109 protein-coding genes and 1 rRNA gene (1 of these 110 only partly in view) are annotated in these 112260 nt (G+C 69.3%); 53 read left to right on the top strand and 57 right to left on the bottom strand.

Features of this window, described 5'->3' with window-relative positions:
- The 4 genes in view from ACWEIJ_RS35840 to ACWEIJ_RS35825 are tightly spaced (at most 29 nt apart) and all read right to left on the bottom strand, a layout consistent with a single transcriptional unit that may run on beyond the window.
- A protein-coding gene (locus ACWEIJ_RS35840) for an exonuclease domain-containing protein (RefSeq protein ID WP_449841691.1) crosses the window boundary here: on the bottom strand, positions 1-337 show its 5' portion. Its footprint begins 206 nt before the window's first position; 337 of the gene's 543 nt are visible here — the first part of the coding sequence; its start codon is at positions 335-337; its stop codon lies beyond the left edge, outside the window.
- Positions 338-366: 29 nt separating this feature from the next.
- Positions 367-1125, bottom strand: a complete 759-nt coding sequence (locus ACWEIJ_RS35835; protein ID WP_449841690.1) for an SDR family NAD(P)-dependent oxidoreductase — start codon at positions 1123-1125, stop codon at positions 367-369.
- On the bottom strand, positions 1125-2321 hold the full coding sequence (locus ACWEIJ_RS35830) for an acetyl-CoA C-acetyltransferase (protein WP_449841689.1): 1197 nt from the start codon (positions 2319-2321) through the stop codon (positions 1125-1127). The genes ACWEIJ_RS35835 and ACWEIJ_RS35830 overlap by 1 nt, the downstream gene beginning before the upstream one ends.
- A 10-nt stretch (positions 2322-2331) precedes the next feature.
- Positions 2332-3477: an acyl-CoA dehydrogenase family protein gene (locus ACWEIJ_RS35825; protein ID WP_449841688.1), complete on the bottom strand. Its 1146-nt coding sequence runs from the start codon at positions 3475-3477 to the stop codon at positions 2332-2334.
- A 93-nt stretch (positions 3478-3570) separates the two neighbouring features.
- Between ACWEIJ_RS35825 and ACWEIJ_RS35820 the strand changes: the two genes are divergently transcribed.
- Positions 3571-4191 (top strand): TetR/AcrR family transcriptional regulator, encoded by a 621-nt coding sequence (locus ACWEIJ_RS35820; protein ID WP_449841687.1) that lies wholly within the window; start codon positions 3571-3573, stop codon positions 4189-4191.
- Here ACWEIJ_RS35820 and ACWEIJ_RS35815 read toward each other — a convergent pair.
- Positions 4184-4456, bottom strand: a complete 273-nt coding sequence (locus ACWEIJ_RS35815; RefSeq protein ID WP_449841686.1) for a GlsB/YeaQ/YmgE family stress response membrane protein — start codon at positions 4454-4456, stop codon at positions 4184-4186. The genes ACWEIJ_RS35820 and ACWEIJ_RS35815 overlap by 8 nt on opposite strands.
- A gap of 87 nt (positions 4457-4543) precedes the next feature.
- Positions 4544-5323: a sporulation protein gene (locus tag ACWEIJ_RS35810; protein WP_449841685.1), complete on the bottom strand. Its 780-nt coding sequence runs from the start codon at positions 5321-5323 to the stop codon at positions 4544-4546.
- A 180-nt stretch (positions 5324-5503) separates the two neighbouring features.
- Here ACWEIJ_RS35810 and ACWEIJ_RS35805 point away from each other — a divergent pair, with 180 nt between their 5' ends.
- The 4 genes from ACWEIJ_RS35805 to secA2 all read left to right on the top strand — a co-directional run bounded on the left by ACWEIJ_RS35805 (position 5504) and on the right by secA2 (position 13053).
- Complete coding sequence (locus ACWEIJ_RS35805; RefSeq protein WP_449841684.1) at positions 5504-8515, top strand: carboxyl transferase domain-containing protein; 3012 nt, start codon at positions 5504-5506, stop codon at positions 8513-8515.
- A 9-nt stretch (positions 8516-8524) separates the two neighbouring features.
- Positions 8525-9811, top strand: coding sequence for an MFS transporter (locus ACWEIJ_RS35800; protein ID WP_449841683.1), 1287 nt, complete (start codon positions 8525-8527; stop codon positions 9809-9811).
- Between the two features lie 55 nt (positions 9812-9866).
- A complete protein-coding gene (locus ACWEIJ_RS35795) occupies positions 9867-10697 on the top strand; it encodes an oxidoreductase (RefSeq protein ID WP_449841682.1) in 831 nt (276 codons plus the stop codon).
- Positions 10698-10767: 70 nt separating this feature from the next.
- Entirely contained in the window at positions 10768-13053 is a 2286-nt protein-coding gene (gene secA2 / locus ACWEIJ_RS35790; protein ID WP_449841681.1) for an accessory Sec system translocase SecA2, read from the top strand.
- 3 nt (positions 13054-13056) lie between these two features.
- Here secA2 and ACWEIJ_RS35785 read toward each other — a convergent pair whose 3' ends face one another.
- The 5 genes from ACWEIJ_RS35785 to ACWEIJ_RS35765 all read right to left on the bottom strand — a co-directional run bounded on the left by ACWEIJ_RS35785 (position 13057) and on the right by ACWEIJ_RS35765 (position 18662).
- Positions 13057-13317: a hypothetical protein gene (locus tag ACWEIJ_RS35785; protein ID WP_355440147.1), complete on the bottom strand. Its 261-nt coding sequence runs from the start codon at positions 13315-13317 to the stop codon at positions 13057-13059.
- Between the two features lie 43 nt (positions 13318-13360).
- Positions 13361-14473, bottom strand: a complete 1113-nt coding sequence (locus tag ACWEIJ_RS35780) for an aromatic ring-hydroxylating oxygenase subunit alpha (RefSeq protein ID WP_449841680.1) — start codon at positions 14471-14473, stop codon at positions 13361-13363.
- Positions 14474-14521: 48 nt separating this feature from the next.
- Positions 14522-16888 carry a GcvT family protein gene (locus ACWEIJ_RS35775; protein WP_449841679.1) on the bottom strand — a complete coding sequence of 789 codons (2367 nt, stop codon included), beginning with the start codon at positions 16886-16888 and terminating at the stop codon, positions 14522-14524.
- Positions 16889-16997: 109 nt separating this feature from the next.
- On the bottom strand, positions 16998-17795 hold the full coding sequence (locus ACWEIJ_RS35770) for a CPBP family intramembrane glutamic endopeptidase (RefSeq protein WP_449841678.1): 798 nt from the start codon (positions 17793-17795) through the stop codon (positions 16998-17000).
- 96 nt (positions 17796-17891) lie between these two features.
- Entirely contained in the window at positions 17892-18662 is a 771-nt protein-coding gene (locus ACWEIJ_RS35765; RefSeq protein ID WP_449841677.1) for an IclR family transcriptional regulator, read from the bottom strand.
- A 120-nt stretch (positions 18663-18782) separates the two neighbouring features.
- On the opposite strand from ACWEIJ_RS35765, the gene ACWEIJ_RS35760 reads away from it, so the two are divergent.
- From ACWEIJ_RS35760 to ACWEIJ_RS35740, 5 genes are all read left to right on the top strand, one after another.
- The gene (locus ACWEIJ_RS35760) at positions 18783-19103 is read left to right on the top strand and encodes a bifunctional 3-phenylpropionate/cinnamic acid dioxygenase ferredoxin subunit (protein WP_355439878.1); all 321 of its coding nucleotides are present in this window, start codon (positions 18783-18785) and stop codon (positions 19101-19103) included.
- Complete coding sequence (locus ACWEIJ_RS35755; RefSeq protein ID WP_449841676.1) at positions 19100-20203, top strand: NAD(P)/FAD-dependent oxidoreductase; 1104 nt, start codon at positions 19100-19102, stop codon at positions 20201-20203. The genes ACWEIJ_RS35760 and ACWEIJ_RS35755 overlap by 4 nt, the downstream gene beginning before the upstream one ends.
- Before the next feature lie 87 nt (positions 20204-20290).
- Positions 20291-21739: an aldehyde dehydrogenase family protein gene (locus ACWEIJ_RS35750; RefSeq protein WP_449841675.1), complete on the top strand. Its 1449-nt coding sequence runs from the start codon at positions 20291-20293 to the stop codon at positions 21737-21739.
- On the top strand, positions 21736-23208 hold the full coding sequence (locus ACWEIJ_RS35745; RefSeq protein WP_449841674.1) for a GMC family oxidoreductase: 1473 nt from the start codon (positions 21736-21738) through the stop codon (positions 23206-23208). Before ACWEIJ_RS35750 ends, ACWEIJ_RS35745 begins: the two co-directional genes overlap by 4 nt.
- Positions 23208-24686, top strand: a complete 1479-nt coding sequence (locus tag ACWEIJ_RS35740; protein WP_449841673.1) for an APC family permease — start codon at positions 23208-23210, stop codon at positions 24684-24686. The genes ACWEIJ_RS35745 and ACWEIJ_RS35740 overlap by 1 nt, the downstream gene beginning before the upstream one ends.
- Here ACWEIJ_RS35740 and ACWEIJ_RS35735 read toward each other — a convergent pair.
- The 9 genes from ACWEIJ_RS35735 to ACWEIJ_RS35695 form a co-directional block, all read right to left on the bottom strand.
- Positions 24666-26213, bottom strand: coding sequence for a helix-turn-helix domain-containing protein (locus ACWEIJ_RS35735; RefSeq protein ID WP_449841672.1), 1548 nt, complete (start codon positions 26211-26213; stop codon positions 24666-24668). The genes ACWEIJ_RS35740 and ACWEIJ_RS35735 overlap by 21 nt on opposite strands.
- On the bottom strand, positions 26210-27493 hold the full coding sequence (locus ACWEIJ_RS35730; RefSeq protein ID WP_449841671.1) for an MFS transporter: 1284 nt from the start codon (positions 27491-27493) through the stop codon (positions 26210-26212). The genes ACWEIJ_RS35735 and ACWEIJ_RS35730 overlap by 4 nt, the downstream gene beginning before the upstream one ends.
- A 10-nt stretch (positions 27494-27503) precedes the next feature.
- Entirely contained in the window at positions 27504-28235 is a 732-nt protein-coding gene (locus tag ACWEIJ_RS35725) for a 3-hydroxybutyrate dehydrogenase (RefSeq protein WP_449841670.1), read from the bottom strand.
- Positions 28236-28524: 289 nt separating this feature from the next.
- Positions 28525-29544, bottom strand: coding sequence for an LCP family protein (locus tag ACWEIJ_RS35720; RefSeq protein ID WP_449841669.1), 1020 nt, complete (start codon positions 29542-29544; stop codon positions 28525-28527).
- A gap of 75 nt (positions 29545-29619) precedes the next feature.
- A complete protein-coding gene (locus tag ACWEIJ_RS35715; RefSeq protein ID WP_449841668.1) occupies positions 29620-30006 on the bottom strand; it encodes a DUF3037 domain-containing protein in 387 nt (128 codons plus the stop codon).
- On the bottom strand, positions 29990-30757 hold the full coding sequence (locus tag ACWEIJ_RS35710; protein ID WP_449841667.1) for a HipA family kinase: 768 nt from the start codon (positions 30755-30757) through the stop codon (positions 29990-29992). The genes ACWEIJ_RS35715 and ACWEIJ_RS35710 overlap by 17 nt, the downstream gene beginning before the upstream one ends.
- Positions 30758-30822: 65 nt before the next feature.
- Positions 30823-31551 carry an SGNH/GDSL hydrolase family protein gene (locus tag ACWEIJ_RS35705; RefSeq protein ID WP_449841666.1) on the bottom strand — a complete coding sequence of 243 codons (729 nt, stop codon included), beginning with the start codon at positions 31549-31551 and terminating at the stop codon, positions 30823-30825.
- Positions 31552-31601: 50 nt separating this feature from the next.
- On the bottom strand, positions 31602-32681 hold the full coding sequence (locus ACWEIJ_RS35700) for a lactonase family protein (RefSeq protein WP_449841665.1): 1080 nt from the start codon (positions 32679-32681) through the stop codon (positions 31602-31604).
- Positions 32682-32802: 121 nt separating this feature from the next.
- A complete protein-coding gene (locus ACWEIJ_RS35695) occupies positions 32803-33633 on the bottom strand; it encodes a PPK2 family polyphosphate kinase (RefSeq protein WP_449841664.1) in 831 nt (276 codons plus the stop codon).
- 140 nt (positions 33634-33773) lie between these two features.
- Between ACWEIJ_RS35695 and rocD the strand changes: the two genes are divergently transcribed.
- The 3 genes from rocD to ACWEIJ_RS35680 all read left to right on the top strand — a co-directional run bounded on the left by rocD (position 33774) and on the right by ACWEIJ_RS35680 (position 36918).
- On the top strand, positions 33774-35009 hold the full coding sequence (rocD, locus tag ACWEIJ_RS35690; protein ID WP_449841663.1) for an ornithine--oxo-acid transaminase: 1236 nt from the start codon (positions 33774-33776) through the stop codon (positions 35007-35009).
- A gap of 74 nt (positions 35010-35083) precedes the next feature.
- Entirely contained in the window at positions 35084-36469 is a 1386-nt protein-coding gene (locus ACWEIJ_RS35685) for a DUF2252 domain-containing protein (protein WP_449841662.1), read from the top strand.
- Between the two features lie 44 nt (positions 36470-36513).
- Entirely contained in the window at positions 36514-36918 is a 405-nt protein-coding gene (locus tag ACWEIJ_RS35680; RefSeq protein ID WP_449841661.1) for a GNAT family N-acetyltransferase, read from the top strand.
- Here ACWEIJ_RS35680 and ACWEIJ_RS35675 read toward each other — a convergent pair.
- The 5 genes from ACWEIJ_RS35675 to ACWEIJ_RS35655 all read right to left on the bottom strand — a co-directional run bounded on the left by ACWEIJ_RS35675 (position 36902) and on the right by ACWEIJ_RS35655 (position 40265).
- Positions 36902-37087 (bottom strand): DUF397 domain-containing protein, encoded by a 186-nt coding sequence (locus tag ACWEIJ_RS35675; protein WP_449841660.1) that lies wholly within the window; start codon positions 37085-37087, stop codon positions 36902-36904. The genes ACWEIJ_RS35680 and ACWEIJ_RS35675 overlap by 17 nt on opposite strands.
- The gene (locus tag ACWEIJ_RS35670; RefSeq protein WP_449841659.1) at positions 37062-37907 is read right to left on the bottom strand and encodes a helix-turn-helix domain-containing protein; all 846 of its coding nucleotides are present in this window, start codon (positions 37905-37907) and stop codon (positions 37062-37064) included. The genes ACWEIJ_RS35675 and ACWEIJ_RS35670 overlap by 26 nt, the downstream gene beginning before the upstream one ends.
- A gap of 67 nt (positions 37908-37974) precedes the next feature.
- Positions 37975-38241, bottom strand: coding sequence for a hypothetical protein (locus ACWEIJ_RS35665; protein WP_449841658.1), 267 nt, complete (start codon positions 38239-38241; stop codon positions 37975-37977).
- A gap of 133 nt (positions 38242-38374) precedes the next feature.
- Positions 38375-39970: an ABC-F family ATP-binding cassette domain-containing protein gene (locus ACWEIJ_RS35660; RefSeq protein ID WP_449841657.1), complete on the bottom strand. Its 1596-nt coding sequence runs from the start codon at positions 39968-39970 to the stop codon at positions 38375-38377.
- A gap of 49 nt (positions 39971-40019) precedes the next feature.
- Complete coding sequence (locus ACWEIJ_RS35655; RefSeq protein WP_449841656.1) at positions 40020-40265, bottom strand: DUF3040 domain-containing protein; 246 nt, start codon at positions 40263-40265, stop codon at positions 40020-40022.
- Positions 40266-40376: 111 nt separating this feature from the next.
- Between ACWEIJ_RS35655 and ACWEIJ_RS35650 the strand changes: the two genes are divergently transcribed.
- Entirely contained in the window at positions 40377-41528 is a 1152-nt protein-coding gene (locus ACWEIJ_RS35650) for a M48 family metalloprotease (protein ID WP_449841655.1), read from the top strand.
- Here ACWEIJ_RS35650 and zapE read toward each other — a convergent pair.
- Positions 41517-42503: a cell division protein ZapE gene (gene zapE, locus ACWEIJ_RS35645; protein ID WP_449841654.1), complete on the bottom strand. Its 987-nt coding sequence runs from the start codon at positions 42501-42503 to the stop codon at positions 41517-41519. The genes ACWEIJ_RS35650 and zapE overlap by 12 nt on opposite strands.
- 66 nt (positions 42504-42569) lie before the next feature.
- On the opposite strand from zapE, the gene ACWEIJ_RS35640 reads away from it, so the two are divergent.
- Positions 42570-43214 carry a dihydrofolate reductase family protein gene (locus ACWEIJ_RS35640; protein WP_449841653.1) on the top strand — a complete coding sequence of 215 codons (645 nt, stop codon included), beginning with the start codon at positions 42570-42572 and terminating at the stop codon, positions 43212-43214.
- A 17-nt stretch (positions 43215-43231) separates the two neighbouring features.
- The gene (locus ACWEIJ_RS35635; RefSeq protein ID WP_449841652.1) at positions 43232-44296 is read left to right on the top strand and encodes an ATP-dependent DNA ligase; all 1065 of its coding nucleotides are present in this window, start codon (positions 43232-43234) and stop codon (positions 44294-44296) included.
- On the opposite strand, the gene ACWEIJ_RS35630 is transcribed toward ACWEIJ_RS35635, so the two are convergent.
- The gene (locus ACWEIJ_RS35630; protein ID WP_449841651.1) at positions 44293-45162 is read right to left on the bottom strand and encodes an EamA family transporter; all 870 of its coding nucleotides are present in this window, start codon (positions 45160-45162) and stop codon (positions 44293-44295) included. The two genes, ACWEIJ_RS35635 and ACWEIJ_RS35630, sit on opposite strands and share 4 nt — an antisense overlap.
- 178 nt (positions 45163-45340) lie before the next feature.
- Here ACWEIJ_RS35630 and ACWEIJ_RS35625 point away from each other — a divergent pair, with 178 nt between their 5' ends.
- Positions 45341-46843 carry an alpha/beta hydrolase gene (locus tag ACWEIJ_RS35625; protein WP_449841650.1) on the top strand — a complete coding sequence of 501 codons (1503 nt, stop codon included), beginning with the start codon at positions 45341-45343 and terminating at the stop codon, positions 46841-46843.
- A 265-nt stretch (positions 46844-47108) separates the two neighbouring features.
- On the opposite strand, the gene ACWEIJ_RS35620 is transcribed toward ACWEIJ_RS35625, so the two are convergent.
- The 6 genes from ACWEIJ_RS35620 to ACWEIJ_RS35595 form a co-directional block, all read right to left on the bottom strand.
- Entirely contained in the window at positions 47109-47798 is a 690-nt protein-coding gene (locus ACWEIJ_RS35620; RefSeq protein ID WP_449841649.1) for a DUF6319 family protein, read from the bottom strand.
- A 90-nt stretch (positions 47799-47888) separates the two neighbouring features.
- Positions 47889-48023, bottom strand: a complete 135-nt coding sequence (locus ACWEIJ_RS35615) for a hypothetical protein (RefSeq protein ID WP_449841648.1) — start codon at positions 48021-48023, stop codon at positions 47889-47891.
- Positions 47983-48447 (bottom strand): hypothetical protein, encoded by a 465-nt coding sequence (locus ACWEIJ_RS35610; protein WP_449841647.1) that lies wholly within the window; start codon positions 48445-48447, stop codon positions 47983-47985. The genes ACWEIJ_RS35615 and ACWEIJ_RS35610 overlap by 41 nt, the downstream gene beginning before the upstream one ends.
- A 48-nt stretch (positions 48448-48495) precedes the next feature.
- Positions 48496-48696: a hypothetical protein gene (locus tag ACWEIJ_RS35605; protein ID WP_355439970.1), complete on the bottom strand. Its 201-nt coding sequence runs from the start codon at positions 48694-48696 to the stop codon at positions 48496-48498.
- 109 nt (positions 48697-48805) lie between these two features.
- Entirely contained in the window at positions 48806-49813 is a 1008-nt protein-coding gene (ligD, locus tag ACWEIJ_RS35600; RefSeq protein WP_449841646.1) for a non-homologous end-joining DNA ligase, read from the bottom strand.
- A 9-nt stretch (positions 49814-49822) separates the two neighbouring features.
- The gene (locus ACWEIJ_RS35595) at positions 49823-50431 is read right to left on the bottom strand and encodes a TetR/AcrR family transcriptional regulator (protein ID WP_449841645.1); all 609 of its coding nucleotides are present in this window, start codon (positions 50429-50431) and stop codon (positions 49823-49825) included.
- 82 nt (positions 50432-50513) lie between these two features.
- Between ACWEIJ_RS35595 and ACWEIJ_RS35590 the strand changes: the two genes are divergently transcribed.
- From ACWEIJ_RS35590 to ACWEIJ_RS35580, 3 genes are read left to right on the top strand one after another with little or no spacing between them, the layout of a single operon-like run.
- Positions 50514-51683: an acyl-CoA dehydrogenase family protein gene (locus ACWEIJ_RS35590; RefSeq protein WP_449841644.1), complete on the top strand. Its 1170-nt coding sequence runs from the start codon at positions 50514-50516 to the stop codon at positions 51681-51683.
- A gap of 15 nt (positions 51684-51698) precedes the next feature.
- Positions 51699-52421: a MaoC/PaaZ C-terminal domain-containing protein gene (locus tag ACWEIJ_RS35585; protein ID WP_449841643.1), complete on the top strand. Its 723-nt coding sequence runs from the start codon at positions 51699-51701 to the stop codon at positions 52419-52421.
- Positions 52422-52441: 20 nt separating this feature from the next.
- A complete protein-coding gene (locus ACWEIJ_RS35580; RefSeq protein ID WP_449841642.1) occupies positions 52442-53002 on the top strand; it encodes a LuxR C-terminal-related transcriptional regulator in 561 nt (186 codons plus the stop codon).
- A gap of 6 nt (positions 53003-53008) precedes the next feature.
- On the opposite strand, the gene ACWEIJ_RS35575 is transcribed toward ACWEIJ_RS35580, so the two are convergent.
- Entirely contained in the window at positions 53009-53134 is a 126-nt protein-coding gene (locus ACWEIJ_RS35575) for a hypothetical protein (RefSeq protein WP_449841641.1), read from the bottom strand.
- Between the two features lie 89 nt (positions 53135-53223).
- A complete protein-coding gene (locus ACWEIJ_RS35570; RefSeq protein ID WP_449841640.1) occupies positions 53224-55257 on the bottom strand; it encodes a helix-turn-helix transcriptional regulator in 2034 nt (677 codons plus the stop codon).
- A 176-nt stretch (positions 55258-55433) separates the two neighbouring features.
- Between ACWEIJ_RS35570 and ACWEIJ_RS35565 the strand changes: the two genes are divergently transcribed.
- On the top strand, positions 55434-55817 hold the full coding sequence (locus ACWEIJ_RS35565) for an SsgA family sporulation/cell division regulator (protein ID WP_449841639.1): 384 nt from the start codon (positions 55434-55436) through the stop codon (positions 55815-55817).
- Here the strand turns inward: ACWEIJ_RS35565 and ACWEIJ_RS35560 are convergent.
- From ACWEIJ_RS35560 to ACWEIJ_RS35550, 3 genes are read right to left on the bottom strand one after another with little or no spacing between them, the layout of a single operon-like run.
- Complete coding sequence (locus ACWEIJ_RS35560) at positions 55809-58142, bottom strand: ATP-binding protein (protein WP_449841638.1); 2334 nt, start codon at positions 58140-58142, stop codon at positions 55809-55811. The two genes, ACWEIJ_RS35565 and ACWEIJ_RS35560, sit on opposite strands and share 9 nt — an antisense overlap.
- Before the next feature lie 4 nt (positions 58143-58146).
- The gene (locus ACWEIJ_RS35555) at positions 58147-60396 is read right to left on the bottom strand and encodes an ATP-binding protein (protein ID WP_449841637.1); all 2250 of its coding nucleotides are present in this window, start codon (positions 60394-60396) and stop codon (positions 58147-58149) included.
- A 9-nt stretch (positions 60397-60405) separates the two neighbouring features.
- Positions 60406-61056, bottom strand: a complete 651-nt coding sequence (locus ACWEIJ_RS35550) for a GntR family transcriptional regulator (RefSeq protein WP_449841636.1) — start codon at positions 61054-61056, stop codon at positions 60406-60408.
- Positions 61057-61155: 99 nt separating this feature from the next.
- Between ACWEIJ_RS35550 and ACWEIJ_RS35545 the strand changes: the two genes are divergently transcribed.
- The 5 genes from ACWEIJ_RS35545 (at position 61156) to ACWEIJ_RS35525 (ending at position 65044) form a co-directional block, all read left to right on the top strand.
- Entirely contained in the window at positions 61156-62109 is a 954-nt protein-coding gene (locus tag ACWEIJ_RS35545; protein WP_449841635.1) for an asparaginase, read from the top strand.
- A 14-nt stretch (positions 62110-62123) separates the two neighbouring features.
- Entirely contained in the window at positions 62124-62414 is a 291-nt protein-coding gene (locus ACWEIJ_RS35540; RefSeq protein ID WP_449841634.1) for a hypothetical protein, read from the top strand.
- A gap of 80 nt (positions 62415-62494) precedes the next feature.
- The gene (msrB, locus tag ACWEIJ_RS35535) at positions 62495-62917 is read left to right on the top strand and encodes a peptide-methionine (R)-S-oxide reductase MsrB (protein ID WP_089953332.1); all 423 of its coding nucleotides are present in this window, start codon (positions 62495-62497) and stop codon (positions 62915-62917) included.
- Between the two features lie 259 nt (positions 62918-63176).
- On the top strand, positions 63177-64079 hold the full coding sequence (locus tag ACWEIJ_RS35530; RefSeq protein WP_449841633.1) for a TIGR04222 domain-containing membrane protein: 903 nt from the start codon (positions 63177-63179) through the stop codon (positions 64077-64079).
- A gap of 86 nt (positions 64080-64165) precedes the next feature.
- Positions 64166-65044, top strand: coding sequence for a TIGR04222 domain-containing membrane protein (locus tag ACWEIJ_RS35525; RefSeq protein ID WP_449841632.1), 879 nt, complete (start codon positions 64166-64168; stop codon positions 65042-65044).
- A 28-nt stretch (positions 65045-65072) separates the two neighbouring features.
- On the opposite strand, the gene ACWEIJ_RS35520 is transcribed toward ACWEIJ_RS35525, so the two are convergent.
- Positions 65073-65420 (bottom strand): hypothetical protein, encoded by a 348-nt coding sequence (locus ACWEIJ_RS35520; RefSeq protein WP_449841631.1) that lies wholly within the window; start codon positions 65418-65420, stop codon positions 65073-65075.
- A 128-nt stretch (positions 65421-65548) separates the two neighbouring features.
- On the opposite strand from ACWEIJ_RS35520, the gene ACWEIJ_RS35515 reads away from it, so the two are divergent.
- The 3 genes from ACWEIJ_RS35515 to ACWEIJ_RS35505 all read left to right on the top strand — a co-directional run bounded on the left by ACWEIJ_RS35515 (position 65549) and on the right by ACWEIJ_RS35505 (position 69974).
- Positions 65549-66367, top strand: coding sequence for a DUF692 domain-containing protein (locus tag ACWEIJ_RS35515; protein WP_449841630.1), 819 nt, complete (start codon positions 65549-65551; stop codon positions 66365-66367).
- A gap of 1 nt (position 66368) precedes the next feature.
- Positions 66369-66731, top strand: coding sequence for a hypothetical protein (locus tag ACWEIJ_RS35510; RefSeq protein ID WP_449841629.1), 363 nt, complete (start codon positions 66369-66371; stop codon positions 66729-66731).
- A 168-nt stretch (positions 66732-66899) separates the two neighbouring features.
- Positions 66900-69974: a S8 family peptidase gene (locus ACWEIJ_RS35505; protein WP_449841628.1), complete on the top strand. Its 3075-nt coding sequence runs from the start codon at positions 66900-66902 to the stop codon at positions 69972-69974.
- Positions 69975-70010: 36 nt separating this feature from the next.
- Here ACWEIJ_RS35505 and hemQ read toward each other — a convergent pair whose 3' ends face one another.
- Genes hemQ through hemE form a run of 3 tightly spaced genes read right to left on the bottom strand, consistent with a single transcriptional unit; the run spans position 70011 to position 73188 of the window.
- The gene (gene hemQ / locus ACWEIJ_RS35500; protein WP_449841627.1) at positions 70011-70703 is read right to left on the bottom strand and encodes a hydrogen peroxide-dependent heme synthase; all 693 of its coding nucleotides are present in this window, start codon (positions 70701-70703) and stop codon (positions 70011-70013) included.
- A 23-nt stretch (positions 70704-70726) separates the two neighbouring features.
- Positions 70727-72154: a protoporphyrinogen oxidase gene (gene hemG, locus ACWEIJ_RS35495; protein WP_449841626.1), complete on the bottom strand. Its 1428-nt coding sequence runs from the start codon at positions 72152-72154 to the stop codon at positions 70727-70729.
- A complete protein-coding gene (gene hemE, locus ACWEIJ_RS35490; protein ID WP_449841625.1) occupies positions 72154-73188 on the bottom strand; it encodes a uroporphyrinogen decarboxylase in 1035 nt (344 codons plus the stop codon). The genes hemG and hemE overlap by 1 nt, the downstream gene beginning before the upstream one ends.
- A gap of 72 nt (positions 73189-73260) precedes the next feature.
- On the opposite strand from hemE, the gene ACWEIJ_RS35485 reads away from it, so the two are divergent.
- A complete protein-coding gene (locus ACWEIJ_RS35485; RefSeq protein WP_355440037.1) occupies positions 73261-73809 on the top strand; it encodes a DUF3000 domain-containing protein in 549 nt (182 codons plus the stop codon).
- Here the strand turns inward: ACWEIJ_RS35485 and ACWEIJ_RS35480 are convergent.
- Positions 73806-74948, bottom strand: coding sequence for a dipeptidase (locus tag ACWEIJ_RS35480; RefSeq protein WP_449841624.1), 1143 nt, complete (start codon positions 74946-74948; stop codon positions 73806-73808). The two genes, ACWEIJ_RS35485 and ACWEIJ_RS35480, sit on opposite strands and share 4 nt — an antisense overlap.
- A 255-nt stretch (positions 74949-75203) precedes the next feature.
- Between ACWEIJ_RS35480 and ACWEIJ_RS35475 the strand changes: the two genes are divergently transcribed.
- Both ACWEIJ_RS35475 and ACWEIJ_RS35470 read left to right on the top strand, forming a co-directional pair.
- On the top strand, positions 75204-75920 hold the full coding sequence (locus ACWEIJ_RS35475; protein ID WP_015099292.1) for a response regulator: 717 nt from the start codon (positions 75204-75206) through the stop codon (positions 75918-75920).
- A 70-nt stretch (positions 75921-75990) separates the two neighbouring features.
- Positions 75991-77241 carry an HRDC domain-containing protein gene (locus tag ACWEIJ_RS35470; RefSeq protein ID WP_449841623.1) on the top strand — a complete coding sequence of 417 codons (1251 nt, stop codon included), beginning with the start codon at positions 75991-75993 and terminating at the stop codon, positions 77239-77241.
- An 84-nt stretch (positions 77242-77325) separates the two neighbouring features.
- Here the strand turns inward: ACWEIJ_RS35470 and ACWEIJ_RS35465 are convergent, their stop codons facing one another.
- On the bottom strand, positions 77326-78258 hold the full coding sequence (locus ACWEIJ_RS35465; protein ID WP_449841622.1) for a GlxA family transcriptional regulator: 933 nt from the start codon (positions 78256-78258) through the stop codon (positions 77326-77328).
- Positions 78259-78368: 110 nt separating this feature from the next.
- On the opposite strand from ACWEIJ_RS35465, the gene ACWEIJ_RS35460 reads away from it, so the two are divergent.
- Both ACWEIJ_RS35460 and ACWEIJ_RS35455 read left to right on the top strand, forming a co-directional pair.
- Positions 78369-79310 carry an NAD-dependent epimerase/dehydratase family protein gene (locus ACWEIJ_RS35460; protein ID WP_449841621.1) on the top strand — a complete coding sequence of 314 codons (942 nt, stop codon included), beginning with the start codon at positions 78369-78371 and terminating at the stop codon, positions 79308-79310.
- A gap of 101 nt (positions 79311-79411) precedes the next feature.
- Positions 79412-79894 carry a GNAT family N-acetyltransferase gene (locus tag ACWEIJ_RS35455; RefSeq protein ID WP_449841620.1) on the top strand — a complete coding sequence of 161 codons (483 nt, stop codon included), beginning with the start codon at positions 79412-79414 and terminating at the stop codon, positions 79892-79894.
- Between the two features lie 85 nt (positions 79895-79979).
- Here the strand turns inward: ACWEIJ_RS35455 and ACWEIJ_RS35450 are convergent, their stop codons facing one another.
- The 3 genes from ACWEIJ_RS35450 to ACWEIJ_RS35440 form a co-directional block, all read right to left on the bottom strand.
- On the bottom strand, positions 79980-81140 hold the full coding sequence (locus ACWEIJ_RS35450) for a hypothetical protein (protein WP_449841619.1): 1161 nt from the start codon (positions 81138-81140) through the stop codon (positions 79980-79982).
- Positions 81141-81142: 2 nt separating this feature from the next.
- Entirely contained in the window at positions 81143-81382 is a 240-nt protein-coding gene (locus tag ACWEIJ_RS35445; RefSeq protein WP_449841618.1) for a hypothetical protein, read from the bottom strand.
- Positions 81383-82689: 1307 nt separating this feature from the next.
- Positions 82690-83343, bottom strand: coding sequence for a MerR family transcriptional regulator (locus ACWEIJ_RS35440; protein WP_449841617.1), 654 nt, complete (start codon positions 83341-83343; stop codon positions 82690-82692).
- A gap of 78 nt (positions 83344-83421) precedes the next feature.
- On the opposite strand from ACWEIJ_RS35440, the gene ACWEIJ_RS35435 reads away from it, so the two are divergent.
- The 6 genes from ACWEIJ_RS35435 to ACWEIJ_RS35410 all read left to right on the top strand — a co-directional run bounded on the left by ACWEIJ_RS35435 (position 83422) and on the right by ACWEIJ_RS35410 (position 90508).
- Positions 83422-84327, top strand: coding sequence for a hypothetical protein (locus ACWEIJ_RS35435; protein WP_449841616.1), 906 nt, complete (start codon positions 83422-83424; stop codon positions 84325-84327).
- Positions 84324-84773, top strand: a complete 450-nt coding sequence (locus ACWEIJ_RS35430; protein ID WP_449841615.1) for an ABA4-like family protein — start codon at positions 84324-84326, stop codon at positions 84771-84773. Before ACWEIJ_RS35435 ends, ACWEIJ_RS35430 begins: the two co-directional genes overlap by 4 nt.
- A gap of 34 nt (positions 84774-84807) precedes the next feature.
- Positions 84808-86082, top strand: coding sequence for a thiolase family protein (locus ACWEIJ_RS35425; protein ID WP_449841614.1), 1275 nt, complete (start codon positions 84808-84810; stop codon positions 86080-86082).
- Entirely contained in the window at positions 86079-88187 is a 2109-nt protein-coding gene (locus ACWEIJ_RS35420; RefSeq protein WP_449841613.1) for a 3-hydroxyacyl-CoA dehydrogenase NAD-binding domain-containing protein, read from the top strand. The genes ACWEIJ_RS35425 and ACWEIJ_RS35420 overlap by 4 nt, the downstream gene beginning before the upstream one ends.
- An 85-nt stretch (positions 88188-88272) precedes the next feature.
- On the top strand, positions 88273-90075 hold the full coding sequence (locus ACWEIJ_RS35415; protein ID WP_449841612.1) for an ATP-binding protein: 1803 nt from the start codon (positions 88273-88275) through the stop codon (positions 90073-90075).
- 55 nt (positions 90076-90130) lie between these two features.
- Positions 90131-90508 carry a hypothetical protein gene (locus tag ACWEIJ_RS35410; protein ID WP_449841611.1) on the top strand — a complete coding sequence of 126 codons (378 nt, stop codon included), beginning with the start codon at positions 90131-90133 and terminating at the stop codon, positions 90506-90508.
- 39 nt (positions 90509-90547) lie between these two features.
- Here ACWEIJ_RS35410 and ACWEIJ_RS35405 read toward each other — a convergent pair whose 3' ends face one another.
- The 4 genes from ACWEIJ_RS35405 to ACWEIJ_RS35390 form a co-directional block, all read right to left on the bottom strand.
- Positions 90548-90868 (bottom strand): hypothetical protein, encoded by a 321-nt coding sequence (locus tag ACWEIJ_RS35405; RefSeq protein WP_449841610.1) that lies wholly within the window; start codon positions 90866-90868, stop codon positions 90548-90550.
- A 223-nt stretch (positions 90869-91091) separates the two neighbouring features.
- A complete protein-coding gene (locus ACWEIJ_RS35400) occupies positions 91092-91595 on the bottom strand; it encodes a DUF2199 domain-containing protein (RefSeq protein WP_449841609.1) in 504 nt (167 codons plus the stop codon).
- 65 nt (positions 91596-91660) lie between these two features.
- Positions 91661-92071: a PIN domain-containing protein gene (locus ACWEIJ_RS35395; RefSeq protein ID WP_449841608.1), complete on the bottom strand. Its 411-nt coding sequence runs from the start codon at positions 92069-92071 to the stop codon at positions 91661-91663.
- A complete protein-coding gene (locus ACWEIJ_RS35390; RefSeq protein ID WP_449841607.1) occupies positions 92059-92343 on the bottom strand; it encodes a type II toxin-antitoxin system Phd/YefM family antitoxin in 285 nt (94 codons plus the stop codon). The genes ACWEIJ_RS35395 and ACWEIJ_RS35390 overlap by 13 nt, the downstream gene beginning before the upstream one ends.
- Before the next feature lie 72 nt (positions 92344-92415).
- Here ACWEIJ_RS35390 and ACWEIJ_RS35385 point away from each other — a divergent pair, with 72 nt between their 5' ends.
- Positions 92416-93135 (top strand): DUF72 domain-containing protein, encoded by a 720-nt coding sequence (locus ACWEIJ_RS35385; RefSeq protein ID WP_449841606.1) that lies wholly within the window; start codon positions 92416-92418, stop codon positions 93133-93135.
- Positions 93132-94844, top strand: coding sequence for a glycoside hydrolase family 5 protein (locus tag ACWEIJ_RS35380; protein WP_449841605.1), 1713 nt, complete (start codon positions 93132-93134; stop codon positions 94842-94844). The genes ACWEIJ_RS35385 and ACWEIJ_RS35380 overlap by 4 nt, the downstream gene beginning before the upstream one ends.
- On the opposite strand, the gene ACWEIJ_RS35375 is transcribed toward ACWEIJ_RS35380, so the two are convergent.
- Positions 94799-95545 (bottom strand): arylamine N-acetyltransferase family protein, encoded by a 747-nt coding sequence (locus tag ACWEIJ_RS35375; protein WP_449841604.1) that lies wholly within the window; start codon positions 95543-95545, stop codon positions 94799-94801. The genes ACWEIJ_RS35380 and ACWEIJ_RS35375 overlap by 46 nt on opposite strands.
- A 17-nt stretch (positions 95546-95562) precedes the next feature.
- Between ACWEIJ_RS35375 and ACWEIJ_RS35370 the strand changes: the two genes are divergently transcribed.
- The 6 genes from ACWEIJ_RS35370 to ACWEIJ_RS35345 all read left to right on the top strand — a co-directional run bounded on the left by ACWEIJ_RS35370 (position 95563) and on the right by ACWEIJ_RS35345 (position 103160).
- Positions 95563-96384, top strand: a complete 822-nt coding sequence (locus ACWEIJ_RS35370; RefSeq protein WP_449841603.1) for a DUF72 domain-containing protein — start codon at positions 95563-95565, stop codon at positions 96382-96384.
- Between the two features lie 39 nt (positions 96385-96423).
- Positions 96424-96780 carry a peptidase inhibitor family I36 protein gene (locus ACWEIJ_RS35365; protein WP_449841602.1) on the top strand — a complete coding sequence of 119 codons (357 nt, stop codon included), beginning with the start codon at positions 96424-96426 and terminating at the stop codon, positions 96778-96780.
- A gap of 155 nt (positions 96781-96935) precedes the next feature.
- Positions 96936-99302 carry an AAA family ATPase gene (locus ACWEIJ_RS35360; RefSeq protein ID WP_449841601.1) on the top strand — a complete coding sequence of 789 codons (2367 nt, stop codon included), beginning with the start codon at positions 96936-96938 and terminating at the stop codon, positions 99300-99302.
- The gene (locus ACWEIJ_RS35355) at positions 99299-99685 is read left to right on the top strand and encodes a hypothetical protein (RefSeq protein ID WP_449841600.1); all 387 of its coding nucleotides are present in this window, start codon (positions 99299-99301) and stop codon (positions 99683-99685) included. Before ACWEIJ_RS35360 ends, ACWEIJ_RS35355 begins: the two co-directional genes overlap by 4 nt.
- Before the next feature lie 8 nt (positions 99686-99693).
- A complete protein-coding gene (locus ACWEIJ_RS35350) occupies positions 99694-100533 on the top strand; it encodes a metallophosphoesterase family protein (RefSeq protein ID WP_449841599.1) in 840 nt (279 codons plus the stop codon).
- On the top strand, positions 100530-103160 hold the full coding sequence (locus ACWEIJ_RS35345) for an ATP-binding protein (RefSeq protein ID WP_449841598.1): 2631 nt from the start codon (positions 100530-100532) through the stop codon (positions 103158-103160). Before ACWEIJ_RS35350 ends, ACWEIJ_RS35345 begins: the two co-directional genes overlap by 4 nt.
- Here ACWEIJ_RS35345 and ACWEIJ_RS35340 read toward each other — a convergent pair.
- On the bottom strand, positions 103141-103599 hold the full coding sequence (locus ACWEIJ_RS35340) for a very short patch repair endonuclease (protein WP_449841597.1): 459 nt from the start codon (positions 103597-103599) through the stop codon (positions 103141-103143). The two genes, ACWEIJ_RS35345 and ACWEIJ_RS35340, sit on opposite strands and share 20 nt — an antisense overlap.
- A gap of 49 nt (positions 103600-103648) precedes the next feature.
- Between ACWEIJ_RS35340 and ACWEIJ_RS35335 the strand changes: the two genes are divergently transcribed.
- The 3 genes from ACWEIJ_RS35335 to ACWEIJ_RS35325 all read left to right on the top strand — a co-directional run bounded on the left by ACWEIJ_RS35335 (position 103649) and on the right by ACWEIJ_RS35325 (position 106778).
- The gene (locus ACWEIJ_RS35335) at positions 103649-104281 is read left to right on the top strand and encodes a hypothetical protein (RefSeq protein ID WP_449841596.1); all 633 of its coding nucleotides are present in this window, start codon (positions 103649-103651) and stop codon (positions 104279-104281) included.
- A gap of 568 nt (positions 104282-104849) precedes the next feature.
- Positions 104850-105731 carry a helix-turn-helix domain-containing protein gene (locus ACWEIJ_RS35330; protein WP_449841595.1) on the top strand — a complete coding sequence of 294 codons (882 nt, stop codon included), beginning with the start codon at positions 104850-104852 and terminating at the stop codon, positions 105729-105731.
- 129 nt (positions 105732-105860) lie between these two features.
- Positions 105861-106778 (top strand): hypothetical protein, encoded by a 918-nt coding sequence (locus ACWEIJ_RS35325; protein ID WP_449841594.1) that lies wholly within the window; start codon positions 105861-105863, stop codon positions 106776-106778.
- Here the strand turns inward: ACWEIJ_RS35325 and ACWEIJ_RS35320 are convergent.
- Positions 106771-109953: an AAA domain-containing protein gene (locus ACWEIJ_RS35320; RefSeq protein WP_449841593.1), complete on the bottom strand. Its 3183-nt coding sequence runs from the start codon at positions 109951-109953 to the stop codon at positions 106771-106773. The two genes, ACWEIJ_RS35325 and ACWEIJ_RS35320, sit on opposite strands and share 8 nt — an antisense overlap.
- Before the next feature lie 78 nt (positions 109954-110031).
- Positions 110032-110832, bottom strand: a complete 801-nt coding sequence (locus ACWEIJ_RS35315; RefSeq protein WP_449841592.1) for an NAD(P)H-binding protein — start codon at positions 110830-110832, stop codon at positions 110032-110034.
- Between the two features lie 105 nt (positions 110833-110937).
- Here ACWEIJ_RS35315 and ACWEIJ_RS35310 point away from each other — a divergent pair, with 105 nt between their 5' ends.
- Positions 110938-111297, top strand: coding sequence for a nucleotide pyrophosphohydrolase (locus tag ACWEIJ_RS35310; protein WP_449841591.1), 360 nt, complete (start codon positions 110938-110940; stop codon positions 111295-111297).
- Entirely contained in the window at positions 111294-111884 is a 591-nt protein-coding gene (locus ACWEIJ_RS35305) for a hypothetical protein (protein WP_449841590.1), read from the top strand. Before ACWEIJ_RS35310 ends, ACWEIJ_RS35305 begins: the two co-directional genes overlap by 4 nt.
- On the opposite strand, the gene ACWEIJ_RS35300 is transcribed toward ACWEIJ_RS35305, so the two are convergent.
- Positions 111881-112045 (bottom strand): hypothetical protein, encoded by a 165-nt coding sequence (locus ACWEIJ_RS35300; protein WP_355440133.1) that lies wholly within the window; start codon positions 112043-112045, stop codon positions 111881-111883. The genes ACWEIJ_RS35305 and ACWEIJ_RS35300 overlap by 4 nt on opposite strands.
- Positions 112046-112184: 139 nt before the next feature.
- Positions 112185-112260: ribosomal RNA gene (gene rrf, locus ACWEIJ_RS35295) — 5S ribosomal RNA — on the bottom strand; the annotation flags it as partial.

The following is a 112260-nucleotide window of genomic DNA, read 5'->3' as shown; positions in this document are numbered from 1 at the left end:
ACTGCCGCTCGAACATCTTGCGGTCGTAGTCGCCGTACGAGGCCCACACCCGCCGGTCCGACCGGAACTCCTTGCGCAGCACCGCGCACGCCTCGGCGAACGAGATCCCACCGGCGACCTGCTCGGCGGTCAGCGTGGTCAGCCGGGTGCAGAAAGGACTGACGGCCGACCTGGACGGCCGCACCAGCACGCTGCGCCGTTCACCGCGCTCGCCTGACGCGACCTCAAGCGGGCAGATGCCGATCTCGATGATCTCCGAGACCTCACCGGGAGGCGGAGATCCTTCCCAACACGTCGACTCCACGTCGACGACCAGCACGTGGTCCAGTGCGATCACGTGCTGATCGTCCCTGACGTGTCCAACGACTAAACGATGACCGCGCCACCGTCGACGACGAGCGTCTCGCCGGTCACGTAACCACCGGCGGGCGAGGCCAGGAACACGACGGCCGCGGCCAGCTCCTCCGGGTCACCGATCCGGCCCGCGGGCAGCGCGGCCTGCATCTTCTCCAGGTAGCCGGGCGGGTACTGGTCGGTCATCTCCGAGGCGAAGAACCCGGGGCAGATCGCGTTGACCCGGATGCCCTTGCGCCCGGTCCACTGCTGCGCCAGGTCGCGCGTCAGGCCCAGCAGACCGGCCTTGGACGCCGAGTAGGCGGCCTGCGGGATGCCACCGGTCACCAGCCCCAGCACGCTGGAGATGTTGATGATCGAGCCACCGGACTTCATGACGGCGGCGGCGGCCTGAGCCATCCAGTACGCGCCGTTGAGGTTCACGTCCATGACGCCGAGGAACTCCTCCGGCGTCTCACGGGACGCCGGCACCGCCGACGCCACACCCGCGTTGTTGACCAGCACGGAGACCGTGCCGAACTCGGCCGCCGCCCGCGCCACCTCACGGCAGTCGTCGGGCTGCGAAACGTCCGCCTGCACAACGAGAGCACGACGGCCGACGGACTCGACGAGCGCCGCCGTGTCCTTCAGCTTGTCCGCACGGCGAGCCGCCAGCACGACGTCCGCGCCCGCCTCCGCGAGGCCCTTCGCGAACGCCACGCCGAGCCCGGAGGACGCGCCCGTGACGATCGCGACCTTCCCGTCGAGCCTGAACTTGTCCAGGATGCCCACTACGAAAGCCTCTCCAGGATGATGGCCATGCCCTGACCGCCGCCGACGCACATGGTCTCCAGACCGAACTGCGCGTCACGGGCCTGCATGCCGTTGATCAGCGTGGTCATGATCCGCGCACCGGTCGAGCCGAACGGGTGGCCCAGCGCGATCGCGCCGCCGTGCACGTTCAGCCTGTCGATGTCGATGCCCAGGGCACGCTGACTGCCGAGCACCTGCACCGCGAACGCCTCGTTGATCTCCACCAGGTCGATGTCCGAAATGGACAGACCAGCGTGCGCCAGAGCCTGCTTCGTGGCGTCGACCGGGCCGAGGCCCATGATCTCCGGCGACAGCCCGGACACACCGGTGGACACGATGCGCGCCAACGGGGTCAGCCCGAGTTCCTTCGCCCGCGTGGAGCTCATGATCACGACCGCGGCGGCACCGTCGTTCAGCGGGCAGCAGTTGCCGGGCGTGACCGTGCCCTCCGGCCGGAACGACGGCTTCAACGACGAAACCGCCTCGTACGTGACACCGGCACGCGGACCGTCGTCAGCCGACACGACGGTTCCGTCGGGCAGCACCACCGGCGTGATCTCGCGGGCGAAGAACCCGTCCGCGATCGCCTTCTCCGCGAGGTTCTGCGACCGCACGCCGAACTCGTCCTGGTCGTGCCGCGAGATGCCCATCTGCGTCGCGACGTTCTCGGCGGTCTGCCCCATCGCGATGTAGTAGTCGGGCAGCTTGCCGTCCAGCCGCGGGTCGGTCCACGGCGCGTTGGACGCCGCCGTGTCGAGGGTCCGCTGCTGCGCCTCGTCGAACAACGGGTTGAACGACGGCACACCGGAGTGCATGTACCGCGAAACGCACTCGACACCCGCGGAGATGAACGCGTGCCCCTCCCCCGCCTTGATCGCGTGGAAGGCCATGCGCGCGGTCTGCACGGAGGACGCGCAGAACCGGTTGACCGTCGTGCCCGGCAGGTTGTCGTACCCGAGCTGCACGGCAACCCGGCGCGCGATGTTCTGGCCGTGCTCGTCCTGCGGCTCGGCGCACCCGAGGTGCAGGTCGGTGATCTCGGACGCCGGCAGGTCGCCCAGCGCGGCGGAGATCACCTGCGCGGCCAGGTCGTCCGGCCGCAGCGACACCAGGGAACCCTTGCGGGCACGGCCGATCGGCGACCTGGCGGTGGAGACGATGACTGCTTCAGCCACAAAACACCCCTTACAGGCCCAGGTCGCGGCCGATGAGTTCCTTCATGATCTCGTTGGAGCCCGCCCAGATCTTCGTGACGCGGGCGTCCATCCACGCGCGAGCGACGCGGTACTCGGTCATGTAGCCGTAGCCGCCGTGCAGCTGCACGCAGGCGTCGATGACCTCGTTCTCGATGTCGGCGCTCCAGTACTTCGCCTGCGCCGCCTCGACCGAGCTCAGTTCGCCGCGAACGTGCTGCATGGTCAGGGTGTCGATGAACGCCTGCGAGACGTCGAGCTTGGTGCGCAGCTCGGCCAGCAGGAACTTGTTGTGCTGGAACTTGCCGATCGCCTGCCCGAACGCCTTGCGCTCCTTGACGTACTCCAGGGTCTCGTCGAACACGCCCTGCGCGTGCGCGAGGTTGGAGATCGCGCCGCCGATCCGCTCCTGCGGCAGGCGTTCCATCATGTAGATGAAGCCCTGCCCCTCCTCGCCGATGACGTTGGCCTGCGGCAGGCGCACGTCGGAGAAGAACAGCTCCGCGGTGTCGGACGGGTGCTGGCCGACCTTGTCGAGCTTGCGGCCGCGCTCGAAGCCGGGCATGCCGGTCTCGACGGCGAACAGCGTGATGCCGCGCGCACCCTTCGACGGGTCGGTGCGGGCCGCGACGACGATCATGTCGGCGGTGTAGCCGTTGGTGATGAACGTCTTGGAGCCGTTGAGGATCCAGTCGTCACCGTCACGCACGGCGTTGGTCTTGAGCGCGGCGAGGTCGGAGCCACCGGACGGCTCGGTCATCGCGATGCCGGTCTTGATCTCGCCGGTGCACATGCCGGGCAGCCAGCGCTGCTTCTGCTCCTCGGTGCACAGGTCGACGAGGTAGGGCGCCACGACGTCGCCGTGGATGCCGAGCGACGACGCGACCGCCGCGTTGACCCGGCACAGCTCCTCGGCGAACACGGTGTTGAACCGGTAGTCGTTCGCGCCGCTGCCGCCGTACTCCTCGGGGATCTCCAGGCCCAGCAGGCCCTGGCGACCGGCCTCCAGCCACACGTCGCGGTCGATCACGCGCTGCTCGATGAACTTCTCGACGTTCGGCGTGATGGTGCGCTCGACGAACGCCTTCGCCGACTCCCGGAACGCGGCGTGATCCTCGTTGAACAGCGTCCGCTGCACGACTACCTCCATACTAAGCGGTTGCTTAGCGCTAAGCGCCCGCTTAGCGTGCAGTACGATCCATCACCTGTCAACACGCGAGGAGCAGGCCCGATGACGACGACCGGACTGGACGAGTTCGCGCTGCTCGACGAGACGTGGCGCTCGGTCACCCCGGACGCCGCCCGTCGCATGCTCATCGCGGCAGCGCACGCGTTCGCCGGCAAGGGATACCACGCCACGACGACCCGCGACATCGCCTCTCTGGCCGGAATGTCGCCCGCGGCCGTGTACATCCACTACCGGTCCAAAGAGGAGCTGCTCTTCAACATCTCGCGCGTCGGCCACGAGCTGTCGCTCACCGCGCTGTCGTCGATCGAGGGCCGGGACGCGGCGGAACGGCTGCACAACGCGGTGAAGTCGTTCGCGAGCTGGCACGCGGAGTTCCACACAACAGCGCGGGTGGTGCAGTACGAGCTCGGCGCGCTCTCTCCCGAACACCACGCGGAGGTGGCGGAGCTGCGCCGGCAGATCGACCAGAAGATGCGGTCGTTCATCGCGGACGGCGTCGCGGAGGGCACGTTCGACGTGCCGGACCTGAAGGGCGCGACGCTCGCCGTGCTGTCGCTGTGCATCGACGTCGCGCGGTGGTACCAGCCGGGCGGGAGGCGGACCCCGGACGAGATCGGCGCGCTGTACGCCGACCTCGTCCTGAGGATGGTCCGGCCTAACTGACGGACTTGCGGCCGTACATCCCGGCCACGAGCGAGACACCGATCGCCGCGACGACGATCTGGACGATGATCTCGATCCAGTCGATGCCCGGCGTGTCCTGCACGCCGAGCAGCCTGGCGATCCACGACCCGATGAACGCGGCCGCGATGCCGACCAGCAACGTCAGCCAGATCGGGATGTTCTGCCTGCCCGGCGCGAACAGCTTGCCGAGGAAACCAAGGATCAGACCGATGACGAGCGCGCCGAGAATGCTCTCGATGGTCACGGACGCCTCCTCCCGCTACTCCCCGACGAAGGCGGGGATCTCGGGGAAAATCATCCCGTCACTCGGCGTGGTCCGCAGCTCGAACGCTCACCAGCGGCTGCCGGAGACCTGCGCCATCCACTGGTTGATCGTGGCGGTCCAGTCCGTGCCGATCGACTGCTGGTGCGACACCGCGAAACGGCCGTACGCGTCACCGCCCGCCCGGAGCAGCCCGGCGCGCTTGTCCGCCTCCAGCACCACGTGCAGCTCGGCCGGCGTCGTGACGAACGTCAGCTCGACCTGCTTGAGCCGCCCCGAGAACTGCGGCGGCGGGTAGAACTCGATCTCCTGGTAGAACGGCAGCTGCTGCGGCACGCCGTAGATGCGGCCACGCTCGTTGTCGGCCTTGGTGAAGCGGAAGCCCATGTGCCCGAACGCCTGCAGCACCGCGTCCTGCGACGGCAGCGGGTGCACCCAGATCGGGTCGAGGTCGCCGGGGTCGACCGCGCCGCGGACCTCCAGCTCGGTGCGCAGGCCGAGCTGCATGCCGGACAGCTGCATGCCGCCCACGACGTTCAGCGGGCACTCGAACGGCACCGGGATCTGGAACGGCAGCGACAGGTTCTGGTGCGGCTGCGCCAGGATCCGCTGACCCACGGAGAACTTGTGGAACTCCATGTTGGTGTTGTACTCGTTGTCGCCGCTCTCGACCTCGACGCGGGTGAGCAGCGCCAGCGTGACGTGATCGATCTCGGCGGGGTGGTCGCCGCCGGCGATCCGGACCTCACCGCTCAGCACCTCGCCCGGCCGGACGTTCGGGTTGGTGAGCACCGTGTCGACAGTCGGCCCGCCCACGCCGAACGCGCGCAACATCCTCTTGAACACCACTGCGGCCTCCTGAAGCCCTTCGCATGCCTGCCGGGAGTCTGCCTGCTGAATCGCCCGTTTGCGACGAAGCGTTCCGTTGACGCCTCAACACCCAAATCGGTTCCGTATGGACTTCCGTTGACTTCAGATGGCAGCATGCGACCGCCGTCACATACTAAGCGGTCGCTCAGGAGGATTGCCGTGCTGCTCGTCGCCAACCGGGGTGAGGTCGCCGTCCGCGTGCTGCGCGCGGCCGCTGACCTCGGCATTCGCACCGTGGCGGTGTACGCGGAGGACGACGCTTCCTCGCTGCACGTGACGCTCGCGGATCGCGCTGTCGCGTTGCGCGGCGACTCGCCTTATCTGGACATCGACCAACTGCTGGATGCGGCATCCGGGTGCGTGGCGGTGCATCCGGGATGGGGGTTCCTCTCGGAGAACGCGGCGTTCGCGCGAGCTTGTGCCGACCGCGGGCTGACGTTCGTCGGACCGTCGCCCGAGGTGCTGGAACTGCTGGGCGACAAGCAACGCGCCCGCGCGCTGGCCGCGTCGCTGGGAATTCCCGTGCTGGACGCGGCCGCGGGCGAGTTCCCGGTGATGGTGAAGGCGGTCGCCGGCGGTGGCGGCAAGGGCATGCGGGCGGTGTTCTCGCCCGAGGACCTCGACGGCGCGGTCGAGGCGTGCCGGGCGGAGGCGCTGGCGGCGTTCGGGGTCGGGGACGTCTACCTCGAACGGCTGCTACCCTCCGCCCGGCACATCGAGGTGCAGCTCGTCGGCACGTCGGTGATCGGCGACCGCGACTGCTCGCTGCAGCTGCGTCACCAGAAGGTCGTGGAGATCGCGCCGGCCCCGCTGCTGGATCCCTTTCTCCGCAAGGCGCTGCACTCCGCGGCGGCCGAGATCGCCTCTGCCGTGGGGTACACCGGCGTCGGCACGGTGGAGTTCCTGGTGGCGGGCGACGCGTTCTTCTTCCTGGAGGCCAACCCGCGGCTGCAGGTCGAGCACACGGTGACGGAGATGGTGTCCGGTGTGGACCTCGTGCGCACCCAGCTGCTGCTGGCGTGGGACGGCGACGTCGACTTCACGCCTGCCGACCGCGGCTGCGCCGTGCAGGTGCGGGTGAACCAGACGTCCGGCGGCGTGCTGTCCTCCTTCGCACTGCCGTCCGGTCCTGGCGTTCGCGTCGACACCCACGGGTACGTCGGCTACCGGGCCGGTACGCGCTACGACGGGTTGCTCGCGAAGCTCGTGGTGCACGGCGAGGACCTCGACGTGGCCCTGAACCGGGCACGGCGGGCGTTGCGCGAGTTCCGGATCGAGGGCGTCTCCACGAACCTGGAGTTCCTGAAGTCGTTGCTGGACCGCGACATCGTGGGCGCCACGACCGATTTCGTCGTCGAGGAGCCCGCATCCGGCCTGCGTGCGCCGATGGCGGGCACCGTCGTGGAGGTCACGCCGGACGCCGTGGTGCTGGAAGCGATGAAGATGCAGCACGTCGTCCGGGTGTCGGGCGACGTGCTGGTGTCCGTCGGTGACACGGTGGCCGAGGGACAGCTGCTCGCTTCCGGCTCTGGAGAGTCCACTGAGGACTCCGTCGAGATCGACCCCTCGTTCGTCCGCCCGGATCTGGCCGAGGTGCTGGCACGGCACGACTTCGACCGGCCGGAGTCCGCCGTGAGGAGGCACGCCGCCGGTGGCCGCACCGCGCGCGAGAACATCGCGGACCTGTGCGAGGACTTCGTCGAGTACGGCGGCCTGGCGATCGCCGCCCAACGTCAGCGCCGCTCGCTGCCCGAGCTGATCGAACGCACGCCCGCCGACGGCATGGTGGCGGGCATCGGTGTGGTCAACGGCCAACGGATCGTCGCGATGTCCTACGACTACGCCGTGCTCGCCGGCACCCAAGGCCTGCGCAACCACCAGAAGAAGGACAGGTTGTTCGCGCTGGCCCAGCAGGAGAACCTGCCGATGGTCCTGTTCGCCGAGGGTGGCGGCGGACGGCCCGGCGACACCGACCACAGCATGGTCAGCGGCCTCGACTGCGGCTCGTTCCACGCGTTCGCCCAGCTGAGCGGCCAGGTACCGCTGGTGGGCGTGGTCGCGGGGCGTTGCTTCGCGGGCAACGCAGTGCTGCTCGGCACGTGCGACGTGATCATCGCGGTCGAGGGCGCGAACATCGGCATGGGCGGCCCGGCGATGATCGAGGGCGGCGGCCTGGGCGTCTTCCGCCCGGAGGACATCGGCCCGTTGGACGTGCAGGTGCCCAACGGCGTCGTGGACATCGCGGTGCGCTCCGAAGAAGAAGCGGTCACCGTCGCCAAGAAGTACCTCTCCTACTTCCAGGCTCCCGCAGGCGTCCCCCGCGCGAGGGCGCAGCCTTCGCCTGCGCCCTCGGGGGAACCCCTAAAAACAATTCTCCCAGACAGCACTGACAATTTCGGCTCGTGGACGTGCGCCGACCAACGCCTCCTCCGCCACGCCGTCCCCGAGAACCGCCTCCGCGCCTACGACATCCGCAAGGTCATCGACATCCTCGCCGACACCGGCTCCGTCCTCGAACTGCGCAGCGGCTTCGGCAAGGCGATCGTCACCGCCCTGGTCCGCGTCGAAGGCCGCCCGCTCGCCCTGATCGCCAACGACCCGAACGTCCTGGGCGGCGCCATCGACGCCGACGCGGCCGACAAGTGCGCCCGTTTCCTCCAGCTGGCGGACGCGTTCGACCTCCCGGTCGTCTCGCTCACCGACACCCCGGGCTTCATGGTCGGCCCCGAGGCCGAACGCACCGCCACCGTCCGCCACCTCACCCGCATGGTGGTGACGGGCGCCAACCTCACCGTCCCCTTTGGACTGGTCGTGCTCCGCAAGGCGTACGGCCTCGGCGCCCAGGCGATGGCGGCGGGCAGCCTCAAGGTCCCGCAGTTCGCCGTCTCCTGGCCCACCGGCGAGTTCGGCCCGATGGGCCTCGAAGGCGCCGTGAAGCTCGGGTTCAAAAGAGAACTCGACGCCATCAAGGACCCCCAAGAACGCAAGCAGCGCTACGACCAGATGGTCGCGGCCGCGTACGAGCACGGCAAAGCGCTGAACGTCGCGAGTGTGTTCGAGATCGACGACGTGATCGACCCGGCCGACACGCGCCGTTGGATCGCCACGGCGCTGGCCCCCGCAACTTCCCGCTCGCCGGGGAAGAAACGCCCGTTCATCGACACGTGGTGAGGAGAAGCCGTGGTCAGTGTTGCCCCGGAAAAGAAGACCCTGCGAAGGCTCATGGCCGCCGGACTCGTCGGCAGCAGTATTGAGTGGTACGACTTCTTCATCTACGCAACCGCCGCGGCACTGGTGTTCCCCAAGCTGTTCTTCCCGGAAGCCACGCCGATCGTCGGCCTGCTGCTGAGCTTCAGCACGTTCTGGGCGGGCTTCGTCGCCCGCCCGATCGGCGGCCTGGTCTTCGGCCACGTCGGCGACAGGTTCGGCCGCAAGCCCGCACTCGTCATCTGCCTCGCGCTGATGGCCGCCGCCACGTTCCTCATCGGCCTGTTGCCGACGTCGGGCAGCATCGGCGTGGGCGCCCCGATCCTGCTGGTGCTGCTGAGGTTCCTGCAGGGCATCGCGGTCGGCGGCCAGTGGGGCGGTGTGGTCCTGCTGCTCACCGAGTCCGCGCACCCCGGCAAACGCGGTTTCGCGGGCACGTTCGGCCAGGCCGGTGTCCCGATCGGTGTGTTCCTGGGCAACGTGGCGTTCATCCTGGCCACCACCACCCTGTCCAAGGAGGCCTTCGCGGCGTGGGGCTGGCGCGTGCCGTTCCTGGCGTCCGCGCTGCTCTTTCCGGTGGTGCTCTTCATCCAGCTGAAGGTCGAGGACAGCCCGGTCTTCCGCGAGCTGCAGGCCAAGCGCACCGACGTTCCCGCCCCCGCACCGCTGGGCGAGGCCATCAGGACCCACCGCAAGCCCATCCTGCTCGGCGCGGGCCTGATGTTCGCCTCCAACGCGATCTTCTACGTCTCGATCGCCGGCGTGCTGTCCTACGCCACCACCACGCTCGGGCTGTCCCGTGAGTCCGTGCTGATCGTCAGCCTGCTGTCGTCCGTCGTGAGCATCCCGGTGATCCTCTACAGCGGGCACCTGTCCGACCGCCTCGGCCGCCGCCCGCTGATCATCGCGGGCGCGGCCGGTCTGGTCGTGTGGGCGTTCCCGTACTTCCTGCTCGTCGACACCGGCTCGCTCGTCGCGCTGTTCGTCGCGGCGGCCGTCGGCGGCATCGCGTCGTCACTGGTCTACGGGCCGATTGCGGCGTACCTGGGCGAGCTGTTCGAGCCGCACGTCCGCTACTCGGGCGCCTCGCTCGCCTACCAGCTGGCGTCGATCCTGGTCAGCGGCGGCACGCCGTTCATCATGACCGCGCTGCTCGGGGCGACGGGGACGTCGATGTCGGTGTCGGCGTTCCTGTGCCTGATGGCCCTGGCCACGCTGTTCTCGGCGCTCAAGCTTCCGGAGACTCACCAAGTCGTTTGAGTCCGACTACCCTAGTAACCCTTGATTCAGCAACGAACTGAATTGGGGGAAGCACATGTCCGGCAAGGTGTGGCTGATCACCGGCGCCAACAGCGGCTTCGGCAGGGCCATCGCCGAAGCGGCCGTCGCAGCCGGTGACCGGGTCGTCGCGACCGCACGCCGCACGGAAACGCTGGACGACCTGGTGAGGGCCCACCCTCGCCAGGTCGTCCCGGTCGCGCTCGACGTGACCGACCACGAAGCCATCGCCACCGCGGTCGCCAACGTGATCGCCGAGGAAGGCCGCATCGACGTCCTGGTCAACAACGCCGGGCGCACCCACGTGGGCGCCGTGGAGGAGACCACCGACGAGGAGCTGCGCAGCCTCTTCGAGGTGCACCTGTTCGGCCCGGCCGCGCTCACGAGAGCAGTCCTGCCGCACATGCGCGAACGGCGAGAAGGCGCGATCGTGCAGATGAGCAGCATCGGCGGCCAGCTCTCGTTCGCGGGCTTCGGCGCGTACAGCGCCACCAAGTGCGCGTTGGAAGGCTTCAGCGAGGCGCTCGCCGACGAGGTCAAATCGTTCGGCGTCAAAGTCCTCATCGTGGAGCCCGGCTCGTTCCGCACCAGCCTGTTCAGCGGCTACAGCGCCTCGGCCAAGTCCGGCGTGTACGTCGACTCCGCGGACAAGACCCGGCAGATGATCAGCGCGAACGCCGGTCAGCAGCCCGGCGACCCGCGGAAGGCCGCCGCGGCCGTCCTCACCGCCCTGGAGGCCGCCGAGACCCCGCTGCGGCTGCCGCTGGGCTCGGACTCCGTCGACGGCCTTCTGGCGCACCTCGACGAGGTCAGGGCCGAGATCGAGCTCTGGGAGAAGGTTGCCCGGGACACCCAGCTGGATGGATGAACCGGACAAAACGAGCTTCACTGTCAAGACCTCTGCGGAACCCTGAGCCGATGCCGTACGTTGCTGCGTCGTGACCACTCTCATGGCGCGCTTCAAGCAGCGGATGCGTCGGTTCGCGCAGAAACCGGCGTCGGTTGACCTCGCCCCGTTCCAGGCACTGCTCAAGGACGTGGAAAAACACGCTGACGCGTTCAAGGCGTTCAGCGACGAGGAGCTGACGGCACACGCCGAGAAGCTGCGCGAGGAGCACGACGACACGGAGCTGGTGGCGCTCACGCGGGAGGCCGCCGAGCGCGCCATCGGGCAGCGCCCGTTCGACGTGCAGGTGCTGGGTGCGCTGGGCATGCTCAGCGGGCTCGTCGTCGAGATGGCCACCGGTGAGGGCAAGACCCTCGCCGGCGCCATGGCCGCGGCCGGGTTCGCGATCAAGGGCAAGCGCGTCCACGTGGTCAGCGTCAACGACTACCTCGCCCAGCGCGACGCGGAGTGGATGGGCCCGCTGTACCGGCTGCTCGGCGTCACGGTCGGCTGGCTCAACGGCGGCTCGAAGACCGAGGAGCGCCGCGAGGCCTACCAGTGCGAGGTCACGTACGCACCGGTCAGCGAGATCGGCTTCGACATCCTGCGCGACCGGATCGTCACCAGGCCGGAAGACCTGATCGTGCCGGAGCCGGAGGTCGCGCTGATCGACGAGGCCGACTCGGTGCTCGTCGACGAGGCCCGCGTGCCGCTCGTGCTCGCCGGTTCGACCAGCGCCGAGGCCGCCGACCCGGTCATCGCGGACCTCGTGAAGCGGCTGCGCCACGGCCTGCACTACGAGGTCGACGACGAGGAGCGCAACGTCTTCCTCACCGGCGCGGGCTCCGAGGCCGTCGAGCGCGCGCTCGGCGAGATCGACCTCTACTCGCAGGAGCACGTCACCTCGACGCTGTCGAAGGTCAACGTCGCCCTGCACGCTCAGGTGCTGCTGCACCGCGACGTCGACTACATCGTCCGCGACGGCAAGGTGCACCTGATCAACGACACCCGCGGCCGCGTGGCGAAGCTGCAGCGGTGGCCGGACGGCCTGCAGGCCGCGGTCGAGGCCAAGGAGAACGTCCAGACCACCGAGTCCGGCGAGATCCTCGACTCGATGACGGTGCAGGCGCTGCTGTCGCGGTACCCGACCCGGTGCGGCATGACCGGTACCGCGGTCGCCGTCGCGGAGACCCTGCGCGAGTTCTACGAGCTCGAGGTGCTCGTGATCCCGCCGAACAAGGAGAACATCCGCGAAGACGAGCACTTCCGCCTCTACGCCACGCTGGAGCAGAAGGAGGAGGCGATCGTCGAGGAGATCAAGAACATCCACGAGACCGGGCGCCCGATCCTCGTCGGCACGCTCGACGTCGCGGAGTCCGAGCGGATCTCGTCCAAGCTGCGCGCCGCCGGGCTCGAGTGCGTGGTGCTGAACGCGAAGAACGACGCCGAGGAAGCGGCGATCATCGCCGACGCCGGTTCGTACCAGCGCATCACCGTCTCCACGCAGATGGCCGGCCGCGGTACGGACATCCGCCTGGGCGGCCACGAGGGTGAGGACCACGACCGGATCGCCGAGCTCGGCGGCCTGTACGTGATCGGCACCGGCCGTCACTCGTCCTCACGCCTGGACGACCAGCTGCGCGGCCGCGCCGGACGTCAGGGCGACCCCGGTGGCTCGGTCTTCTTCTCCTCGCTGCACGACGAGCTGATCACCCAGTACGCGCCGGACGCCGAGGAACCGTCCGAAGTGGACGACGACGGCCAGGTGCGGGACAAGGGCCTGCTGCACACCTTCGAGCACGCGCAGCGCGTCGCCGAGGGCGTGAACCTGGAGATCCACCGCAACACGTGGCGCTACAACAAGCTCATCGAGCACCAGCGCGACCTGCTGCTCAAGCACCGCGACGTGGTGCTGCGCACGGACGCGGCGTTCGAGAAGCTCGGTGCGAAGGAAGGCGCGTCCGACGAGGTGGCCGCCGAGGCCGCGCGCAAGATCACGCTGTTCTTCCTCGACGACCTGTGGACGCACCACCTGACGTTCCTGTCCGACCTGCGCGAGGGCATCCACCTGCGCGCGCTGGCCAGGCAGAACCCGTTGGACGAGTTCCACCGCGAGGCGATCCCGGCGTTCAACAAGATCGTGCCGGAGTCGTGGGAGCTCGCGAAGGACAAGTACGAGGCCGCCAAGATCACCGACGACGGCTACGACCTCGCCGACGCCGGTGTCAAGCGCCCGAGCTCGACGTGGACGTACCTGGTGCACGACAACCCGTTCGGCTCCGGGCTCGAGGAGACGATGAAGGGCCTGGTCAAGATGGTGCGCGGCCAGCGCCGCTGAGCGTCACCACCGCTCGCCGACGAGATCGTCCGCGGCTCTCGCGGGCCGGGGCAACGCCTCGGCCCGCCTGCCGGTTCTGGAGGTCGTCATCTCCTCGGTGAGGGCTCTGATCTCCGCGAGGATGTCGAGGTGCTCCTGCGACGGCGGCGGGCCAACGAGGTTGGACCGGTTGTGCGCCGTCCGTTCCGCGCGCTCGGCCAGTTGCCGGATGCGGCGGAGGAGATCGTGCTCCCCGTCCGGGAGCAAGAAGTCGTTCTGCTCCATCACCCGTGCAAGCTTTCGCGTGCACGGGTGACCCGTCGATCCCCTAGTCGGCTGATTCCAGTTTCTGGACCAGCCACTCGTGGAACCCGCCGATGTGATGCTCTGAGGGCACCAGCACTCCGCCGCGCGCGTAAGCACGCGAGGACATCGCGGGCTGGCAACGCTCGCACGCCTCGAAGTCCTGCTCGTTCACCCGGTGGAACAGCTCGACCGAGCGAGACACGTCACGCCCGGTGTCGACGACTTCCTTTGCGTACAACCAGTCGCACTCGACGATCGTGCGGTCGGCCGCCAGCGGGTACATGCGGTGCAGGATCACGTGGTCCGGCACGAGGTTGACGAAGACCTGCGGCTTGATGGTGATCGCGTAGTACTTCCTGTCTCTTTCTTCCTCCAGGGCCGCGAGTTTTTCGAAGCCCTCGCCGCCGTCGACGGTGAACCCCTTGATCTCGTCACCGAACTCGGCGCCGTGCCCGACGTAGTACTGCGCCGCGTAGCCGTCGGCGAACTCGGGCAGCACCTCGGTGAGCTCGGGGTGGATCGTCGCGCAGTGGTAGCACTCCATGAAGTTCTCGATGATCAGCTTCCAGTTGGCCTTGACGTCGTAGACGATTCGTTTGCCCACGGACAACTGGTCGATCTCGTAGCCGTCGATCGCCTCCAGCGAGCCGAGGCGTTCCGTCACGGCGTGCAGCACGTCGGCCTCGAAGCTCGGCGGTTCGTCGGCGAGGCACACCCACGCGTAGCCCAGCCACTCCCGCAGATGCACTTTCGTCAGCCCGTACTCGACGCGGTCGACGTCCGGCATCGACGTGAGGTTCGGTGCGGCGATCAGCTTGCCGTCCAACGCGTAGGTCCACGCGTGGTACGGGCACTGGAACGCCCGCTTGACGCTGCCCGCCTCGTCGACGCAGATGCGCGCGCCGCGGTGCCGGCAGACGTTGAGGAACGCGTTGAGGTTCCCGTGACGGTCCCGCGCGATGAGGACGCTCTCCCTACCCACCTGCACGGTGCGGAAGTCGCCGGGGTTCGCGAGGTCGCCCGAGCGGACGGCGCAGAACCACATCTTCTCGAAGACGTGCTCCTGCTCCCGCGCGAAGATCGCGGGATCGGTGTAGTAGCGGCCCTCGAGGGTCGAGATCAGGCTGCCGGTCATGCTCCGCCTCTCAAGCGAGCAGGGTGATAGGCCGTCCCAGAAGGCATCTCAGCCCCTGAGCCGCTTCATTTCGGGGTCGAACAACGGCTCCTGCGCCGCACGCGCGGTGAAGCGCTCGCCGAAGTACTCGATCTCCACCTCGCCGTCGACGTCAGCGGGCAACCACGCGTACGCGATGTTCAGCCCGGTCGTGTACCCGTACGCCGCACTCGTGACGTACCCGACGGGTTCCCCCTGGTAGAACACGGGTTCGCTGCCCATGACGACGTTCGCGGAGCCGTCGATCGTGAGGCAGGTGAGCTTCTTGGCCGAGCTCCGGCCGGCGAGCGCCTCCTTGCCGAGGAACTCCTTGTCCTCGCGCACCGCGAACCCGAGCCCCGCCTCGAACGGGTCGTGCTCGGTCGTCACGTCCGTGCCCCACGACCGGTAGCCCTTCTCCAGCCGCAGGCTGTTGAACGCGCCGCGCCCGGCCGCGATGACGCCGAGCTCCTGCCCGGCCTCCCACAGCGTGTCCCACAGCTTCGGGCCGAGGTCCGCGGTCGTGTACAGCTCCCAGCCGAGTTCGCCCACATAGGACAGTCGCAGTGCGGTCACCGGCACGTTCTTGATGAACGCCTGTTGCGCGGTGAAGTAGCCCTTCCGGGTGTCCAGCGTGTGCGGGATCCGGTCGACGAGGTCGCGTGCTTTCGGTCCCCACAAACCGATGCAGCACGTGCCGGCGGTGATGTCCCGGACGTGCACGTCCCGCGGCGCGTGCCTGGTGAGCCAGTCGAGGTCGAGGTTGCCGTTCGCGCCGACCTGGAACGTGTTCTGGTCGAGCCGCGCGATCGTGAGGTCGCTGCGCACGCCGCCCTGCTCGTCGAGCAGCAGCGTGTACACCACCGCGCCGGGCTTGCGGTTGAGGTTGTTGGTCGTCATGCGCTGCAGGAACTCCAGCGCTCCCGGACCGCTGACCTCCAGCCGCTTCAACGGCGTCATGTCGAACAGCGCGACCCGCTTGCGCGTCACCAGCGCCTCGGCCCCGCAGATCGGCGACCAGTACCGGCTCGCCCACTCGTTGCGGGCCGGTACCTCGGCGACCTCGGGCAGGCCCGCGTTGGCCTCGTACCAGTGCGGCCGCTCCCACCCGGACGCCTCCAGGAAGAACGCCCCGAGCTCCCGCTGGCGGGAGTGGAACGGGCTGGTCCGGATCGGCCGCGGGCTTTCCATGGGCTGCAACGGGTGCAGCACGTCGTAGACCTCGACGAAGTTCTGGCAGCTGCGCTCCAGCACGTAGTCCGGCGCGAGCTGCACCTGCTCGAACCGGTTGAGGTCGCTCGAGTGCAGGTCCAGCCGCGGCTGCCCGTCGACGATCCACTCGGCCATCGCCTTGGCGACGCCCGCGGAGTGCGTGATCCACACCGCCTCCGCCACCCAGAACCCGTTCAGCCGCGGGTGCTCGCCCAGCAACGGCATCCCGTCGCTGGTGAACGAGAACAGCCCGTTGAACCCGCGGTCCACGCCGGCCTCGGCCAGCGCCGGGATCAGCTCGACCGCCGCGTCCCACGAGGGCTCGAAGTCCTCCTTGGTGAACGGCAGCTCCGACCCGGTGATGTCGTGCGCCCTGATCGGCATGGGCCGGTGCCCGTAGGCCCCGATGCCCAGCGCCTGGCCGTGCGCGCGGAAGTACAGGTCCGCTTCCTGGTGCCGCAGGATCGGCTGCCGCGCCAGCGCCTCGGCGCTCGCCCGCACGTCGCCGGTGAACACGTACTGGTGGGCCATCGGCACGAGCGGGATGGTCAGCCCGACCATCTCCCCCAGCACCGGTCCCCACATGCCCGCGCACGACACGACGATGTCCGCGGGGAAGACGTCGGTCTCCGTCCGCACCCCGGTGACGCGGTCACCCGCGGTCTCCACCGCGACGACCTTCTGCCCCAGCACGAACCGCGCCCCGCGCTCGACCGCGCGCTGCGCCTGCACCTCCGCCGCGGCGACGGGCTTCGCGAGGCCGTCACTGGGGATCAGGAAGCCGCCCAGGACCTGCTCGCGGTCCAGCAGGGGGTGCAGCCGCGCGACCTCGTCCGCGTCGATCAGGCGGCTCTGCACGCCCCAGGACGTGGCCCAGCCGTGCCGCCGCGACAGGTCGGCGAGGCGTTCCGGGCTGGTCGCGATCTCCAGGCCGCCGATCTGGTCGAAGCACCCGAGCCCCGTGTACTTCTCGACCGTGTAGCGGGCGAAGGCCGTCATGCTGCGGCAGGAGTTCGTCTGGAACACGAGCCCCGGCGCGTGGCTGCTCGAACCGCCCGCCGCGAGCCCCTGTGCCTGGTCCAGCACCGTGACGTCGGTGAAGCCCCGTTCGGTGAGCTCGTCGGCCAGCGCGCAGCCGACGATCCCGGCCCCCACGAGCACCACGCGAGGCACCTCTGCAGGCATCTGGACACCCCTTCGCCGCCGTTGCGCGAAACGGAACTCGTTCCGCCATCAGCAACAAACTGCGGCCAGCGGATGCCGCTGTCAATACCGCGTTCGGGCTTTCGTGCGGTCAGACCCCCACTTCGACCTGCCGGGCCGACCGGCGGAGCCCCATCGCGAGCACGCACGCGGCCGTGCCGATGAACACGAACAGGCCGGTGTCTCCGGACAGGTACTCGCGGACCACAACGGGTTGTTCGGTCGAGATGTCGTACTCGGTGAGCACGGCGAAAGCGGCGTTGTGCGCGAAGTGGGCGAGCACCACCGGCCAGAGGCTGCCCGACCTCGTCCGCAGGTAGCCGAACAGGAACGAGAAGGCGATCACCGAGCAGGAGAACAGACCCAGCACGAGGGTTCGGTCGCCGTCGCTGTGGTAACCGGGCGTGAGCAGGATGTACGGCAGGTGCCAGCAGATCCAGACCAGGCCGACGACGAGCATCGCCGTCCGCTCGCCCAGGAAGGCGAGCCGCGGCTGGAGGTAACCGCGCCAGCCGATCTCCTCGGCGAACGCGAGGATCGGCCCGGTGATGCACAACGCCACCACGTTCTGCACCCAGTCGCTCGGCGGGGCGGAGAACCGGGCGAACCCCAGCGCCACGACGGCCGCGGTCGCGACCACGCAGACGCCGGCCGTCGTGGCGATCGCGAGCGGCCAGTCACGCAGCCCGAGCCGTCCCATCCCGAGCCGCCGCCACCCCTCCCGGCCGTACCCCTCGCGTGTGAGGACGAGGAGCATCAGCAGGACGACGAGCAACGGGGAGACGGCGAGTATCAGCCCGCCGGCGATGGTGGCGGTGCCTGACGAGATCGCCAGCACCAGAACGATGTAGACCACCGCGCCGGCGCGGTCGGAGAGCTGTTGGAACACGGACGGGACCCGCTTTCTCGCCTGGACGTCCCGTCCGAGTCTTCTTGATCACCGCCGCGCCGGCATCCACCCCAGATCTGAACTTCGGGTCCGTCCTCAACCAGCGAAGTAGCCGAGCTGTGCCGAGAGGTCCGCGGCCGCCGCCGCCATCGCGGGAACGATCTGCTCCACCCGCTCGCGCGACAACCGGTAGGACGGCCCGGAGGCGCTCATCGCCGCCACGACCTCACCCCGGTGCCCGCGCACCGGCACGGCCACCGCGTGCAGCCCCAGCTCCAGCTCCTCGTAGCAGGCCGCGTAGCCCTGCGCCGCGACCTCCTCCAGCTCGGCCAGCAAGCGCTTGCCGTCGACGACCGTGTTCTCGGTGTAGGAGTCGAGCGGCAGCGCGACCAGCCGCCGTTGCTCCTCCAGCGGCAGGTGGGCGAGCAGAACCTTGCCGGACGACGTGGCGTGCAGGGGCGTGCGCTGGCCGATCCAGTTCACCGCCGACACCGCGGCCGAACCGCGGGCCTGCGTGATGTTGATGGCGACCCCGGCGTCGTGCACGGCGATGTTGACGGTCTCGCCGAACGAGTCCGCCAGCGTCTGGCACACGGGCTGGCCCAGCTTGGTCAGGTCCATCCGGCCGGTCGCCGCGCCGGCCAACCTCACAACCCCGAAGCCGATGGCGTACTTGCCTCTTTCGCCGAGCTGCTCGACCAGGCCACGGGCCTCCAGCACGGAGACGAGTCTGGACACCGTGGACTTGTGCACACCCAGCTCACCTGCGATTTCGGTGATACCGGCCTCGCCTTGGGCCAGTAGTTCGAGCACGCTGATGGCCCTGTCCACGGACTGCACCTGAGCTGCCGAGTCGGAGTTGCTCATCGCGCAACAGTAACCGGCAGGCAAAACAACCCGCTCGAACTCTTGACGGCGCGTCGCCGGGGCCGCACATTGTGTTGCGTCATTCGGAACGTGTGCCGCGTCACGCAACGGAGGCCGACGATGATCCGCGCTTGCGCTCTCACGGACCTGCCCCCAGGAGAGGCGGTGCGCGTCGTCGGCCCTCATGCGCCGATCGCGGTCTTCAACTCCGACGGTGTCCTGTACGCGATCGACGACACCTGCACCCACCAGGACGCGTCCCTCAGCGAGGGCTGGCTGGAGGGCTGCTTCGTCGAATGCCCGCTGCACGCCGCGAGCTTCGACCTTCGCACCGGCGAGCCGACTTGTCTGCCCGCCAAAAGACCGGTGAAGACCTATCCCGTGGTTGTGAAAGATGGAGAGGTCTATGTCGATGCCGAGGTGAACAAGGACGTGGCGTGAGGACGATCGCGATCATCGGCGCTTCGCTCGCCGGTTTGAGGTCGGCGCAGGCACTGCGCCAGCAGGGGTTCGACGGACGGATCGTCGTCGTCGGCGACGAGGTGCATCTGCCGTACGACCGGCCCCCTCTTTCGAAGGACTTCCTCCTCGGCAAGGTCGAGGCGGTGCCGCTCGCCGACCAGGAGGACCTCGACGCGATCGACGCCGACTGGCGCCTCGGCGTCCGGGCCACCGGACTGCTCTCCACCCAGGAGGTCGCGCTCAGCGACGGCACGACGGTCGAGGCCGACGGGCTCGTCATCGCCACCGGCGGCATCCCGCGGGCAATCCCCAATGCACACGTCCTGCGCACGCTCGACGACGCCGTCAAGCTCCGCGGCGCCCTCAACAACGCGAACAGCGTCGGCATCATCGGCGCCGGCTTCATCGGCGCGGAGATCGCGTCGAGCGCGCGTGCGCTGGGCAAGGAAGTCACCGTCGTCGAGGCTCTCCCCACGCCGCTCACGCGAGTACTGGGTGCAGAGATGGGCGCCGCATGTGGACAACTGCACGGCGACCACGGATCAACGTTGATTACTGGAGTCAATGTTGATTCGGTCAACATTGACGGCGGAATCAACCTCACGGATGGACGCAAGGTTGACGCGGACGTCGTCATCGCCGGCATCGGCACCCGTCCAGCCACGGACTGGCTCGCAGGTGGACCCGTCAAGGTCGACAACGGCGTCATGTGCGACGCGGGCGGCGTCACGAACGTGAAGAACATCGTGGCCGTCGGCGACGTCGCGAACTGCGCCGGACACCGTGCCGAGCACTGGACGTCCGCTACCGAACAGGCGCAAATCGCCACCCGCAACTTGCTCGCGGGCGACACGGTCGCGACGCACACCAACGGCGGTTACGTCTGGTCCGATCAATACGGGGTCAGAATCCAGTTCATCGGACGGGCGACGAACGACGTCCGCGTCGAAGACGGGTCCATTGAGGACCGCAAGTTCGTCGCGACCTATCGAGACGCTGCGGACCCGGACGCCGTTGTCGGCGTCGTGGCCATGAGCAACGCTCGGCTTTTCACGCGACTGCGCAGGAGTCTCAAGTAGAGACGGTCGTCACGGTTTAACCGCCACCGGCGACCGGCTATACCCCAGTGTCCTACTTGGACATACGAACAGGGAGGCGTGTCGCCGGTGCGGCAGATCATCAACCCCTTCGATCAGAGTGTTCTCACCGAGATCGAGGACCAAACCCGCGAACAGGCGATCTCAGCGATCGCGAAGGCCCGCAACGCCTTCGACCACGGCGACTGGCAGCACGCGAGCCCCGAGCACCGCGCCGCCGTGCTGAACCGGGTCGCGGACCTGCTGGAACGCGACAAGGAGGACATCGCCCGCACCGAGACGCTCGACACCGGCAAGACGCTGGTCGAGAGCCGCATCGACGTGGACGACGTCGTCGCCGTGTTCCGCTACTACGGCGGTCTGGCCGGCCTGCTGCACCCGAAGGTCGTCCAGGGCACCCCGGCGGACGTCATCAGCCGCATCGACTACGAGCCGGTCGGCGTCTGCGGCCTGATCGCGCCCTGGAACTACCCGCTGCTGCAGATCTCCTGGAAGATCGCCCCGGCCCTGCTCGCGGGCAACACGCTGGTGGCCAAGCCGAGCGAGATCACGCCGCTCACCACGATCAAGCTGTTCGAACTGCTCCAGGAAGCCGGATTGCCCGACGGCGTGGCGAACCTCGTGCTCGGCACCGGCCCGGAGGTCGGCGCGCCGCTGAGCGAGCACCCCGACGTGGACCTGGTGTCGTTCACCGGCAGCCTCGCCACCGGCCAGCGGATCATGGCGAGCGCGGCCAAGACGGTGAAGAAGGTCGCGCTCGAACTGGGCGGCAAGAACCCGAACATCGTCTTCGCGGACGCCGATCTCGACACCGCCGTCGACTACGCGCTCACCGCCGCGTTCTTCCACGCCGGCCAGGTCTGCTCGTCCGGCACGAGGCTGATCGTGCACACGGACATCTACGACGACTTCGTGAACGAGGTCGCCCGTCGCGCCGACCTCATCAAGCTGGGCAACGGTTTCGACTCCGACACCGAGTCCGGACCGCTGGTGAGCGCCGAGCACCGCGCCAAGGTCGAGGGTTACGTGGAGATCGCCGCCCAGGAGGGTGCCACCCTCAAGGCGGGCGGCAGGCGGCCGGAGGAACCCGAGCTGCAGAACGGTTTCTTCTTCCGCCCCACGGTCTACGCGGACTGCACGCGCACGATGAAGCTCGTCCAGGACGAGACGTTCGGCCCGATCATCACCGCCGAGCGGTTCGAGACCGAGGACGAGGCCACGTTCCTGGGCAACGACACCGATTACGGCCTCGCGGGCGGGGTGTGGAGCCAGGACCTCGACAAGGCCCAGCGCGTCGCGAAGAAGCTGCGCCACGGCACGGTCTGGATCAACGAGTTCGGTCCCTACCTGCCGCAGGCCGAGTGGGGCGGCTTCAAGCGCTCCGGCGTCGGCCGCGAGCTCGGCACCGCGGGCCTGCACGAGTACACCGAGCCCAAGCACGTCTACCAGAACCTCAAGCCACAAGCCCAAAACTGGTTTGCACGCAGCACTGGTTCCGCGCGAAAGGACGGCAAGTGACCGCATATGACTACGTGATCGTCGGCGGCGGTACGGCGGGCTGTGTGCTCGCGGCAAGACTGACTGAAGACGAGAACGTGACGGTCGCGGTCATCGAGGGCGGCCCGTCCGACGTCGGCGACGAGAAGATCCTCAACCTGCGCAACTGGATCAACCTGCTGGAGACCGAGTACGACTACGACTATCCCACGGTCGAGCAGCCGCGCGGCAACTCGCACATCCGGCACAGCCGCGCGAAGGTGCTCGGCGGGTGTTCCAGCCACAACACGCTGATCAGCTTCAACCCGTTGCCGCAGGACTTCGACGACTGGGGCCACGGCTGGACGCGGGATTCGCTCGGCCCGTACTACGACAAGGTCGCGCTCAACATCATCCCGGTCGAGGAGAAGGACCGGAACCCGATCGCCAAGGACTTCGTGGCCGCGGCGCAGAAGGCCACCGGCGTCCCCGAGGTCGAGGACTTCAACGCCAAGCCGTTCGAGGACGGCGTGGGCTTCTTCTCCATCGCCTACCACCCGGAGAAGAACAACCAGCGCTCCAGCGCCAGCACCGCCTACCTGCACCCGATCCTGGACAGCCGCGAGAACCTCACGCTGCTGCTCAACACCTGGGCGGGCCGCATCGAGTTCGACGGCAAGCGCGCGATCGGCGTGCACACCGACAAGGGCTACGTCGAGGCGAACAAGGAGGTTCTGCTCTGTGCGGGTGCCATCGACACCCCGCGGCTGATGATGCTGAGCGGCATCGGCGACGCCGAGCACCTGAGCAGCATCGGCATCGAGGTCCAGCACGACCTGCCCGGCGTCGGCGAGAACCTGCTCGACCACCCGGAGTCGGTCATCGTCTGGGAGACCACGAAACCGTTGCCGCCCAACTCGGTCATGGACTCCGACGCGGGCCTGTTCATCCGCCGCGACGAGTCCGACCCGCGGCCGGACCTGATGTTCCACTTCTACCAGATCCCGTTCACCACCAACACGGAACGCCTCGGCTACCCGGCGGTGGAGCACGGTGTCTGCATGACGCCGAACATCCCCAGGCCGCACAGCAAGGGCAAGCTGTGGCTGAAGTCCAACGACCCCACCGAGAAGCCCGCGCTGGACTTCGGCTACTTCACCAACCCCGACGGCTACGACGAGCAGACCCTGGTCGACGGCTTCAAGATCGCCCGCAAGATCGCCGAACAGGAACCGCTCAAGTCGTGGCTCAAGCGGGAGATCGCGCCCGGCCCGGACGTCACGAGCGACGAGGCGCTGTCGGAGTACGGGCGCCGGGCCGCCCACACCGTCTACCACCCGGCCGGCACGTGCGCGATCGGGTCCGTTGTGGACGGTGAGCTGAAGGTCATCGGAATCGAGGGCCTCCGGGTCGTCGACGCATCCGTGTTCCCCACCATGCCGACCGTGAACCCGATGGTCACGGTTCTCATGATTGGAGAACGCGCTGCCGACCTGATCAAGGAGGCGTGATGACGGCGACGCTCGACGAGGCGGACAGGCTCAAGGACCTCGGCTACACGTCGGAGTTCAAGCGGGACATGAGTCCCTGGGCGAACTTCTCGCTCGGCTTCACCTACCTCTCCCCCGTGGTCAGCACGTACACGTTGTTCGGCACCGCTCTCGCCCTGGGCGGCCCGCCGATGATCTGGAGCTTCGTCGTCGCGGGCATCGGCCAGTTCCTGGTCGCGCTCGTGTTCGGCGAGCTCGTCGCGCAGTACCCGGTCGCGGGCGGCGTGTACCCGTGGGCACGCCGGCTGTGGGGCAAGCGCTGGGCGTGGATGACCGGCTGGGTCTACATGATCGCCCTGCTGGTCACCATCGCGTCCGTCAGCTATGGCGCAGGTCCTTACCTGGCAACGCTTCTCGGCTACACGGCCACCACGGGCAACACCGTGCTGTGCGCGATCGCGATCGTCGTGGTCTCCACCCTGATCAACTACGCGGGCACGAAGGTGCTGTCGTGGGCCGCGATCTTCGGGTTCGCCGCGGAGATCGTCGGCGCGCTCGTGGTCGGCATCTGGCTGCTCGTCGAGCACCGGATCCACGGTCTGGGCGTGCTGTTCGACAGCTTCGGCGCGGGCGGCTCGGGCAGCTACCTGCCCGCGTTCCTCGCGGCGGGCATCATCGGCCTCTACCAGTACTACGGCTTCGAGGCCTGCGGCGACACCGCGGAAGAGGTCAAGGACCCCGGCCGCGTCATCCCGAAGGCCATGCGCCGCACCATCTACATCGGCGGCGCGGCGGCGACGTTCGCGTGCCTGTCGCTGCTGCTCGCGGTGCCGGACTTCGGCAAGGTCGTCAGCGGCGAGGACGCCGACCCGGTCACGCACATCCTCACGAACGCGTTCGGCCCGATCGGCTACAAGATCGTGATCGCGGTCGTGCTGATCTCGTTCCTGTCCTGCACGATGTCCCTGCAGGCGGCGGCGTCCCGGCTGACCTACTCCTACGCCCGCGACAAGATGCTGTTCGGGCACAGGGCACTCGCGAAGTTCAACCGGAAGCGGCACATCCCGCCGTACGCGCTCGCGCTCGCCGGCGTCGTCCCGATCCTCATCGTGTTCGCGTCGATGCTGTCCACGAACGCGCTGGACAAGATCGTGTCGTTCGCGACGCTCGGCATCTACCTGGGCTTCCAGATGGTCGTGTTCGCGGCGCTGCGGGCTCGCCTCAAGGGCTGGACGCCGTCGGGTGAGTTCACGCTCGGCCGGTGGGGCTTGGTCGTCAACGTCCTGGCGCTCGCGTACGGCGTCGCGGCGATGGTCAACATGGTGTGGCCGCGCACCCCGGACGCGCCCTGGTACGACAACTACGTCGTGATCCTCAGCGGTGCGCTCGTGGTCGGGATCGGCCTGGTGTACATGGCGATCGCCAAGCCGTTCGGCAACTCCGACGCGCCGGCGGGTGACGCGCTGGCAGGTGACGTCCTAGCCCAGCAGCCGAAGTAGGCGCAACGCGAGCTGCACCTCCAGCACCCGGTCCGGCGACTGCCAGTCGCCGAGCAACGACGACACCCGGTCGAGCCGTTGCGTGACCGTGTTGACGTGGAGGTGCAGCTCCGCCTTGGCCCGGCTGAGGTTCGCACCGCAGCGGAAGTAGACCTCCAGCGTGTGCACCAACTCCGTGCCGCGCTCCGAGTCGTAGTCCAGCACGGGCCCCAGCACCGACCGCACGTACCCGGACACGTCCGCGCGGTCACCCAGCAGCACGCCGACGAACCCCAGGTCGTCCAGCGTGGCCGCGTCCTTCTCCCGCCCCAGCTGCCGCAACGCCTTCAGGCACCGCCGCGCCTCCTCGTAGGCCGCCGCGATCGCCACCGGCCCGGCGACCGGTCCGCAGGCCCCGACCGTCGCGTCCAGCGCCTTCGCCACCTCGCGGGCGACGTCCGTGGAGGCCGAGGGCAACGCCAGCACGACGTCCCGCCCGCGCGACCCGGCGAGTCCTCGGTGGACCGATGCGTAGTGCGTGGCCCCGGACAGGTTTCCGTCGGCCACCAGCACCACGTGCGGCTCGGTCAGCTCGACGCCGATCCGCCGCGCCCGCGCCAGCAGTCCGGTGGGATCGCGCCCGTCCAGGATGTCGGTGATCAGCTCGCCGCGGACCTTGTTCTCCGCCTCGGCCACGGTTCTGCGCAGCAGCAACAACAACGCCGTCACCGCCGCCGACCGTTCGAACAGCCGCCGGTCCGCGTCCGACAGGTCAGGGCGCCCGGACAACGCGAGACCGCCCAGCAGCTCCGAGCCCGCCAGCACCGCGCACAGCCACACGTCGTCGAGCAGCACAGCCCGGCCGTTGGCCCGCACGGCCAACGACGGCACCGACTCCAGCACCTCGACCGGCCCGCCGAGCAGCTCGCCGACGGCGGCCGCGACCTCGGCCGACGACCCGCCGCGCAGCACCAGGTCGGTGAGGCGGTCGTGCGCCTCCTCGGCGCGTTTCATGGCCTCGTTGTGCGACTGGATCGTGGCGAACAAGGAGGCCGTGTCGATCGCGATGGCCGCGTGGTCGGCCAACGACTGCAGCAACGCCACTTCTTCGGCGGGGAACTCGCGCGAGGTCCGGTCGGCCGCGTACAGCACGCCGATGACCTTCGAGTCGAGTTTCAGCGGCACGCCCAGGATCGCCACCAGGCCCTCGTCCCGCACCGCGGAGTCGATCGGCCGGGTGTGGTTGAACCGGGCGTCGGCGAAGTAGTCGGAGGTCGCGTACGGGCGCGCGGTCTGCGCCACCAGCCCGCCCAGCCCCTCGCCGAGCCCCAGCCGCACCTTCTGGAACAGCGGCGAGAACGACCCGTCCGTCACCCGCATGTAGGTGCCGGCCGGGTCGTTCATCGACAGGTACGACACGTCGGTGCCGAGCAGCGTCCGCGCCCGCCGCACGATCGAGCGGAGCACCGCGTCCGGGTCGCGCATGCCCGCGAGCTCGGACGCGGTCTCGAACAACGCCGCCAGTTCGGCTTCACGTCGCCGTGTCACACCCCAACCCTGTCACGTTCCTCCAGATCCGCACCACGGGTCTCCCGCGCCAGGGCGATCGCCGCCACCGTGATCACGCACGTGATCACCACGTACACCGCGATGGGCACCGACGACTTGTACGCCTTCAGCAACGCCGTCGCGATCAGCGGGGCCAGCGCACCGGCCGCGATCGACGCCAGCTGGTAGCCGACCGACGCACCCGAGTAGCGCACCCGCGTGCCGAACAGCTCCGAGAAGAACGCCGCCTGCGGCCCGTACATCGCGCCGTGCAGCACGAGCCCGACCGTGGTGGCCACCGTGATCAGCAGCGGGCTCTTCGTGTCGAGCAACGCGAAGAACGCGAAGATCCACAGGGCCATGCCGACCGCGCCGACCAGGTAGATCGACCGCCGCCCGAACCGGTCCGACAGGTGCCCCCACACCGGGATCGTCACCAGGTGCACGGCCGAGGCGATCAGCACCGCGTTGAGCCCCACCGACTTCGACAGCCCGAGCCCGGTCACCACGTAGACCAGGATGAACGCGGTGATCACGTAGTACGACACGTTCTCCGCGAACCGCGCGCCCATCGCGATGAGCACCTCGCGCCAGTTGTGCTTCAGCAGCTCCAACGCCGGCGCCTTCTCCAGCTTCGGCGCCTTCTCCTGCGCTGCGAGGAAGACCGGCGACTCCGAGACCGAGAGCCGGATCCACAGCCCGATCACGACCAGCACACCCGAGAGCAGGAACGGGATCCGCCAGCCCCACGCGAGGAAGTCCGCGTCCGACTGCACCGCCGCCAGCACCGCGAGCACGGCAGTGGCGAGCAGGTTCCCGCACGGCACACCCGCCTGCGGCCACGACGCCCAGAACCCGCGCCGCGCCGGATCACCGTGCTCGGACACGATCAGCACGGCCCCGCCCCACTCACCGCCCAGCGCGAAGCCCTGGATCAGCCGCAGCAACGTGAGCAACACCGGTGCCAGCACGCCCACCGACGCGTACGTCGGCAGCACGCCCATCAGCATCGTCGCGCCACCCATCAGCAGCAACGACAGCACCAGCAACTTCTTGCGCCCCAAGCGATCGCCGAAGTGGCCGAACACCAGTCCGCCCAATGGCCGTGCGAGGAACCCGATCGCGTACGTCGTGAAAGCCAGCAGAGTCCCGGTCAGCGGGTCCGCGGTCGGGAAGAACAGCTTGTTGAACACCAGTGCCGCAGCCGACCCGTAGAGGAAGAAGTCGTACCACTCGACCGTTGTCCCGATGAGCGACGCGCCTACCACTTTCCTGATCATCGACAACTCCTCATTGAGCGGTCCAGCCGCCGTCGACGGCCAACGACGTGCCTGTGACAAAACTGTTCTCGCACAACCACAACACGGCATCCGCGACCTCGGAAGGCTCGATCAGCCGTTTGACGGCACTGCGCTGCAGGAAGATCTGCTCGGAGACCTCGGACTCGGAGATGCCGTGCACCCGCGCCTGGTCCGCGATCTGCTTCTCCACCAAAGGAGTCCGCACGTACCCAGGCGCCACGCAGTTCGACGTCACGCCGTGCGGAGCGCCCTCCAGGGCGGCGACCTTGGAGAACCCCTCAAGGCCGTGCTTCGCCGCCACGTAGGCGGACTTGAACGCGGACGCGCGCAGCCCGTGCACGCTGGAGATGTGGACCAGCCGGCCCCAGCCGCGCGAGTACATGTGCGGCAACACGTGCCGGGTCAGCCGGAACGCGGCTCCGAGCATCAGTTCGAGCATCGAGGAGAACCGCGCGACCGGGAACTCGTGGATCGGTGCGACGTGCTGGACACCCGCGTTGTTGACCAGCACGTCGACCTCGGCGGGCAGCGCGTCCACCGGCGAGGTCAGGTCGAGAACGTGCCCGACCCCGCCGATCTCGGAGGCGATGTCCCGCACGCCCTCGTCGAGGTCGACCAGATGAACCTTCGCGCCCGCGGCCGCCAGCGCGCGGGCGCAGGCCAGGCCGATGCCGCTCGCGGCTCCGGTGACCAGCGCGGTGTGACCCGTGACACTCGACATGACCGGAAACGGTAGGCGTCACCGCACGTGATCAATATGTGCTCAACCCACATAATGCCTGGTCACGAGATGGATTTAGCCAACATTTAGCGTCGCGATGGCATAGGACGAGAGAACAACGGGTACAGAGGCGTAAGCTCCCGTCACCTGAACGGGGGAAGATCCAGAAACAGGGGGCTAGACCATGTCAGCGACGCCGATTTACGACGACCTCCTGCGCGAGCTCGAAGAGATCGCACAGGAGGCCGGGTTGACGGGCTCGGAGCCCACCTCGGAGCCCGCCGAGTAGTTACTTCGGGGGAGCGATCAGCTCGGCCGGCACCGGCTGGTCCTTGCTGATCAGGTCGAAGAGCTGCGAGGCCTTCTCCTTGTTCCACTGCACGACCGACTGGCCGCCGATCGTCGGAGTGCCACTGATCGGCACGGTGCCGGAGGTCGCGTCGCTGATGTTCAGCGCGACGCTCGCCAGGTTCCACACGTGGTCGCCCTCGTTGACCGACACCGACCCGGACGCCGCGTTCATCAGCGGCAGCAGGCGGAACGGGTTCGCGAGCGTGGCAGGGCTCTTCACCTTCTCGAACAACGCCGACAGGAACTTCCGCTGGTTCTGCACGCGCTGCAGGTCGGAGGTCGCGAACGTGTAGCGGGTCCGGACGAACCCGAGCGCCTTCGGGCCGTCGAGCTCCTGACAGCCCGCGGGCAGGTCGATGCCGGCCATCGGATCCTTGATCGCCTGGTCGAGGCAGATGTCGACGCCTCCCACCGCGTCGACGATGTTCGAGAACCCGCCGAAGCCGATCTCCATGTAGTGGTCGATCCGCACGCCGGTCGCGCCCTCGACGGTCCTGACGAGCAGCTGCGGCCCGCCGAACGAGAAGGAAGCGTTGATCTTGTTGCGTCCGTTGCCCTCGATCGCCACGTAGGAGTCGCGCGGGATCGACAGCAGCACCGGCTTGGCCGCGCTGTTGTCCGGCAGGTGCAGCATCATGATGCTGTCGGTGCGGCTGCCTGCCGCGTCACCGGTGGCGAGCTTGTCCTTCTGCTCCTGTGTCAGCCCGTCGCGAGAGTCGGAACCGACGAGCAGCCACGTGGTGCCCGGCGTGTCGGCGGGACGTCCCTCGTAGTCCGGCAGCGCGTCGATCCGCTTCAACGTCGAGTCGACGTAGAAGCCGAATCCGACGACGGCCAGCAGCAAGACCAGCAGCAGCACCAGAATGACGCGTCCGGGACGCACCTTCTTCTTCATCGGCCGCTGCGGCGGCATGGGACGCCGCGGCTGCTGGTAGCCGTGGTGATACCCAGCGCTCATGTGTCGCCAACCCCGATCGCGTCAGTTTCGCTTTGCACCTAGGGACGCGAGGCGCCCCTTCAGGTTGCGACGAACCTACCGGGGCGGCAGCACCAGCGCTTCGAAAAGCCGCGTGACCTCGGCCGACGGGTCGTCGGTGAACCCGGTGTGCGCGGGCGAGGTCTGCACGATCGTGCTGCGCGGCGCGGTCAGCCAGCGGAACCGCTGCCCGATCGTGGTCCTGCTCACCGGGCCGGCGTCGGGCGTGCCGTCGCACGAGTTCGTGAGGTGCTTCAGCGACGTCTCCAGCATCTCGACGTCCAGCCGCGGGTCCAGCGCCCGCAGCCGATCACCGTCCACATAGGTCTTCGCACACAGGAAGTCCAGGTCGCGGCAGTAGACGATGACGCCGACGTTCATGAACTCGCCGCGCTCCTGCCGCGGCACCGCCCGCAGCAGCGCGTACTCAAACACGTGCGGCACGCGCGGCCTCCAGTGAGTCGACCCAGCCGCGGTGGGCGAGGCGGTAGGTGAAGTAGTCCTTGTAACGCTGCCGCAGTTCTACCGGATCCCCCTCCAGCCACTCGTCCGGGACCAGGGCGAGCACCTCGTCGAGCAGCTCGGGCGTGATCTTCGCGGCCAGCTCGGCGTCCACTTCGGACAGCGCGCCCGCGTTCGGCAGCATCGCGTGGTCGGACGCGTCGTACTTGAACTCTTTGGTGGCGGGCCGATCCTCGCTCCACGAGTAGTGGAAGTACAGCGCGGCGCCGTGGTCGATCAGCCACACGTCCCGGTGCCACAGCAGCATGTTCGGGTTGCGCCAGCTGCGGTCCACGTTGAGCACCAACGCGTCCAGCCACAGCAGCTTCGTCGCGAGCTCGACGCCGGGGTCGCGCACGACCGGGTTGAAGTCGAACGAGCCGGGCAGGTAGTCGAGGCCGAGGTTGAGGCCGCCGCTGGCGCGCAGCAGCTCCTGGACCTCCTGGTCCGGTTCCGCACGCGCCAGCTCGGGGTCGAGGTGCACCAGCACGATCTCGGGTATGCGAAAGCCCAGCCGGCGGGCCAGCTCGCCGACGACGATCTCGGCGACCAGCACCTTCACGCCCTGTCCGGCGCCGCGGAACTTCACCACGTACATGCCCAGGTCGTCGGCCTCGACCAGCCCCGGCATGGAACCGCCCTCGCGGAACGGCGTCACGTACCGGGTGGCCGTGACCTCCCTCAACGAATTCACTGCCACATTCACTGGCGCATGATCACACGAACGCCCGCGCGAGGCCGAGCAGATTTCCGCCCCGCTCACCAAGCGGCTGTCAACGCCTCGAAGTAGGCCGCCTGACCTGCCTTGTTCGGGTGGTAGGAGTCCTCGGTCGGGTTGACCAGCGCGTTGATCCAGGGCAGGTCCGCGCAGACACCGTGGTCCGCAAACGCCTCCCTCACGTCGACATAGCGCGCACCAGCCCGTGCGGCGGCCGCCGAGATCACGTCGGACACCTCGTCGGCCGCGTCGTCGAGCGCCTCCCGCTTGCGCTTGGACAGCGTCCGGCAGCCGTCATCCGGCGTGAACAGCCGCGGATAACCGAGGACGACCAGCTGAGCCGCGGGTGCGGCGTCCTTGATCGCGGCGTAGGTGGCGTCGAGCCGCGCGGGCAGCTGGTCGCGGGCGAAGGCCCTGGCCTTGCCGACCCGGTTCTCGCACGCCTTGTCGCCCTTGAGCGTGCACGTCGTCATCACGTCGACGAACCCGAGGTCGTTGCCGCCGACGGTGACCGTGACCAGCGTCGTGGCCGGGGTCAGCGCCTTGAGCTGCGGCTTGAGCGACTTCGTGGTCGCGCCGCTGCACGCCACGAACTTGAACGACGGGAAGTCCTTGCCCCGCAACGCCGGATAGGCGTTGGCGCTGCGCCGGCACGAGCCGTCCATATAGGAACCGGCGCCCGCACCGGCCGCGTAGGAGTCGCCGAGTGCGACGTACTCCGGCGCGATCGGCGCGGGCACCATCAGAGCTGCTGCCAGTACTCCAGCCATAAGACCCATAGGGCACGGAGTACCACTGTGGACGGTCGATCAGAAGTGCGTTAACCCAGACGTGTGGGCAGCACGCAGACCGGGATCGCGGTCTGCAGCGGCGTCCCGGACGGCGTCAGCGCGCCGGTCGCCCGGTCCACCGCGAACGACGTCACGTTGTTCGAGTTCTGGTTGGCCGCGAACAGCAACGCCCCCGACGGGTCCAGCGTGATGTGCCGCGGGTACTTGCCGCCGACCGGCGTGTGCCCGACCAACGCCAGTTCAGCCCCGTTGACCGTGAAGTGCGCGACGCTGTCGTGCCCGCGGTTGGACAGGTAGACGTGCCTGCCGTCCGCCGACACCAGCACCTCGGCCGGGTAGTTGCGCACTCCCGCGGCGGGCGCGGTCTTGAGCACCTGCCCCGGGGTGAGCTTCCCGTCGGCGTATCCGCAGGCCACGATCGTCGAGTCCAGCTCGTTCGCCACGTAGGCCGTGTGGCCGTTGGGGTGGAACGCGATGTGCCGCGGCCCGGCGCCCGGCTTGAACTTCGCCGTCGAGACGAGCTTGAGCTGACCGCCGGCGAACGAGTAGGTGAACACCGCGTCGGCGCCGAGGTCGACCGCGAGCGCGCACCGGCCCGCCGGGTCGAACACGACGTGGTGCGCGTGCGGGCCCTCCTGGCGCTCCGGGTCCGGTCCGGAACCCTTGTGCTGCACCTTCTGCGTGCGCGCACCGAGGCTCCCGTCCGCCTTCACCGGGAAGACGCTCAGCGACCCCGACGAGTAGTCCGCGGTGATCAGGAACTTCCCGGACGGGTCGAGCGTGAGGTGGCACGGGTCGGCGCCGCCGGTCGGCTGCTTGTTCAGCACCTTGAGCGACCGCGCGTCGATCGCGGTGACCTCGCCCTTGGTGTTCTCGTTGACCGCGTACAGGAACCGGCCGTCGCGCGACTCGATCACGAACGACGGGTTGACCACGCCCGCGATCACGCCGGTGCTCTTCAGCTGGCCGCCCGCCGGGTCGTAGGTGCCGATGCCGATGCCCTTGGCGCCACCGCTCCACGTCGTGTACGCGCCGAAGAAGACTCTCTTCGTGGCAGGTGCCGCCTCCGCGGTTCCTCCGGTCATCAGCAGTCCAGCTCCCACACCCATGGCTCCGAGAAAACGTCGCCGGTCCACACCCACGTCCGCACCTCCGGGATACTCAACGGCGGCGCAGCCCACAGTGGCCTAGACCGTTACAGTCAGGCAATAGGCGCAATGAAGATTGCATCTAGCGCAATGGGTCGTTCGAGATCAACCGGGCCTTCTCGGCCTCGATGTCGTAGGCGGGCGGCGGGAACTTCGGGTCCATGTCGCGCATGGTCTCCAGCAGCAACCGGCTGACCGCCCAGTTGCGGTACCACTTGCGGTCGGACGGGATCGCGTACCAGGGCGTGTCCTGGCAGTTCTGCAACGCCTGCGTGTACGCGTCCTGGTACTTGGACCACTTCGACCGCACGTCGATGTCCGCCGGGTTGTACTTCCAGTGCTTGCGCGGGTCGTCCAAACGGGCGAGCAGGCGTTCCTTCTGCACCTCCGGTGAGATGTGCAGGAAGCACTTGATCACCGTGGTGCCGCCGTCCGCGAGCTCCTGCTCGAACGCGTTGATCTCCTTGTAGCGCGCCTTGATCTCCGCGGCGCTGAGCAGACGCTCGACCTTGGGCACGAGGACGTCCTCGTAGTGGGAGCGGTCGAACGCGCCGATGCGCCCCTTCTCCGGCAAGACCTTCCTGATGCGCCACAGGAAGTGCTGGCGCCGTTCGGCGGGAGTCGGTTTCTTGAACGACGCGATGCGCACGGCCTGCGGGTTCACCAGGCCGACGACGTGGCTGACCACACCACCCTTGCCCGAGGTGTCCATGCCCTGCAGCACGAGCAGCACCGCGCGGGAGTCCTCCGCGTACAGCGCCTCCTGCAGGTCGTCGAGCTCGGCCCCGGTGGCGGCGAGGTCCTCGGCCGCCTCCTTCTTGTTCTTGGGACCGATCGGACGACCGGCCGGGTCGAGGGTGGAGAGATCCACCTCATCGAGTCGCAGGGCTGCACGAACCGACTTCTTCGCCATGAGCGGAGCGTATCGATGAACCGTTGAGTACGCCTGTTGCGCAATGTTCAGCCACTGTTCGGTGAATCTACGCAACGAACTGAGGTCAGGCGCAACGCTTGGCGGCTGAAATCGCTTGTCCAGGCCCCTAGCCTTGGAGGATGACCGCCATCGCTGAGCACCAGACCACCACCAGCGCTGACCACGTAGCCCTTGACGAAGAATGGAGCACCCACAACTACCACCCGCTGCCGGTGGTCATCTCGCACGGCGAGGGAGCGTGGGTCACCGACGTCGAAGGCCGCCGCTACCTGGACTTCCTGTCCGGCTACTCGTCGCTCAACTTCGGCCACCGCCACCCCGCCCTGGTGGCCGCCGCCGTCGAGCAGCTCGGCCGCGTCACGCTGACCAGCCGCGCGTTCCACCACGACCAGTTCGGCCTGTTCTGCCGTGAGCTCGCTTCCCTGACCGGCACCGAGATGGTGCTCGCGATGAACTCCGGCGCCGAGGCCGTCGAGTCCGCGATCAAGGTCGCCCGCAAGTGGGCCTACCAGGTCAAGGGCGTGCCGGAGGGCACGGCCGAGATCATCGTGGCCGGGTCGAACTTCCACGGCCGCACCACGACCATCGTGTCGTTCTCGACCGACGAGACCGCACGCAACGACTTCGGCCCGTTCACGCCCGGCTTCAAGGTCGTCAAGTACGGCAACCTCGACGAGGTCGAGTCCGCGATCACGCCCCGCACCGCGGCCGTGCTGATCGAACCGATCCAGGGCGAGGCCGGCGTCGTCGTGCCGCCCGCCGGCTACCTGGCCGGGATCCGCCGCCTGTGCGACGAGCACAACGTGCTGATGATCGCCGACGAGATCCAGTCCGGCCTCGGCCGCACCGGCGAGCTGTTCGCGCTGGACCACGAGGGCATCCGCGCCGACCTCTACACGCTCGGCAAGGCGCTCGGCGGCGGCATCCTGCCGGTGTCCGCGGTGGTCGGCTCCCGCGCCGTGCTGGGCGTGCTGAAGCCCGGTGAGCACGGGTCGACGTTCGGCGGCAACCCGCTGGCGTGCGCCGTCGGCCGTGCGGTCGTGCGGCTGCTGGAGACCGGTGAGTTCCAGGAGCGCTCGCGCGAGATGGGCGCGTACCTGCACGCCGAGCTGGGCAAGCTGGTCGGCCACGGCATCGCCGAGGTGCGCGGCCGCGGCCTGTGGGCCGGTGTCGAGATCGCGCCGGGCGGCCCCGTCGGCCGGGCCGCGTCCGAGGCGCTGGCCGCGCGCGGGGTGCTGTGCAAGGAGACGCAGGCGACCACGTTGCGCGTCGCTCCCCCGCTGGTGATCACCCGCGACGAGATCGACCTGGGCGTGCGGGCGATTGCCGAGGTCGTTCGTCCCGATTTGGGGTGATTTTGGTCCGTTCCTGAGTCACAAATGCGGCGGACGGGCCATGTGGCTCGTCCGCCGCGGGCATGATTACCCGTATGGGTGAGAGAGTGCGCACTGAGGCCGCTGCCGCGCTGGGCAAGTGGGTCGAGCCGGAAGAGGTCTACGCGGCCGGCCGGGCACTGCGGTCCACTGTGGACTTCAAGGCGCACCGCGCCGTCTCGCTGGCGCCCTCGCGGCCGTCCGTGCTGGAGTTCATGAACGCCAGCAACTCCGGTCGGCTGGAGCACCTGATCCCGCTGCGGGTGGGCCGGATGCTCGCCAACCCGTTCGCGTTCTTCCGCGGCGCCGCCGGACTGCAGGCGGGCGATCTCGCCGCCGGGTGCGCGACCGGCCTGCACGCTCAGCTGTGCGGTGACGCGCACGCGGCGAACTTCGGCCTGTACGGCACGCCCGAGGGTCAGATCGTCATGGACATCAACGACTTCGACGAGACCCTGCCCGGCCCGTGGGAGTGGGACCTCAAGCGGCTGGTGACGTCCCTGGTGCTCGCCGGCCGGGTCGGTGGCGTGTCGGACAAGGGCTGCCGCGAGGCAGCCGAGGACGCCGTCAAGGCCTACCGCGCCGTCATCAAGCAGCTCGCCGGGATGCCGTTCCTGGACTCGTGGACGGCGCTCGGTGACGAGTCGACGCTGTCGAAGGTGAAGGCCGACGACCTGGTCAACGACTTCTCCAAGGCCGCGGAGAAGTCGCGCAAGAACACCAGCGCCCGCTTCGCCGCGAAGTGGACCGCGCACGACGGCGAGCGGTGGCGGTTCATCACGAACCCGCCGACCTTCACCGACGTCTCGCCGGAGACCGAGGACGCCGTGATCGCCGCGCTGCCGTCCTACGTGGACACCCTGCGCGAGTCGCGGCGGATCCTGATCATGCGCTACGGCGTGTCGGACGTGGCGTTCCGCGTCGTCGGCACCGGCAGCGTCGGCCTGCGCAACTACCTGATCCTGTTGCACGGCAACGGCACCGAGGCGCTGGTGCTGCAGGCCAAGGAAGCCCGGCCGTCGGCGCTGCAGCCGTTCCTGGACGTCGAACCGGCCAAGCACGAGGGCAAGCGCATCGTGCACGGCGCCCGGCTCGTGCAGGCGGAGTCCGACATCCTGCTGGGCTGGACGACGATCGAGGGCCGCCCGTTCATCGTGCGGCAGTTCCGCAACCGCAAGGGCGAGATCGACGCGACGACGCTGAAGCGCGACGACCTCGACGACTACGGCCGCCTCGCGGGCGCCCTGCTGGCCCGCGCGCACACCAGGTCGCTCGATCCGCGACTGCTCGCCGGGTACTTCCAGAACGGCGGCGGCGACGATCTCGACGAGGCCTTCACCAAGTACGCGTTCGACTACGCCGACCAGACCGAGGCCGACCACGCCGAACTGGTGAAGCTCGTCAAGGACGGCAGGCTGCCCGCCCTCGTCGAGGACCGCTGACGCGCCTTCCGGCCCGCGCCGGGAAGTTCACTTAGCCTGGCGGTATGAAGATCCGCCGCGCCGCCTCCCCCGACGACGTGTTCGCCGCCGGGCACCTGTTCGACGCACCTCCGCTGCCGGAGGCGACCGCGCGGTTCCTCGCCCAGGACCACAGCCATCTGCTGATCGCCTACGTGGACGACCGGCCGGCCGGTTTCGTGTCCGGTGTGGAGACCACCCACCCGGACAAGGGCACCGAGATGTTCCTCTACGAGCTCGGCGTGGACGACGCCTTCCTGCGGCGCGGCATCGGCACCGCGCTGGTGGAGGCGTTGAAAGCCCTTGCCGCGGAACGGGGTTGCTACGCCATGTGGACCGGCACCGCCGCCGGTGACGTGGCCGCCCAGGCCACCTACCGCAAGGCAGGTGGCTCGATCGACGACGGCGCGTTCGTCAGCTGGGAGCTTTGACCTGTTCGACGAGCGCCTGCCAGGCCTGAGTGGAGAACGTGAGAACAGCGCCACCCGCGTTCTTGGAGTCCCGCACCAGAGCGTCCTGGGCGAGCGAGACCTCGACGCAGTCGCTGTCACCGGTGCCACCGCTGTACGTGCTCTTACGCCAGGTCCTGTGCTGAGCCATGAGGATCCTTTCGGAGTCCGCTGACGTACTCCGCCAGCTTCCTCCGAGATTGTTCCTCATCCAAGGCGAGGTCATCCAACCGCTCGAACAGCCTCTGTGCCTTCTTGACGGCGGCATCGTCTTGAGCGAAGACCTTGGCCAGGTCGGTCTCCGCGTAGGCCACCGGCGGCGCCTTCTTGAACTCGAACAGCGTCGCCTTCGACCATAGAGCGGCAGTCATGAACTTCGCGGGCACGATGCGCAGGAAGTGCGTCTTGTAGAGCATGCGCATGTACTGCTCCTTCATGAGCTGGTCATCGCCCAGTCGGATCTGAAGGGCCAGCTCGTGCACGTAGAACGTGCACTTCGGCGGGTACGGCCGACGCATGACCGCTTGCCGTTCGGTGCGCAGGTCGACGAACGTCTCGATGTTCTTGAGTTCCTCGAAGCCGGTCACGACGAGCAGTTCGCGTGCGTACCTCCGCGTCTGCAAGAGGCCAGGCGCCGTCAGAGCGTCGTAGGTGATGATCTTCGAGGCCATCGACTCGGTCATGGCGAGGGTGCGCAGGTTGTCCGGCACCTGCACGAAGTAGAGATCGAAGGCGTACCGGTAACGGCGGCGGAAGTCGTCGAAGTAGTCGAGGTCCTTGCCGCACACCGTCAGCAGCTGCACGAGGTCGATCTCGCTGGCGCGCGCCCGGCCGTGCTCGATGTTGGACACCTTGCTTGGATCCCATCCAAGCTGTACGGCGAGCGCGCGGCCCGTCAGTCCGGTGCAGGTCTCCCGCAACCGGCGCAGCTCGTCACCCAGGTCCCTGCTGTAGGCGGTGGAGATGGTCATGCCTTCGACGCTAGGGCTTGAAGTCACTCCCAGGACCGCGCTCGTTCGGGTGAAAACGCTGCGGCCGTCAGTTGCTGTCGCAGCGCCAGTACTGGTACCAGTTGCCGTTGTTGCTGACCAGCCAGGCAGGCGTCACCCCGCGAGCCCGGAACCCGTACTTCGAGAAGCACTCCCGGTCAGCGGCAGGTCGCGTCTCGTTCTGGGCGGCTGCGTCCGAAGGCCGCGCGGTGCCGTGGTAGCTGGTCTGGATCGGGTAGATGGACCAGTCGGCCTGCGCCGGCACCGTCCCGAGAACGGCCCCGGCTCCCAGCGCAAGGGCGAGCGCCCCTCCCATCGTCCGTACGGTCCTGCCGGATTTCTTGTGCACAACTACCTCCGATGAGCACGCCACGAGTGTGTGTGGTCAACATCGTGCGTGCACTCAGCTTCCAGCAAGGCCAGCGCCGGGCTTTCCGATTTTTTCGGAGCTACGTCCAGACCGGTTCGTCCACTTCGGACACGAGGCCGTCGGCGCGGAAGTGCAGGAACCGGTCGAACGACTTGGCGAACCACCTGTCGTGCGTCACCGCGACGACCGTGCCCTCGAAGTCGTTCAACGCGTTCTGCAACGCCTCCGCCGACGCCAGGTCGAGGTTGTCCGTGGGTTCGTCGAGCAGCAGCAACGTGGCGCCGGACAGCTCCAGCAGCAGGATCTGGAACCGCGCCTGCTGACCGCCGGACAGGTTCTCGAAGCGCTGGTCACCGGACTTGTCCAGCCCGTAGCGCTTCAACACCGACATGGCGGCGCCGCGGTCGCGTCCGGACCGTTGGTCGTCCCCGTGCCAAAGGATGTCCACGAGCGTGCGGCCGACCCATTCGGGGTGCTCGTGCGTCTGCGCGAACAGGCCCGGCACGACCCGTGCGCCGAGCTTCCAGGCGCCGGTCGTGCGAACCGAGTCGCCGCCGAGCAGTCGCAGGAAATGGCTCTTGCCGGAGCCGTTCGACCCCAGCACGGCGACCCGGTCACCGAAGAAGATCTCCAGCGAGAACGGCTTCATCAGGCCGGTCAGCTCCAGTTCGGAGCACGTGATCGCGCGAACGCCCGTGCGGCCGCCTTTGAGCCGTGGGTTGACGGTCTCGTCCTGAGGGATCTCCGGTGGTGGTCCGGCTTCCTCGAACCGTTCCAGGCGCCCACACATGACGCGGTACTTGGGTGCCATCGACTCGTAGTACTTCGCCTGCTGCTGCAGCGTGCGCACGAGCTCTTTGAGCCGCTCGTGCTCCTCGTTCCAGCGGCGGTGATCTTCTTTGAGCTTCTCGATGCGCTTGTGGCGGGCGGCGTGCCAGGTCGCGAACGAACCGGGATGCGTCCACGCGGAGTGCGCTTCGACGGTGACGACGTGGGTGGCGGCGTTGGCGAGCAGTTCGCGGTCGTGGCTGACGACCAGCACGGCCTTGTCGGTGGCCTTCAGGCGGTCTTCCAGCCAGCGCTTGCCGGGGACGTCGAGGTAGTTGTCGGGCTCGTCGAGCAGCAGGACCTGCTCGTGGCCGCGCAGCAACGTTTCCAGGACCAGGCGTTTCTGTTCGCCGCCGGACAGGGTGCGCACCGAACGGAACCGTGCGCGGTCATAGGGCAGACCCAGCGCGGCGACGGTGACGGTGTCCCAGAGGACCTCGATGTCGTAGCCGCCGGCCTCGCCGTAGCTGGTCAACGCGTTCGCGTAGCGCATCTGGGCGGCTTCGTCGTCGGTGTCCATCAACGCGAGCTCGGCGTCATCGAGCTCTTGGGCGGCGGCGCGCAACGCCGGGGGCGCCACGGAGAGCAGCAGGTCGCGGACCAGCGACTCGTCGCGGACCGAGCCGATGAACTGCGGCATCACCGCGAGGCCGCCCTGCACGTGCACACTGCCCTGCTTCGGGGTCAGCTCGCCGGACAGGATGCGCTGCAGGGTCGTCTTGCCGACGCCGTTCGCCCCGACCAGCGCGACGACCCAACCGCCGCTCACCTTGAACGAGACGTCGTGGAACAGCTCCCTGCCGTCCGGCAGGACGTACGCGAGCCCGTTCGCTTCCAGATAACCCACGCCGGAGATGGTCTGCGCCGGCGGGTGGTGAACGCCAGCGAGTTTCCGGCTACCGGAGGCGGATCGGGTATCTGCGCAGCACCAGCGCGCCTGCCGTGACCAGCAGGCACTCGAACGCCGGGCCGAGTGCGCCGATCACCGTCAGCAGCACGGTGAGGCCGCCGAAGACGAGCAGCAGGGAGTAGAACAGCCACGGCCGGACCGGTCGGCTCATGGTCCGGGCGAGTCTCGGTTCCTCGGCGAGCAACCGCCTCTCGATCTCCTCGAGCGAGCGGCGTTCGGCTTCACTCAGCATGGGTGCCTCCGGAAGACGTCGGGACGTCATCATTCCCGCTCGTCATCCAGTGGATACTCGAACGCCGCCGTAGTCAAACTCGGCTGAGCCGGTTCAGTCATACTGCCGCGCATGTCTGGGGGATTTTCGAAGAAGCTCGCGCTGAGACTCGACGCACAGCAGTACGCCGCCTACGAGGGCACTCCGCCCACGCGCCCGCACTGGACCGCGGCCCGTGTCGCGCTGGTCGCGTTCTCCGCGGTGCTGGTCACCATGGTGGCCGGGCTCGCTGTGCTGGGCGGGTGGCTGGTGCTTCGCGACTTCCCGTCGTTCTCGATCTTGGCCGGGCTGCCGGTGCTGATGGTCGCCTGGGTGCTGCGGCCGCGGCTGTGGAGCGCGGGAGAGGTGTGGCACGAGCTGCGCCGCGACGACGCACCGGCGTTGTTCACCCTGCTCGACCGGGTGGCGGCCGCGGCGGGCACGCGCGTGCCGGACCGGGTGGCGCTGGACGCCGGCTTCAACGCGGCGGCGGGCACGCACGGATGGCGCCGGCGCCGGACGTTGATGATCGGTCTGCCGTTGTTCGGGGTGCTGACGCCGCAGCAGCGGGTGGCGGTGCTCGGACACGAGTTCGGGCACTTCGTGAACGGCGACCCGGCACGCGGCCTGCTGACCCAGCCCGCGCTGCGGACGCCGTCGATCCTGGCCGACCTGGTGCGGCCGTCCGAGTCGTTCGTCAGCGACAACCTGTGGGGTCAGCTCGCCGAGCGGGCGCTGTGGCCGTTCCAGCTGCTGTTGCAACGGCTGTTCGTGCTGATCGGCACCGGGGTCGTGGCCGTGGCGGCGCGGGACCACCAGCGGGCGGAGTACTGCGCCGACGCCCTCTCCGTCCGGCTGGCCGGCACGGCGGCCACCGAGGCGTTGATGCTCGACTTCGCGACAGCCGAGCAGCTGATGGGCACGATCGCGGCCGCCGAGCGCGGCACGCAGGCGAACCCCGAGACGGCTCGCCGCAACCACCCCGGTGCGGCACGGTGGCGCGCGGCGGCGGACGCGTGGCGGGCGACGATGAACGTGGCCGAGGTGCTGGAGAAGTCCGTCACCGAGGACGCCTCGCTGTGGCGCGACCACCCGCCGTCGGGGCTGCGGGCGCGGATCGTGAAGTCCTGGCCGCACACCGACCCGTCGGTGGTGCTCACCGAGGCAGACTCGGCGAAGATCGACGCCGAGCTGCACCGCTTCTACGCGCGCGCCGGTCGTGACATGGCCTGGTCAGCGGCTTAGCGCGACCAACCGGGAGACCGCGCGGAGGTACTTCTTGCGGTAGCCGCCGCGCAGCATCTCGTCGGTGAACAGCTCCGACAGCGGCTGCCCCGACACCGCGACCGGGATGTCGCGGTCGTAGAGCCGGTCGCCGAACGCCACGAGCCGCAGCCCGACGTTCTGGTCCGGCGCCGCCTTGACGTCCTTGAGGTGCACGGCGCTGACGCCGTCGAGGAGCCGGCCGTACTTCGACGGGTGGATGCGGGCGAGCGCCTTGCAGAGGTCGTCGAAGTCGTCGATGGTCGAGCCGCCGGTCGCGGCGGCCTTGGTCTCCAGCTCGTCGGACGACATCGGCGGCGGGGCGTCGGGCAGGCCGCGGTGGCGGTAGTCGGGGCCGTCGACGCGCACGACGTCGAACTTCGAGGACATCGACTGGATCTCGCGCAGGAAGTCGGCGGCGGCGAACCGGCCCTCGCCGAGCTTGTCCGGCAGCGTGTTGGAGGTGGCGGCGACGAAGACGCCGGCCGCGGTCAGCTCCTTGATCAGGCGCGTGACCAGCATGGTGTCGCCGGGGTCGTCGAGCTCGAACTCGTCGATGGCGAGGAGCTTGTGACCGCTCAGGCGTTTGACGGCCTCGGGGAACGTGAGCACGCCGACGAGGTTGGTCAGCTCGACGAACGTGCCGTACGCCTTGGGGCCGGGGACGGCGTGCCACAGCGACGCCAGCAGGTGGGTCTTGCCGACGCCGAACCCGCCGTCGAGGTACAGGCCGAGCTTGCCCTCGTCCTCCTTGGCGCCGAACAGCGACCACTTCTTGCGCTTCAGGCTCACCCGCGCGGCGAACAGGCGGCAGGCCTCGACCGCGGCGGCCTGGCTGGGCTCGTCCGGGTTGGGCAGGTAGCTGTCGAAGCTGACGGTGTCGAACCTCGGCGGCGGCACCAGGCCCTCGATCAGTTCGTCAGCCCCGATCTGGGGATCCCGGTCGGACAAGCGCATGCCCGCAGCCTATCGGCGTGATGGGATGTGTTCGTGCAGATGTTGTGGCCCTCACCGGGCGTTGAGATGACCGACACAGCCCTCGAGTCGCTCTACGCGTACCCCGAGGGGCGGACCTGGGTGACGGCGAACTTCGTGTCCAGCGTGGACGGTGCGGTGTCGGTCGACGGACGTTCCGCCGGGCTGGGTTCGCCCGCCGACAAGCAGATCTTCTCGCTCGGCCGCCGGCTCGCCGACGTCGTGCTGGTCGGTGCCGGGACCGTGCTGATCGAGGGCTACCGCCCGTCGAAGCGGATGCCGATCGCCGTGGTCACCGCACGCGGAACGCTCACGCCGGACCTGCCGCTGTTCACGAACGACTCGGTGCGGCCGATCGTGATCACCTGCGCGGCCGCCCAGTTGCCCGGCCTGCCGGCGGACGTGATCGTGGCCGGTGAGTCCGAGGTGGATCTGAAGCTGGCGGTCGCGGAGCTCGCCGCCCGCGGCCTGCACAAGATCAACCTGGAGGGCGGGCCGCGACTGTTCGGATCGATGATCGCCGACGGACTGGTGGACGCGGTGAACCTGACGATGTCGCCGCTGCTGGCGGTGGGCGACTCCACGCGGATCGCGCACGGCTCGGTGATCCCGCCCGTGGATCTGGCACTCGCCTCCGTGCTCAAAGCCGACGACGTGCTGTTGCTGCGGTATCAGCGGCAGAATTCCAGCTGAAGGGGCAGGATGTCCGCGTGGACCTACCGCTGACGCCACCCCTGCAGCCCATGCTCGCCACCGCGGTCGACGGCATCCCGGATGCCGCGGACCTGGTGTTCGAGCCGAAGTGGGACGGTTTCCGCTGCGTGGTGTTCCGCTCCGGCGACGAGGTCCTCCTGCAGTCGCGCAGCGGCAAGCCGCTCAACCGCTACTTCCCCGAGGTCGTCGCCTCGATGCTGGAGGTGCTCCCGGAACGCGCGGTCGTCGACGGCGAGCTCGTGGTCGCCAAGAACGACGAGCTCGACTTCGACGCGCTGTCCGAGCGCATCCACCCGGCGGCCTCGCGCGTCGCGTTGCTGGCGGAGTCGACGCCGGCCACGTTCGTCGCGTTCGACCTGCTGGCGCTGGGTTCCGAGGTGCTGCTGGAGGAGCCCACGATCGCGCGGCGCGAGGCGTTGCTGAAGCTCCCCGGCCTCAACATCACGCCCGCGACGACCTCGGTCGAGACGGCACGCCAGTGGTTCACGCTCTTCGAGGGCGCGGGCCTGGACGGCGTGATGGGCAAGCCGGCCGACGGCCCGTACACGCCGGGCAAGCGCTCGATGATCAAGGTGAAGCACGCCCGCACCGCCGACGTCGTGCTGGCGGGCCTGCGCTGGCACAAGGACACCGAGCCCGGCACCGCGGTCGGTTCGCTGCTGCTCGGCGTCTACGACGACAACGACCTGCTGCACCACATCGGCGTCTGCGGCTCGTTCAAGGCCGCCGAACGCCGTGACCTGGCCGCCGAACTGGCGCCGCTGATCACCGAGTCCGACGACCACCCGTGGGCGAACCCCCAGCCGGGCCAGCGCATTCCGGGCGAGATCAACCGGTGGCGCGGCAAGCAGGCCGAGTACGTGGCGCTGCGGCCGGAGCGCGTGCTGGAGATCCACTACACCCAGACCGAGGGCGACCAGCCCGTGCGGTTGCGGCACAACGGCCAGTTCGCGCGGTGGCGGCCGGACCGCGAACCGCTGTCGTGCCGCTACGACCAGCTGGAGATCCCGGCCCGCTACGACGTGGCGTCGGTGCTGAAGGGTGAGCTCAAGGCCCGTTAGGCCTCCGGCCGGGCTGACCGCGTCGAGCCCACCGACGCGATCACGACGCAGCACACCGCGATCCACTGCGCGGGCTTGAGCTGCTCCCCCAGCAGCACCAGACCGGCCAGCGCGGCCACCGCCGGTTCCATCGACATCAGGATGCCGAACACGCGCGGTGGCATGCGCCGCAACGCTTCCAGCTCCAGCGAGTACGGGATCACCGACGACATCAGCGCCACCGCGAGCCCCGCGGCCAGCACGACCGGGTCGAGCATCGCGGCACCGGCCGAGGTGATGCCGAACGGCAGCGCGACCGCCGAGCCCACGACCATCGCGAGCGCGAGGCCCTTGCCGTCGCTGGACTTGCTGCCGAGCTTGGCCGCCAACAGGATGTACGCCGCCCAGCACGCGCCCGCGGCCAGCGCGAACAGCACGCCCGGCAGCGCGAGCCCGCCCTCCACGCGGGTCAGCAGCACCACGCCGGTGCCCGCGAGCAGCACCCACAGACCGTCGAGCCAGCGCCGCGAGCCCGCGACGGCCACGGCCAGCGGGCCGAGGAACTCGATGGTCACCGCCGCGCCGAGCGGGATGCGTTCGAGCGCGAAGTAGAAGCAGAGGTTCATCGCGCCGAGCACGACGCCGTAGCTCAGGACGACGACCAGCATGCGGCGGTCCAGGCGCAGCGACGGACGCCAGATCGCGACCAGCACGACCGCGGCGACGACCAGCCGCAGCGTCACCGTGCCCGCCGCACCCGCGACCGCGAACAGCTGCTTCGCGAAGGCCGCGCCGACCTGCACGCTCACGATGCCCAGCAGCACCAGCGCCGTCGGCGGGATGCCGCCCGTCAACCGGGCGACGGGGAGCCGATCAGCGTGAGCCATGAGTCCCATCCTCACCCACGGCCGCGCGGCGAAGCACCCGAGTAAGAGGGCCCGGTGAGGCAACACACACGCACCTCACTCACGGCGGTCATACCTGGTCCGTGCGAGGCTCAGCTGATCCGGAGTGTGAACGAGAGTGAGGACATCTGTGCGTCGCGCTGCCTTGGCCCTACTGGCAGTGAGCGTGCTGACGGCGTGCAGCGCGGGGCCTTCGACCCGGCCGGTGATCGCGGTCAAGGGCGAGGAGAACCAGCCCGTCGACCAGAGCACGCTCGCGGGGCCGCAGCCCGTGCCACCGCTCGCCGACTACAAGCCGGACTCGCTGGGCTGGTCGCCGTGCAACGAACGGATGAAGGACCGCCTCGGCGCCGACGCTCCCCAGGGCGACCAGAAGTACGAGTGCGCGCGCATGACGGTCGTGCTCGACCCGCCAGGACGTCCTGGACGCGGCACGCTTGGCATCGCGTTGATGCGGGTCGGGACGGGCAAGAACGCGCTGGTCGTGGTCAACGACCCGGCAGGCGAGCCCGGCACCCTGAAGGCCGCGCGGCTCGCCGCGTCGTTGCCGAAGGACGTCCTGAGCACGTACACGATCATCGGCATGGACCGGCGCGGCACGGGCGGTTCGGACGGCATGTCCTGCGTGCCGCCGGCAACGCGCGCGCAGCTCGTCGAGTACGACCCCGCCGAGACCGAGCAGTCGAACCTCGTCGTCGCCGCCGGTGAGGCCTCGCAGGAGTGCGTGCTCGACCTCGAAGGCAGGCTGACCGCGTTCGACTCGTGGCGTGCGGCCGCCGACCTCGAACGCCTCCGCGACTACCTCGGCACCGAGCGCCTCAACGCCATCGGTCTCGGCGAGGGCTCGCGCGTTCTCACGACCTACGCCCAGCGCTACCCGAACCACATCGGCCGCATGGTGCTCGACGGCGCCCCGGACCCGACGCTCGACCAGGTCGGGGTCCTGGAGTCGCGGGCGGTGGCGGCCGAGGCGACGCTCGACGCGTTCGCCCAGGACTGCAAGACCCGCGGCTGCGCGCTCGCGAACCCGCGCGCCGATGTCCAGGCGCTGCTCAACCAGCTGCGGTCCGGGCGGCTGCGCGGCGAGTACATCGACCTCACGCCCGGCTCGGCGCTGAACGCGATCGTGTCGGGCCTCGCCGACCGGTCGCGGTGGCCGCAGCTCGCCGACGCCGTCGTCAAGGCCCGCGCGGGCGACGGCAGCGGCCTGTTCGCGTTGCTCGAACCGATCGTCAACGACCTCAACGAGAACCCGCCCCGCTTCGACGCGGGCCTGGTGATCGGCTGCAACGACACCGCGACCCGCATCCCGCCGGACCGGGTGAAGGCGCTGACCGCGGACTGGCAGAGCAAGCACCCGATGTTCGGTGCCCTGTTCGCCCGCCAGCTGCTGCACTGCAACCCGTTCCCGCCGCCCAAGAGCGAGAAGGTCGACCCGCTGAAGAGCGCGCCGCCGATCGTCGTGCTCAGCACGGCCAACGACGTCTCGACGCCCGCGCCCGGCACCGAGCACGCGGCGCAGCGGCTGCCGGGGTCGGCGCTGATCGGCTGGCAGGGCAGCGGGCAGGGTGCGTTGACGCGGTCCGGGTGCGCCACGACGGCGGTGCGCGACTACCTGATCGACGCGAAGGTGCCGTCGAACGGCACCGTCTGCCCGCCCTGAGCTGGCTCGGGGAGCGTCCCGCGCGACCACAACGCGGAACGCTCCCCGGCCGAATCTTGTGTCAGCAGCTCGAACAGCAGCCGCAGCCGGGCCCCGTGCACCCGGAACAGCACCCACACGTACCCATCAGGGCCTCCCCGTCCTCCAAGCCGGACCTGCGCGGGACATCCGCGCGTTCCACGGTCCGCCCCGGCACCAGCCCTGGGAAGCCCTCTCACCCGAACGCGTACGGACAACCACCGTGGCGTCGCAGCCCGTGACCTCGCTACGCGCCCAGGTCCTCCAGAGCCTTCTGCGCGGCCTCCAGTTCGGCGCGCAACTGCTCCACGCGGGCGAGCTGCTGAGCACGCGCCGCGTTCAGCACGCCCTCGACGATCTCGGCGACCTCGGGCGTGAGCAGCTTCGCGGCCTGCGCCACGGCGGCCGGTGACACCGGGGTGGGGCGGACCGTCCTGCGGGTGCCCTGCACGACCTCCACGGTCCACTCGCCCTCACCGGCGGACACGAGCGTCACGGTGACCTCGGGTGTGCCGCCCTTCGCCGAGGGCTTGCGCGCGGGCTTCGCGGGCGGCGGCTCCGCGACGACCGCGGGGGCGGGTTTCGGCTTGGGTGCCGCGGGCTTCACCGGCGCCTCCGGAACGTAGGGATGGAGGATCTCAGTCTCTCGCGGCGGCTGCGGCGGCGCAGGAGGCGGGGCCGCGGGCTTCTTGCGGGGCGGCGGTTTCTCCAGCGTCAGTTCCGCCGGGCTGAACGACATCTCGTCCTTCGACCCGGTCGGGCGCACCTGGATGAAATCGCCCTCCTCGGGTTCGGTGAACGCGAGGAGCTTCGCCGAGCGCCCCGCCTCCATGCCCACCGCGGCCGCCGTGAACCACACCAGCGGCTGGGTGCCTCCGTCCAGCTGCGAGCGCAGGCTGTCGACGTCCTCCGCCGACAGCCCGCTCTTCTTCGCCATCGCCCTGCCTCCCCGCCGTTCGAACACCTGTGCCCCAGCATGCCCTACACCCCTGACAATTCTGAGCACCGGGTCGGCGGGGAGATCAACTCACGGGTTGCCGTCCGTTCCGCAGATGTAGCCCGCGTTGACGCAGTTGTGCACTCCTCGTTGCAGCTCGGCCTGGTCCCACGCGTTCGTGGAGTCACCGTGGAACGTGCAGCCGTGCGCGGTGGTCACGTTCACCCCGTTGACCGTGCCTCCCAACGACAACCGCCTGCTGCTCCACCGTCGCCCGCGCCCGCTCGGCGCTGCAGGCATCCACGACCGCACTCGGGCGGTCGCCCCCACCGCAGGGGCTGCGGTACGTGGTGGGCGACTCGAAGGCCACGTCACCGGACCAGAACCCGGCGGCGCGGAAGAGCTCGTGCATGTGCGAGACACCCGGCTGGTCCTGGAAGACGACCGGGTCGTCCTGCCTGCGATGACTGGCGCCGCAGTTCGCCCGGAACTCCGAACCCGGAACCCGACGTGCGGGAGGAGTGTTCATGCAAGTGAGGATTCGAGCAGCGATCGGCACCGCGGCGGTGGCGATGTCGCTCGTCGCCGACTTGTCCGCGACCGGGTCGCAGTTCGTCGTCCCGGCCCTGTTGTGTGAGAGCGCTCTCATGACAAGTAAGGCAGCCCCGTTACCCGAAGGTGTCCACGTGTGGGCCGGTCAGGCCTCTTCGGCGCGCAGCCGGTACTCGCACCCGTACTCGACCGCGTACGACAGGTCGTAGATGTGCACGATCTTGGGCCCGCCGTGCAGGTGCACGTACGTCACGGTCTGCTTCGGATCCTCCGGAGTCGAGGGCAACGAGTCGACCCGGCCGTCGAGAGGACCGCCGACGTACCGCACGACATAGGGCTGGGACATGGCGACCTCCTCTCGCGTTCTCCTCATTCTACGAGGTCGGCCACTGGATCCGGTCCCGATACAGCCGGTTGGCTCACTGGGCGAACCACCGGACGGCCGGTTCCCGCCCTCACTCCTGCTTGCGGGCGCGCGACGGCTGCACCCGCATCGGCTCGCCCGGCATCTTCGGGTAGTCCGGCGGGTACGGCATCTCACCGCGCGGGTCGGCGGCGTACCACTCCAGCAGGGTCTCGATGCCGAACGCCGCGGAGTCCAGCGCGGCGTGCGGATCACCGCGCTCCGCCAGGTACTTCGGCACGGTCAGTACGTCGAAGTCGTCGGGGTCCACAGTGGACAGTTCGTCCCACTTGACCGGCGTCGAGACGGTGGCGCGCGACGTTCCCCGCACCGACCAGGCCGAGGCGATCGTGCGGTCGCGGGCCGCCTGGTTGAAGTCGATGAAGACGCGCTCGCCGCGTTCTTCCTTCCACCACGCCGAGGTCGCGAGCGTCGGCGCCCGCCTCTCCACCTCGCGGGCCAGGGCGATCACCGCGTGCCGGACGTCGATGAAGTCCCACTCCGGCCGGATCCGCACGGCCACGTGGATGCCGCGGCCGCCGGAGGTCTTGGGGTAACCGGTCAGGCCGGCGTCGGCCAGCACCTCGCGCAGCACGGCGGCGACGCGGGCCGCGTCGGAGAAGTCGGTGCCCGGCTGCGGGTCCAGGTCGATGCGCAGCTCGTCGGGGTGGTCGACCTGCGGCCGCCGCACCGGCCACGGGTGGAAGTCGAACGTGCCGAGGTTGGCGGCCCACACGATCACGGCTTCCGAGGTCGGGCAGATCTCGTCGGCCGGACGGCCCGACGGGAACTTGACCTGCACGGTCTCGACGTACTCGGGAGCGCCCTTGGGCACGCGCTTCTGGTAGAAGGCCTCGCCCTCGACGCCGTCGACGTACCGCTTCAGCACCACCGGGCGGTCGCGCAGCACGGACAGCAGCACGGGCGCCACGGTGCGGTAGTACTCGACCACCTGCCCCTTGGTGATGCCGCGCGCGGGGAAGTACGGCTTGTCCGGGTTGGACACCCGCACCAGCTGGTCACCGACTTCGAGCTCGATCGCCTTCGACTTGGCAGCCACGCCAGCACACTAGCGCCGCTGGAGGCCGCGCACGAACGCCGCGAGCGCCAGCTCGAAGCTGTCGCGGTCGAGCTCGCGGGCGACGCCCGGCAGCAGGTGGGCGCGGTCGAGGTGCGGGTAGCGCCCGGAGTAGTCGGCGGGGTCGGTGGAGAAGCCGCTGGAGAACGACGACAGCGCCGAGCCGAAGACGAGGTACATCAGGCCGGCCACGATCATCGTGGCCTCGCGCCGCGACCAGCCCGCGTCGACCAGGGCGCCGTGCAGGATGTCGAGCCGCTTCAGGGACTCGTCACGGCCGGCCGGTCCGTAGGCCAGGAACGGGACGATGTTCGGGTGCGAGGACAAAGCCGCACGGTACGAGCGCGCGCACCGCAGCAAGCCCTCCCGCCAGTCGACGTCGAACCCCGACACGTCGACCGCGGCGAGGATGGAGGACGCGACGTCGTTGAGGAGCTGGTCCTTGGTGCGGACGTGCCCGTACAGCGAGGCGGCCTGAACGCCCAGCTCAGCGGCCAGTTTGCGCATCGACAGACCGTCCAGGCCGTCGCGGTCGACGATGGCCAGCGCCGTCGACCGGATGCGGTCGGCGCTCAACAGAGGGGTGCTCGGCCGGGGCATGTGGGTTAACCTAACACTGTTCGGTTTCTCAGCAGAGGCCCCTCGGCGCTTTCGGACGCGTGCGGGTAAAAGGAGAAAGCAGATGGACTTCACGCTCGATGACGAGCAGAAGGAGATCCGCGAGTGGGTGCGGACCTTCGTGCGCAAGGAGATCATCCCGCTGGAGCCCGAGGTGCTGCGCCGCGAACGCGCCGGTCAGCCGGGTCTGCCCAAGGACGAGCTCAAGGCGTTGCAGGACAAGGCGAAGGCCGCCGGCTTCTTCGGTGTGCTGACGCCGCAGGAGTACGGCGGCATGGGCCTCGGCGCGATGATGACCGCGCTCATCGAGGCGGAGCTGGGCCGCAGCTTCGTGCCGTTCCGGTTCGGCGGCTACGCGGACAACATCCTGTTCCACGGCAACGAGGAGCAGAAGCAGCGCTACCTGCTGCCGACGATCTCCGGCGAGCGCGTCTCGTGCTTCGCGATCACCGAGCCCGGCGCCGGCAGTGACGCGAAGGCCATCCGCACGTCCGCCGTGAAGGACGGCGACGAGTGGGTGATCAACGGCGAGAAGACGTTCATCACGCAGGGCAACGAAGCCGACTTCGTGATGGTCTTCGCCGTCACCGACAAGGAGAAGGGCGCCGACGGCGGCGTCACGTGCTTCCTCGTCGACCGCGACATGGGCTGGAAGTCCGAACCCATCCCGACCATGGGCCAGTGGGGCCCGGCGGCGCTCGTGTTCGACAACGTCCGAGTGCCGGAGGAGAACGTCCTCGGCGAGGTCGGCAAGGGCTTCCACCTCGCGATGCAGTGGATCGGCCAGGGCCGCTACCTGCTGCCCGCCCGTGCGCTCGGCAGCGTCGAGCGGCTGGTGGAGATGGCGATCGAGCAGGCCAAGAACCGCGTGACGTTCGGCCGGCCCATCGCCGAGTACCAGGCGATCCAGTGGATGATCGCGGACTCCGCGGTCGAGATCGAGGCGCTGCGCTGGCTCGTGCTGCACGCCGCGTGGCTCGTCGACCAGAAGCAGGACTCGCGGCAGGCGCAGTCCATCGCCAAGCTCTACGGCGGCATCAAGGCCAACGAGATCGTCGACCGCGTCCTGCAGATCCACGGCGGCATGGGCTACACCCGCGAGCTGCCGATCGAGCGCTGGTACCGCGAGCTGCGGCTGCTGCGGATCTACGAGGGCACCGACGAGATCCAGCGCCGCACGATCGCCCGCAACCTCCTCAAGGGCCACGCGAACATTCGAGGCACGCTCGGTTAGTTCTATCTTGGGGTAGTGCTCAACCACGACATCCTCGGCGTCGTCGAACGACAGGTCCGCACCTGGTCGGCCGACGACGCCGAGGTGTACGCGGCGGCGGTCGGCGGCTACTCCCCCGCGTTCGCCATCCCGCTGCTGCAGCACGGCGGCCCGCAGCTGGGCCTGACCGGCGCGGACATGACCCAGGTCCTGCACGCCGAGCAGTCCCTGCGGCTGCACCGCAGGCTTCCCCGGAGCGGTTCCGCGGTCGTCACCAGGACCGTGACCGGCATCCACGACAAGGGTTCCGGCGCACTGGTCGTCAGCACCTGGGAGTCGGAGTACGCGTCGACCCGCTCGTCCTGCTTCATCAAGGGCGAAGGCGGTTTCGGCGGCGAACGCGGCGAAACCCGCAGGTTCGCCACACCCGGCAGCGAACCCGAGGTGAGCTTCTTCCGGACGTCGGGGGACCAGGCCCTGCGGTACTGCGAGACCGGCGACGTCAACCCGATGCACCACGATCACGAGTTCGCGCGCAGGGCCGGGTTCGCCCGCCCCATCCTGCACGGCCTGTGCACGCTCGGAATCGCCGTGCGCGGTAAGGACTTCACCGAGCTGCACGCCCGCTTCACCGCCCCGGTGCTGCCCGGCGACGAGCTCCGGATCGAGCACTGGCCGACCGGCGAGTTCCGCGTGTCGACAGCGGACCGACAGGTAGTCATCGGATGGGTTCGGTTTTCCGAAGTGGACAACCGCTGAAAATCCGCACGATTCTCACCATGAGTAGTGCCCTGGCCACCGTGGACGCCGGAATCGAACCGGTGCGCGTCGCGGTGGAGTCCCGAGACCTGATCAGCGCGGCCGGTGTGACCCATCTGCTGAAGACATCACCACGCGTGCGGGTGGTGCAGGACCGCACGGACGCGCACGTCTTGCTCGCACTCGTCAACGAACTGTGCGCGCAACAGGCGGCACGGCTGCGGGCCACCGGTTCGTCGCGGATCGTGGTGATCGCGGCACGGGTGCACGACCTCACCCCCTCGATCGCCGCCCAGGCAGGGCTCCCGGTGCCGCTGCGGCGCGCGGACGTCAACGCCGAACGGCTGATCAGGCTCCTCGTCGGCGGGCATCAGGTGCAGGAGCGGTCGCAGGTGCTGAACGACCGCGATCTGCAGCTGCTGCGGTTGCTGGCCGACGGCGCCACGATCGCGGAGGTGGCCGCGCGGCTGTTCTGCTCCGAGCGGACCGTGAAGTACGCGCTGCACCAGCTGCTCGAACGGTTCGGGCTGCGCAACCGGGTGCACGCCGTGGCGTGGGCGATCCGCTCCAACCTGCTGTAGCCGCCGTCAGGCCGCGCGGGAGGCGTGCAACTGGTCCCAGGTGATCGTGCCCTGCAGCACGTCGTGCACGTCGTGCTCGGGCGCGGCGGGCACGATCGGGGTGCGCTGCGGTTCGTCGTGGTGGCCGGACATCGTGGAGGCTCCCATCGTTTCGTTGCCGTTGTTGGCAAAGCACGACGGACCACCGCGACCAGTTCACGGTCCTTTGGTGACAACGGGTCTCAACTGGGGCCGAAGACGGAGGACAGCTGCACGCGCCTGCTGATCCCGGTCTTGCGGTACACGCGGGTCAGGTGCAGCTCGACCGCGCGCTGAGTGACGTTGAACCGGGTGGCGATCTCCCGGTTCGTCTCGCCTTCCAGCGCCAGCTCGACGATGCGCGACTCGTGCGGCGTGAGCTTCGTCCAGGCGCCACCACGCACCGGCGCCGGCCGCTCCTCCAGCGCCGCCCGCGCCAGTTCCACCAGCTCCGCCGCCCCGGCCCGTTCGGCATCGGCCAGCGCGGCCCGCGGCGACCCCAGCGCCAGGTGCATGCGCGCCCGCTGGTGCAGCAGCAACGTGCACACCCACGCCGGTGCCAACATGCCGGTGTATCCGAGGCGCACCAACATCTCCCGCGCCTCACCGGGCCGTCCACTGTCCACACAGGACGCTACGAACGCCGCCGCCGCCAACGCGACGCAACCCCGCGACGGTGAGGCCCGGTCCGCGAGATCGCACATGAGCCGCGAGACCTCGGCGTGGTCGCGGCACGACCACATCCCCAGAGCGACCAGCCAGTCGTTCTCCGCACCGATCAGCCGGTCCGGCACCTCCATCGCGCGACCACCGCGCAGCAGGCCGAGCCCCGCGAGGACGACCGACGGCATCGCGTGTTCCGGCAGGTCGGCGAGCACCTGCTCCGCACCCTCACCGGTCCAGAAGGCGCGCAACGCGGGGGCGACGGGGGCGTCACCGACGATCTCGCGGCCGCTCAACGGACTCATGGCCAGCCCGACCGCGCGAAACGAGACGGGCGGCCCCTCATCCGCGGCGGGAACGCCGAGCACGTCCTCGTCGCACTGCCAGTCCAGCACCACCGCCGCGAGCCAGTCCAGCGCGCCGTCCGGGTTCCCCGCCGCGGACAACCGCCGCCAGCACCGCGCCAGCTCGTCCGCCCGAGGGGCGATCCCGCACCGCAGGTGCAGTTGCGCCAGTTCCACCGCTACCTGCGCGAGCACCCGTCCGCTCATCGGTTCGCGCAGTGCCGCCCGCAGGCACCGCACCGCGCTCTCCGGCCGTCCGGCGGCCCGGTGCAGCCGAGCGGCGGTGCGCAACACCGGCGCCACCCACCGCGCCCCGACGGGTTCCGCGCACGCCACGAGCTGCTCGGCCACCGCCGGATCAGCTCGCCGGTGCAGCGCCGCCGCGGCCGCGCGGTGCAGGCGTTCCCGCAGCTCCGGTGCCATCTCCTGCCAGATCGCATCGCTCAGCGCCGGAGACTGGACCCGCATCGGCTCGCCCACGACCAGCCGGGCGTCCGCCAGCCGTTCGAACGCGGCCAGCGTGTCGCACGAGCCCATTCCGGCGACCTCGCACAAGAGGTCCAACGGCGCGTTGCCCAGCACCGCGAGCGCACGAGCCACACCAACCGCGTCGGCGTCCAGCGTCTGCCAATGCCGCCGCACGGCCCGCAACAGGCGCGGCAACCGCAACCCGCGCAACGAGGTCGCGGAGAGGTCCACGACGTCGAGCACGTCGCTCACCACGCCCGGCGCGCCCGCGCTGTGGTCCAGGCACAACGCGGTCAGCTCCGGCGAGTCCTCGTCGAACCGGCGCCGGACCAGCTCGGCCACCGCCTCGGCGTCCACCGGGCGCAACGGCACCCGCACGGCGTCCGCCACGAGATCCGCCAGCCCTTCCGGTTCGAACACGAAGTCCCCGGCGAGCACGACGGCGCCCCGGAACCGGGCGAGCCGTTCGACCTCGTCGGCTGACAGCTGCTCGACGTCGTCCACCAGCAGCAACGTGTGCCGGTCGACCCCGGACAGCGCCCGCAGCCCGCGCACCGGACGCATCCCGCTGCGCACCGCGATCGACGACGCGACGGACAGCAACGCGCTCTTGCCCATCCCGGTCGCCCCGGACACCACGCACGACCGCCCACCACCGAGCGCGCCTGTCAAGACGGCGATCTCCCGCTCCCGCCCCACGAGCACGCCACCGGCCTGGCGCACGGCGGCCTCGACGAGACCGGGGCGCAGCGGGGTGACCATGCCGTCCAGGAAAACGCGGGCGTCGTCCCGGGACCATGCAGAAGGACCGGCAGAAGTTCCGCAGGTCTGCCCGTTCGCACAACGGAATTGGTAAATGACAACACGCCCCCGTGAACCAATTCCGCGCGCGTTACGTGACACCTGCTGAACACCGGCGAACATCTCAGGGAGTCCCGATGCGGGTCGCGTCACGCACCGTCTTCGACTTCGTCCGCCCCGACGGCGCCACCGCGCCAGTTGAGACGGAGCTGCTCTACCAGGCGGACGACCCGTTCGCGGTCACGATGAAGTTCCACGCCGGCGGCGCCGTCGCGACCTGGATCATGGGCAGGGACCTGCTCGCCGAGGGCCTGAGCACGCCGTCGGGCCGCGGCGACGTCCGGTTGCGGCCCAACGCCGGGCGCACGCTGGTGCTGGAGCTGATCTCCGACCGGCACGTCACCGTGTTCCGGGTGCCGGCCGGGACGCTGCGGAAGTTCCTCGACGCCACCTACCGGCTCGTGCCGCCCGGTTCCGAGCACTTCGACGCGGACGCGTTCCTCGGCACGGTCCTACGCTGACAGGCTGATCCCGAGCGCCTCCGCCACCTCGTGCCGCAGCCTCGACATGCCGGGTGACTCGTAGCCCTCGCACTCGGCGAGCGCGCGCACGCGGTGCCGCATGGCCGCGTCGTGGTCGTTCATGCGGTCGCAGAGACCGGCGAGCTCCATCAGCACGGACACCATGGTCTCCGGGTCGGACATCGTCTCCGCGGCACCGGTCAGCTCGACGCGTGCCTCGGCGAGCCGCCCGGCCGCGACGAGCGCGCGGCCGCGCGTGTGCCGGACCATGGCCCGCAGGTTCGGTGCCCCCCGCGCGAGCAGTTCCTCCGCCTCGGCCACCACGTCGAGGGCCTCGGCGGGCCGGCCCGCCGCGACCAGGGTGTCGGCCAGCCGGAGCATCAGCTGGGCGGCGTTCTCCAGCGAGACGCCGCGTTGGTTCCCGCGCAGCGCTCGTTCCTGCGCGAGGCACGCGCGCTGCGTCTCGGCCGACTCGTCGAAACGTCCGAGCCGTTGCAGCAGCACGCCGACGTACGACAGCGCGAACACGACGTTCATCGGCTGACCGGCCTCGCGGAACAGCTCTGCGGCCTTTCTGGCGTGCGTCACGCCGGCCTCGTGGTCGTCGAGCCGGGACTCGATGCCGGCCCGGTAGTAGTGCGCCCAGGCCGTCTCCTCCAGCGAGCCGCACTCCCGCGCGACCCGCAACGCTTCCTCGTGCCAGCGCAGGGCCAGGGGGATGTTCGGGTGCCGGGCGAAGTAGACCCAGCACACGAAGTTGAGCTGCTGGGCCTGCCGCGGGAGGTCACCCAGCTCGCCCGCGGCGGCGACACCCGCCGTGTAGACCTCGCGCCACAGCTCGCTCGGCCCGCGGTGGTCCGAGTACCAGTGCATCGACCTGGCCAGCGCCAGCACCTGCTCGTGCGCGCCGTCCTCGACGGCCTCGCGGAACGCGCCACGCCAGTTCGCCAGCTCGTCGGTGAGCCAGCGGTCGGCGCTCGCGAGGTCCGACGCGCCCTGGTCGTCGGGGTGGAACGACGACGCGGCCAGCGTCGCGGTCGTGAGCAGCCAGTCGCGCGTGCGCAGGCGGTGTGTCTCGTGGTCGGGTTCCTCGCTGTGCAGGCGTTCGCGCGCGTAGTCGCGGATCAGGTCGTGGCACGAGTACCGGCCGGGCACTCCGGGTCGCAGAAGGCTCGCGTCGACGAGCTCCTCCAGCAACGTCTCGGCGTCGCCGGCCGGGACGTCCGCGGCGACCGCCGCCAGTGCGACGGACGTGTCCGGGCCGTGGACCAGCGCGAGCCTGCGGAAGACCGTCGCGGTTTCCGGGGCGAGCTGGCGGTAGGACAGCTCGAACGCGGTGCGGACCTGCACGTCCCCGGTCGCGAGCACGTCGAGGCGTTCGCGTTCGTCGGAGAGCTGGTCGGCGAGGTGCCGCAACGTCCACGCGGTGCGGCCGGTCAGCCGGTGCCCCGCGATGGCGAGCGCCAGCGGCACTCCCCCGCACAGCGTCGCGACCAGGTCGGCGGACTCCCGGTCGGCCTGGACCCGGTCGGCACCGGCGGTGGCGGCGAGCAGCGCGACGGAGTCGTCGTGGCTCAGCGGGCCGAGGTCGAGGCGAGCGCGGCAGTCCAGGCCCGCGAGCACGTTGCGGCTGGTCACCAGCACCAGTGAACCGGGGCTGGCGGCGAGCAACGGCCGCACCTGGGCCTCGTTCGCCGCGTTGTCGAGCACGAGCAGCACGGTCCGTTCACGCAACATGGACCGGTAGAGGCGCGAGCGGTCGGCGGGATCGGACGGCAAGCTCGTGTCCGGCACCCCGAACGCGCGCAGCACCCGTTCCGTCGCCCGGTCCGGCGTGAGCGGGGTGGCGTCCATGCCGCGCAGGTCCAGGTAGAGGCAGCCGTCGGTGAACGTTCCGGCGAACCGGTGGGCGGCGTCGACCGCGAGAGAGGTCTTGCCGACGCCAGGTGGTCCGTGCACGACGACGACGTCCAGCACCGACGACGCAGCCGCGCGGTGGATGCACTCGGCGAGCTCGTCCTGTTCGGCCGCGCGACCGGTGAGCCGGGTGGCCGGTGGTGGCGCGCAGCCGGTGCGTTCGGCGCGGGGTGCGGAGGCCTCCGACGACCGGGCGAGCGCGACGAACTCGGCCGCCTCGCCCGCGTTCAGGCCGAGACCGGTCACCAGCAGGTCGACCGTCTGCGCCTGCGGGGTCTGCACGCGGCCGCGTTCGAGGTCGCTCAGCGTCCGGACGCCCAGGCCGGTGCGAGCAGCGAGGTCCTCCTGGGTCAGCGCCGCCCGGCGCCGGTAGTACCGCAGGAACTCGCTGAAGGTGGTCGCCCGCATTCCCTCACCCTCTGGCCAGGCACTCCCGCACTTCGGCGGCGATCTCGCGCGTCGCGTCGGTGTCCCACCGCGCGCACGCCGCGAGCGAGTCTCGCAGATAGCGCCGATACGCGCTGTCGTCACCCCGTGACTTGGCGTTGTCGGCGAGCGCGCGCAACGCCTCGATCTCCCGCACGCCGTCACCGGTCGCGCGGAAGCCCGCCAATGCGTCCGTGAAGTCCTCATCGGACTCGGCGATCCGCCCCGCCAGACGGTGAGCCTCGGCGCGATGCCACAGTGCGCGCGCACGCCACGACTTCATCCGTGCGCGCTCATAGACCTTCTCCGCCTCAGTCAACGCCAACACGGCGTCATCCGGCCTGTTGTCGTCCATCAGGGCGAGGCCCAGCCACCAGAGCGTGCGACCGAGTGCGGAGAGTTCGTAAGTGGTGCGGGCGAACGCACTCATCTCGTTCGCCACCTCTGTGTGTACGGCGACCGCGGCATCCGCACGACCCATCCGTTGCCACAACACACCGAGCACGGACCGCGCGTAGAGCAAGTCCATCGGCTCACGCATCCACTCGATCGCCTTGCGGCACACGCGTTCTGCCTCGTCGAGGTCGCCGAGCCCGCTGTGCGCGGCGGCCGCGATGAGCCACACCCAGCCGATGTGCCCGGTCTCCCCCGCCGACTCGGCTCGCCGTGCGGCACGGGTCAGCACCTCCAGCGCGTCGCCCGGCCGGCCGACCACGTCGAACAGCACCCAGCCGAGCTGGCTGAGCAGCACGACCTCCTGCCACGGCTCGCGCGCGGACGCCAGTGCGGCGCGGTAGACGCGTTCCCAGACCGGACTCGGCTCGATGGCGGCGTAGTGCGAGAGTGCGATCACCGCGCGTGCCACGTCGTCGTGCAGGCCCTGGCACTGCGCCTGACCGACGATCTCCGGCATGAGGTCGCGGTGCTCGTCCAGCCACCGCCTCGCCGTCCGCACGTCCATCTCACCGCGGGGCACCACCCGCCGCGCGTCGCCCGTCTGTCCGAAGAGGACTCCCGCGGTGACCGCGGTCTCCAGCAACCATGCGAGCATCCCGCGTCGCGCCTCGCCGGTGTCGTCGACGAGGTCGTTGGCGAACGTCCGGACCAGACCGTGGATCGCGTAGCCGTGGTCGTCGGCGTCGAGGAGGCTGACGTCGGCGAGCTCCTCCAGCGCCCGTTCCGCCTCGGCGACACCGATGCCCGCGAGCTCCGCCGCCAGTTCTGCGGTGACGTGGCCGCCGATCAGCAGCCCCAGCCTGCGGAACACGGCCTTCGCGTGGTCCGGCAGGTGCGCCAGCGAGACCTCGAACGCGCCGCGCACCTCCAGGTCGCCCGCGGTGAGCGCGGCGAGGTGGCGTTCCTCGATCTGCTCGGCCAGGTGCGCGAGCGGCCAGCGCGGACGGCTGGCGAGCCGGTTGCCCGCGATCCGCAACGCGAGCGGCGACCTCCCGCACAGCCGCACCAGCTCCCGCGCGGCCACCGGATCGGCGTCGACGCGCGGCCGGCCGATGATCGACGCGAGCAGCTCGACGGCGGCGTCCTCGGTGAGCCCGCCGAGCCGGATCCAGGTGGCGCCGGTCAGCCCGGCGAGCCTGCGCCGCGACGTCACGATCGTGAGGCAGCCCGGCAGATCGGTCGCGAGGCTGCGGACCTCCTCCTCACAGCTCGCACCGTCCAGCACGAGCAGAAGGCGTCTCCCCGTGAGCAACGACCGGTAGAGCCTCATCTGGCTGTGGACGTCCTCCGGCACATGCTCGGCGTGCACCCCGAGGTCCTTGAGCAACCGCTGCAGCGGCGGCGCGGAACCCTCCAGTTCGATGAGCAGCTGTCCGTCCGGAAAACGTTCCTCAAGCAGATGCGCGGCCCTCACGGCGAGGCTCGTCTTACCGGTCCCCGCGGCGCCGTGGACCACGACGAGCCCGTCGCGCATCCCGGCGATCGTGTCGAGCTCGGCGTCCCGGCCGACGAGGTCCGCCACGTACAGCGGCAACGACCACACCGGCCCCGGCAGCGCGACCCGGCCCGTCCTGGCGAGTCCGCGCAGCTCTTCGCGGTCGGGTTCGTCGAGGTCAAGGGCGTCGATGAGGGCTTCGGTCGTGCGGCGCTGCGGCGAGCGGGCCCGGCCGCGCTCCATGTCGCTGATGGCGCGGACGCTGACCCCGGAACGCTCGCTGAGCTCCTCCTGGCTGAGCCCTGCGGCCTTGCGGTGGTGCAGCAGTCGAGCGCCGAACGTCATAAGCCGAAGCTAGCGGTTCATGCCCGCCAACATCTGTGCGCACACGCGAGAGAGGTGCCGCCGCATCACGGTCGACGCCTTCGACGCATCCCCGTCCGCCACCGCCTGGACGAGCTCGTCATGGTCGTCCATCGACGCGTGCTGGTGCGGTGGGTCGTCGTCGAGCAACGCGCTGCGCAGCAGCACCACGCGTTGCTGCACGAGCCGCACCTGCCCGGCGATGTGCGGGCTGCGGGCCGCGTCGATCAGGCTCTGGTGGAACGCGAGGTCCAGCCGGTACGGGAACGGCTGTCCCGCCCGGTAGTTGCGCCGGCTCTCCGCGCACACCTCGTGCAGCCGCACCAGGTCCACATCGGTCCGGCGGGACGCCGCCAGTTCCGCGGCGGCGCACTCCAGGGCCGTGCGCAGCTCGAACAGCGCTTTGACGTCGTCGGCGTCCGCGTCGGGCACGAACGCGCCCCGGTGCGGCACCAGCGTCAGCAGCCCCTCGGAGGCCAGGTGCCGGATCGCCTCGCGCAGCGGGCCGCGGCTGATCCCGAGCCGCTGCGCCACCTCGACCTCGTTGACCCGCGAGCCTGGAGGGATTTCCCCAGTGAGCACCTGCTCGCGCAGGACGTCCACGGCCTGCCCGGCCAGACTGAGGTGCAGCGGAGGTGTCACTTTCGTCTCCTGCTCTGGACGGCGGCGGCCGTCTCCTGGTTACACTAGCCACGTTGTCAACTGTCGACAGTTGGCAGTTCGAGACGATGGAGGGGCGGCATGGGACACGAGGTTGTGGCTGAGGTCTGGCGGGGCGACTTCCTGGAGTCGGTGCACCACGGCACCGTCGTCGCGACCGACGCGTCCGGCACCCCCGCCCTGGAGATCGGCCGCCCCGGCGACGTCGCGTTCCCGCGCTCGTCCAACAAGCCGCTGCAGGCCCTCGCGATGCTGCGCAGCGGCTTGGACCTCGACGGCGAGCTGCTCGCCCTGGCCTGCGCCTCGCACTCGGGCGAGGACTTCCACGTCGAGGGCGCGCTCAGAATCCTGGCGTCCGCGGGCCTGAGCGAGGACGCCCTGCAGTGCACCCCCGACCTCCCGCTCGGCGACGAGGCCCGCGCCCAGCACCTCGCCCGCGGTCTCGAAGCCGCCCCGAAGTACATGAACTGCTCCGGCAAGCACGCCGCGATGCTCGCCACCTGCGTCGCCAACGGCTGGTCGACCCACGACTACCTGGACCCGACGCACCCGCTGCAGGTCGCCACCCGCGCGACGATCGAGGACGTGGCCGGCGAGCCCGTCGCCCAGGTCGGCGTCGACGGCTGCGGCGCCCCGATCTTCGCCATCAGCCTCACCGGCCTGGCACGCGCGTTCGGCCGGTTGGCCAGCGCTCCGGCCGGAACGCTGGAACACCGCGTGGCCACCGCCATGAACACCTACCCGCGGTGGGTCGGCGGCACCGGCCGTGACGTCACGGTGCTGATGGACGCCCTGCCCGGCGTCATCGCCAAGGACGGCGCCGAGGGCGTCTACGCGGTCGGCCTGCCCACAGGTGAGGGCGTGGCGCTGAAGATCGCCGACGGCTCGTCGCGCGCCCGCGCGGTCGTCGTCGTCGCGGTGCTCAAGCGCCTCGGCGTGGACGTGAGCAAGGTCGAGGACCTCGCCACCGTGCCGGTGCTTGGTCACGGGCGCGCAGTCGGTGCTGTCAAGCCCTCGCTTGCGCTGGCCTGCTGACTAAGCTGGGGGTTATGGGCGATTCGAAGGACGAGCGCGAGAGGTTCCAGGAGGAACTGATCGGTCTCGATCCGCAAGACCCAGAAACCCGGGCGTTCGCCGAGCACCTCGACCGGATGAAGCGGCAGCGCCCCGGTTACACCGTCGAGGGCTACCTGGAGGGCGTGCAGGACTTCGCCGACTCGGCGAACCGCACGACCGGCCACCAGCGGCTGGTGGCCGTCCTGGTGGTCGGGCTCATCCTGCTCGGCGTGATCCTCACGATCTGGTTCGCGTTGAGCGACATCCTCACGATCATCTTCTGAGACCTTAAGGACGTCTTACGACGGCTCCGGCCCGGCGGCCGCCGGGAAGCCCAGCACCGGTGCGCGCGTTATAAAGGGACATGGAACCTGTTGTCGGCGCCACCCCCAAAGTCGTGCGTTCCGAAGAGGAATGGCGCGCCCAGCTGAACCCCGCCGAGTACGCGGTGCTGCGCCAGGCAGGCACCGAGCGTCCGTGGACCGGCGAGTACACCGAGACCAAGACCGAGGGCGTGTACGAATGCCGTGCGTGCGGAGCCGAGCTGTTCCGCAGCGACACCAAGTTCGACTCGCACTGCGGCTGGCCGTCGTTCTTCTCGCCGTTGGCCGGCGACTCGGTCATCCTGCGTGAGGACCGCACGCTCGGCATGACCCGCGTGGAGGTGCTCTGCGCCACATGCCACAGCCACCTCGGGCATGTTTTCGAAGGTGAGGGGTATCCGACCCCGACGGACCAGCGGTACTGCATCAACTCCGTCTCCTTGAAACTCGTTCCGTCCGAATAGGAGACTGAGGCCGAGTCCGGTCCGCCGGGCCGGACAGACCTGGGAGGGCGCAATGATCTTCTTCGGTACCGATGGCGAAGGCTCCAGCGGAGTCGACGGCGGCTCGTCGAGCTGACCGCGAAGAGCGAGCCATAGCCACGAGTAATTGACAAAAGGCGGACAACCCTAAGGCTTCGTCAACAAGCATTGCCCGGCTGTGGCCCGGACCACACCATGGACGCCACCGAAGCATTTTCGGGGCAGTCAGGGGGTGGGTCGAATGCAGAGGCCTTGGGGATTGTCCGGACCGGAGTTCCTTCAGCTGTACTGGATCGCGCTGGCACTGGCGGTCCTGATCGCGATCGTCGTCCGGGTGCGCGTGCGGGCGGGGCACAGCACCTCGCCCGCGCGCTCGCTGGACATGGACGAGCTCGCCTACCTCGCGGGCGGTCCGAGGCGCGTGGTCGAGACGGCCATCGCGCGACTGCTCACCTCGGGTGAGCTCCGCACGTCACGGCGTGGCGCCGTGCAGGCCACGGCCGGCAGCCAGTCGCTCAACCCGGTGGACCGCGCCGTCATCACCGACAGCCAGCGCTACACCAACCGCACCGTCAACCTGATGATCCCCGCGGTGGCGAAGGACGACGCCGTCACCGCGATCGGCCGGCGCCTGGAGGAGATGGGCCTGGTCGTCCACCCGGACGTCGCGAAAAGCGCGGCGCGCAAGGGATCCATCGCGTTGTGGGTGCTGTTCGTGATCGGCAACATCCGCTGGTTCAACGGCCGTGCGATCGGCGCGCCCGTCGGCTACCTCACGCTGATGCTCGTCCTCACCGGCCTGCTCGCCATCCTGTTCATGCGACGCAGCAAGCACGTGCGCACCAGCAAGGGCAACAAGGTGCTCGACGCGGCCCGCACCACGAGCAGCAGGGCGGCCATGCCGGACGAGGCCCTGTACGCGGGCGCGGCCGGGCTCGTGCTCTTCGGCGGTTTGGCCGTGTACCCGGATCTCGCGGTGCGCAGCTCGTTGCTCGCCTCGTCCTCCGGCACTTCCTCCGGCTACGGCAGTGACGCCGGCTCCAGCTACAGCTCGTGCTCGTCGAGTTCTTCTTCGTGTTCGAGCGGGAGCAGCTGTGGCAGCAGCTGCGGCGGTGGTGGTTGCGGCGGCGGCTGCGGCGGCTGACTTCCCTCGTCCGAATCAGGTAACGCCGGGAACCCGGGGGTAGATCTCACGTCGAAGATGCACTGGCAGCAGTGAGGGGAGTGCTGATGGCCAAATCTTCGACACCGCAGCGGGTCGACCAGACCGCGGAGGAGATCGGGTTCCTGGCAGGGGGACCGGGCAGGGCGGCGGAGACCGCCCTGGCCCGGCTGATGGACGGCGGTCTCGTGCGGTTCTCCCGCGAGGGCCTCGTGACCGCCGTCCACCAGAACGGTCACGGCGCCACGACCGCACTGGAGGCGTTCATCCTCGCCGGGCTCAACGGCGCGGGCCGCCCGATCGGTCTCGTGGTGGGACCAGCGGCGCACAGTCACGAGATGGGTGCGCTGCGCGACTCCCTGGCCGGCAAGGCCCTCATCCGCCGCAAGTGGGGCAGGGGCAACGGCGGCCGGTCGGCCTTCCGGGTGCTGCTGATCTTCCTCGGCATCGGCTTCCTCGGGGCGGCGCTCCTCGTCGACCGGAACCTCCTGGTCGTCGCGGTCGTGGCGTTGCTCGTGGCGTTCCTCTTGCGCGACAAGAAGATGCTCACGCCGCTCGGCAAGGGCGTCCTCGGTCACGCGCGGTTGAACCCGCGTGGCAGGGTGGACGCCGTCGCGTTGTACGGGCTGCGTGGTGTGGTCGGCCGCCGACGGGTCGCCGACCTGTACGACCTGCCGCCCAACCTCCTGTACGTCGCTCCGCCGCACCTGCAGCACGCCAAGAAGAAGTCCCGTTCGGACGGTGGCGGGTGCGGCAGCAGTTGCGGCAGTGCGTCGAGCTGCTCGGCCAGCAGTTGTTCGGCCAGCAGTTGTTCCAGCAGCTGTTCGAGCAGCAGTTGCGGTTCCAGCAGCTGCGGCAGTTCCAGCAGTTGTTCGAGCAGTAGCAGCAGCTGCAGCAGTTCGAGTTGCAGTAGCAGCAGTAGCAGCTGCAGCAGTTCCAGCAGTTGAGGGGGAAACGATGGTCGCACCGACCACCTCACGGGCGACGCGGCTGACCGCGGAACAGATCGGCTACCTGATCGACGGCGGTCCGGTACAGGTGTCGCGCGGCGCGCTGGTCTCGGCCGTGCACCAGAACGACCACGGTGCGACCACCGCGGTCGAGGCCCGGATCCTCAGCGGCGTGCGAACCGCCGTGCGGTTCGAGGAGGTCGTGCGGTCCGCCGCGGCCGGCAACGAGATGGCGCGAGTGCATCAGGAGGCGGGCTCTGCGGCACGTGAGCACGACCGACCGAGTGCACAAGGTGGCGGTGTAGGGCTTCCGCGGCAAGGTGAACCGCCGGCCGGTGGCCGACGACTTCTGGCTCACCCAGACCGTCGTCACGACGCTGCCGCTCAAGAGGCAGCGGAAGAGGCGGTCCTCTCCGGACAGTTGCGGGACGGCTGTGGCAGCGGATGTGGTAGCAGTAGTTGCTCGACAGGCAGCAGCTGCGGTGGCGGAGGAGGCGACTGATGACGGGAATCGCGGACCTGGGTGTCGGCATCGGCTGGCGCTCGGAGATCGACCTGACCGTGGAACGGTTGCCCGGCGTCGACTTCGTGGAGGTCGTCGCGGAGAACCTCCACATCGGACGGTTGCCGGAGTCGGTGACGCTGCTGCTGGAGCGCGGGGTCCCGGTGCTCCCCCACGCCGTGTCGCTCTCGCTCGGCGGCGCGGACGAGGTCGACCTGAACCGCGTCGAGCACCTCGGCGGGATCGCCGAGGTGCTCGGCGCGCCGATGGTGAGCGACCACGTGTGCTTCGTCCGCGCGGGCGGCCTCGACTCGGGCCACCTGATGCCGGTGCCGCGCACGAAGGACGCGCTCGACGTGCTGGTCGCGAACGTCAAGCTGGCACAGCGCAACCTGCCCGTCCCGCTGGCGCTGGAGAACGTCGCCGCGCTGCTGGAGTGGCCAGACGGCGAGCTGACCGAGGGCCAGTTCCTCGCCGAGCTCGTCGAGCGCACGGACTGCTGGCTGCTCGTCGACGTCGCGAACCTGTACGCGAACGCCCGCAACATCGGCACCGACCCGGAGCGGTTCCTGGACGAGATCCCGTTGGAGCGCCTGGCTTACGTGCACGTGGCGGGCGGCGTCGAGCACGGCGACGTCTACCACGACACGCACGCCCACGCGGTGCTGCCGGAGGTGCTCGGTGTTCTCGACGAACTGTGCTCGCGCGTGAAACCACCCGGCGTTCTGCTGGAACGCGACGACAACTACCCGTCCGACACCGAAATCGCGACCGAGCTGGCCGCGATCCGCGCCGTCGTGGACAAATACCGTGACTGAAATGATCGACGACAATGACTCGTCGGCCGCACGCGAAAGGCTCGCCGCCGCCCAGGCCGAGCTGCTGAACGCATTGCTCGCGAACGGGCCGGCCCCGGCGGGATTCGACGAACAGCGGCTCGACGTCGAACGCCGTGCGTTGCTGTCGAAACGCCGAGGCATCGTGCGGATGCTGGGCCCGGCCGTCGCCGACGAGCTCGGCGAGCGGTTCCGGCCGCTCTTCGACGCCTACGCCGTGGCGCACCCGCGTCGTGCGGGCTCTCGCGCGCGCGAGGACGCCGCGGCATTCGCGGAATGGTGCCGGGAAGCGGGAGAACTGTCAGCGAAACGCAAGGCGCGCTGGAAGTTCTGGCAGTCGAACTGACGGGCGAACATCTCCTCACCCAGAATCCCCCGTTCAGCCCTTTGTGACCCCGGCCACCATCGATACGTTCGAAAGTGTCGGGGGACCTTTTTCATCACATTGCCGTAGAAGGCCTTCCGGCCTGCGCGGACAACAGCGCGCAGCAATTCGAACCACGAGGGGATTCGAATGCGCGGAAAAACGAAAGTGCTGGGCGCCGCCATCGCGGCGCTCGCGCTGACCGCGGCACCGGCCACCACCGCCTGGGCCGCGCCACCACCCGTCCCCGCCAACCAGGCGGTCGACGAGGTCACGCTCGTCACCGGCGACAAGGTCCTGCTGGGACCCGAGCAGCAGGTCGTCGCGGTCAAGCCCGACGAGGGCCGCGAGGGCATGGCCTTCAAGACCCACCGCGGCACCGACGGGCACACCGCGGTCGTGCCGAAGGACGCGTTCGGGCCCCTGGCGGCGGGCCGGCTCGACCGCAGGCTCTTCGACGTGACCACGTTGCTGGAGTTCGGCTACCGCGACCGCATGCCGTTGATCGTGGACGGTCACGCGCGGCTCGCGGCACGGTCCTCGGACGACTGGGCGGCGCTGAAGTCCGAGGCGGACTCCGGTGACAAGATCTGGCTCGACGGCATCCGCAAGCCGAGCCTCGACCGGTCGGTCGCGCAGATCGGCGCGCCGGCCGCCCACCAGAAGGGCATCACCGGCAAGGGCGTCAAGGTCGCGATCGTCGACACCGGCGTGGACGAGAACCACCCGGACCTCAAAGGCCAGCAGATCGCCGAGAAGAACTTCACGACCGACCCCGACAACACCGACAAGGTCGGCCACGGCACGCACGTCGGCTCGACCGTCGCGAGCCACGACGCGAAGTACGGCGGCGTCGCGCCAGGGGCTCAGCTGATCGACGCCAAGGTCTGCGTCGAGAGCGGCTGCCAGGAGTCGTGGATCCTCGACGGCATGCGCTGGGCGGTGGAGCAGGGCGCCCAGATCGTCAACCTGAGCCTCGGCGGCCGCGACACCCCGGAGGTCGACCCGCTGGAGCAGGCGGTCAACGACCTGACGGCCAAGTACGGCACGTTGTTCGTCATCGCGGCGGGCAACTCCGGCTCACCGGGCACGGTCAGCTCGCCCAGCACGGCCGACGCCGCGCTGTCGGTGGGTGCCGTGGACCGCGACGACTCGCTCGCCCCGTTCTCCAGCAGGGGTCCGCGCGTGGGAGACAGCGGCCTCAAGCCCGAGGTGACCGCACCCGGCGTCGGCATCGTCGCGGCGGCCGCGGGCACGAACGGCGAGCACGTCGCCTTCAGCGGCACGTCCATGGCCACGCCGCACGTGGCGGGCGCCGCGGCCCTGCTCAAGCAGCAGCACCCGGAGTGGACACCGGCGCAGCTCAAGTCGGTGCTGGCCACCACGGCCAAGCCGACGCCGGGCGTGGGCGCGTTCGACCAGGGCGCGGGCCGCATCGACGTAGCCAAGGCGATCGGCCAGGTGCTGACCGCCGACGTCGTCTCGGTGAACCTCGGCCGGCACGAGTGGCCGCACGGTGACGACAAGCCCGAAACCAAGCCGATCACCTACACGAACCCGACCGACGCGCCGATCACGCTCGACGTGAAGCTGACCAGTGGTGCGCCGCAGGGCATGTTCTCGCTGAGCGCCTCGCGGGTGACGGTGCCGGCCAAGGGCACGGCCTCGGTGAAGGTCACCGGCGACACCCGTGCCGGCACCCAGGACGCCGCGTACACCGGCGAGGTCGTGGCCACGTCCGGACCGCACACCGTGCGCACGCTCGTCGGCATCGAACGCGAGGTGGAGAGCTACGACCTCACGATCGACATCACCGCGCGCGACGGCCAGGACCCGGCGATCCCGCTGACGTTCATCGAACGCCTGGACGTCCGGTCGTCCCAGTCTGTCTACGGCGCCGGCGACCAGAAGGTCCGGCTGCCCAGGGGCACCTACCTGCTCGACACGACGATGAGCACGCCGACCAGCCTCGACATGGTGTTGCAGCCGACGGTGAAGCTGACCGGCGACGTGACGGTCGCCCAGGACGCGCGCCTCGTCCAGCCGATCTCGGTGACGTCACCGGAGCCCACCGGCAGCTTCGTGGCCGGGGAGCTGGCGTACCGGCGCACGTACGGCGGCGTGACGATGCAGAGCTCCCTGCTCTCGTTCAGCGGCTTCGACGGCATCTCCGCGGCCCAGATGGGCGGCCCGCTCCCGCCGGAGGAGCTGTCCTCGCTCACCACCCTGCACGCGAACACGACGGCCGACGCGAACACGTACTACCGGCTGTCCTACCCGGTCGGCGGCAGCATCCCCCACGGCCTGGTGCGCGCACCCGCCAAGAATGACCTGGCTCGGGTCGAGGCCACCATCGGCGGCCTGAAGCCCGGCAGCACGGCGATCAAGGGCGAGCTCCCGCTGTCGGTGCACGGCGTGAGCGGCGGTTCCGCGCTCTACCAGGTGCCGTCGGGCAGGCCCGTCGACTACGTGACGACCGAGGACGTGCGCTGGCAGTCGTTCGTGAACATCGCGCACGCGAACGGCAGCCTGGAGCAGACCGTCTCCGCGCCGCGCACGTACGAGCCGGGCAGGACCTACCAGGAGCGGGAGAACCAGCCGGTGTTCTCGCCGGCGCTGCCCGAGGCCCCGTACTCGTACGCCCAGCGGTCCGGCAGCGAGCTGTACGTCAGCGTGCCGATGCTGAGCGACGCCGGCAACGGCCAGGCCGGGTCCACTGTGGACAGCTTCCGGGCCGCGCTCTACCGCGACGGTGTGCTGCTCGCGGAGAACGAAGGCCAGGCCTTCCGGAACGTGCCGCTGCCGGAGGCCGGCTTCCGCGTCGAGGCGAACCTCGACCGCAGCTCGCAGTTCGACTTCAGCAGCAAGGTGTCGGCGGCGTGGACGTTCAGGTCCAAGGGCACGCCGGGTGTCACCGACACCATTCCGCTGTCGGTCGTGCGGTTCGCGCCGAAGCTCGACGAGAACGGCGCGGTGCCCGCGGGAACGTTGCAGCGCATCGGGTTGGTCACGCAGTCGCAGGGTGACACGGGCAAGGTGCGCATCACCGGCGTGCAGTACTCGCACGACGACGGCAAGTCGTGGCGCAACGCGGGTGTGGCCGGCAACAGCGCGTTGATCTACCACCCGGCGGACGCGAAGTGGACCTCGTTGAGGGCCACCGCGAAAGACGCCAAGGGCAACACCGTCGAGCTGACGGTGATCCACGCCTACAAGGTGGGTTAGAGCGAAGGGCCGCCTGGCTTCAGGCGGCCCTTTCTCCTACGGCAGGTTCGTGACCAGCTCGGCGGCCGGGACGCGGGTGCCGGTGTAGAAGGGGATCTCCTCGCGCACGTGCAGCCGCGCCTCGGTGCCGCGCAGGTGCCGCATCAGGTCGACGATGCGGTGCAGTTCGTCGGCCTCGAACGCGAGCATCCACTCGTAGTCGCCGAGCGCGAACGACGCGACGGTGTTCGCGCGCACGTCCGGGAAGTCGCGGGCTTCCTTGCCGTGGTCCGCGAGCATCCTGCGGCGGTCCTCGTCGGGCAGCAGGTACCACTCGTAGGACCGCACGAACGGGTAGACGCAGACGTACTTGCGCGGCTCCTCACCCGCGAGGAACGCGGGGATGTGGCTGCGGTTGAACTCGGCGGGCCGGTGCAGGGCGACCTGCGACCAGACCGGCGTCGAGACCTTGCCGAGCGGGGTGCGGCGGAAGCCGGTGTAGGCGGCCTGGACCTGCTCGATCTCCTCGGCGTGCCACCAGATCATGAAGTCGGCGTCGGCACGCAGACCAGCCAGGTCGTAGACGCCGCGGACGACGACGCCCTTGCCCTCCAACGCGTCCAGGTAGTTCTGGGTCTCCGCGGCGGCGGCGCTGCGGTCCTCCGGCAGCTTGCCCGGTTCGACCCGGAACACCGACCACATCGTGTAGCGGATGGTGTCGTTGAGCTCGTTGTAGTTCAGGCGTGCCATACGTCCATCTTGGCACGCCTGCCTCAGCGGCGAACGCGGCCCAGCAGGTGTGCTGCGACACGGGCGGCGGCCGAGTCGGCGGTGGCGATGCAGGCCGGGACGCCCACGCCGTGCAACGTCGCTCCCGCCACGGCGAGGCCCGGCACGTCGGCGATGCCGCGCTCGATGGTGTCGACCAGGTCGAGGTGCCCGACGCCGTACTGCGGCAGGCCTCCGCCCCAGCGCTGCACCACGTAGTCGATCGGCTCGGCCCTGACCCCCGTCAGCTCGTACAGGTCGTTGCGGACCGCCTTGACGAGGTCGGCGTCGCTGCGCTGCAGGAGCGCCGTCTCGCCGTGCCTCCCGACCGAGCCGCGAAGGATCACGGGTTCGCCGTAGTGGGACCACTTGCGGCTGGAGAACGTGAACGCCTTGGCGGTGAACGGGGTGATGCGGTCGCGGTAGCGCTCCCCCTCCGCGATCAGGACGCCGGAGCGGTCCGGCAGCTCGGTGCCCGGCGGCAGCGCCAGTGCGACGACGGCCATCGAGGCGACCTCGACCTTGCCGTACGCGGCGGACACCTGCGGCGCGATCTCGGCCAGCAGCTTGCGCGCGGACGGAGCCGGGACCGCGAGCACGACGCCGTCGCACTCCAGGTACTCCGGGGTCGCGGCCGAGCCGATCTCCAGCCGCCAGCCGTCGCCCTGCCACGACAGCACCCGCACCGGCAGGCCCAGGCGCACGACCGGTTTCGCGACCTCGGCGAGCCGGTCGACCAGGCTCTGGACGCCGTTGCGCAGCGACGCGAACACCGGTGGCCGCGCGGCGCGTGGCTGCGGCGGCGCGGGCATCATCGTCGCGGCGGCCGCGAGCAGCGAACCGACACCCTTGTCCAGCAGCGTGGCGATCTGCGGCATCGTGGCGCGCAGGCCCAGCTCGTCCGCCCGGCCCGCGTAGACGCCGCCGAGCAACGGGCTGACCAGTCGGTCGGCCACCTCGGGACCGAACCTGTCCTTCATCAGCGCGCCGACCGCGACGTCACCGCCGCGCAGCTCGATCGGCGGCAGCGTCGGTTCCATCTCGACCCGCAGCGCGCCCTCGGACGACAGCATGTGCCGCACCGTCTCGACGCTCGCCGGCACGCCCATGAACGTGTGCGCGGGCAGCTGGTGCGTGCGTCCCGCGGCGTGCACCGAGGCCTTCGCCTCCGTCGGGTGCACGACGTGGTCCTGCAGCCCGACCTCGGTGATGAGCTCCTGCGCCTCGGGCTTGCGGTGCAGGAACGCCTCGGCGCCCACGTCGAACCGCACGCCGGCGAGCTCGGTCGTGCGCAGCTTGCCGCCGAGCCGGTCGGACTGCTCGATCACGGTGATCTTCGCGTCGGGCCCGAGCAGCATGCGCAACCGGTGCGCGGCGGCCAGGCCGGAGATGCCTCCCCCGACGACTGCGACGTGCGGCGCTCTCTCGTGCATTACAAGCTGTGGATCAGTTCGACGGTCCGGGTGATGATCTCCGGATCGGTGTCGGGGAGCACGCCGTGGCCGAGGTTGAAGATGTGCCCCGCGGCCGCCTTGCCTTCGGCGTGGATGCGGCGCACCTCGCGTTCGACCGCCTCGAAGCCCGCGAAGAACAGCGCCGGGTCGAGGTTGCCCTGCACGACCGGCTTCGGCAGCTCCGGGTTCGCCCGCCGCAGCCGGTCGACCGCCACGTCGAGCGGGATCCGCCAGTCGACGCCGACGACGTCCGCACCGGCCTGGCGCATCGCGGGCAGCAGCTCGCCCGTGCCGACCCCGAAGTGGATGCGCGGCACGGTGGTGATGGTCTCCAGGACGCGCTGGGAGTGCGGCAGCACGAACTCGCGGTAGTCGCGCTCGGACAGCGCGCCCGCCCACGAGTCGAACAGCTGGACCGCCTGCACCCCGGCGTCGAGCTGCGCGTGCAGGAAGGCCGTCGTGATGCCGGCGATCTTCGCGAGCAGCGCGTGCCACAGCTCGGGGTTGCCGTGCATGAGGGCCTTGGTGCGCTCGTGGTTCTTGCTCGGGCCGCCCTCGACGAGGTAGCTCGCCAGCGTGAACGGCGCCCCGGCGAACCCGATCAGCGCGACCTGCGGCGGAAGTTCCTTGAGCAGCAGCCCGATGGCGTCCGCGACCGGCTGGACCTGCTCAGCGTGCAGCTCGGGCAGCTTCTCGACGTCGGAGAACGTCCTGACCGGGTGCGCGACGACCGGACCGGTGCCCGCGACGATGTCGAGGTCGACGCCGGCCGCCTTCAGCGGCACCACGATGTCGGAGAAGAGGATCGCGCCGTCGACGCCGTGCCGCCGGACCGGCTGCATGGTGATCTCGCAGACCATCTCCGGGTCCATGCACGCGTCGAGCATCGCGGTGCCCTGGCGGAGCGCCCGGTACTCGGGCAGCGACCGTCCCGCCTGCCGCATGAACCAGACGGGGGTGTGCGACGGGGTGCCGCCACTTGCGGCCACGAGGAGGGGGGCTGAAGAAGTCATCTCCCTTTCATGGTCCCACGTCCCGGCGTGCCGCCGTCACTCGGTCGGTTTCCGAGGCATACAGTCAGTTGTGTGACCGAGCCGGAAATCTTCCGCCGGGCGGTGGGGACGCTCAAGTCGGTTCGCACCAGGCCCGAGATCGAACTCACCGAAGTTCGCCCACCGCAGCGGCTCGCTCCGTGGGCGTACGCGCTGACGGCTGAGGTCACCGGCCCGTCGGACGAGCTCTCCACCGGCCGCCTGGTGCTGTTGCACGACCCGGACGGCGACGAGGCGTGGGGCGGTGTCCTGCGCGTCGTGGCCTACGTGCGCGTGGAGCTGGACCACGAGCTCGCGTCGGACCCGCTGTTGCCCGAGGTCGGCTGGTCCTGGCTGACCGAGGCCCTCGACCAGTCCGGCGCCCGGTTCACCGCCCTGGGCGGCACCGTGACGCAGACGTCGTCGGCCCGGTTCGGCGACATCGCGGGCCCGGCCCGCACCGACGACCTGGAGCTGCGGGCGTCGTGGACCGCGCTCGACGGAGAGCTCGCCGAGCACGGCACCGCGTTCTACGAGCTGATGGCGACGGCCGTGGGGCTGCCGCCGGTCGGCGTCACGCTCTTCGGCCAGCGCCAGCCCTAGTCGGCGTCCCTGAGCACCCGCAGGACGTTCGCGCCGGCGAGCTTCGCGCAGTCGTCCTCGGACCAGCCCTTGTCGAGCAGCGCGCCGATGAGGCTGGGGTAGGTCGAGACGTTCTCCAGTCCCTCCGGGAGGGTCTGCACGCCGTCGTAGTCGCCGCCCAGACCGATGTGGTCGACGCCGACGACCTCACGGGCGTGCTCCAGGTGCGTGACGACGTCGTCGAGCGTGGCGAGCGGCTTCGGGTTGTCCACGACCCACTTCTCGCCGAACGCCCTGCGCTCCCCCATGTCCGCGTGGTTCGCGCCGGCGGCGCTCATCGCGTCACGAAGGGCTGCGTCCCATTCAGCGACACGAGGTGAGACGAAGTCCGGAACGAATGTGATCATGGCCACACCGCCGTTGGCCTTCAGCTTGACCAGAACGTCGTCCGGAATGTTGCGCGGATGGTCCGCAACGTGGCGGCACGACGAGTGGCTGAAGATGACCGGCTTGACGCTCGTCTCCAGCGCGGCGTGCATCGTGCTGGGCGCGACGTGGCTCAGGTCGACGAGCATGCCGATCCGGTTCATCTCGCGCACGACGTCGCGGCCGAACTCCGTCAGTCCGCCGTGTTCTGGCTGGTCAGTGGCGCTGTCGGCCCACGGCGTGTTGTCGTTGTGGGTGAGCGTCATGTAGCGGACGCCCAGACGGCGCAGCGCGCGCAGAACGCCGAGTGAAGAGTTGATGGAATGTCCGCCCTCGGCGCCCAGGAGGGACGCGACACGCCCGGACGCGAAGATTTTTTCAGCCTCCGCGGCGGTGGTGGCGACGGCCAGGTGATCGGAGTACCGCTCGGCCAGCTCGTAGACCAGTTCGACCTGCTCCAGCACGGCGGTGACGGCTCCGTCGCCCGCGAGCCGGCAGGGAATCCAGACGGACCAGAACTGCATCCCGAGGCCGCCCTCGCGCATTTTCACGATGTCCGTGTGCAAGCTGGGATGACGTTCCGTGAGATCGATCTTCGCCGCGGTCGTGTAGACGTCCTCGCCCGTTCCCTCGCCGAGCTCCCGCAGCGCCCACGGGAGGTCGTTGTGGCCGTCGACGAGGGGCACACGCTGCAGCAACGCCCGCGCTCGTTCGCGACCGGTCAGGCTCGGCACAACCAACTCCTATACGTCGTCCTGAGGGGATCTCGTGTTACTCCCCCTATCTAGTTGTCATCCAATCGTGTGACACATGAGGCCATCTGTCACAACTCAATAGGGATAGATACCCGATTGATCGTCCCGTAGACCCGCATGGGCGGCTACGCTGCCCCAGACGACACCACTTTCGGTCGATCAGTGGCGCGGCTGATTGGACGAAAGTCTCCGGTGCCGGTCGGGGGGCACGACCGACTCCAGGGAGGTAGTGACGTGGCTGCCGTCGGCTTAGGTCAGGCCGTTCGTACCACGCCAGCCGGCTCGTTGCCGGCGAACATGGTCCCGCACCCGCGGGAGGAGCTTTTTTCAGTGCTGGTGGTCGACGACCACCCACTGCTGAGGGAGGCGATATCAGCTCGGCTCACCCAGATGGGGGCCGGGACAGTGCATGAGGCCGCATCGGTGGCAGAGGCTCGGGCGCGGGCACTTGCAACCGGACCGTGCGACCTCGCGATCCTCGATCTGGGCCTGCCGGATGGCACCGGCATCGACCTGGTCACGGAGCTCCGTGCCCAGGGCTGGCCCCGCATCGTGGTCCTCGCATCCTCCGACGACCCCTACGCGGTCAGGTCGGCCTTCCAGGCGGGCGCCCAGGCGTACCTCCTGAAGTCCGCCTCTCCGATGGTGGTCACCGACGGGGTGCGCCGGGTTCTCGATGGCGGCGTTTACGCAGATCCGAGCGTGGCACCAGTACTCGCAGCGGGTACTCGGGTGCCGGGCACCGACAACACGCCGCGGGAACTCTCCGCGCGTGAGGTCGAGGTGCTCCAGCTGGTCGCCGATGGCCAGAGCAACAAGGAGATCGGCGAGGCTCTGAGCCTGTCCGCGCTCACGGTGAAGTCTCACCTGTCGCGGATCGGCCGGAAGCTGGGCACCGGGGATCGCGCTCAGATGGTCGCGCTGGCCATGCGTGCCGGCGTGATCCGCTAGATACCGGTTTGAAGCACTGAACCGGCCGAGAACACCTGTGAGTGGTGCGATCGTCGTAGGGTCATCCGCTGTGGATGTACCCGCCGACGAGCCAACCGCACCAACCGGACCAGATCCGGTACCGCTGACGGAACCTGCTGATGGGGTCCCGCCCGTGGTCGCCGATCCTGCTGCGCTCCGGCGAGCCGCTGACGCGCTCGCCGGGGCGAAGGGCCCGGTCGCGGTGGACACCGAGCGAGCCTCGGGCTACCGCTACTCACAGCGTGCCTATCTGGTGCAACTGCGCCGGGAGGGCGCTGGCACCTGGTTGGTCGACCCGATCGCTCTAGGCGGTCGGCTGGACCCGCTGGTGCAGGCGCTGGACGGCACCGAGTGGGTGTTGCACGCAGCGTCTCAGGACCTGCCGTGCCTCGCCGAACTCGGGCTGCGACCCGGCGCGCTGTTCGACACCGAGCTGGCGGGCAGGCTGGCTGGGTTCGAACGCGTGGCATTGGGCACGCTGGTCGAGCGACTGCTCGGCTATCGGCTGGAGAAGGGGCACGGCGCGGCCGACTGGTCGCGCCGCCCCCTTCCTGCCGACTGGCTGACGTATGCCGCTCTGGACGTGGAGCTGCTCGTGCAGCTGCGCGACGTTCTCGAAGCCGAGCTGGAGCGCCAGGGCAAGCTCGCCTGGGCGCTCGAGGAGTTCGAGGCGGTACGGACGGCGCCTTTGCCGCGCCCCCGTACCGACCCCTGGCGGCGCACGTCGGGTATCCACCGCGTGCGCAACCAGCGTCAACTGGCCCTGGTGCGTTCGCTGTGGGAAGCCCGCGACGCCGTGGCCCGCGAACGCGACATCGCCCCCGGCCGAGTCCTCCCGGACTCCGCCCTGATGGAGGCAGCCGCCCGCAACCCCGCTTCGGAAGCCGAGCTGCTCGCGCTTCCGGTCTTCCGCGGACGGGCCCAGCGCCGCATGTCCGGCGTCTGGATGAACGCTCTGCGCAAGGCAGCCGCCCTGCCCAAGTCGGAGCTCCCCGAACCCGCTGGCCAGCACGACGGCCCACCCCCGCCCAACCGCTGGGCGGACAAGGACCCGGACGCCGCCGCCCGCCTGGCCGCGGCCCGCACGGCGCTGGCGGGCATCGCCGAGGCCAACACCCTGCCGGTGGAGAACCTCCTGCTGCCCGACCTGGTGCGCCGCACCTGCTGGCAGCCGCCCGCCGACCTGTCGCCCGAGTCCGTGGCCACCGTGCTGCGCGAAGGCGGGGCCCGGTCGTGGCAGATCGAGCTCACCCTCGAAGCCCTGGCCAAGGCGCTGACCGCGACGGCTCCGCCGTCCTGACCGCCGATATCCGATATATCAGTTACCGCGACACCCGCTGACGTCCCCCTTGCAATGAGTCTTTGGACTTCGTCCGCAAAAGACTCATTGCAAGGGCCGGCGGTGGGACGCGCGGTAGGCGGTCGGAGTCAGCCCGGTGCGGCGGACCATGTGCTGCCGCAGCGAGTCGGCACTGCCCAGCCCGCTGTGGTGAGCGACCAGGTCGACGGGCAGCGTGCTGGTCTCCAGCAGCTGACGGGCGCGGTCGACGCGCCGGTGCAACAGCCATTGCAACGGGCTCGTGCCCGTCTCGGCGTGGAACCGGCGGGTCAGGGTTCGCACGCTCACGCGGGCGTGCGTGGCGAGGTCCGCGAGGGTGAGCGGCTCGTCGAGCCGGCGCAACGCCCACTCGCGGGTGGCTGCGAGTGAGAAGTCCTCGACGGCGGGCAACGGCGTGTCGACCACCTGCGCGTGGTCGCCAGGACGTGGCGCGGCGACGAGCGCCATCCGCCCGGCACTGGCCGCCGCGGCGGCACCGTGGTCGGTGCGGACCATGTGCAGGCACAGCTCGATGCAGGCGGCCGCACCTGCCGACGTGAGCACGGGACCGTCGGCGACGTACAGCACGTCGGGCACGACCGTCACCCGCGGATGACGTCGGGCGAGCTCGTCGGTCAGCCCCCAGTGCGTCGTGGCGCGGCGCCCGTCCAGGACACCGGCCTGCGCGAGCACGAACGTGCCGGTGCAGATCGCGGCCATGCGGGCACCGCCGTCCGCCGCGGCCCGGACGGCGTCGAGGATCCGGGGATCGATGTCCGTGCGGCCTCCACCGCCGATGACGACGCACGTGTCGGCTCCCTGCACGGCCGCCAGATCGCGGTCGACGAACACGTCCGGACCGCCGACCGCCTCGACCCGTCCGGTGTCCGCCGTGCACACGGTGATCTCGTACGAGCCGGTGGCGTCGAGGACCATCCGCGCGATGGCGAGGTCGAACGAGTACACCGGCGCGACCACGACGAAGACGATCCGATGCATGGCCAGAACCTCCGGGAAAGTGGCAACCGGGCCGGTGCCGCGAACCGCACGCGCGCACCACAGTGGATCAAGCGAATCCGCGCAACCCGATGTTCCCCGAAAAGAGGATCATGTCCGTCCACGTGATCATCGGCCGTGGTGCCACCGCCCACGCCACCGCGCTCCTGCTCGCCGAGTCGGGCGACGAGGTCAAGGTGGTCAGCCGCACCGGCGGCGGCCCGGACCTCCCCCGCGTCACCCGAATCGCGCTCGACGCGGGCGACGCGACCGCTCTGGCCGAGGTCGCCGCTGGAGCGACCACGATCATCAACTGCGCCATGCCCGCCTACCACACCTGGCCGCAGACCGTTCCGCCCCTGTTCGGCGCGATCCTGTCCGCCGCGGAACGCACCGGCGCCACCTACGTGATGCTCGGCAACCTGTACGGCTACGGACCGGTCGACGGCCCGCTCACCGAAGACCTCCCGCTGGCCGCGACGGGCCCCAAGGGACTGGTCCGCGCCCGCATGTGGCTGGAGGCCAAGGCCGCGCACGACGCGGGCCGGGTGCGCGTCACCGAGGTGCGCGCCGGCCAGTTCATCGGCCCCGGCGCCTTCTCGACCTTCACCGCGCTGGTGCTGCCCAGGGTCCTGGCCGGACACCTCGCCGTCGTACCCGCCGCCCTGGACACCCCGCACTCGTACACCTCCGTCGGCGACGCCGCCCGCGCCCTGCACACCGTCGCCCGCGACGAACGCGCCCTCGGCCAGCCCTGGCACGCACCCGTCGTCGTCGCCTCCGTCCGCACCGTGGCAACCCGCCTGGCCGAACTGGCCGACGCGCCACCACCCCGGCTCGCCGAAATGACCGACCGGGAACTGGCACTGCTCGGCGCGACCGCCCCGCTGTGGGACGAGCTCTGGGAGACCCACCACATGTCGCACCGCCCGTTCGTCGTGGACGCCTCCCGCATCGAGCAGACCTTCGGCTTGACGGCCACACCGCTCGACGAGGTCCTCACCGCGACACTGCGCCAGGCCAACACGCCACCACGAGCACTCACGACCGCCTGAGAGCAACCGATATATCAGTTCCACACGCTTGCTGACCTGCCCCTTAGCAATGAGACTTTGGACTTCGTCCGCAAAAGACCCATTGCAAGGGGCGGTTCGCGTTGATCAGCACCGAACGGCTGGACCTGCTGCCGCTGCGCGTCGAGCACGCCGCGGAGATGGCCGAGGTGCTCGCGGACCCGGCCCTGCACACGTTCATCGGCGGCACCCCGCACTCCCCCGAAGCCCTCCTCGCCCGGTACGAGCGGTTGGTCGCGGGCTCCGGCGACCCGGCCGAACAGTGGCTCAACTGGGTGATCTCGCTGCGGGCCGAAGGCCGCCTCGTCGGCACCGTCCAGGCGACCGTCGCCGGCCGGACCGCGGAGATCGCCTGGGTGGTCGGCACGCCCTGGCAGGGCCGCGGCATCGCGAGCGAGGCGGCACGAGGCCTCGTCGGCTGGCTCGCCACCCAGCCGGCGGACACCGTGGTCGCCCACGTCCACCCCGACCACCACGCGTCCGCCGCCGTCGCCGCTTCCGCCGGGCTCACCGCCACCGCCCACCGGCAAGACGGCGAGGTCCGCTGGCAACGCCCTTTGCGATGAGCCTCTGACCACCAGGCATCCGAGACTCATTGCAAAGGAGAGCGTTGGGCAAACCACCTGGTTGCCGCTCGTCAGCAGGGCTGACTCACCTCAGCACGTGGAGGAGCAAGGCTCCGGCTGGCATTCCGATGGCAAGGCCGACGAAAAACGCAAGCAGAACGATTGAGGCTCGCATACGAGGAACCTCGACCTCCATCGTGACTTGCGCATCCGCTTCCCCACCAGATGACGGTCCAGCCAGAACCTCCTGCGTGGCCGCAATTTCCTCGGGCAGCTGCCACACCTTCGCAGGTGCCGTCTTGAGCACCGCCACAGCTAGGTCGCGAGCGGCCGGTTCCGCTTCCTCCACCCTCCGCTCACCCTCATCGGCTTCTGAAACGGCGACGTCGTCGCCGACGTCGTTGGCAGCGATCAGTTCTTGCCGCGCGGCTTCGGCGTCATCGGCCAGATCCGGATCCACAACGGCATGGGACACGGTGGGGCCAGAAGCGGATGCCTGGCGTAGCCGCTGCCAAGCTGCGGCCCACCCCAGTTGCACCTTCTCGTCGCCGCCGCAGATGAGGATGAAGCAGCGAACGGAATCAACATTGGCGGGCAGCTTGGGCTTCGTGCACATGCCGTGCACGGTGCTGGTGGCCAACGGGTAGTGCGTGTCGGACGTTGCCTGCGCCAGCGCCTTGTAGGACAGGCCTGTGCTCTTCTTGATCGCCTCGAGACTCTGCGTGAACTTCTCCGGAGTGTCGGCCAGCTCGTGAGGGGGCCACATCGAGGGATCGGCCTTCGAGACCTGTGGAGCACGGCGCCACGAAGGCTTCGAGATCGTGAGCCTGGTTTCCTGCCGATGAATGGACATGGGCCAGTTGTCTCCGTCGGTAACCGGTTTGAAGGCCGGGAGCTCGCTGCGGGACATCACCACAGTGGTCTCAGTGGCTGACTCTGCTGCGGACTTGCTGTGCCGGGATTTGCGGCGCTCGTCGTGCGCCTGATGCGCCATCGACCAAAGTTTCAGCGCTTGAGCCCTGGGCCGGGACTCTGCGCTGGTGAGTTCCAAGTAGGCGTGCAGCTGACCGCGCTGAGGGATGGCCGTGCCCGCCTCGATGTACTGCAGCTGAAGCACTGACACGCCAGACTCGATGGCGAACTTGTCGAGGGTGTAGCCGCTTGCCAGCCGGAGTCCTCGAAGGACTCCGGCCAGCTCGCATTGCGGCGCCACCCCGGACGGTTGGTTCCGTTCCGCGGTGGTCATGATCAGCTGATCTCCGCCTGCCCAGCCGGGTCAGCGGGAGCCTGCGCAGGCGTGGCGTTCTGGACCCACCTGGCAATCGGATAGGCGATCGTGGCCGCCCCTCCCACGACCGCCATAGCGACCACGGGGTCGTGCCCCAGGTGCAACGCGACGAGGAGCGCGATGATGGCGAGAGCCCAGACGAGCAATCTCATCAATGGCCAGATCAGGTCCTTCAGCGAACGCTTCATGCGCTCGGTCATCGGCAAGTACCCTTCGAACGAAAGTGTTGATCTTTGATCGGCGTGGAGCGGACACGACCCGGACCTGAGAAGGGTTTGCAGTCCCCTTCATCTGGCTTGCCCCGGCTCGCGTGTTGGACAGTTCTACACCTATGGCGCGTCAAAGGTGAAAATGAACCGTTCGCCCTACAAACACTCGTTCGGCGGCTTGGCTGCAGGATGTTGATCTGGTTCTGCAGCGTCCGTGGATATCCTCGAACGTCCACGGATTGACGCCCAAACGCGCACGACGCCAATCGCGACGAGACCTGCAGCAGAACGGACGTAACGCACGATCGAAGTATCAAGCTGCCGATAACCCCAGCTCAGCACCACCGTGGACGTTCGTAGACATCCAGGGATGGCGATACACTGTTGAACGCGTACCGCCCAAGCCGCACGCTGTGACGGCAGCAGTACGACCGAAGGTGTGTCCGTGGAGCGGATACGACTCGGGAAGTGGTAGCGCCCGGCATCAAGGCCGGTTGCAGCGGCCGCCGGGCGCTACCACGATCTTCCTCGCATCACCAATCGCCAATCGGTATCGGTGTGACGCCCAGCGGTATGGAGCACTTCCCCCGAACCGATCACTTCATGATTGATCTTGAACGTTCATCAAACGCCTGAACGACGGAATTCCAGCAGAGGCGGCTCAGGGCATGCCCTGCTTGGCACCGATCCGCGCCATCACAGCTATCACTTGGAATACCGAACCACTGTAACGACGCGTTGGCGACCGGCGACAAACGTCCACGACGAGGCCATCACGGTGTCAATGCACTGATCGAAAGAACGGCAGGCAGTGGAGTGCAGGTTTGCCGCGTCACCAGCCGGAGTCTCCGCGCGAAGCTGCAGTCCACGCGCGTACGCTCTGAAAATTCTGCCGTTGGTCGACACCTGTCGGACGCACGCCCGTTTCAGCGGGACTGACACCCTCCGGACGCGCCCCGACAACGATGTCAGGACGAACGGAAGTGCTTCCGATGCAGAGATCATCACGTCGTCGTCAGGTTTGCGCGAACTCGGCGCGGTGGTCACTGCCGCAACCCGCCAGACCGCACTGCGCACCTCACCAACGAAGGCCGACCACATCCTCACTTCCAAGTTGCGGCGCCGAGCACACCAGCTACCGACCTACCGGCCATCGAGCACTCCACACCCTCATCCGGACGAGCCTTTGCAATGAATCGTTTGCGGACGAAGTCCAAAGAGTCATTGCTAAGGGCCAGGTCAGCGGGCATCGGCGCTAACGCGTCAGCCGATATATCAGTTCGAGACGGTGTCGCGGATCAGTCGCCAGGCGCTGTGGCCGCCGGGTCGCCGCCGATCACGTCGCGCGACACCTGGGCGTGCGCGAGCCGTCGGACGGCCTTGAGGACGGCATCGCCGATGAGCGTGCCGACGACCATCGCCTCGACGACGGCGTCGGTGGACCCGCGGTTCGCGATGTACTCCAGGTCCGCCCGCGCGATGATCTTCAGGCCCTCCAGGTACGGGTCGAGCAGCTCGCGGAAGTGGTCGTGGCCGACCGAGCGGGCGGCCGACATCGCCGAGGCGAGCATGTGGGTCACGTTGTTCTTGGTGACGTCGTAGCACTCGTCCTCGCCGTGGCGCGCGAAGAACTCCTGCACGTCCTTCACCGCGAGCGGGTCGAGTTCGACCGTGCCGGGCTGGCTGATCGCCTCCTGCACCGCGCCGAGCTTCTCATGCAGGGAGGGACTGCGGCTGTCGACGACGCCGAGCACGTCCCGGACGGTCGCGATCGACAGGCCTCCCACGTCGATCAGCACCCGGACCAGCCGGAGCCTGCGGAGGTGCTCGTCGTCGTAGTGCGCCTGGTTCGGGCTGGTCAGCACGCCGGCGGGCAGCAGTCCCTCGCGCAGGTAGTACTTGATCGTCGGCACCGGAACGCCGCTTCTCTTCGAAAGCTCGCCAACACGCATATGGATAGTGTACCTTTCCGATAGCGGAGAGCACCGCTATCCATTCGTCGCTGTGACATCTTCAAGCAGGGGGCTCAGATGTTGAAGACCGCGTACCACTGGCACCGGCCGTTAATGCTCTTCACGTTGTCCATGGTCGTGCTGACCCCGATCGCCGCGCTCGGCATGCTGCTGGACGACCGGATGCTGCTCGACTCGCCCATCTGGTTCAAGCCGTTCAAGTTCGCGGTGTCGTTCACGCTCTACAGCGCCTCCCTGGCCTGGTTCACCAGCCTGCTCGAAGGCCGCCTGCACAAGATCGCGTGGTGGCTCGGCACGGTGTTCACGGGGGCCGGCGTCGCCGAGATGACGATCATCGTCACCCAGGTCGTCCGCGGGAAGCGCAGCCACTTCAACTTCGAGACACCGCTGGACGGAGCGTTGTTCGGGGCCATGGGCCTGCTGGCGATGGTCCTGTTCGGCACCAGTCTGGTCATCGCGATCCTGTTGTTCCGCAAGAGGTTCGACAACCCCGCGCAGAGCTGGGCGATCCGGCTCAGCCTGCTCATCGCGCTCGTCGGCATGAGCGTCGGCTTCCTCATGACGCAGCCGCGGGCCGGCCAGTCGCGGGAGGGCGGCGTGATCGGCAGCCACTCGATCGGCGGACCCGACGGCGGGCAGTACATGCCGTTCACCGGCTGGAGCACCGTCCACGGCGACCTGCGGATCGGGCACTTCGTCGGCATGCACGCGGTGCAGATCCTGCCGCTGCTGATCTTCTTCGCCGGCCGGTGGGCGAACGCGCGCCTGGCGTGGGCGCTCAGCGGCGGCTACCTCGGCCTGACCGTGCTCGTCACCTGGCAGGCGTTGCGCGGGCAGCCGCTCATCAAGCCCGACGCACTCACCCTCATCACCGCCGCCGTCATCGTCGCCGCCACCGCGCTGGGCGTGGCGTGGGCACGGCAGCCGCAGCAGAACACCGACAAGGAGCTCGTGACCGCATGACCGCCACCCTGTTCAGCCTGACGTTCCTGCTGGCCGCGCCGTTCTGGACGCTCATGATCTTCGCACCGAAGTGGTCGTGGACGCACAGGATCGCCGAGTCCCACCTGATCGTCCTGCCGGTGGTCGCGATCTACGTGGTGCTGATGATCCCGGTGCTGCCGGAACTGTTGCCGCTGGTCACACGGCCCGAGCTGCCCGCGCTGGCCAAGTTCATGAGCACCGACACGGGTGCCGCGCTGGTGTGGGCGCACATGATCGCGTGGGACCTGTTCGTCGGACGCTGGATGTACCTCGAAGGCCGCCGCCTGAACGTCCACCCGCTGGTCATGGCACCTGTTCTGGTGATCACGATCCTGCTGGCCCCCGTCGGGTTGCCGCTGTTCCTGATCGTGCGCAAGGTGTGTGACGCAACCAACAGGGGCGCCGCAGTGGTTACTCACCAGTAACTAGGGTTAGAGTTGGCGTTACCGACCGGTAGGGATGTCGCGCACCCCCTGCCCGGTGGACAGAGTTGTCACCACAAGTGGAGGAGACGCCGTGGCCGCACCAGCAGCGCCGGCACGCGTTCGGAACGTGGTCTTCGTCGACGGCGTCCGCACGCCGTTCGGCAAGGCCGGCCCCAAGGGGATTTTCGCCGAGACCCGTGCCGACGACCTCATCGTGAAGGTCATCCGTGAGCTGCTGCGCAGGCACCCCGAGCTGCCGCCCGAGCGCGTCGACGAGGTCGCCATCGCGGCGACCACGCAGATCGGCGACCAGGGTCTGACGCTCGGCCGCACCGCCGCTCTGCTGGCGGGCCTGCCGAAGTCGGTGCCCGGCTACTCGATCGACCGCATGTGCGCGGGCGCGATGACCGCCGTGACCACGGCCGCGAGCGGTATCGCGTTCGGCGCGTACGACATCGCCATCGCAGGCGGTGTCGAGCACATGGGCCGTCACCCGATGGGCGAGGGCGTCGACCCGAACCCGCGCTTCCTGTCGGACAAGATCGTCGACACCAGCGCGCTGGTCATGGGCCAGACCGCGGAGAACCTGCACGACCGGTTCCCGCACATCACCAAGGAGCGCACGGACGCCTACGCGGCCGCCTCGCAGGCCAAGTACGCGGACGCGCTGAAGAACGGCAAGATCGGCCCGGAGCTCGTGCCCGTCGCGACCCGCTCCGCCGAGAACGGCTGGGGCCTCGCCACCGCCGACGAGCCGCCGCGTCCCGGCACCACGGTCGAGGACCTGGCCAAGCTCAAGACGCCGTTCCGCCCGCACGGCCGGATCACCGCGGGCAACGCGGCCGGTCTGAACGACGGCGCGACCGGCTGCATCCTCGCCGAGGAGGAGACCGCGCGCGAGCTCGGCCTGCCGATCGGCATGCGGATGGTCGGCTACTCGTTCCTGGGTGTCGAGCCCGAGGTCATGGGCATCGGCCCGGTCCCGGCCACCGAGAAGGCGCTGGAGCGCGCCGGTCTGTCCATCGAGGACATCGGCCTGTTCGAGGTCAACGAGGCGTTCGCCGTCCAGGTGCTCGCGTTCCTCGACCACTTCGGCATCGCCGACGACGACCCCCGCGTGAACATGTGGGGCGGCGCGATCGCCACGGGCCACCCGCTGGCTTCGTCGGGCGTTCGCCTGATGACGCAGCTGTCGCGTCAGTTCGCCGAGCGGCCGGACGTCCGTTACGGCCTCACCACCATGTGCATCGGCATCGGCATGGGCGGCACCGTTATCTGGGAGAACCCGAACTGGAGTGGCGACAAGTGACCATCACCGCTGAGGAAGCAAAGGCGATCTTCCCCGACGAGGTCGTCACCCACGCCAAGACGCGTCTGATCTCCGTGCCCGGCCTGGACAAGCCGGTCGCGTTCATCACGATCGACAACGGCCTGGACCACACCCGCCCGTCGACGTTCGGCCCGCAGTCGCTGGTGTCGCTGGGTGCGGCGTTCGACGAGGCCTACGCGGCCCAGCCCGCCGCGATCGCGGTGACCGGCAAGCCGTTCATCTTCGCCGTCGGCGCGGACCTGTCCGCGGTCGAGCAGGCTTCCGACCGCTCGCAGGGCGTCGCGATCGGCAAGCTGGGCCACGACGTCTTCAAGAAGTTCACCGACTCCGACATCCCGACCTTCGCCTTCGTCAACGGCGCGGTCATGGGTGGCGGTCTTGAGCTCGCGCTGTCGTGCCACTACCGCACACTGGCGTCGAACGCGGCCGCGATCGCACTGCCCGAGGTGTTCCTGGGCCTGTTCCCGGGCTGGGGCGGCACGCAGCTGCTGCCGAACCTGATCGGCGCCAACGACGCCGTGACGGTGATCTTCGAGAACGCGTTGAACCAGAACAAGATGCTCAAGCCGAAGGAAGCGCTGGCGCTGGGCATCGCGGACGTGCTGTTCGACTCCGCGGACTACCTGGAGCAGTCGCTGCTGTGGCTGTCCGGTGTGGTGCGCGGCGAGATCACCGTGCCGCGCAAGGAGATCGACCGCGGCGAGGCGTGGGACGCCGCCGTCGCGCGCGCCAAGGCGATCGTGCACGGCAAGACCAAGGGTGCGGCGCCGGGTGCGTTGAAGGCGCTGGAGCTGCTGGAGCTGGCGCGCGAGAACGACCTCGACAAGGGCTACGCCGCCGAGACCGAGGGCCTCGCGGACCTCGTCATGAGCGACGAGCTGCGTGCCGGTCTGTACTCGTTCAACCTGGTGCAGAAGCGCGCGAAGCGGCCTGCCGGCGCGCCGGACAAGTCGCTGGCGCGCAAGGTGACCAAGGTCGGCGTCGTCGGCGCCGGTCTGATGGCCTCGCAGATGGCGCTGCTGTTCATCCGCCGCCTGCACGTGCCGGTCGTGCTGACCGACATCGACCAGGCGCGCGTGGACAAGGGCGTCGGCTACGTCCACAGCGAGATCGACAAGCTGGCCGGCAAGAAGCGCGTCTCGCCGGACGAGGCCAACCGCCTGAAGGCCCTCGTGTCCGGTTCGCTGGACAAGGCCGCGTTCGCCGACGCCGACTTCGTGATCGAGGCCGTGTTCGAGGACCTCGCCGTGAAGCAGCAGGTGTTCGCCGAGGTCGAGGAGCACGTCTCCCCCGAGGCCATTCTCGCCACGAACACCTCGTCGCTGTCCATCACGGACATGGCGTCGAAGCTCAAGCACCCCGAGCGGGTCGTGGGCTTCCACTTCTTCAACCCGGTCGCGGTCATGCCGCTGCTGGAGATCGTGCGCGCCGAACAGACCGACGACGCCACGCTGGCGACGGCGTTCGCGGTCGGCAAGCAGCTCAAGAAGTCGTCGGTGCTCGTGAAGGACGCGCCCGCGTTCGTCGTGAACCGCCTGCTGACCCGCTTCATGGGCGAGGTCATCAAGTCGGTCGACGAGGGCACCTCCTTCGAGGTCGCCGACAAGGCCACCGAGCCGCTCGGCCTGCCGATGTCGCCGATGATCCTGCTGCAGCTGGTCGGTTCCGCCGTCGCGCTGCACGTGTCGGAGACGATGCACGGCGCGTTCCCCGACCGCTTCTCGGTGTCGGAGAACATGAAGAAGTTCGTCGCCGCGGGCAAGGGCGCCGTCTGGCAGTGGGACGCGTCCGGCAACCAGACCGTCGACCCCGAGGTCCTGGCGCTGTGGGAGTTCGGCGACGCCCCGCTCACCGGTGACGAGGTGAAGAACCGCGCGCTGGAGGCGTTGGCCGAGGAGATCCGGATCATGCTCGACGAGGGCGTGGTCGCGGAGGCGCAGGACATCGACCTGTGCATGATCCTCGGCGCCGGGTGGCCGTTCTGGCTGGGCGGCATCACGCCGTACCTGGACCGCGCCGGCATCTCGGAGAAGGTCACGGGCAAGCGGTTCCTGGCGCCGGGTGTGGCGTCCGTTCCCGCGTAGTTCCGCTCGACGACGAAGGCCCGGTTCCCGGTGGAGCCGGGCCTTCGCTCGTAACGGAGGCCTGTGCGGTGCCGACGTTGTCGGTGTGGCGCGGCTTTCGGAACGGATCAGTGCTGCCCGGCGGCGGGCGTTCGTCGGCCGGGAGAGCGAGCTGGACCGGTTCCGCCGGCTCCTCGCGCCGGACGCCGCCGAGCTGGTCCTCTTCGTCCACGGCCCCGGCGGCACGGGGAAGTCGACGCTGCTGCGCCAGTTCGGCTGGCTCGCCGAGGAGGCCGGGCGGCAGACCGTCTGGCTGGACGCGCGCGAGCAGCGGACCACTTCGGTCAGCCACGCCGCCGTGCTGGTCGACAACGCCGAGGCCGCGGACGTCTGGTTGCGCGAGGAGCTCCTTCCCGGACTCGGCGACGACGTCGTGGTCGCCATCGCGGGACGGGAACCGCCGTCGGTCGCGTTCCGCACGGATCCCGGCTGGCGCAGCGTGTTGTCGACGGTCCGGCTGACCAATCTCGACCGCGAGACCGCGCGGGAGTTCCTCCGGCTGCGCGGTGTGCCGTCGGAACAGCACGAGCCGGCGCTGGCGTTCACGCACGGCCATCCGCTGGCGCTCGCACTCCTGGCGGACGTCGGCGCGGTGCCGACGCCGACCTCGGCGCCCGAGGTGCTGAACACGTTGCTGCGCAGCCTGATCGGCAGCGTGCCGACGCCCGCGCACCTGACCGCGCTGGAGGCGTGCTCGCAGGTCCTGGTCGTCACCGAACCGCTGCTCGCCGCGCTGCTGGACACGCCGGACGTGCGGGAGATCTTCGACTGGTTGCGCGATCTGTCCATCATGGACTACTCGCCGCGCGGGCTGGTGCTGCACGACTTCGTCCGGGAAACCCTTGCCGCGGAACTGCGTTGGCGCCACCCCGACGCGTATTCGTTGCTGCACCAACGGGCTCGCGCGCACTACCAGCAGCAGTTCCCGGTGCAGCAGGAACTTCTGCTCGACTTCGCGTTCCTGCACCGCGACAGCCCGTTGCTCGGCCCGTACCTCCGGCACGTCAACGCGACCGCCGACGACTTCACCGTCAGCCGCACGACACCGCAGGAGTGGGAGACGCTCCGGCAGGCCATCGCGTCCCACGAGGGGCCGCGCGCCGCGGAGGAAGCCTCCTCGTGGTTCGCCGCGCAACCCGACTGCGTGACGGTGATCCGCGACTCCGGCCCGGCCGGGCTCATCGTCGCGCCGACCGTCGACGGCGCGCTGGAGGTGCGGCACTGGCTGGCGCTGGACACCTACCAGGACGTCTCGCCGGTGCAGATGTTCATCACGCTGCACCTGGTGCGCCGCTATCTCACCACGCCCGGTCTCGGCCAGGTCAACGTCACCTGCCAGAACCCCGGCTTCTGGACGGAGGCCTTCCGCTACACCGACTTCCACCGCCTGCCGGACCGCGACTTCGAGCGCGACGGCAAACAGTTCGGCGTGTTCGGGCACGACTGGCGCGCCGTGCCGCCGATGACGTGGATGGCCCTGCTCGCCGACCGCGAGACCGCCACCGAGGTGACCCCGCCACCACGCACGCCGTCGTTCGCCGAGTTCGCCGGCGAGGTGCGCAGGGCGTTGCGCGACTACAGCCGCCCGGACCGCAACTCGTTGATCTCCAAGGACGCCATCGCCCAGGCCGCGCGCGTCATGGAGGCCTCGCCGCGCGACCGCCGGGCGTTCCGGGCGCTGCACCACACCTACCTGCGACCCGCCGAGACCCAGGCCGCCGCGGCCGACCTGCTCGGCCTGCCGATGACCACCTACCGGCGTCATCTGGCCGCTGGACTGGCGCGGATCACCGAGATCCTGTGGCAGGAAAGTGGACGCGAAGTGGACGCGGAACGGTCTGCCGACTGACCACTTCCCGCTCCTACCTTCTGCACATCAGCCAGCACCGCAGAAGGAGCACCCGATGATCACCAGGCTCGCCGTCGCCACCGGCACCGCCGCCGTCGCTCTCGCCGCCCTCGCCGGCACCGCCTCCGCGGGCCCCGCGGCCACCAGGACCCTCGCGCCCGGCCAGCAGTGGTGCATCAGCCAGTACGCCTCGTACCAGGTCAGAGGCGACGGCTCGGCGACCGCTCAGGGGGCCAAGTTCAAGCTCCAGTACAACGGCGTCACCGCGCCCGGCACCGGCTCACCGGCCCTCGTGAACTACTGGGCGGCCGAGCTGCGCACGTCCAACGGCACGTTCCTCGGCCCCGGCTACTACAGCGCGTGCGCCACGAACAACGGCACGACCAACACCACCGTCAAGCTGCAGATCCGCACCGACGGCGAGTTCCTCTAGTCCGACGCGAACGCGTCCGGTTCCGCGGAACCGGACGCGTCACTCCTCGGTCTCGGACCGGTACTGCTCCGCGCTGCCGTCCTGGCGGACGAAGTAGGCCTCGATGTTCGTCGCACGCAGCGTCACCTCGGACCCGGCCACCAGGTCCCGGTAGCGCAGCAGGTCGGGCAGGCCGAGGGCGACGACGTCGAACGGGTGCTTCTGGCGCAGCATCAACGACCGCCGCAACGCCTCGCTGAACGCCCGGCGCGGGGAGTCGTCGTCCTCCGGGACCTCCACCAGCGCGCCTTCGAGATGGCGTTCGAGCGCGGCCCGCACGCGGTCTGCCGTGCACCAGGCCGCGATCTCCGTGAGAGTCATGTGTCCCGTATCGGCGAAGTTCGCGGGATCATTAGCACTCGGGATGTTTCGATCAGATCAGTTCGTCCCGACCAGGCGACCTCGCCGATCTGCCCGCAACGCCTGACCCAACCGATATATCAGTTGCCCCGCCGACCTTTGCAATGAGTCTTTTGCGGACGAAGTCCAAAGTCTCATTGCTAGGGTCCAGGTCAGAGCGGTGTGGAACCGATATATCAGTTGCTCACTGGTGCAACGCGATCTCGGCGAACTCCTGGACGCGTGCGCGGGTGATGCCCTCGCGCTGCTCCACCGCGAGCGGATGACCGGTCGGTTCGAGTTCGATCAGCGGCCGGGTGCCGAGCGGCTGGGTGTGCAGGTTGGTCTTGAGGTTGAGCGTCGTCGGCTCGTAACCGGGCAGCACTGTCGACAGCCATCCGAAGTACGGCGGCTCGTTCACGCGGCCCGGATCATCGAAGACGTCGCCCATGCGGATGAAGTTCGCCTTCGACAGCGACACCCACACGCCCCATTCGAAGTCCTCGTCGGCGTCGTGCACCGGCAGCACGATCCGGCCGCGCACGAAGTGGTGCTCATCGTCGATCAGGCAGTACTCGTCGCCGAGCACGTTGCCCGGGATCTCGGCGAGCTGCGGCGACCAGTAGGCCGGCGCGGCCATCGTGTACGCGAAGGGCAGACCGTCGTGCTTCTCGCCGCAACACGTGCAGGTGAACGCTGAAGTGATCACCTCACGCAGCGTAGAGGCGAACGCTTGCCATCAAAGGCGTTTCACCCCAACGAGCCGCACTCGCGTCAGACCTGCTTGATCGGCACGACCTCGACGAGCCGTTCGACGTCCTTGAAGTCCTTGACGTTCATCGTCAGCACCGGCATGCCCGCGACGGACGCGGTGGCCGCGATCTGCAGGTCCATCCGCCGCGGCCGGGGGCTGCGGCCCGCGCGCCGCACCAGCGAGGCCATCTGCCCGTAGATCTTGGCCTCCTCCAGCCCGAACGGCAGCACCTCGAACGTGTGCACCGCCGCGTAGTAGCGCTCGGACCGCGCGAAGCGCTCGACGGGGTCGTCGATGTCCAGGCCGAACGCGAGCTCCGCGATGGTGACCGCGCTGAGGAACGGCTGCGCGTTGACGTACTCCCCCAGGTTCGCCCGCTCCAGCCTGATCAGCACGCAGGTGTCGAGCAGGCAGCGGCTCAGGTCTGCCACGGGTCGTCCACCGGGTCGTCCGCACCGAAGACCTCGTCGGCGGCCTTCCGGTCGGCCTCCCAGCGTTCGGCGTCGACCGGCGGCAGGGTGCCGAACAGCACCTGGACGTCGCCCAGCGGCGGCCGGGACACGGCCTCCTCCCGGTACGGCAGGAGCTGCGCGACCGGTTTGTTGTTGCGGGTGACGACGAAGCCCTCACCCGCCTCGACACGCCGCATGATCTCCGCGTTGTCGTTGCGGAGCTCACGCTGGCCGATGGCTCTGAGCTGCATGGCCCAACTGTAGCTCAAACCCCGAAAAAGTGCTACAGAATGGCTACAGCGCGGCTGCGGTACCCAGCAGCCATGATCAGGATCGGCACGTCCGGCTGGCGCTACCCGGAGTGGCGCGAAGGGTTCTACCGCGCCGTCCCGCAACGGCACTGGCTCAGCCACCTGGCCACGCACCTCGGCACGATCGAGATCAACGGCTCCTTCTACCGCCTCCAGCCGCAGTCGAACTACCTCAAGTGGGCCGCCGAGACCCCACCCGGCTTCACCTTCGCGGTCAAGGGCTCGAAGCTGATCACGCACGTCAAACGGCTCCGGCACGTCGAAGAGCCGCTCAGGACGTTCCTCGGCTCGCTCGCGCTGGGCGCGAAGCAGGGACCGATCCTGTGGCAGCTGCCGCCCAGCCTGCGCTTCGACCAAGCCGTCCTGCGGGACTTCCTCGACGCGCTTCCACCGGGCAGGCACGCGCTCGAACCACGCCACGACTCGTTCCGCACCGACGCCTACTTCGACCTCCTGCGCGCGCACAACGTCGCTCACGTCGTGTCGGACGCACCGACGTTCCCGTGCATCGAGGCGGTCACGGCCGACTTCGCGTACATCAGGCTGCACGGGCACGACGAGCTGTACATCAGCTCCTACGACGACGAGCAGCTCGAAGCGTGGGCGCAGAAGATCCGCGACTGGGACCGCGACACGTACGTCTACTTCGACAACACCATGAAAGGCGCCGCGCCGTACAACGCTCTGGCTCTGGCGCAATGTCTAGACCAACCGATAGCTTCACATACGTGAATCTCACTCGCGTCTCGGCCACCCTGCTCCTGGCCGCGAGTCTCGTTGCTCCCGCGCAGGCGGACCCGGTGTCCTGGACCGGTCCGCTGAGCACGCGCGGACGGTGGATCGTCGACGCCCACGGCGACCGCTTCAAGCTGAAGTCCGGCAACTGGCACGGTGCGAGCGGCACCTGGAACGGTTCCGGCGACATCAACGACCCCGCCAACCACCACGCCGGCGAGAAGTCCGACCAGGTCCCGCTCGGCCTGGACCGCGCGACCATGACCACGATCGTCAGCAGCTTCAAGGAGATCGGCGTCAACAGCGTCCGGCTGCCGTTCTCCAACCAGATGATCAAGGACACCAGCCCGGTCAACGGGCTGAAGGACGCGCGGCTCAACGGCAAGCGGCCGCTGGAGATCTACGACGCCGTGGTCAACGAGCTGACGAGCAACAACCTCGCCGTCATCCTCAACAACCACACCACCACGTCCAGGTGGTGCTGCGGCGTCGACGGCAACGAGCGGTGGAACACCAGCCAGAGCACCGACCAGTGGGTCAACGACTGGGCGTTCATGGCCGACCGCTACAAGGCCAACAAACGCGTCGTGGGCGCCGACCTCTACAACGAGGTGCGCCGCAACGTCTGGGACGACCCGAACTGGGGCTGGGGCGACGACCACGACTGGTTCAAGGCCTCGCAGCAGGCCGCGGACCGCATCCAGCAGACCGCGCCGGACCTGCTGGTCATCGTCGAGGGCATCAACTGGACCGGCATCCCCGTCGACGGCTTCGCGCACGGACGGCCGACGCTGGAACCGGTGCGCTACCTCAGCCACACGCTCGCCAACCCCGAGAAGCTCGTCTACTCCGCCCACTTCTACGGCTACACCGGCCCGAACCACAGCGGCGCCACGGGCATCGGCGAGACGAGCGACCCGCGCTACCAGGACCTGTCACCCCAGGAACTGACGGATGTCCTGCAACGCCAGGCCTTCTACGTCACCGAGGCGCAGAAGCACTTCACCGCACCGCTGTGGGTGAGCGAGTTCGGCGTCGGCGGCATCGACGAGTCGAACCAGAAGGCGCGCGCCTGGTTCGAACGGTTCGTCGACCACCTGATCGCCAACGACACAGACTTCGCCTACTGGCCGTTGGTCGGCTTCCACACCAACCGGACCGGCAACAGCTGGGCACTGCTCCGCTGGGACGCAGGCGGAAACCGGATCAGCGTCAACGACGGTGACGACTGGCGTGCCACCGCGTGGAACCGGCTCGTCACCGCGCCACAGCGATCCGGGCAGATCCCGCGCGAGACGCGGTGGAACATGCTCACCAAGGAATCCTGTCCGCAGAACGAAAAGCTCATCGGCGTCAGCCACACGGGCAACCGCGGTCTGTGCGTCAGCGGTCCACAGTGGAGCAGCACGACCAGGGTCACCAACGAGCAGCACGTGACCGCCGACTGGGCCGTTGGCTACACGAAACTCCAGTGCCCGCAAGGAAACGCGGCGGTCGGGTACGCGAACTTCACGCTAGTCTGCGCGCCGATCGCCACCGGAACGAGCTCACGGGTCCTGTGGTTCGACCGCGGCGACAACCGGCCGGATCAGGGCGGCGACTGGGCCAACGGGCACTACAAGGGCCAGTGCGCGCAGGACGAGCACATCGCCGGTGTCGCCTACAACTGGCGCAGGACCCCGGACGCGTTGCTCTGCCGGAAGTGACTCTGTTCGAATTTGATGGCGAAATGTTCCAGGAAGGCGGCCGCGGGATCCTCGACATCGGTCGAGGTCTTGCGGTCGCCCTCGGTCACGACCACCTTGGTGTCCGTGACGGTGATCCGCCCGTCCGGCAACGCCAAGGACGCCATCGGTCCCTTGCGGAAGTGCGACTCCGGCGCGGTCTGCTGCCACCAGCACGTCGGCACGAACTCGGCGAGCTCGCGCGGCCGCCGTTCCACCCGGTAGCACCGTTCGCCGTTCATCAGCACCTCGACGTCGTCACCGACGTCCACGAGCCGGAACACGCCGAACCGGTCCTTCTGGTCCTCCCGCGACGTCCACGACAGCGGGTGCAGCGTGAACGACCCGAACCCGACGTCGGCCAGCCACTCGCCGTCCACCAGCAACGCGAGGTGGTCGAACGGCGGCCCGAACCCGTTCGCGCCGAACACCCGCGCGGACAGCAGATCGACGTGATGGCCCAAGTCCCGCAACAACTCCGCGAACAACCCGTTGAGCTCGTAGCAGAACCCGCCGCGCCGCCGTGTCACGATCTTGTCGTGCAGCCACGGGATCTCCAGCACGATCCGGGTGTCCATGTGGGTGTCGAGGTTCTCGAACGGGACGCTCAGCAGGTGCCGTTCGTGCAGCTGTGCCAACGACGAGTCCCGCGAGGCACCGATGCGCTGTAGGTAGGCGTCCATCGTGCCACGATAGCCACATGGGCGAGGTCAGGATCGGCACTTCGGGATGGGTCTACCCGCCTTGGCGCGGCGTGTTCTACCCCAAGGGCGTCACCCAGAAACGCGAGCTGGCCTACCTCAGCGAGCAGCTCAACTCGGTGGAGATCAACGGCTCCTTCTACTCGCTGCAACGCCCGTCGAGCTACGAGAAGTGGGCTGCGGAAACGCCGGACGACTTCAAGTTCGCCGTCAAGGGCAGCCGCTTCATCACCCACATGAAACGCCTCAGGGACGGCCACGAGCTGCTCGCGAACTACCTCGCGTCCGGCGTCCTCGCCCTCGGCCCCAAGCTCGGCCCGATCCTCTGGCAGCTCCCGCCGACGCTGCCGTTCGACGCCGAGCTGCTCACGAGGTTCTTCGAGAGCCTGCCCCGCACCACCACGGAGGCCGCGGAGGTCGCCCAGCGCCACGACCACCGCGTCGACCCGGCCCACACCACCACGGACGCCGATCGCCCGATGCGGTACGCGCTGGAAGTCCGTCACGACAGCTTCAGGACACCCGAGTTCCTCGACCTCCTCAAGCGCCACGACATCGCGCTGGTGATCGCGGACGCGGCCGGCAAGTACCCGCTGATCGAGGAGGTCACCAGCGACTTCGTCTACGTCCGGCTGCACGGTCACGACGAGCTCTACGTCAGCGGCTACACCGACGAGGGCCTCGACCTGTGGGCGGCCAAGGTCCGCAAGTGGCGCGAGCACCACGACGTGTTCGTCTACTTCGACAACGACGCCAAGGCCTACGCCCCGCGCGACGCGATGAACCTCCGAGACCTGGTTCAAGATCGTCTGGCCGATTGATCCAAACGGACGCACACTCATCCGGACGGAGGTGCGCCCATGTCGACGAAGAGCCTCATCGCCGCCTTGGTGATCACTGCGGGCGCGGTTGCCTCCAGTGGGATCGCTGTTGCACAGAGTGACAAGACCTGTGACAAGGGCGAGTTCTGCGTGTGGGCGGGACCGGACTACACCGGGGCCGTGCAACGGCTGGACCTGGAGTCCGCGAACCCCGGCGAGTGCATCCCGCTGACCGTCGTCGGCCGATCGTTCACCAACCGCCTGAGCAGGGACGCGAGTGTCTACCAGCGAGAGGGCTGCTCGACGGAGGCCGAGTTCACCACCTACCCGAAGCACGGCACCTACGTGCCCGACGCGTACTTCGTGATCCGGGCCGTCGAAGTGTGGGGGCCATAACGAGGGCGGACTACTTTAGTCACCCTATGTAACACCACCCGATCGTGTGAGTACTCACCAGTAGGTCTCATTTGGTGCCTAGGTTGCCGCCCTATCGAGTGGTGGCAGCTGGAGGAAATGTGACCGTGGCGGGTGAAGCCGGGTTACTCGAACTGATGGCCGGGCGACTGGCCAAAGATGATCTCACCCCACGTGCGGCGGAACTGGTGCTGGCCGCGTGCCGAGGCGAAGCGGCGCTGGACCGCGCGCTCGCCGGCGTGCCGGCCGAGGAGGAGGTCCCGCAGGAGCAGACAGTCGGACCAGGCCAGGGGATCTTCGTGTCGGAGATCCGGGTGCGCGGCTTCCGGGGCATCGGTCCCCAGGCACGCCTGCCGCTGCCGCCCGGTCCGGGACTGACCGTCGTCACCGGCCGCAACGGCTCCGGCAAGTCGAGCTTCGCCGAGGCCGCGGAACTGGCACTGACCGGCTACAACGCCCGCTGGACCCGTGCGCGGCACGACGTGTGGCGGCAGGGCTGGCGCAACCTGCACCAGGCCGACACCGCCGTCGAGCTGGACCTCGTCCAGGCCGCGGTGCCGGACCGGACGACGATCCGAAGACGCTGGGCGCCGCAGGAGGACCTGGCGCAGGGCGAGTGGACGCAGGACGGCGAACCGTTCGACGACCGCAGGTGGCACGACGCGCTGGAGACCTACCGGCCGTTTCTGCCTTACAGCGAACTGGGGACTGTTCTCGACGCACAGCCGGAGGACCTCTACGAGGCGTTGCACCGGCTTCTGGGGCTGGAAGCGATCACCGAGGCGCAGCAGGCCCTCGCCGAGCACCGCAAACGCCTCGCGGAGATCGTCGCTCGTCCTTACGACCGGCGCGAACGCGTGCGCGCGGAGCTGGCGTCGTCCCCGGACGAACGCGCCCGCCGCGCCGCCGAGCTGCTCGGCAGCGACTCCCCCGACCTCGACGCGATCGCCGACCTCGCGCTCGGCGCCGACGTCGGCAGCGCCACCGGCCTGCTGCACCAGATCGTCGACCTGGCCCCGCCGCCGGAGGACGAGATCGACAGGTGCCGCGAGAACCTCGACCTGGCGCTCGGCGCGGTGACCGCGGTCGCGACCGAGAACGCGCAGGACTCGTTGCGGTGCAGCGAGATCCTGAGGCTCGCGATCCAGCTGCAGGAGTCCGGCGGCAACCAGTCGTGCCCGGTGTGCGACCTGGGCCGGCTGGACGGGTTGTGGCTGTCCAAGGCCAAGGAACGCGCCGAGCACCTCGCCAACGCCGCCGCGGAGCTGCACGACGCCGCGGACCGGCTGGACGTGGCGGTGGCGGCCGCACGGGCGTTGTGCCAGCCGGTGCCGGACGTGCTGCACGACACGCAGGGCATCCTCGACACCACGGCCGTGCTGCAGGCCTGGCAGGCCTGGGAGGCCTGCGTCTCGATCGACGACCCCGTGCGGTTGCGGCAGGAGTTGTTCGACCGGTACGCGGAACTCACCCAGGCCGTGGACCAGCTGAAATCCGTCGCACGCGAGCAGATCGACCGGCGTGACCTGGTCTGGCGGCCGATGGCGATCGCGTTGTTCGAGTGGCACTCCCAGGCGCAGCAAGCGCTTGCGGACGCCGAGGTGCTCGCCGACGTGACGGAGGCGGAGAACTGGATCCGCAGGACCGCGGCCACGCTGCGAGCGGAGCGCATCGCGCCGTTCGCCAAGGAGTCGCAGCGGATCTGGCAGCGGTTGCGCCAGCAGAGCAACGTCGACCTGGGCGCGGTGCGGCTCGGTGGCGCCCGCAACGTCGAGCTGGACGTGTCGGTCGACGGCGTCTCGAACTCGGCACTGGCGGTGATGAGCCAGGGCGAGCTGCACTCGCTGGGGCTCGCGCTGTTCCTGCCGCGCGCGATGGTGGACGAGAGCCCGTTCCGGTTCGTCGTGATCGACGACCCGGTGCAGGCGATGGATCCGTCCAAGGTGGACGGACTCGCGCAGGTGCTGGCCGACGTCGGGCTCACCCGCCAGGTCGTGGTCTTCACGCACGACGAGCGGCTGGTGGAGGCGCTGCGGCGGTTGCGGTTGAGCGCGACCGTCTGGGAGATCTGCCGCGGCGAGGAGTCCGTCGTGCAGGTGCGGATGTCCGACGACCCGGTCGGCCGGTGCCTGAACGACGCCCGTGCGATGCGGGACGACGAGGACCTGCCGGACGCGCTGAGGGCGGAGCTGGTGGCGTCGTGCTGCCGGGCGGCGCTGGAAGCCGCGTCGCACGCCCGGTTCCGGCGCGAGCGGCTCGGCCGCGGGGTGCCGCACGCCGAGGTGGAACGCGTGCTGGAGTGCGCGCTGACGACCAGGCAGAAGATCGCGCTGGCCGTGCTCGACGACCTCGCGGAACCGGCGAAGCTGTTGCCGCACCTGGAAGACGTCGTCGGGTCGTGGGCGGTGGACCTGCTGCAGGCGTGCCGGGTCGGCGGTGACAGCGGTGACCTGGACGTGCTGATCCGCGACACGGAACTGCTGGCGGGGTGGCTGCAGCGATGAACATCCCCTCTGACGTGCAGGACCGGCTCACCTGCGTCGCGAACCTGCTGGCGCGCCCCGAGCAGCTCGACGGCGTGCGGATCCGGTGCTGCGCCGAACTGCTGCGCACGGCGGTGGAGCGTTCGGTCGCCCGCGCCTGCGGTGCGGAGAACTCCGACCAGCCCGTGCACGCGTTGCTGATCAACCTTCCGTCCCATGTGGACGCTGATCTGGCGCACGACGCCTCCCAGCTGTGGCACGCGCTGAGCCGCGCGATCCGGCACCACGGCTACGAGCTCACCCCGACCGTCGAGGAGCTGGCCGGCTGGCACGCCGACACCACGACCGTCGTGACGGCGCTCCAGCCGACCCTGACCCTGTCCGGCACCATCGACCTCACCTGAAGGCACCCGTGAAACTGCTGCTGTTCGCGGACCTGCACCTGGACACGCGCTTCCCCAGCGCCGGCCCCGCGCGGCGCCAGGCGTTGCGCGACACGCTGGGCCGCATCGTGGACCTCGCCCAGGAGTCGAACGTCGACGCGGTGCTCTGCGCCGGCGACCTCTACGAGCACGACCGCCGATCCCCGTCCACGGCGTCCTTCCTGCGGTCGTCGTTCGACTGTTCGGTGCCGGTGTTCCTGGCGCCGGGCAACGACGACTGGTACGGGCCGCAGTCGGTCTACCAGCAGGTGGACTGGACGCCGAACGTGCACGTGTTCTCGTCGGAGAACCTGACGCCCGTGGAGCTCGCCGACGGCGTCACGCTGTGGGGCGCCGCGCACGTCGGTCCCGGTCCGGCGCGGGACTTCCTCGACGGGTTCGCGGTGAACCGCTCCGGCGTGAACCTGGCGCTGTGCCACGGATCCGCGCCGGGCGACGTCGAGATCACCGGCCTGGACCACGCGTTCCTGGGCCACGTGCACACACCTGAGCACGCCGTGCACTACACGTTCCCCGGCAACCCGGACCCGCTGACCGCGGGCGAGACCGGCGAGCGCGGGGCCGTGCTGTGCACCGTGCAAGACGACGGGACGGTGACGCGCGAGGTGTTCGACGTGTCGGCTTCGCGGTCGCTCGGCCTGCTGGCCGAGTCCACGGACGACTTTCCCCTGCTGGACTTCGATTCCGTTGCCGCCGAACGAACCGTGCGCGGTCAGTTCGTGCGTGACGTGCTGGCGGATCCGGCTCTGGACACGGCGCTGCGCGGTCGTGTGCTGGCCACCGGCCTGCGCGCGTTGGAGGAACGATGAAGATCGAATGGGTGACGGCGTACGCCTTCGGGCCCCTGCAGGACCGGACCCTTCCGCTGGCGCCGGGCCTGACCGTGGTGTCGGGCGTGAACGAGTCCGCGAAGTCCTCCTGGCACGCCGCCATCCGCGCGGCGCTGTGCGGTGACCCGTCGTCGCGGCACCGCCCGTGGCACGGGGAATCCTGGCGGGTGGCCGCCACCGTGTCGCTGGAGTCCGGTGAAGTCGTGTACCTGGACCGGGACTTCCACGACGACGCGTGCCAGGACGTCGCCCGCCGGATCGGCCTGGACCGCGCGTCGTTCAGCGCCACCGCCTGCGTCGACCAGGCGCAGCTGCTGTCGGTGGTGGACGCGGCCGACGGCCTGCAGGAGCACCTGCGCCGCGCTGCCGCAACGGCGGGCACGGACGGCACCGTCGAGCAGGCTTTGGAGCGTCTGCACGCACCTGTCGACGCGTTGCGCGACGCCCGGAACCGCTTGAGGGAAGCCGAAACGGACCTCACCGTGGCGCGTCGCGAACACGCGCGTTACCTGGAACTGAGCGCGCGGGCCCGGTCCGCCGCCGCTGCCCGTGCCCGCCTGGCCGTCCAATCGCACGCGACTTCTTTGGACGCGCTCACCGCCCGTGCGTCCCGTCTGGCCGAGCTGCAGGAACGCTTCGGCGACGCGCCACCGTCCGGTTTGGCAGCGCAGGAGGAGCTGGCCCGCGTGGTCAACCGCGCGCTGGCCGCGTGGCGCGCGGCCCCCACCCCGCGCGTGCTGACCGGCCCGACGTCCACGACGCTGGAGGGTGAGCTGGAGTCCCTCCCGGAGTTCCCCGTCGGCGAAACCGCGCTGGACGACGAGCTCCGCATCGTGGCAGGTGCCTACGAGACCGCGGCCGCCGTCGCCGCCGCTCATCACGAACGCCGGCCGACCCCCGCCACGACCGCCGAACCGCCGGTGCTGCGCGGCCTGGCCACGCGTCTGGACCCGGCCAGCGGCTCCCGTCTGACGACCGCGTCCATCGACGTGGACAACGCCCGCCAGTTCCAGGACGAGGCCGCCGCCAACGCGGCCCGTGCCCAGGTCGAGGCCGACGTGGCGGCCGCGCGGGTGCACGAGATCGCGATGCCGAACCCGTTCCTGCGCAACGCCTTGCTGGCCCTGAGCTGCCTGACGAGCATGGTCGGCGTGCTGCTCTTCCTGGTGGGGCAGCACATGGCCGCGATCGGCGTTCTCGTCGCCGCCCTGATCGCCGGTGTCGGCGGCGCACTGGCCCGCGGCAACGCCCCGCAGCGCGAGGCCGCCATCGCCTTCGCCGCCGAACGCGCCTCCGCCGCGCACCAGGCACGAAGCCTGCTGTTCGTGGCGGACCGCAAACTGGCCGAGGCCGAGGGCCAGCGAGCCGTGGCACTGGAAGCCGTGCGCGTCCACGAGGAAGCGGTGTCGGGCTGTTCCGCCCTGGGCGTGCCCGCGGACCGCGAAACGTTGTGGCGCCTGGCCAACCGCCCGGCCTGGGAAGCCGAACACCGCGACCTGCTGTGCGAGGTGGCCCGCACCGAGAAGGCCGTGCGCGTGGAACTGGCCGCCCGCGGCAAGATCGACCCCGGCATGTCCGTGCCCGACCTGCTGATCGACTACGAGACCGACTGCAAGGTCCGCGGCCGCCAAGCGCTGATGGCCGCCCAACGCCCGCTGCTCGCCCAGGCCCTCGCTGACCGCCGCCAGGCCGAAGCGGCTGTCGCCGAGGCCACCATCGCCCACAACCGCGCCCTCACCCTGCTGCGCGAGGCCGTGACCGCGATCGGCGGCACCGGCGAACGCCCGGAGGACCTGCTGCGCGCGATCGCCGAGTGGCAACGCGGCTGGGACCGCCTGCTGCGCGAGGCCGAGGAGGAACGCAACGCGTGGGCCGAACTGCAGTCACTCCTCGCCGACGGCACCCTGGACGACCTGGAGGCGACCCTCTCCGCCGCACAAACGCACCACGCCACCCTGGTGGAGGACGCCCTCCGCTACGCCGCCTGCGACCCCGTCGACCCGTCCCTGGCAGCCTCGTGCGACTCGCTGGCAGCGACCGTGGCCGAACTCTCCCGCGTCCTGCCCAGCGTCCCGGACGCCGAGGAAGCCGTGCAGGAGGCCGCCGCCGAAGTCGCCGAGATGACGGCCGAGGTGGAGGCGATCTCCCTGGCGTCGCGCTACCTGACCGCGGCCCGAGAGAAGGTGCACAGCACGATCGCCCCGGCGTTGGAGGAAACGCTCCGCGCCTGGCTGCCGTTGGTGACCGACGGACGCTACGTGGACGCCGCCGTGGATCCCTTGTCCCTGACCGTGCGGGTGTGTTCGGCCTCCGAGGTCTGGCACCAGGCGTCGCGCCTGTCGCTGGGCACGGCGGAGCAGGTCTACCTGCTGCTGCGCGTCGCCCTGGCGCAGCACCTCGCCACCGAGACCTGCCCGCTGCTGCTAGACGACGTGACCGTGCAGGCCGATGACGCTCGCACGCGTGCGGTGCTGGACCTGTTGCTGCGGTTGTCGGAGGACCGGCAGATCGTGTTGTTCGCGCAGGAGAGCTCGGTGGTGGAGTGGGCTCGGGAGCGGTTGGGATCGCGGGACGTGCTGCACCAGCTCACGCCCGTGGCAGCCTGACCAGCCGAGCGACGACGAGCGCGACGACCCGGTCGGCCACGTCCTCCGGATCCTCGTGCTCCCACACCCGCACGACGAGCCAGCCGGCCGCCGCGAGCTGGACGTCGGCGTCGCGATCACGAACGACCACACCGTGCAGCTTCACCTCCCACCACTCGCGGTTCGCCTTGGGCACTTGCCCGTGCGCCGGACACGAGTGCCAGAAACACCCGTCGACGAAGAGCGCGATCCGCGCCCCGCGCAGCAGCACGTCGACACGTCTGCGTCGATTGGTGCCGGGCGGAGCGACGTCCACGAGATAGCGCAACCCTCGTCGGTGCAGCGCACGCCGCACCGCGAGTTCCGGTGCGGTGCCGGTTCTGCGAGTCCTGCGCATCACCCGCGAGGTCGCCTCCGAGGAGGCGGGCGGGGCGGGTCCTGCGTCGACGTACCGGTACACGACCTGCAGTTTCCCGGAATTGTCAGACCCCGTCGCTACCGTCTGACCCATGACCAACGCCGCCTTCCGCAAGCTGACCCCGACCACCGGCGAGAAGCTCGCCGAGCTGGGCCTGAGCCTCGCCGTCCTGGACCGCGCGATCGCCGCCGGCATCGACGCGCGGGCCGCGTCGCCACCGTTCGGGCCCACCAACGCGCCGGGGCTGCTCGACTGGATTCACCGGGTGGGCACGTTGCGGCAGTTGCTGGCGGCGGAGGGGTGGCAGCGGCTCGACCACTGGAACGCCGGGCTGGTGCGGCATCCGTCCCGGCCGATCCTGCTCGGCACGCTGCAGGGGAACCGGGGCACGGGGTCGCCGGACGCGCCGTTGCGCAGCGACTACGCGAAGGGGCCCGCCATTGCGGCGATGATGCGGGACAACGACCACGACCAGTTCGCGCTGTTCGAGAACGTGCGCAGCGAAGGGCTGAAGTTGTGGTTCCTCGTGACGTATCCACTGCAACTGGAGGACCGGCTCGTGGTGTTGCGGGAGGTGTCGCAGCCGGAGCCCACGCCGCAGAACCAGATCATCGAGCGGTGGGCGCACCGGATTCCGTTGCCGCCGATGGAGTTCGGGGAGCTCAAGGCGCCCAATGTGGACGGCCCGGAGGAGGTGGACTTCCCGATCGCGCTGCGCCGCTGAGCCTGACGGCGCAACCGGCCTTCCGGGCGAGGTCGAGCGCCGCCCCGGCCCGACGTTCCGGACAGACCAGATGCAGCCGCACGCGGCAACAGGCTTCCGCACGAAGCCGAGCGCCGCCCCGGCCCAACGTTCCGGACAGACCAGATGCAGCCGCACGCGGCAACAGGCTTCCGCACGAAGCAGAGCGCCGTCCTGGCCGGACGTTCCGGGCAGACCGACTCCGACCGTGCGTGGCAACCGGCCTGAGGTCGGGGGCTGATCGCGGCCGTGCTGGTCCGCTTCGCCCAGCTCGCCGTCTCCCACGCCTTCGCCGTCCAGCCGAGTCTGGTTGGCGCGCCACGGCCGAGACGCGGCCATGGCCAGGAGCGTCCAACCACGTCCGGCTGAGCCCTGACACTGTGCGGGGTGCCCGGCGCCGACCACGCCCACCGCCGACACGCGCGAGGCCAAGCGCGGGGGACGCCCGTCCGATACGACAAGTCCAAGCCCGCGGCCAGGCTCCACAGCGGCCGGACCTCGGGCGATCACGTGCGCAGGCCGTCCCACCATCCGGCCTACCGAGGCCCGCGTGGCAGCGCGGCGCGGCAGCAGCGACAATGGCCGGATCATGCTCACCCCGTCGCGACTCACGCTCGCCCGCACCCGGCGCGGCCTCACCGCGGACGAACTCGCGCGCAAGTCCGGCGTGTCCGCGCGGGCCATCGGCGAGTACGAGCGCGGGCTGCGGAGGCCTCGGCCGTCCACAACGGAGTTGCTGGCGGCGGCGCTCGGGTTTCCGGCGGCCTTCCTGACCTTGCCGGAGCCGCCGCGGCCGCAGGACGCGGTGCTCATGCCGCAGCCCATGTCCGCAGCGCAGCTGGCGATCGAGTTCAACGCCTGGCTGGAGCGGTTGTTCGTGCTGCCGCAGCCGGACCTGCCGCCGCCGGGGGCATCGCCGGAGGACACGCGGGCCGCGTGGCGGCTCGACGACGGACCGGCGCCGAACATGGTGCAGTTGCTGGAGTCACGCGGCGTGCGCGTGTTCTCACTGCCGGTCGACTGCGCCCGGACGCCGTCGTTCTCCTGCTGGCACAACGGAACGCCGTTCGTGTTCCTCAACCCGACGGCCTCGCCGGAGGGGGCGAGGTTCGACGCGGCGCGGCAACTCGGCGTTCTCCTCGACCACGACGACCCCGGCGAGTTCGCCGGCGACTTCCTCATGCCCGCGCAGCACGGCACGGGCGAGCCTCCCCGGTACGTGATGATGACTCGCCGGGAGACCTCGAAGCTGCTGACCAAGGTCTTCAAGGTGCTGCGCGAGAACGGCACGACGCCCCTGCACGTCGCGAAAGAGCTGAACATCGGCCTGGAGGAGCTGAACGGCCTGGTGTTCGGCCTGGTCCTCACGGCTCTGCCGGGTGGCGGGGAGTCCGGCCCCCGAAGGCGCGCCCGCCTGACCCTGGTCCACTGACTCACCCGATCCGGTCACAGACTGGAGTTCTCGGTCAGTTGTACTAGGCCAAACGAGCGATTTCTGAAACGCATCGCCCGGCATACCCGACACTGAGAGTGACGGGTAGCCGAGTCGTGAGGACGCCCCATGACGATGCAGCAACGCACAGAACCCTCGCCCGCAGCAGTCCTGATCGCCGTTGCCGTGCTCGCGCTGGTTCTGACCGTTGCCTTCGGCCCGCTCGGGTTCGTCATCGGGCTCGCGTTGTTCGCGTTGATGTTCATCGGCACGAAGAGAACGACGCCCGATCAACTCGTCCCCATGCGCACCCGCTCCCGCATCCGGCGCCTGTCCACCGCGGGACGGGTCGCCATCGTCGGTGAGACGCACTACCAGGACGCCATCGCGGAAGTCGCGCGGCACGCGACGGCGCAGACCGTCGAAGACGCCATACCCGCGACCGCGGTCCTCGTACCCGAACCCGTCAGCCGGCACGACCAGCACACCGTCCGCGTCGACCTGCTGCGCGGAGACGGCTCCGCGATCACCGCCGGCTACCTGCGCGGCGACCAGGCCGCCGACTACCAGCCACTTCTGCTCGAACTCGCCGAGCGCGGCGAGGTCGGGTCGTGCCCAGCGCGGATCGTGGGCGGCGGCCAGCGCTACTACGGCGTGCACCTGCACCTCGGTCACCCGCGGCTGCTGCTGCTCGACCACGAGGCCCTCGGCACGGCACCGACGATGCCCGCCGAGCAACAGGTCACCGTCATGGGCGTGGAAGCGCATCAACTCGTGCTGCACCGCGTGGTCAACGGCCGAACGCCCGTCCACGTCATCGCGGAACTCCGCGACTGCCGCATTGCCAAAGGCACGCACATCGGCGAACACACTCTTGAGGTACTCCTCGAAGGCGAACGCATCGGCCAGCTCAGTTACGCGATGGGTCTGCGCTACTGCGACCTCGCGCAGGAATGGCGTGCCCGCACGGGTCGGGCGCTCTGCGAAGCCGTCATCACCAATGAAGGCACGCGCGGCCTTCAGGCGAAGCTGCTGCTGCCTAAGTGATCGCCTGGTCCTTCTTGCACGCGTAGCACCGCCAGAAATAGGGCATGCCGGTCCGCTTGGCGGCCGATCGCCACAGCTCGAAGTCCTTGCCGCACTGGGGACACGACGGCGGGTTGCCGAACGTCTCGGCCTTCAGTTCCTCCAGCACTCGTTCCGCGAACGCCGTGCCACGGCAGGTGATCATCACCTCCCGGCTGTGCGCCTGCGACAACGGGTTGTGGCTGCCCATCAGCACGGTCTGCCGGTCGATCACCACGACCTTGCGGTGCTCGACCTCCGACCTGATCACCTTCGCACCGGTCAGAACCAGTTCCTCAAGCCACTGCCGGAAGCTCTCCTTGCGCATGTTCGCGTCCCGTTCGGTCCGCACGAAGACACGCACGTCGACTCCTCGTGCGATCGCGGCCTCGATCAACGGCAGGAACTGCTTGCTCTTCTTCGCCACCCACGGCGACCACATCCACACGGACCTGCGCGCCGCCTTGAGGTGGGTGTCCAACGCGGTGTCGAACGAGAACTCGTCGTCGATGTCGGTGACGTCGACGAGCCCGCGCAGCACGTCCTGCAGCTCGGCCTCGACCCGGGAAACCGCCCGGTACTCAAGGCTTTCCGCGAGCCCGAGCAGCACACTGGCCCGGCACCACTGCACCTCGCCCGCGATCCCCAGCGCCCGCAGCGCCCCGAGCGGGGTCCCGCCCAGTGCGCCCTTCACCGCCTGCGGCTGATTCGCGATGATGTACAACCGCTTGCGCGCCCGCGTGATCCCGACGCCGAACAGCCGCACGCCCGACCGTTTGAAGTCATCGCCGCCGCGCCACTTCGCCGCGCTGATCCACCCGCGGCCGTCCTCGACGAGGTCGAACACCACGGTGTCGAACTCCCTGCCCTGGAACGAATGTGCGGTGCCGACCGGGACGTGCAGGTTCTGCCCGGCGTCGCGCAGCACCGCGTGCGTGGCGTCGGCCTGCTGCTTGAACGTCGTCACGACACCGACAGACCCGTCGACAACATGATGCTGCGCAAGGCTTCGCGCCAGCAGCGCACCCACCGACCACCAGCCGGCCATCGCGCCCGACCTGTTCACCTGGTTCAGCTCCGGCAGCCCGTCCACGTCGATCAACACGATCTCGGTGTCCTCCGGCGGGCGGCCGCTGACCTCGGTCACGCCGTCCTCCAGCACCTGGTAGACGACGTCGTTGGCGAGCTTGCGGAGATTCGGGCCGAACCGGAACTGGTGCCGCAGCCCCACGCAGCCGGCGTTGGTCGCGACGTCGTCCGGCGCCAGGATCCCGCAGTGGCTGAACGAGTCCGGTTTGAACCACTTCCGCACGGCCTCGTTGCGGCTGCGGTCCGCCTCGGTGGTGACGGGAGGCAGCTGCAGGAAGTCACCCAGCAACGTCACCGTCGTCCTCGCGTGGGCCACCGCCAGCAGCACCTCACCCAGCACCGCCGCGCCCGCTTCGTCGACCAGCACCACGTCGAACTGCTGGCGTGCGACCGCCGGATGCGCCCGTGACCGTGCCAGCGTCGTCGCCACGACCATCGCCTCCGCGACGATCTCGCCTTCGGCATCGCGGCGCAGCCTGGTGATCCGCTTGGTGAGATCGCGCAGCCGGGCTTCCAGTGCCTCGCGGTTGTTGTCCTTCTGCATCAAGAGCAGTCGTTCGCGCTTGTCGTGCTTGCCGGGCAGACCCGCACGGTCCGCGGACTTGATCAACGCCAGATCGTCGTCGGTCGCCAGGCCGCGCGCCACCAGCTGACCGCACAGCTGGTCGAGCTCCCGCACACGCTTCCGGGCCTCGTCGCAGCGGCGTTGTGCATCGGCCCGTTCGCGTTGGCGCGCGGCGAACACGTCGCTCGCCCGTGCCAGATCCTCTTCGGTGACGGGATGCGCAGCCGCACGTGCGTGCCTGATCAACGGCTCCAGCGCCTGATGCTGTTCTGCCACATGCGCTTCGACCCGCCCGAGCCGCTCCCGCGCGTCGGCCACCCGCCGGCGGTTGCGCCGCCGTGTCAACCATCCGCCGGCATTCGCGGCGCTGAACTCCACGTGCGCGAAGGCCGCACGTTCCTGCACGAGGTTGCGGTCCAGCTCGGCCAGCTGCTCCGCCATCCCGGCGGCACGACGCAGCTCCTCCCGTGCCGGCGCGAGCCGGACGACGTCGTCCGTCGCCGCCTGCAACCGGGCCGCGGCGGCGCCGAGCTCGCGGTCGAGCCTCTCGTGTTCGGCCGTCGCCACGCCCAGGTCGGCCCGCCGAGCCTCGTGCGCCTTCAACGTGGCCAGGCGTTCCTGCGCGCGCAGGTAGGACTGGTGGTCGTAACCGTCCAGCTCGGCGTTCAACTCGGCCAGCCTGGCGTCGACGGTGTCGGCCGCCGCGATGGCGTCCTGCACCTGCTGCCGTTCGGCGTCCGCCTCGGCGGTCTTCCTGGCCGCGAGCCGGTCCAGCTGCACGTCGTCGTTGTTGACCAGCTCGGGCAGGTGCGGTGGCCCCACCCGCAGCACGAGCCCCGGCTGCGGACGCAGGTGCTTGATGACCTCTTTGAGCGCGTTGTCGACCGCCACGTTCGCGGTCGACACCAGCAGCACCCGCTTGCCCTTGCCGACCAGGTCCTCGATCGCCCTGGCCAGCACGCGGGTCTTGCCCGTTCCGGGTGGCCCCCACACCGCGTGCAGGCCGGGCTCGACGCAGGCGTGGTACGCCTGCCGTTGGGCGGGGAGGAAACCCGGCGGATAGTCGCCAGGACGCGACGGCACCGGGTCCAGCACCCCTGCCGCCAGCTTGTCCGCGAGCCGGGCTTCCCCGATCGCCGCGATCCCGTCGCGCAGCTTGCGCAACAGGTGCTGGGGTGTGAGGCGGACCGTCCACAGCAGGTCGCAGCCCTTCGGCAGCGCACCCTCCGCCTGGACCTTGAGCACCTCGTCGGCGACCTGGGCGCGGGCGACCGGCACCGTCGTGCCGTGCTCGGGTCCCTCCTTGTCGGCGAAGCAGAGCTGGTCGAAGCTGTCCGCGGTCGGCGCCGAGCGCCGGGAACCCAGATGCAGGTCGAGCGCGTACCAGCCGTCAGCCTGCGGAACGGCTCTGCCCAGAAGCTTCCACTCGCCCTGGGCGCCACGGCCGATGTGCTTGAGCAGTTCGTCGACTGCTTCCAGAACCTCGCCGCGCCACCCTGCCATCCCCCACCTCGTTCCTGTTCGAACGAGTAAACCAAGAGCGGCTGGTGCATCACAGCGAGTTGACCAAATGGAGCAACATCACGCGAAGCTGCTGCTGCCCAAGTAGTCGGCGAACGTCCGCGGCTCGCGGCCGAGGACACGCTGCACGCCGTCGGACAGGTGTGCCTCGGCTCCCGTGCGGATGCGCACGAGCAGCATCGTGACGAGGTCGGCGATCTCGTCCGGGTGACCAAGCCCGCGCAGGGATGCCGAGAACTCCTCCGGTTCGACATCCGTGTACAGGACGGGGTTGCCGGTGACCGCGACGATCCGCGCCAGCATCTCGGCGAACGACAACGACTCCGGGCCGCTCAGGTCGTAGGTCTGGCCGGCGTGGCCCGGCCGGGTCAGCGCCGCGACGGCCACCTCGGCGATGTCGCGTACATCGATGAACGGGTGAACGCCCTGGCCTGCGGGCACCGCGAGCTCGCCGTGCTGGACGGGCGCGGCGAAGAGGTCCTCGTCGAAGTTCTGCATGAACCAGGTCGGCCTCAGGATCGTCCACTCGACGCCGGATTCCTTGATCGCGGCCTCGAACGGGTCGTCGTCGGGAGCGCCGCGCATGGACAGCAGCACGAGCCGGGTGACGCCGGACCTCACGGCGAGAGGGACGAACTCGGCGAGCTGCGCGGGGTTGTCCGGCGGAACGACGTAGACGGCGGTGGTGCCGGCGAGGGCGGGTTCCCAGGTTTCCGGCTTGGACCAGTCGAACCTCGTGGCCGACGACCTCGAAGCCGGACGGGCCGCGGGACCGAGGAGTGCGGTGACGCGGCGGCCGGTCTTGCCGGTGGCGCCGAGCACGAGGACGGTTGACGGGTTGATTGCGCTCAATGTTGACATGACTAGAGCCAATCAACATTGACGCGGACGATCCATGCTTGATCGACCAGCATCCTTGCTCGTTCGTCCACCCATGTCTTTTGGCAACGTGGTAGTCAGTGGGGCATGAGTGAGCGTGATCTCGTGGACCTGAGGGATGCGTTGCGGGCGTTCGCGGCTGCCCGTGACTGGGACAGCTACCACACGCCGAAGAACCTGGTGATGGCGTTGTCCGCGGAGGTCGGCGAGCTCACCGACCTCTTCCAGTGGCTGACGCCCGAAGAGGCACAAAATGCAATGAAAGACCCAGAACTCGCTTGGAACGTGCGGGACGAGCTCGCGGACGTGATGCACTACCTCACCAGGCTGGCGGACAAGCTCGGCGTCGACCTCGTCGAGGCCGCGTTCGCCAAGATCGAACGCAATGAGCGGCGGTTCCCCACCGGCAGCCTGCGTCCTGTCCCCGTCGAAAAGGGTGAGTTGTGAATCTCCAGAGCGTGCAGGTGCTGCACGTGCACCAGAAGGTCACGTTCATCTCCAACCGTTACGAGGTGTTCGCCGACAACGGCGGCGAGCCGGGCGAGCTGGTCGGATACGCGGAGCAGAAGAAGTTCAAGATCAAGGAACGGATCACGATCTACACGGACTCCTCGAAGAGTCAGGTGCTGTTCGAGTTCAACGCCCGCAAGGCACTCGATCTGGGCAGCGGCTACGACGTGACCGACGCGCACGGGCAGCCGATCGGGTTGTTCCGCAAGGACTTCGCGAGGTCGCTGCTGCGGTCGACCTGGCACCTGGAGCAGCCGGGCTGGGGCACTACGACGGGCGCGGAGCGGAACAAGGCGTTCGCGGTGATCCGCCGGCTGTGGGGATGGATTCCCTACATCGGTGAAGCGCCGTTCCCCATGCGGTATCACTTCGACTTCACCACGGAGAACGGCGCTCCCGTGTTCAGCGTCGACAAGAAGACCTGGGTCCGCGACCACTACGTGGTGCCGATCCAGGATCCCGGCGTCGACCGACGGCTCGTCATCGCTCAAGCCGTCGCACTCGACGCGCTGCAGTCCCGCTAGAGGTACGTCAGCAGGAGGAGAATCAGGCACACCAGCAGCACGACGCCGAGCACTGCGGGCAGGAGCGACTGCGAGGACGACGCGGGCTCGCGGGCGTGCCTGCCCCGCCTCCTGCGCGCTCGCCACCGCAATGGTGCCTCCCCTGCCCACTGATCGTTCATGACGATCACGGTAGGGAGGAACGACCTGCGCTCGGCTCACGTCACCCGCTCGCCGGTCCTCATCACCCGGTCGGCGGCTCAAGCATGAAAAAGCCCTGCGGGGAGCGCTTTTGACGCTCAACCCGCAGGGCTAAATTAAGTTCGGCGGCGACCTACTCTCCCACACCGTAACCAGTGCAGTACCATCGGCGCAGAAGGGCTTAACTACCGGGTTC

It is taken from the genome of Lentzea sp. NPDC004789 (assembly GCF_053601075.1).
This window is presented reverse-complemented; position numbering and strand designations above follow the sequence as displayed.

What these genes read in the sequence shown, in the direction of transcription:
- ACWEIJ_RS35315 (WP_449841592.1), bottom strand. Translation starts at nt 110,832, where the DNA reads ATGTCAACATTGAGCGCAATCAACCCGTCAACCGTCCTCGTGCTCGGC.
- ACWEIJ_RS35570 (WP_449841640.1), bottom strand. Translation starts at nt 55,257, where the DNA reads ATGGTCACCCCGCTGCGCCCCGGTCTCGTCGAGGCCGCCGTGCGCCAG.
- ACWEIJ_RS35510 (WP_449841629.1), top strand. Translation starts at nt 66,369, where the DNA reads ATGATCGACGACAATGACTCGTCGGCCGCACGCGAAAGGCTCGCCGCC.
- ACWEIJ_RS35300 (WP_355440133.1), bottom strand. Translation starts at nt 112,045, where the DNA reads ATGAACGATCAGTGGGCAGGGGAGGCACCATTGCGGTGGCGAGCGCGC.
- ACWEIJ_RS35525 (WP_449841632.1), top strand. Translation starts at nt 64,166, where the DNA reads ATGGCCAAATCTTCGACACCGCAGCGGGTCGACCAGACCGCGGAGGAG.
- ACWEIJ_RS35545 (WP_449841635.1), top strand. Translation starts at nt 61,156, where the DNA reads ATGGGACACGAGGTTGTGGCTGAGGTCTGGCGGGGCGACTTCCTGGAG.
- ACWEIJ_RS35335 (WP_449841596.1), top strand. Translation starts at nt 103,649, where the DNA reads ATGACCAACGCCGCCTTCCGCAAGCTGACCCCGACCACCGGCGAGAAG.
- ACWEIJ_RS35640 (WP_449841653.1), top strand. Translation starts at nt 42,570, where the DNA reads ATGACCGACACAGCCCTCGAGTCGCTCTACGCGTACCCCGAGGGGCGG.
- ACWEIJ_RS35465 (WP_449841622.1), bottom strand. Translation starts at nt 78,258, where the DNA reads ATGCATCGGATCGTCTTCGTCGTGGTCGCGCCGGTGTACTCGTTCGAC.
- ACWEIJ_RS35760 (WP_355439878.1), top strand. Translation starts at nt 18,783, where the DNA reads ATGATCCGCGCTTGCGCTCTCACGGACCTGCCCCCAGGAGAGGCGGTG.
- ACWEIJ_RS35425 (WP_449841614.1), top strand. Translation starts at nt 84,808, where the DNA reads ATGTCGCGCACCCCCTGCCCGGTGGACAGAGTTGTCACCACAAGTGGA.
- ACWEIJ_RS35430 (WP_449841615.1), top strand. Translation starts at nt 84,324, where the DNA reads ATGACCGCCACCCTGTTCAGCCTGACGTTCCTGCTGGCCGCGCCGTTC.
- ACWEIJ_RS35325 (WP_449841594.1), top strand. Translation starts at nt 105,861, where the DNA reads ATGACGATGCAGCAACGCACAGAACCCTCGCCCGCAGCAGTCCTGATC.
- ACWEIJ_RS35785 (WP_355440147.1), bottom strand. Translation starts at nt 13,317, where the DNA reads ATGGAGCAGAACGACTTCTTGCTCCCGGACGGGGAGCACGATCTCCTC.
- ACWEIJ_RS35440 (WP_449841617.1), bottom strand. Translation starts at nt 83,343, where the DNA reads ATGCGTGTTGGCGAGCTTTCGAAGAGAAGCGGCGTTCCGGTGCCGACG.
- ACWEIJ_RS35370 (WP_449841603.1), top strand. Translation starts at nt 95,563, where the DNA reads ATGGGCGAGGTCAGGATCGGCACTTCGGGATGGGTCTACCCGCCTTGG.
- ACWEIJ_RS35680 (WP_449841661.1), top strand. Translation starts at nt 36,514, where the DNA reads ATGAAGATCCGCCGCGCCGCCTCCCCCGACGACGTGTTCGCCGCCGGG.
- ACWEIJ_RS35575 (WP_449841641.1), bottom strand. Translation starts at nt 53,134, where the DNA reads ATGTCCGGCCACCACGACGAACCGCAGCGCACCCCGATCGTGCCCGCC.
- ACWEIJ_RS35630 (WP_449841651.1), bottom strand. Translation starts at nt 45,162, where the DNA reads ATGGCTCACGCTGATCGGCTCCCCGTCGCCCGGTTGACGGGCGGCATC.
- ACWEIJ_RS35685 (WP_449841662.1), top strand. Translation starts at nt 35,084, where the DNA reads ATGGGTGAGAGAGTGCGCACTGAGGCCGCTGCCGCGCTGGGCAAGTGG.
- ACWEIJ_RS35505 (WP_449841628.1), top strand. Translation starts at nt 66,900, where the DNA reads ATGCGCGGAAAAACGAAAGTGCTGGGCGCCGCCATCGCGGCGCTCGCG.
- ACWEIJ_RS35650 (WP_449841655.1), top strand. Translation starts at nt 40,377, where the DNA reads ATGTCTGGGGGATTTTCGAAGAAGCTCGCGCTGAGACTCGACGCACAG.
- ACWEIJ_RS35775 (WP_449841679.1), bottom strand. Translation starts at nt 16,888, where the DNA reads ATGCCTGCAGAGGTGCCTCGCGTGGTGCTCGTGGGGGCCGGGATCGTC.
- hemG (WP_449841626.1), bottom strand. Translation starts at nt 72,154, where the DNA reads ATGCACGAGAGAGCGCCGCACGTCGCAGTCGTCGGGGGAGGCATCTCC.
- ACWEIJ_RS35720 (WP_449841669.1), bottom strand. Translation starts at nt 29,544, where the DNA reads ATGAGCGCTGGGTATCACCACGGCTACCAGCAGCCGCGGCGTCCCATG.
- ACWEIJ_RS35450 (WP_449841619.1), bottom strand. Translation starts at nt 81,140, where the DNA reads ATGACCACCGCGGAACGGAACCAACCGTCCGGGGTGGCGCCGCAATGC.
- ACWEIJ_RS35670 (WP_449841659.1), bottom strand. Translation starts at nt 37,907, where the DNA reads ATGACCATCTCCACCGCCTACAGCAGGGACCTGGGTGACGAGCTGCGC.
- ACWEIJ_RS35820 (WP_449841687.1), top strand. Translation starts at nt 3,571, where the DNA reads ATGACGACGACCGGACTGGACGAGTTCGCGCTGCTCGACGAGACGTGG.
- ACWEIJ_RS35560 (WP_449841638.1), bottom strand. Translation starts at nt 58,142, where the DNA reads ATGCGGGCGACCACCTTCAGCGAGTTCCTGCGGTACTACCGGCGCCGG.
- ACWEIJ_RS35385 (WP_449841606.1), top strand. Translation starts at nt 92,416, where the DNA reads ATGATCAGGATCGGCACGTCCGGCTGGCGCTACCCGGAGTGGCGCGAA.
- ACWEIJ_RS35515 (WP_449841630.1), top strand. Translation starts at nt 65,549, where the DNA reads ATGACGGGAATCGCGGACCTGGGTGTCGGCATCGGCTGGCGCTCGGAG.
- ACWEIJ_RS35765 (WP_449841677.1), bottom strand. Translation starts at nt 18,662, where the DNA reads ATGAGCAACTCCGACTCGGCAGCTCAGGTGCAGTCCGTGGACAGGGCC.
- ACWEIJ_RS35435 (WP_449841616.1), top strand. Translation starts at nt 83,422, where the DNA reads ATGTTGAAGACCGCGTACCACTGGCACCGGCCGTTAATGCTCTTCACG.
- ACWEIJ_RS35390 (WP_449841607.1), bottom strand. Translation starts at nt 92,343, where the DNA reads ATGCAGCTCAGAGCCATCGGCCAGCGTGAGCTCCGCAACGACAACGCG.
- ACWEIJ_RS35605 (WP_355439970.1), bottom strand. Translation starts at nt 48,696, where the DNA reads ATGTCCCAGCCCTATGTCGTGCGGTACGTCGGCGGTCCTCTCGACGGC.
- ACWEIJ_RS35410 (WP_449841611.1), top strand. Translation starts at nt 90,131, where the DNA reads ATGATCACCAGGCTCGCCGTCGCCACCGGCACCGCCGCCGTCGCTCTC.
- ACWEIJ_RS35675 (WP_449841660.1), bottom strand. Translation starts at nt 37,087, where the DNA reads ATGGCTCAGCACAGGACCTGGCGTAAGAGCACGTACAGCGGTGGCACC.
- ACWEIJ_RS35460 (WP_449841621.1), top strand. Translation starts at nt 78,369, where the DNA reads ATGTCCGTCCACGTGATCATCGGCCGTGGTGCCACCGCCCACGCCACC.
- ACWEIJ_RS35610 (WP_449841647.1), bottom strand. Translation starts at nt 48,447, where the DNA reads ATGAGAGCGCTCTCACACAACAGGGCCGGGACGACGAACTGCGACCCG.
- ACWEIJ_RS35530 (WP_449841633.1), top strand. Translation starts at nt 63,177, where the DNA reads ATGCAGAGGCCTTGGGGATTGTCCGGACCGGAGTTCCTTCAGCTGTAC.
- ACWEIJ_RS35590 (WP_449841644.1), top strand. Translation starts at nt 50,514, where the DNA reads ATGGACTTCACGCTCGATGACGAGCAGAAGGAGATCCGCGAGTGGGTG.
- ACWEIJ_RS35445 (WP_449841618.1), bottom strand. Translation starts at nt 81,382, where the DNA reads ATGACCGAGCGCATGAAGCGTTCGCTGAAGGACCTGATCTGGCCATTG.
- msrB (WP_089953332.1), top strand. Translation starts at nt 62,495, where the DNA reads ATGGAACCTGTTGTCGGCGCCACCCCCAAAGTCGTGCGTTCCGAAGAG.
- hemQ (WP_449841627.1), bottom strand. Translation starts at nt 70,703, where the DNA reads ATGGCACGCCTGAACTACAACGAGCTCAACGACACCATCCGCTACACG.
- ACWEIJ_RS35540 (WP_449841634.1), top strand. Translation starts at nt 62,124, where the DNA reads ATGGGCGATTCGAAGGACGAGCGCGAGAGGTTCCAGGAGGAACTGATC.
- hemE (WP_449841625.1), bottom strand. Translation starts at nt 73,188, where the DNA reads ATGACTTCTTCAGCCCCCCTCCTCGTGGCCGCAAGTGGCGGCACCCCG.
- ACWEIJ_RS35345 (WP_449841598.1), top strand. Translation starts at nt 100,530, where the DNA reads ATGAAGATCGAATGGGTGACGGCGTACGCCTTCGGGCCCCTGCAGGAC.
- ACWEIJ_RS35705 (WP_449841666.1), bottom strand. Translation starts at nt 31,551, where the DNA reads ATGGCTGGAGTACTGGCAGCAGCTCTGATGGTGCCCGCGCCGATCGCG.
- ACWEIJ_RS35365 (WP_449841602.1), top strand. Translation starts at nt 96,424, where the DNA reads ATGTCGACGAAGAGCCTCATCGCCGCCTTGGTGATCACTGCGGGCGCG.
- ACWEIJ_RS35665 (WP_449841658.1), bottom strand. Translation starts at nt 38,241, where the DNA reads ATGGGAGGGGCGCTCGCCCTTGCGCTGGGAGCCGGGGCCGTTCTCGGG.
- ACWEIJ_RS35555 (WP_449841637.1), bottom strand. Translation starts at nt 60,396, where the DNA reads ATGACGTTCGGCGCTCGACTGCTGCACCACCGCAAGGCCGCAGGGCTC.
- ACWEIJ_RS35565 (WP_449841639.1), top strand. Translation starts at nt 55,434, where the DNA reads ATGCGGGTCGCGTCACGCACCGTCTTCGACTTCGTCCGCCCCGACGGC.
- ACWEIJ_RS35620 (WP_449841649.1), bottom strand. Translation starts at nt 47,798, where the DNA reads ATGGCGAAGAAGAGCGGGCTGTCGGCGGAGGACGTCGACAGCCTGCGC.
- ACWEIJ_RS35375 (WP_449841604.1), bottom strand. Translation starts at nt 95,545, where the DNA reads ATGGACGCCTACCTACAGCGCATCGGTGCCTCGCGGGACTCGTCGTTG.
- ACWEIJ_RS35740 (WP_449841673.1), top strand. Translation starts at nt 23,208, where the DNA reads ATGACGGCGACGCTCGACGAGGCGGACAGGCTCAAGGACCTCGGCTAC.
- ACWEIJ_RS35355 (WP_449841600.1), top strand. Translation starts at nt 99,299, where the DNA reads ATGAACATCCCCTCTGACGTGCAGGACCGGCTCACCTGCGTCGCGAAC.
- ACWEIJ_RS35795 (WP_449841682.1), top strand. Translation starts at nt 9,867, where the DNA reads ATGTCCGGCAAGGTGTGGCTGATCACCGGCGCCAACAGCGGCTTCGGC.
- ACWEIJ_RS35655 (WP_449841656.1), bottom strand. Translation starts at nt 40,265, where the DNA reads ATGCTGAGTGAAGCCGAACGCCGCTCGCTCGAGGAGATCGAGAGGCGG.
- ACWEIJ_RS35730 (WP_449841671.1), bottom strand. Translation starts at nt 27,493, where the DNA reads ATGATCAGGAAAGTGGTAGGCGCGTCGCTCATCGGGACAACGGTCGAG.
- ACWEIJ_RS35405 (WP_449841610.1), bottom strand. Translation starts at nt 90,868, where the DNA reads ATGACTCTCACGGAGATCGCGGCCTGGTGCACGGCAGACCGCGTGCGG.
- ACWEIJ_RS35360 (WP_449841601.1), top strand. Translation starts at nt 96,936, where the DNA reads ATGGCCGGGCGACTGGCCAAAGATGATCTCACCCCACGTGCGGCGGAA.
- ACWEIJ_RS35320 (WP_449841593.1), bottom strand. Translation starts at nt 109,953, where the DNA reads ATGGCAGGGTGGCGCGGCGAGGTTCTGGAAGCAGTCGACGAACTGCTC.
- ACWEIJ_RS35580 (WP_449841642.1), top strand. Translation starts at nt 52,442, where the DNA reads ATGAGTAGTGCCCTGGCCACCGTGGACGCCGGAATCGAACCGGTGCGC.
- rocD (WP_449841663.1), top strand. Translation starts at nt 33,774, where the DNA reads ATGACCGCCATCGCTGAGCACCAGACCACCACCAGCGCTGACCACGTA.
- ACWEIJ_RS35780 (WP_449841680.1), bottom strand. Translation starts at nt 14,473, where the DNA reads ATGACCGGCAGCCTGATCTCGACCCTCGAGGGCCGCTACTACACCGAT.
- ACWEIJ_RS35695 (WP_449841664.1), bottom strand. Translation starts at nt 33,633, where the DNA reads ATGGCGAAGAAGTCGGTTCGTGCAGCCCTGCGACTCGATGAGGTGGAT.
- ACWEIJ_RS35310 (WP_449841591.1), top strand. Translation starts at nt 110,938, where the DNA reads ATGAGTGAGCGTGATCTCGTGGACCTGAGGGATGCGTTGCGGGCGTTC.
- ACWEIJ_RS35595 (WP_449841645.1), bottom strand. Translation starts at nt 50,431, where the DNA reads ATGCCCCGGCCGAGCACCCCTCTGTTGAGCGCCGACCGCATCCGGTCG.
- ACWEIJ_RS35700 (WP_449841665.1), bottom strand. Translation starts at nt 32,681, where the DNA reads ATGGGTGTGGGAGCTGGACTGCTGATGACCGGAGGAACCGCGGAGGCG.
- ACWEIJ_RS35725 (WP_449841670.1), bottom strand. Translation starts at nt 28,235, where the DNA reads ATGTCGAGTGTCACGGGTCACACCGCGCTGGTCACCGGAGCCGCGAGC.
- zapE (WP_449841654.1), bottom strand. Translation starts at nt 42,503, where the DNA reads ATGCGCTTGTCCGACCGGGATCCCCAGATCGGGGCTGACGAACTGATC.